The organism is Enterobacter vonholyi (assembly GCF_040834095.1).
Classification (GTDB): Bacteria; Pseudomonadota; Gammaproteobacteria; order Enterobacterales; family Enterobacteriaceae; genus Enterobacter; species Enterobacter vonholyi.
In genome coordinates, this window is the sequence record NZ_CP162152.1 from 4,226,614 (window position 1) to 4,341,956 (window position 115,343).

The window sequence follows — 115,343 nt, forward strand, 5'->3', positions numbered from 1 at the left end:
ACGCCTGATTTAGCGTGGTCAGCGCGGAGTTGTAGACATCATGGAACCACAGCACCAGGGTACAGATGATCACCAGCGTAAGCTGGACGCCAATGAACATGCGGAACTCAGGATCGCGCCAGTACACCTTCAGGCTGCGTCCGCTCAGTAAAGAGAAGTGCAGGCCGTAGTTACAGCCAGAGATCAGCAGGAAAATGGCAATGATAGTGTTAATCGTTGGGCTGTCGAAGTAGCCCACGCTGGCATCGTGGGTAGAGAACCCGCCAATGGCAATCGTCGCGAAACTGTGTCCGATGGCGTCGAAAGCAGGCATCCCGGCAAACCATAGCGCCAGCGCACAGGCTACCGTCAGCAAGACATAAATCAGCCACAGGGTTTTCGCCGTCTCGGCAATACGCGGGCGCATCTTGTTATCTTTCAGAGGCCCGGGCATTTCGGCGCGATAGAGCTGCATGCCACCAACGCCCAGAATAGGGAGAATAGCCACTGCCAGAACGATGATCCCCATACCGCCGAACCACTGCAGCATCTGGCGATAAAAGAGAATGGCGTGGGGAAGTGAATCCAGCCCGACCAGCGTCGTCGCCCCAGTCGTTGTTAAACCTGAGAACGATTCAAAAAAGGCATCCGTGATGCTCAGATTAGGCTGTTCAGAGAAGATAAAGGGCAGCGAACCGACGCTCCCCAGCACCGTCCAGAACAGGACCACAATCAAAAATCCTTCGCGAGATTTCAGTTCACCTTTCTGACGACGGTTTGGCCACCACAGCAGCGAGCCAATCGCCAGCGCGACAAAGAAGGTCTGGGTGAATGCCCGCCCCGCACCGTCCCGGTAGATAAGCGCCACCAGTCCTGGGAGAATCATCGTCCCGGAAAAGAGTATGACCAGCAGTCCAACGATTCGGGTTATGGCACGAAAATGCATCTCTGCCGCTTCCTTTGGTATTCAAAAGTGAGGTGGGGATTATTCTTCAATCGGCAGCAATTGCAACGAACCACGACTAAAATCAGCCAGTTTTGCTGAAAAAGCAGCCAGTTCCGCCTGAGGAAGCGCCACGCGTAATTGCACCATTGCCTGATATTCGCTGTGTGCGATGACACCGTTAAACTGCCGCAGCAGCGCTTCAATACCCGATAGCTGGGCGTAATCGCATAATAAAGTATATTCGGTAAGCGGCGTTTTGCGGGTAGTGACCAGCATATTAAGCGCCTGCTGCACGCCCCCGCCATAGGCTTTTACCAGCCCACCGGTGCCTAACAAAATGCCGCCGTAGTAGCGCACCACCACGGCGGTTATTTCGCCCACGCCGCTGCCCATCAGCTGCGAAAGCATAGGCTTACCGGCCGTGCCCGCCGGTTCACCGTCGTCGGAAAACCCCAGCTGTTGTGAATCGTCCGGCGGCCCTGCTACCCACGCCACGCAGTGGTGGCGGGCGTCAGGATGCTCAGCCCGAACGGACTCGACAAACGCCTTTGCCGCCTCTACGCCGTCGGTATGCGCCAGCAGCGTAATAAAGCGGCTTTTCTTGATTTCCTCAACAAAGGTGACCGGTTCAGCCGGTATCAGCCAGCTTTCCATCAGGCCAGCTTCAGGTCTCGCGTCATGTTCTCGATACCGTTTTCATGAACCACAACGTTATCTTCGATGCGAATACCGCCAAACGGCTTCAGCGCGTCAATTTTTTCCCAGTTGAAGTGCTTGCTGAACTGGCCTTCACGCCACGGCGCCAGCAGGGATTCAATAAAGTAGATCCCCGGCTCAATCGTCAGCACCATACGCGGCTCCAGAATACGGGTGCAGCGCAGGTAAGGATATTTAGACGGTGCCGCCAGGTGCGTGCCGGTATCATCCTGCATAAAGCCCGCAACGTCGTGAACCTGCAGGCCCAGCGGGTGGCCGATACCGTGCGGCATGAATGGCCCGGTCAGATCGTTCTCAACCATCGCCTCTTCGCTCATGTCTTTCACAATCTGGTGCTTACGCAGCAGTTTAGCAATGCGCTGATGGAACTGAATGTGGTAATCCACATAGCTGGTTCCCGCCTTCATGGTGCCAATAAGCGCCAGCTGTTCATCGTTCACGTCTTTAATAAGCTGCGCGAAATCGGTATCCGCATTCGCCGCCCAGGTACGGGTCAGATCGGCCGCGTAGCCGTTATATTCTGCCCCTGCGTCCAGCAGGAAGCTGCGCATTTCCGACGGAACATGGTGATCCAGTTTGGTGTAGTGGAGTACAGACGCGTGCTCATTCAGCGCGACGATGTTGCTGTACGGCACGTCGGTATCACGGTGGCCTGTCGCGGTCAGATAAGCCTGATTGATATCGAACTCGCTCATGCCCGACTGGAATGCTTCATGCGCCGCACGGTGACCGTTCACCGCCGTTTTTTGCGCTTCACGCATGCAGTAAAGTTCGTAGTCGGTTTTATACGCGCGGTAATAGTGGAGGTAATCCAGCACCCCTTTCGGGTTGAGTTTGTCTGCCGCAATATCCAGGCCCAATGCACGCTCCGGAACAGGGCCAATATAAGCGATGTTACCACGCGCGGCAGGCAGCTGGCTGCCAATGCCGTCCGCTTTTGGCAGCGCAATGACCTCAATTTCTTCCGTCCAGAAAGAGGTCGGCAGCGGCTCAACGTTGTGCCAGTAATCGACCGGCAGGTAGAACCACAGTTTCGGCTTGTTCACACCATCTACCAGCAGCCAGCAGTTGGGAACCTGCGTCACCGGCACCCAGGCCTTAAACTGTGGGTTCACCTTAAACGGATAAGCGTGGTCATCCAGAAAGGTATTCATTAGCTCGCCGGAGTGGATCAGCAGCGCATCCAGCTTAAAACGGGCCAGTACATCGCGGGTACGTTCCTGTAGGGTAACGATATGATTTTTATAAAGCGAAGCCAGTGAGTCCATCATTATTCCTTTCGTTTTTTGACCTCAAGTCATCGCATCTTAGCACACCTCACTCCGGCTGCGTGATTTCCACCGACCGTGATCAATGCAGCATTTTCTTAATGAGTAATTTGCATTTTATTAACATAAATCCCACACTCCGATTCATCTGGTATGACCAGATCCAATTGCTGGATTCAGGAGACTGACATGCTCTACAAAGGCGACACCCTGTACCTCAACTGGCTGGAAGATGGCATTGCCGAACTGGTGTTCGATGCCCCCGGCTCAGTGAACAAGCTTGATACCGCGACGGTGGCCAGTCTTGGCCAGGCGCTGGATGTTCTTGAAAAACAACCTGAATTAAAAGGGCTGCTGCTGCGTTCGAACAAAGCGGCCTTTATCGTCGGTGCCGATATCACCGAGTTCCTTTCGCTGTTCCTGGTTCCGGAAGAACAGCTGAGCCAGTGGCTGCACTTTGCCAACAGCGTCTTTAATCGTCTGGAAGATCTGCCTGTCCCGACCATTTCCGCCGTTAACGGTTATGCGCTGGGCGGTGGCTGCGAATGCGTGCTGGCGACCGACTACCGCCTGGCGACGCCGGACCTGCGCATCGGCCTGCCGGAAACCAAGCTGGGCATCATGCCGGGCTTTGGCGGCTCCGTACGTATGCCGCGCATGCTGGGTGCCGACAGCGCCCTGGAGATCATTGCCGCAGGTAAAGATGTCGGCGCCGAACAGGCGCAGAAAATTGGCCTGGTCGACGGCGTTGTAAAACCTGAGAAGCTGGTTGAAGGCGCACTCGCCATTCTGCGTCAGGCAATCAACGGCGATCTCGACTGGAGAGCCAAACGTCAGCCGAAGCTGGAACCGTTAAAACTCAGCAAGATTGAAGCCACCATGAGCTTCACTATCGCCAAAGGCATGGTGATGCAGACGGCGGGTAAACACTACCCGGCGCCGATCACGGCGGTGAAAACCATTGAAGCAGCTGCCCGCCTTGGTCGCGATGAAGCGCTGAAGCTCGAAAATCAGAGCTTTGTCCCGCTGGCGCACACCAATGAAGCTCGCGCGCTGGTCGGTATCTTCCTCAACGATCAGTTCGTAAAAGGGAAAGCCAAACAGCTGACTAAAAACGTTGAGACGCCAAAACATGCGGCAGTACTTGGCGCAGGCATTATGGGCGGCGGCATCGCTTACCAGTCCGCCTGGAAAGGCGTGCCGGTAGTGATGAAAGACATCAGCGAGAAATCCCTGACGCTGGGCATGACCGAAGCGGCCAAGCTGCTGAATAAACAGCTGGAACGCGGAAAAATTGACGGGCTGAAGCTCGCAGGCGTGATCTCCACCATCCAGCCCGTGCTGGAATACAGCGGTTTTGATCGTGTCGACGTGGTTGTCGAAGCCGTCGTCGAGAACCCGAAGGTCAAAAAAGCGGTGCTGGCGGAAACGGAAGATAAGGTTCGCCCGGATACCGTGCTGGCCTCTAACACCTCCACCATTCCAATCAGCGAACTGGCGAGCGTGCTGAAGCGTCCGGAAAACTTCTGCGGTATGCACTTCTTCAACCCGGTACATCGTATGCCGCTGGTCGAAGTGATCCGCGGGGAAAAAACCTCTGACGACACCATCGCCAAAGTAGTGGCGTGGGCCAGCAAGATGGGCAAAACCCCGATCGTCGTTAACGACTGTCCTGGCTTCTTCGTCAACCGCGTGCTGTTCCCTTACTTCGCCGGATTCAGCCAGCTGCTGCGCGACGGCGCGGACTTCCGCAAAATCGACAAAGTGATGGAAAAGCAGTTCGGCTGGCCGATGGGCCCGGCGTATCTGCTGGACGTTGTAGGCATTGATACCGCCCACCACGCCCAGGTGGTGATGGCGGCAGGCTTCCCGCAGCGCATGCAGAAAGACTATCGCGACGCCATTGACGCGCTGTTCGACGCTAACCGCTTCGGCCAGAAAAACGGTCTGGGCTTCTGGCGCTATAAAGAAGACAGCAAAGGCAAACCGAAGAAAGAAGAAGATGCCGCGGTGGATAGTCTGCTGGCCGACGTTAGCCAGCCAAAACGCGACTTCACCGACGATGAGATCATCGCCCGCATGATGATCCCGATGATCAACGAAGTGGTGCGCTGCCTCGAAGAAGGCATCATCGCCAGCCCGGCAGAAGCCGACATGGCGCTGGTTTACGGCCTGGGCTTCCCTCCGTTCCACGGCGGCGCGTTCCGCTGGCTGGACACGCTCGGCAGCGCTCGCTATCTCGATATGGCTCAGCAATATCAGCACCTTGGCCCGCTTTATGAGGTGCCGGAAGGTCTGCGTAACAAAGCGCGCCATAACGAACCCTACTATCCCGCAGTTGAGCCAGCCCGTCCGGTTGGCGAGCTGAAAACGGCTTAAGGAGTCACAATGGAAAAGGTTGTCATTGTTGATGCGATTCGCACCCCGATGGGCCGTTCAAAAGGCGGCGCGTTCCGTAACGTGCGTGCGGAAGACCTCTCCGCGCACCTGATGCGTAGCCTGCTGGCGCGTAACCCGGCGCTGGATCCGGCTACGCTGGACGATATCTACTGGGGCTGCGTGCAGCAGACCCTGGAGCAGGGCTTCAACATCGCCCGCAACGCGTCGCTGCTGGCGGAAATCCCGCATTCGGTTCCGGCCGTCACCGTTAACCGCCTATGCGGTTCATCAATGCAGGCGCTGCACGACGCGGCACGCATGATCATGACCGGTGATGCGCAGGCCTGCCTGGTGGGCGGCGTCGAGCACATGGGGCACGTGCCGATGAGCCACGGGGTCGATTTCCACCCGGGGATGAGCCGCAACGTGGCGAAAGCCGCGGGGATGATGGGTCTGACCGCCGAGATGCTCTCCCGCCTGCACGGCATCAGCCGCGAAATGCAGGATGCCTTTGCCGCGCGCTCTCACGCTCGCGCCTGGGCCGCCACGCAGTCCGGCGCCTTTAAGAATGAGATCATCCCGACCGGCGGCCACGATGCAGACGGCGTTCTGAAGCAGTTCAGCTACGACGAAGTCATCCGCCCGGAAACCACCGTCGAAGCGCTTTCCACGCTGCGTCCGGCGTTTGACCCCGTCACCGGTACGGTCACAGCAGGGACCTCGTCGGCGCTGTCAGACGGCGCCGCCGCGATGCTGGTGATGAGCGAAAGCCGCGCCCGCGAGCTGGGATTAACGCCTCGCGCTCGGGTACGCTCGATGGCGGTCGTGGGCTGCGATCCGTCGATCATGGGCTACGGCCCGGTTCCGGCTTCTAAGCTAGCGCTGAAAAAAGCGGGATTAACCGCCAGCGACATCGACCTGTTTGAGATGAACGAAGCGTTCGCCGCGCAGATCCTGCCGTGCATTAAGGATCTGGGGCTGATGGAGCAGATCGACGAGAAGATTAACCTCAACGGCGGCGCGATCGCCCTCGGTCACCCGCTGGGCTGCTCCGGGGCGCGTATCAGCACGACGCTGATCAACCTGATGGAACGCAAAGATGCCCAGTTTGGTCTGGCAACGATGTGTATTGGGCTGGGTCAGGGTATCGCGACGGTGTTTGAGAGAGTGTAAATTAGGAAAAGTATCTCAAAGCCAATGGCGTCAGAACAAGGCGGCAAGCGAGCGAATCCCGATGAGCTTACTTAAGTAAGTGATTCGGGTGAACGAGCGCAGCCAACGCAGTTATGGCGTCATTGGCGAAGAGAGACAGTTTAGTTGCCGTTCTTCCCGCCTGTCAGGGGCGGGTTTTTTACTTAAATGAAGGCAAACGCATCGCCAAACAGGCGGTCTTCACGCGCGTCACGTTCGTTACAGAACAGGTCACGGGCAATTTTCGCCATCTCAAAACGGCCAGCGATATAGATATCGTGTCCTGCCAGCGTGCCGTGATCCTGCAGCACCGCCGTCAGCACCGTCCCGCTACGCCCGCGCCAGCCCTCTTCCGGCTGCTCAACCACCGGCTCAATGCGCAGGTTAGGATGGGTGACGCTCAGCGCTTCCAGTTCAGACAGGTCATACAGGTGTTTCTCTTCACGGCCACCCCAGTAAATGGTGATGTCACGGTCCGGGTTACGCGCCAGGGCGGTTAACAGAATGGATCGCACGTAGGAGAAGCCTGTACCACCGGCAATCAGGATCAGCGGACGGTCTTCGTCATCGCGCAGCCACGCATCGCCGTGCGGAATATCCACCACGATTTCACGTTCCTTCAGGATCCGATCCATCACCGCCATTGCATACAGGTTAAGCTCTGACGCACCAATATGAAGCTCAATAAATTCCTGCTCCGCTGGCGTGGAGGCCATGGAGAAAGGACGCTTATCACGCTCATCCATCACAACCATCAGGTACTGACCCGCGCGGAAAGAGAATGGCGCTTCTGGCACTAAACGGACGCGATATACGGTGTCGGTGATGGCATCTACCGAGGTCACTTTACAGCTTAAGGTTGTCATTCGCTCTCTCTGTCGGGAAGTCTATAGGGCTTAACGGTCAGCTCAGGGTTTACCGTTATTCATTATGGCCAGCTCGTCCCAGATCGCGTCAATGCGCGCGGTCACAGCAGGATCTTTTTTGATCGGGCGACCCCATTCACGGTCGGTTTCGCCAGGCCATTTATTTGTGGCATCCAGTCCCATCTTTGAGCCAAGACCGGAAACCGGCGAGGCAAAATCCAGATAATCAATCGGCGTGTTTTCGACTAACACGGTATCGCGCGCCGGGTCCATTCGCGTGGTAATGGCCCAGATTACGTCATTCCAGTCGCGGGCGTTAACGTCATCATCGCAGACAATAACAAATTTGGTATACATAAACTGGCGCAGGAAAGACCACACGCCCATCATCACGCGTTTCGCGTGACCAGGATACTGCTTCTTCATCGTGACCACCGCCATGCGATACGAGCATCCTTCAGGCGGCAGATAAAAATCAACAATTTCCGGGAACTGCTTTTGCAGAATCGGCACAAACACTTCGTTCAGCGCCACGCCCAGTACCGCGGGTTCATCCGGTGGACGCCCGGTATACGTGGAGTGATAAATCGCATCTTCACGCTGCGTAATGTGCGTTACGGTGAACACCGGGAAGTTATCCACTTCGTTGTAATAGCCGGTGTGGTCGCCGTAAGGGCCTTCTGGCGCCATTTCACCCGGTTCAATGTAACCTTCCAGCACAATTTCTGCACTGGCCGGGACTTCGAGATCGTTAGAGATACACTTCACAACTTCCGTTTTCGTCCCGCGGAGCAGGCCTGCAAAGGCATATTCCGAGAGCGTATCCGGTACGGGTGTGACGGCCCCCAGAATGGTGGCCGGATCGGCGCCCAGGGCGACAGATACCGGGAAACGTTCACCCGGGTGTGCAGCACACCACTCCTGAAAATCCAGCGCGCCGCCGCGATGCGACAGCCAGCGCATGATGAGCTTATTCTTGCCAATCAACTGCTGGCGGTAAATACCAAGATTCTGGCGTTCTTTGTGCGGGCCACGCGTGACGGTCAGTCCCCAGGTGATCAGCGGCGCAGCATCTTCCGGCCAGCACTGCATGATAGGGATTTTAGTCAAATCAACCGCATCGCCTTCCAGCACCTTCTGCTGGCACGGCGCGCCGCGCAGGCGTTTGGTGGGCATGTTCAGCACCTGCTTAAACTGCGGCAGTTTGTCGAACAGATCGCGGAAGCCTTTCGGCGGCTCCGGCTCTTTCAGGAAGGCCAGCAGCTTACCGACTTCACGCAGCGCCGTGACGTCTTCCTGCCCCATCCCCAGTGCGACGCGACGCGGTGTACCAAACAGGTTGCACAGAACCGGCATTGAGTAACCTTTTGGATTTTCAAACAGTAATGCGGGGCCACCGGCACGCAGGGTGCGGTCAGCAATTTCTGTCATCTCCAGATAAGGATCAACAGGAAGTGTAATACGTTTGAGTTCACCCTGCTTTTCCAGCAGCGTCAGGAAGTCGCGGAGATCGTGGTATTTCATGCAGTTAATCATGGCCTCTCTGTAAGCGCTTCATTATACGGCGTAAGCCTGCTTGATGCTGTAATTTTGTTAAATAAGCGTGAACTTATGCGTTCTGTTCCATTTTCCCCCATTATAATCAACTTAGCGATCCCGCCAGGGTTTTGATATGCTTGCGCCCCGAACTAAGGGAAAGAGTGATTATGCAGGCCTGGTATTTACTGTATTGCAAACGCGGGCAACTTCAGCGCGCGCAGGAACATCTTGAACGTCAGTCTGTAAATTGCCTGACGCCCGTGATCACGCTTGAAAAAATGCAGCGCGGGAAGCGCACAACCGTCAGCGAGCCGTTGTTCCCGAACTACCTCTTCGTGGAATTCGACCCGGAAGTCATCCACACCACCACCATCAGCGCAACGCGCGGCGTCAGCCACTTCGTTCGTTTTGGTGCCCACCCGGCAACAGTTCCGTCGACGGTTATTCATCAGCTGTCGATATATCAACAGCCCGAAGGTCTCACCGACCCGGAAACACCCTATACGGGCGATAGCGTCGTGATTACCGAAGGGGCTTTTGAAGGCCTGCAGGCGATTTTTGCCGAGCCGGACGGGGAAGCGCGCTCTATGCTGTTGCTTAATCTGCTGAACAAGCAGGTGCTGCAGAGTGTTAAAAACACCGACTTCCGTAAACTTTAAACATTTATCCCGAACAGCTTACGCACGTTGTCATCCGTCTGTGCCGAAAGCCAGTGCGGATCGTCTCCGCGCCGCTTCGCGACGCTCTCAATAATGTGCCCCAGATAAGCGGGCTCATTTCGTCGCGATGCCGGTTTGGGTTTCATATCGCGCGGCAGCAGATAAGGTGCGTCCGTTTCAAGGAGCAACCGGTCGGCCGGGATCGCTGGCAACAGCTCCCGAAGCTCAAGCCCGCGGCGCTCATCGCAAACCCAACCGGTAATCCCCAGATAAAGCCCGCGCTCCAGGCATTCCAGCGCTTCCTGCCGTGAGCCGGTGAAGCAGTGCAGCACCGCGCCGGGCAGTTTATCGAGCCACGGATCAAGCAGAGTCAGAAAACGCTCATGCGCGTCGCGGCAGTGCATAAATACGGGCATTTCAAGCTCTGCCGCTAGCGCAAGCTGGGCAGTGAATGCCTTTTCCTGCTCTTCAGGCGTGGAAAAGTTACGGTTGAAATCGAGGCCGCACTCGCCAATCGCCACCACTTCTGGTGTCTTTGCCAGCCTGCGTAGAGTGTCGCCACTTTGCGCGGTCCACTGGCTGCTGTCGTGAGGATGCACGCCAGCAGTAGACCAACAGCGATCGTATCGTTGCGCCAGCTGCTGCGCCTGCTCGCTCTCATGCAGGTTGGTGCCCGTCAGCAGCAGTCCTTTCACCCCGGCGGCAAATGCACGCGCAACCACCTCATCACGATCTTTCGCAAACTGCGAGCTGGTCAGGTTGAGTCCGATATCAAACATGCAAATCCCCATATAACAACCGCCCTCACGGGCGGCTGGTTTTACTCTTCAGTGGTCTTGTCGGACGTATCGTCTTCGTCATCCGCTCGATGTCCTTTACCCACGTAGAAACGCGAGAAGAAAACGCCGACCTCAAACAGACAGTACATCGGTATGGCCAGCAGCGTCTGCGAGAACACATCCGGCGGCGTTAGCAGCATGCCGACCACGAAGGCGCCCACCAGAATATACGGACGCTTCTTACGCAGGTCATCCGGGGTCGTAACCCCTACCCAGCAAAGCAGCACAATGGCCACCGGCACTTCGAATGCCACGCCAAACGCCATAAACAGCGCCATCACAAAGCTGAGGTAGCTGGCAATATCCGTCGACACCTGGACCCCTTCCGGCGCGGTATGCGTCAGGAAGCCGAAGGCCAGCGGGAAGACAACGAAATAGGCAAACGCCATGCCGATATAGAACAGCAGCGAGCTGGACACCAGCAGCGGGATAACCAGCTTGCGTTCGTGTTTATACAGCGCGGGCGCCACAAACGCCCATACCTGGTAAAGAATGACGGGCGCAGAGGCTATCAACGACACCCAGAAGGTCAGCTTGATGGGGGTAAAGAACGGAGAAGCCACATCCGTCGCAATCATCGTTGCGCCCAGCGGCATCTGCTTAATTAATGGTGCAGAGACAACCTGGTAGATATCGTTGGCGAAATAAACCAGGCATAGAAAAATAACGAAAACTGCAATAATGCAGTTTAACAGGCGCTTACGCAGCTCTATGAGGTGCGTAATCAGCGGTTGAGTATCATCTACTGCCATGTTTACGCTTTATCACTCGACGAGGGGGATGATTCGGAAACGGACGCAGCGGGCTTTACTTCCGCCGTTTTAGTTACCGGTTCTTCCGGCTGCGCCTGTTTTTTCACTTCGGTTTCCTGCGGCGTCTGTTCTGGCGCAGCAGCCTGATGTTCAGCGCTGGCAGGCGTTACGCCCTCGCGCTGCTCCTCGCTGCCCTTCACCACCGGGTTATGGATAGTGTTCGCTTCATCGCTCGCTTTTTCAGGATCGTTGACGCTGTAAGAGCGCTTCATGGATTCCGCCGCTTCACGCAGTTCATCCATTGAGGCTTTCAGTTCCGGCGTCAGATTATCCATGCTCGCCTTCTCGACCTTTTTGAGGCTTTCCTGAAATTCCTGCAGCTTAAGCTCCTGCGCCAGCTCATTCTGAACGGTCGATGCCAGCGATCTCAGCGCACGCACCCAGCCCGCAACGGTTTTCACCGCCACCGGCAGACGCTGCGGCCCCAGCACGATCAGGCCAATCACAAAGACCAGCAGCAGCTCACCAAAACCAATGTCAAACACGACTTATACCTGCTCTTTATCGTGGCGTTTGGCGTCTTCCTTTTTGGCTTCTTCTTGCTTGTCGGAGATGGATTTAGCAGTAAAGTCAGCGTCCTGGCTGGTTTTATCCTGCTTGCTCTCATCATCGCTCATCGCTTTCTTAAAGCCTTTGATAGACGCGCCCAGATCGGAACCAATAGAACCGAGCTTTTTGGTGCCAAACAGCAGCACGACGATGACGGCAATGATCAACAATTGCCAGATACTGATACCACCCATACATGTTCCTCAGGGATAGATGATTAATGAGTCAGGTCGCATTATACGTATGCGACCCATCGATGGCGACGCAAACTCAGCGCGTTTTTCGCCATCCGGCAAGCCAGACTACCACCCCGCCAGCCATCAGCCAGGCTGGCATCATCTGCCAGTCCGGACGGTTGATCAGCAGCAGCGTACCGCTCAGCAGCAGCGTTGCGCCAATCCCAAAGAGATAGCGGGACTGTCCCTGGCGAACACGGCTGGACTGAAGCTCGCGGGCGATTTTATCCATGCTGTGCTGAAGGTTCTTGCTCTGACGCAAACTGTCATAAACCAGTTCGGGAATTTCAGGCATTTTTTCTATCCAGAACGGGCCCTTCTCTTTCAGCGAGCGCACCAGCGCCGGAATGCCAACCTGATCCTTAATCCAGGATTCAAGGAAAGGTTTCGCAGTCTTCCACAAGTCTAACTGAGGATAGAGCTGTCGGCCTACACCCTCAACGTAAAGTAATGTTTTCTGGAGTAAAACTAGCTGTGGCTGAACTTCCATATTAAACCGGCGAGCCGTGTTGAACAGGTTCAACAGTACGTGCCCAAAGGAGATTTCCGCCAGTGGTTTTTCAAAAATCGGTTCACAAACGGTTCGGATCGCAAACTCGAACTCTTCGACGTTAGTGTCCGGCGGCACCCAGCCGGAATCGACGTGCAGCTCGGCCACCTTACGGTAGTCGCGGTTGAAGAACGCGATGAAGTTCTCAGCCAGATACCGCTTATCCTCTTTGTTCAGCGACCCCACAATCCCGCAGTCGATACCGATATATTTCGGGTCCTCAGGGTGTTCGTAGCTTACAAAGATATTGCCCGGATGCATGTCCGCATGGAAAAAGCTGTCGCGGAATACCTGGGTAAAGAAGACCTGTACGCCACGTTCGGCCAGGAGCTTCATGTTTGTTCCCTGCTTCTCCAGGGCTACGACATCCGAAACCGGAATACCGTAGATACGCTCCATCACCATCATGTTCTGGCTGCAGTAGTCAGAATAGACTTCAGGTACATAGAGCATCGGGCTGTTTTCAAAGTTGCGGCGCAGCTGAATGGCGTTTGCCGATTCGCGCAGCAGGTTAAGCTCATCAATCAGCGTTTTTTCATATTCCCGCACCACTTCCAGTGGACGAAGGCGGCGCCCGTCCGGCAGCAAGCGTGGCACCCAGCGCGCCAGACGATAAATCAGCTTCATGTCCGCTTTGATGACTGGCAGGATGTCCGGACGAATAACTTTGATAACGACTTCTTTGCCGTTTTCTTTCAAACGCGCGGTGTGCACCTGCGCGATAGAGGCCGACGCCAGCGGCTGAATATCGAAATCGTCAAACCAGGTTTCGACGGGTACATTTCCCATCGCCTCTTCAATTTGCTTTTTCGCGCGCGCGCCGTCAAAGGGTGCGACGCGGTCCTGAAGCATTGCGAGCTCATCGGCAATGAGAGGCGGGAAGAGGTCGCGGCGGGTCGAGAGCATCTGCCCGAATTTAATCCATACCGGACCGAGTTCCTGCAGCGCCAGGCGCAGACGCTCACCCAGCGGTTGACCTTTGTGGCGATTGGGCATCCAGAACAGCATCCGCCGCCAGATGCGAAGCGGCAGCGTGATGCGCATTTTGGGAATAAGCTCGTCGAGCCCGTAGCTCAAAAAGGTGCGAATAATAAAATAGAGGCGCCGAATTTCACCAGGCGTCATTTGCCCTCCAGTTTTTCCAGCCGTTTGGTAAACGCATCAACCGCGCGTTCAACAGCAGCGGTCTCTTCCGCAAACCATGCAACTTCCAGTGGCCCGGGCGCCATTCGCCACTCCTCAGTCATCACTTCCGCCACATAGCGTTGTTGGCGCTGGAGGCTTTTACGCGCAAAGGAGGCGCCACCATGAAGGGCTTTCCCGATGCCTTCGGCAGCAATGTCGCCGATAAAAGGCGCGAGCAGCTCTGCCGGATCGAACTCCGCCAGATCGGTGAGAGCAACGAAGTTCTGCACGACCTGAATATCGCCTTCCACCTCCAGCTCACCGCTGCGGATAAGCGCCGTTAATTGCTGGCGATCGCGCAGTTTTGGCAGCACGCTCATGTGCGTGATGACCGAGCAGTCAGCTTCACCTTCCCACGCCCCCAGAACGTCAAGCTGGCGTTCGCTGAATACCAGCACAAGCGGCGTCGAGAACTCTTTTAAAACAATACGTAATATCTTCCCGTTTAGCCGCTGACGCGCTGCTTTCAGCGCCGGAGCACGATAGAGAAAGGCATTCAGTACGTTTTCGATACCTGCGGTGACTAAGGGCTTAAAGGGCACGGGACACCTCCACTCAGAACTTGTAACCGCGATGCAGCGCGACGACACCCGCCGTCAGGTTGAAATATTCAACGTTCTCAAATTCTGCATCCTGCATCATGGCTTTTAATGTGTCCTGATCCGGGTGCATACGGATAGATTCCGCCAGATAGCGGTAGCTTTCAGCGTCGTTAGCCACCAGCTCACCGATGCGCGGCAGCACGTGGAAGGAATAGGCGTCGTAAGCTTTGCTCAGCGGCTCAATAATCGGTTTGGAGAATTCAAGCACCAGCAGGCGTCCACCCGGCTTCAGCACGCGGTACATGGAGCGCAGCGCTTTTTCTTTATCGGTCACGTTACGCAGACCGAAGGAGATAGTGATGCAGTCAAAGGTATTGTCCGGGAACGGCAGCGCTTCGGCGTTTGCCTGCACATATTCCACATTCCCCACCACGCCGATGTTACGCAGCTTTTCGCGTCCCATTTTCAGCATGGAGTCATTAATATCGGCGAGAACAACGCGGCCGGTTTCACCCACCAGACGAGAGAATTTCGCGGTTAAATCGCCCGTACCGCCAGCTAAATCCAGCACCGTTTGTCCGCGACGCACGCCGCTACAGTCAATGGTGAAGCGCTTCCACAAGCGATGAATGCCGAACGACATCAGGTCATTCATCACATCGTACTTCGCCGCCACGGAATGAAATACGTGGGCCACCATGTCAGCTTTCTGCGCTTTGGCGACAGTCTGAAAGCCAAAGTGCGTTGTGTCTTGTGAATCGTCAGCCATCTTAGAGCCTGCTTATCAGTAAAATGTTCGTGAAGTGTATCAGATTGGGCGCGTTTGCCCTACGTTTCAACCACCGCGAAAAAAACGCGCTGGAATCTCGTCTGGTGATGAATCCGCCGCTAACGTGTTGTCTTCACTGTTTGTCTTTTGTTCGTTCGCCCCTTCTCGCAGGCGAAACTCGTCGTCCTGGGCGGTGGCCTGCTCGACCAATTCCGGATTAATCTCGCGTTTAACTTCTACCCCCAGGCTGCGGAATGATTCAGCCTGCGCCAGCAGATTGCCACGTCCGGAGGCGAGTTTTTTCATCGCCTGGCGATAGTTATCCTGCGCACGATCCAGGCTTTGCCCGACTGAAGACATGTCGTCCACAAAGAGGCGCATTTTGTCGTACAGCTTGCTGGCACGATCGGCAATCTGCTGCGCGTTGCGACTCTGGTGCTCATAGCGCCACAGGTTCGCAATGGTGCGTAACGCCACCAGCAGCGTGGTGGGGCTGACCAACATAATATTATTTTTGAGCGCTTCGGTTATAAGCTCAGGCTGTCTGTCGAGTGCCAGCAGAAATGCGGGCTCTACCGGAATAAACATCAGGACATAGTCCAGCGAGCGCAGACCCGGCAGCTGCTGGTAGTCTTTTCTGCCGAGCAGGCGAATGTGATTACGCACCGAGGCAATGTGCTCCTGAAGCGCCGATTCGCGGGTGTAGTCATCCTCCGCGTTGAAGTAACGCTCATACGCTACCAGCGTCATCTTGGCGTCAATCACCACATCTTTGCCCTGCGGCAGCCGCACGATCACATCCGGCTGCATGCGCGAGCGGGCATCGTTTTCGATACTCACCTGCGTTTCGTATTCGTACCCTTCCCGAAGGCCTGAAGCTTCCAGGACGCGGGTCAGCACCACTTCTCCCCAGTTGCCCTGGGTTTTGTTATCCCCTTTCAGCGCACGGGTGAGGTTGACCGCCTCCTGCGCCATCTGGGCATTCAGCTGCTGGAGATTGCGAATTTCATGCGCCAGGGTATGCCGCTCGCGGGCTTCCTGACCAAAGCTGTCCTGTACCTGACGGCGGAAGCCGTCCAGCTGTTCACGCAGGGGCGTCAGCAGACTGTTCAGGCTCTGGCGGTTTTGTTCGTCAACGCGGCGGTTGCTGTGCTCAAAAATGCGGTTCGCGAGATTCTCAAACTGTTCGCTGAGACGCTGCTCGCTGTTGATCATCTGGCGGATTTTGTCTTCCGCATGCAGTTGGGTGGATTCAAGGCGTGTGGTCACTTCGCGGAGATCGGCCTCCAGTGACGTGTTGATATCACGCAGGTTGCGCAGCTCGTTGTTGAGCAACTCACACTCATCGCGCCAGTGTTCGCTCAGCGCAAGCTGCTGTTTTATAGCGCTTAAATCTGCGACCATCTCTTCTCGCTCAGCCAGCTGGTCGGCCTTCTGCTGCGCATGCTGGTAGCTGGAAATCAGCCAGCCAATCCCTAAGCTCACCAACGCAATCACCGCGTAAATCAGGATTGAGATATCCACAATGCCCCCTGCATCAACGTATTATCCGCACAAAATAGAATTGTGCTGTATAAACGTCCAGTTTGAAAGGGTTTTCCTGCGAGGCGCTACGCAAAAAATAAAGGCCGAACGTGTCGGCCTTTGATTTAAGAAGAGAGGACTAGATCAGGCGACGCGCTGCTTCCACCACGATTTTCACTGCATGACTTTCGGTCTGCTTCATGGTTTCGGCGTTCGGGATCTCCTGCTGGGTACGGTTGACGATAACGCCCGCCACCATACCGGCACGCAGACCCTGGCTTGCACACATGGTCAGCAGCGTTGCGGATTCCATTTCGTAGTTCATCACACCCATGGACTGCCACTCTTCCATTGAGCCTTTGAAACGGCTAACCACGCGGCCTGAGAAGGTATCGTAACGCTCCTGGCCCGGGTAGAAGGTGTCGGAAGACGCGGTTACGCCCACGTGAGTGGTTGCGCCTACGGATTTCGCAGCTTCAACCAGCGCGGTGGTACATTCGAAATCAGCCACTGCCGGGAATTCCATTGGTGCAAAATGCAGGCTTGCGCCGTCCAGACGGACGGAGGCGGTCGTGACCAGAACGTCGCCGACGTTGATATGCGGCTGAATAGCGCCGGTCGTACCGATACGCAGGAAAGTGCGGATACCCAGCTGCGCCAGCTCTTCAACAGCAATAGACGTAGACGGACCACCGATACCGGTAGAGCACACGATCACCGCTTTGCCATCCAGCTCTGCGCGCCAGGTGGTGAACTCACGATGGGCAGCCAGCTTGACCGGCTTATCCATCAGCGCGGCGATCTTTTCCACACGCTCCGGATCGCCAGGGACGATGGCGAGCGTAGCCCCTTGTAAATCGTTTTTAGTGAGGCCGAGATGAAAAACATCAGACTTAGACATAGGTGACTCCTCTGTGGGTCGGTTAGTCAGAAGAAGTAAAACGGTACTTTACAGAAGCAGTAAGCATATTTTCGTGACGAACCTCACCATGAATGAAAATGGTTACATTGAATTTCCATAAAAAAGTGATTTACATCACATTAACAAGTTATATCGCCAGGTGCTGCACAAAAGATAGACCGTTTAAGGCACTGTGAGTTGTTAACCTGGTGTCTATATTTACCTTTGCGCTAACTCATTGGTACGGAGAATGCCATGACTGAAAAAACCGGTTTTGCACCTGCTGCGGCCCCACATGCTTCAACCATCGTGTCGACTCCAGAAGCAGCAATTACCGCGGGCGAGACCTCTATTCCCTCGCAGGGGGAGAATATGCCTGCTTATCACGCCCGACCCAAATCGGCAGAGGGTCCGCTACCCATCGTGATTGTGATTCAGGAGATATTTGGTGTTCACGAACACATTCGCGACCTCTGCCGCCGGCTGGCGCTGGAAGGGTATCTGGCCGTTGCGCCAGAGCTCTACTTCCGTCAGGGCGATCCGAACGACTACAGTGATATTCCAACATTGCTCAGCAACCTGGTCAGCAAAGTCCCGGACTCGCAGGTGCTGGCCGATCTCGATCATGTCACCAGCTGGGCGGCGCGCAACGGCGGCGATCCGCATCGTCTGCTGGTCACCGGTTTCTGCTGGGGCGGTCGCATTAGCTGGCTGTATGCCGCGCATAACCCGCAGCTCAAAGCTGCTGTCGCCTGGTACGGCAAACTGGTGGGTGAAAAAACGCTGAATTCGCCTAAACATCCCGTCGATATCGCCACCGAGTTAAATGCCCCCGTGTTAGGGCTTTATGGCGGTCAGGACACCGGTATTTCGCTGGATTCGGTAGAAACCATGCGCCATGCGCTGCGTGCGGCCAATGCGAAGGCGGAGATTGTGGTGTACCCGGATGCCGGGCATGCGTTTAACGCCGATTATCGTCCGAGCTATCACGCGGAATCAGCAAAAGATGGCTGGCAGAGAATGCTGGCGTGGTTTAGCCAGTACGGTGGTAAGAAAGCGTAATAACAAAAACGCCCGGTGGCGGCTACGCCTTACCGGGCCATCCAATACCCCTACGCCTGACGCAAATTCTGCGCTGCCTTCACCATGTTCGCCAGCGCTGCGCGGGTTTCAGGCCAGCCGCGGGTTTTCAGTCCGCAGTCCGGGTTTACCCAAAGACGCTCTGCCGGAATACGCTGGGCCGCTTTTTTCAGCAGGGCTTCAATCCACTCCACGCTCGGCACGTTCGGGGAGTGGATGTCGTACACGCCCGGCCCGATTTCGTTCGGGTAGTCGAATTCTTCAAACGACTCCAGCAGCTCCATATCTGAACGCGAGGTCTCAATAGTGATCACGTCGGCGTCCAGCGCGGCAATTGAATCCATGATGTCGTTAAATTCGCAATAACACATGTGGGTGTGGATCTGAGTGTCGTCCTTCGCCACCGCGGCGTTGATGCGGAACGCCTCCACGCCCCACTGCAGGTAGGCGTCCCAGTCGCTACGACGCAGCGGCAGACCTTCGCGCAGGGCCGGTTCGTCAATCTGAATAATGCCAATGCCTGCGGCTTCCAGATCCGCCACCTCATCACGCAGCGCCAGGGCGATCTGTTTGGCGATGGTTTCACGGGTCACGTCTTCACGCGGGAAGGACCAGCAAAGAATGGTCACAGGACCGGTGAGCATGCCTTTCACCGGCTTGTCGGTCAGGGACTGGGCGTACTTCGCCCACTCAACCGTGATCGCTTCCGGACGGCTGACGTCACCGATGACCACCGGCGGCTTCACGCATCGGGAGCCATAGCTCTGCACCCAGCCGTTCTGGGTAAAGACGAAGCCGTCCAGGTGCTCGCCAAAGTATTCCACCATGTCATTACGCTCTGCTTCACCGTGCACCAGCACGTCCAGCCCAAGGCGTTCCTGCTCGATAATCGCCTGCTTGATGTGTTCCGCGATCCCGGTGCGGTAGTGATTCGCATCCAGATTGCCCTTTTTAAAGTCCAGACGCAGGCCGCGGATCTCGGTGGTCTGCGGGAAGGAACCAATCGTCGTGGTCGGCCACGCAGGCAGATTGAAGCGGGCGCGCTGGGCTTCGGCGCGCACCTCATACGGGCTCTGGCGCTGGCTGTCCTGGGCGGTGATGGCCGCCAGACGTTTTTCCACCGCCGGGTTATGCACGCGCGCGGAGTGGCGGCGCGCCCGGATCGGGGCGCTCCATTCGGTAATTGCCGCCGTGTCGCCGCTGTTCAGCGCGTCACGCAGCAGGGCCAGCTCTTCACATTTTTGCAGCGCGAAGGCAAACCAGCTCTTTACTTCAGGGTCGAGACGGGTTTCCACGCTCAGGTCGATCGGGCTGTGCAGCAGCGAGCAGGACGAGGCCACCCACAGCTCACGTTTACCGACGATGTCTTTGATTTGTGCGTATTTCTCGGTCAGATCGGCGCGCCAGACGTTACGGCCATTCACCAGACCGGCGGAGAGCAGCCAGTCTGCGGGCAGGCGCTTGTGAAGCTCCGTCACATCATCTTTACCGTGTACAAGGTCTACGTGCAGGCCCTGCACCGGCAGCGCGGTAATCGTGTTCAGGTTCGGCGTCACGCCTTCGAAATAGGTTGTCAGTAGCAGCTTCACCTCCCCGGTGAGCGCGTCATACGCCGGTTTGAAGGCATCGAGCCATTCCTGAGGCAACTCGAGCACCAGCGCCGGTTCGTCGATTTGCACCCACTGAATGCCGCGTTTGCCCAGCTCAATCAGCACCTGTTTGTAGACCGGCAGAATGTCCTTCAGCAGGCTCAGACGATCGAACTGCTCGCCTTTGACTTTCCCCAGCCACAGATAGGTCACTGGCCCCAGCAGCACGGGTTTAACCTGGTGACCCAGCGCCAGCGCTTCGTCCACTTCATCCAGAAGCTGCGTCCAGGTCAGTTTAAACTGCTGACCTTTTACGAACTCCGGCACCATATAGTGATAGTTAGTGTTAAACCACTTAGTCATTTCCGCCGCTGCCGCTGGCTCACCCGTTGGCGCACGGCCACGGCCGATGCGGAACAGGGTATCGATATCTACCGATCCATCTTTGTTCTGATGACGAGCCGGCACGTTGCCAAGCAGCAGGCTGGTCGTCAGAACATGGTCGTACCAGGCGAAATCGCCCACCGGCAGCAGGTCAATGCCCGCCTGCTTCTGCTGATCCCAGTGGCGGGCGCGCAGCTCGCGTCCCACCGCCAGCAGCTCTTCACGCGTGGCGTTACCCGCCCAGTAGCTTTCTTGCGCTTTTTTCAGCTCGCGACGCAGGCCAACGCGAGGGAAACCGAGAGTGTGATTGCGGATTGTCATGGTGTACCCCTTGTGAAATTCGTTATTTAGACGTCCAGATGTTTACACTTCTATAATTGGCAGGTACTGTATATTCCTCAAGCGCAAAATGTTCATGGCGAAGTGAAGGACTTTCATGATCGAGATTAAACACCTGAAAACGCTACAAGCGTTGCGAAACTGCGGTTCGCTCGCGGCTGCTGCGGCCACGCTGCACCAGACACAGTCCGCCCTTTCTCACCAGTTCAGCGATCTGGAACAACGCCTCGGCTTCCGTCTTTTTGTGCGTAAAAGCCAGCCGCTACGCTTTACGCCGCAGGGTGAAATTCTCCTTCAGCTGGCGAATCAGGTTCTGCCGCAAATCGCGAGCGCGCTGCAGGCGTGTAACGAACCGCAGCAGACCAAACTGCGTATCGCTATTGAGTGCCACAGCTGTATTCAGTGGCTGACCCCCGCGCTTGAGAACTTCCGCCAGAAGTGGCCGCAGGTGGAGATGGACTTTAAATCCGGCGTGACGTTCGACCCGCAGCCTTCGCTGCAGCAGGGCGAGCTGGATCTGGTCATGACCTCTGACATTCTGCCGCGCAGCGGCCTGCACTATTCGCCGATGTTTGATTATGAGGTGCGCCTGGTGCTGGCGCCGGACCATCCGCTGGCGGCCAAAACGCGCATCACGCCGGAAGACCTGGCGACGGAAACGCTGCTGATTTACCCGGTTCAGCGCAGTCGTCTGGATATCTGGCGTCACTTCCTGCAGCCCGCGGGCATTAGCCCGCAGCTAAAAAGCGTGGATAACACCCTGCTGCTGATTCAGATGGTGGCGGCCAGAATGGGTATCGCGGCGCTGCCGCACTGGGTGGTGGAGAGCTTTGAACGCCAGGGTCTGGTGGTGACCAAAACCCTGGGAGAAGGACTGTGGAGCCGGCTGTACGCTGCCGTGCGCGATGGCGAGCAGCGTCAGCCGATTACGGAGGCGTTTATTCGCTCAGCGCGGAACCACGCGTGCGATCATCTTCCGTTTGTGCGGAGCGCGGAGCGACCCATCGGCGATGGACCCACAGCGAAGCCAGGATCACCGCTCCCCCAATAAGGAAGCTCGGCCAGTGCGGCTGTTGCTGCCAGATAGCGAGGTTGACCAGCAGCCCTGCCGGGACATGCACGTTGTTCATGATCCCCAGCGTACCGGCGTCGACCTGAGTCGCGCCGTAGTTCCACATGAAGTACCCCAACCCGGAAGCCACGACGCCCAGCCAGATCAGCACGCCCCACTGCACGGACGTAGTCGGCAACTTTTGCGGGTTACCGAGCATAAACCACGCCGCTACCGCGACAATCGCGGCGCCCATATAAAACCATGCGAACGCGTTATGCTGCGGCATCGGACGGGTTTCCATCAGGCGTTTGTAGCCCACCATGCCGATAGCGAAACTGATGTTGGCGAGCTGGACGAACATCAGCCCGGTCCAGAAATGATCGCTTACTTTGTCGTAGCGAATAATCGCCGCGCCAATCACCGCCAGCGCCGCGCTCAGCAGGTATCCCCAGCGCAGACGGCGTTTACTCAGCAGATCGTAAATCAGCGTGATGTAGAGCGGCGTCAGCACGGTAAAGAGCAGGAATTCCGAGACGGACAGATAGACGTAAGCCCGGAAGCTGAACAAATACATGATGCCGAGCTGCATCGCCCCCACCAGCATATACAGCACAATCGTTTTCAGCGACTGTCCGCGCGTGCGCAGAAACGGCAGGAACACCAGTGCCGCCAGCCCCACACGCATCAGCACCGAGAAGTAACTGTCGACCGAACCGGCAAGGTATTCGCCAATCAGGCTAAAGGAGAAGGCCCACAGGATAGTGGTGATAATGAGTAGCGCCACAATGCTTGTCTCTCAGAAAGAAGGAGAGGCATTGTAGCGAACTCTTTAGTTGACAACTGAGCAATAAACAATCAAGTGAAGATTATTCAAGGAACAGCTTGCGCAGATACTTCGGTACCGCGTTGTCAGCGTTAGAACCAATGACTTCCAGTTCAGGGTGGAGATCCTTCAGACGCTGGTGCGCGTTCTGCATGATGCAGCCCTTGCCTGCCATTGAAAGCATCTCGGCGTCGTTCATGCCGTCACCGAAGGCGATACAGTCTTTGAGCCCGAAGCCCAGGCGTTTCGCAACCGCTTCCAGCGCGTGACCTTTGGAGACGCCACCCGCCATCACTTCAAGACAGGTCAGGGTTGAGAAGCTTACGTTGACGCGATCGCCCCAGCGAGCGTTGATCGCCTGTTCCAGCGGGAGCAGCTCTTCGTGGCTATCACAGGTAAAGAACACCTTGCTGATCCCTTCCGGCTCCAGCAGGCCCGGTTCGTAAAGGGAGTAGTTGAATACCGCTTCCTTGAAGAAACGCATTTCATCCGGGCGGTGGCGGTTCATAAACCAGTCGTCGTCGCGGTAAACGTTAGTGACGATAGTCGGGTTGTTATGCACCACGCCAAACAGATCGGCGGCAATATCGCGATCCAGGTTGTGGGTAAAGATCAGGTTGCCGTCGGTATCATGCACGCGCGCACCGTTGGAGGTGATCATGTACGATTTGATCTCGAGATTATCGCGGATCTGCCCCACGTCGACGTGGTGGCGGCCGGTAGCGAACACAAAGTTCACACCACGTGCAGTCAGGAGTTTTAAGGTCTCTTTCGCGTAAGGCGACAGGGTGTGGTCGGGGGAAAGCAGCGTGCCATCTAAATCAGATGCAACAACCTGGTACATAGGGATTTCAACCTCTGGTGGAAAACAAAAATCAATTATGCCTGTTGAAAAATTCAACAATGGCGTTGAGCGCGACTGAGCGCATAGCGTCCTTTTCAAAAAGGATCTCATGGAACGCGCCGTTAATGACCAGCGGTTTACCCCCTTCACAAGGGTGACCGGCAGCAGCGCGCAGTTCACAATAGCGGTCATGCATGCGGTTATCCACCACACGCTCTTCTTCCGCCTGAATCAGAAGCGTCGGCGTATCATCATCGCCTACGCCCGCCAGCACCTGCTCACCGGCCATAATACCCTCCCGCACCCAGTGCCAGGTCGGGCCGCCGACGCGTAAGCGCGGTTCATCGGCATAGAAGCGCAGGTTGCGGCGATAACGCTGCCGGCTGTGGGTTAAGACGTTGATGGCGAACGGCAGCGCGCGCCAGCGTCCTGTACCTATGGCGTAACCTTCACGAATGCGCTGATGGCCCTCAGCCCAGTCAAGAAGATGGCGCACCATCCAGTCAGGAAAACGGATAACGATACCGTACATCGGCGCGGTCAGCGCAATGGCATCGCACTGGTGTTCATAACGCTGCAAAAACAGCGTCGAAATGGCGCCGCCCATGGAGTGCGCAAGGATATACCGCTTGCGCCAAGGCCCGGGCTGAACGTCCTGCTGCCAGAACGCGGCAAAATCGTCGACGTAATCGCTGAAGCGATCGACGTGCCCACGGTGCGTGTCCGGAAGCATACGTCCGGACAGCCCCTGCCCACGGTGGTCGATAATCAGGACATCGAACCCCATATGGACCAGGTCGTAGGCCAGCTCAGCGTATTTAACGTAGCTTTCAATACGCCCAGGGCAGACCACAATCACCCGGTCATTTTTTTCATTTCGGAAACGAACGAAACGCACCGGGATGCCCCCGACGCCCGTAAACTCATCTTCCTCACGCTGCCGCCAGAAATCGGTCAGCGGCCCCATAGAGAAAGCAGCAAAAGCGTTTTCTCGTGTTTCCCAGTCCTTTTTCTGCTGAAACATTGGGTTTCCACTCACGTAATCCAGGGAATATCGTTTTTTTCGTCACCGGTCACAAAATGACTCAATAATAGCGTATTGTGGCATAAAAATAGACGGTTCGGGAGTTTCAAATGACCTTCGAGTGGTGGTTCGCCTACCTGCTGACATCCATTATCCTCAGCCTTTCTCCGGGTTCGGGTGCTATTAACACCATGACTACCTCAATCAACCACGGTTACCGCGGTGCGGTGGCATCCATTGCCGGACTGCAGGCCGGGCTGGGCATTCATATTGTGCTGGTTGGGATTGGTCTGGGGACACTTTTCTCCCGCTCGGTGCTGGCGTTTGAAGTGCTGAAATGGGCCGGGGCAGCCTATCTGATTTGGCTCGGCATCCAGCAGTGGCGCGCGGCAGGTTCCATCAACCTGAATACTCTCGCGCAGACGCAAAACCGCGGCCATCTGTTTAAGCGAGCGGTGTTCGTCAACCTGACCAACCCGAAGAGCATCGTTTTCCTCGCCGCGCTGTTCCCGCAGTTTATCGTTCCGCATCAGCCGCAGGTGATGCAGTACGTGGTGCTGGGCGCGACCACCATTATCGTCGATATCATCGTGATGATTGGTTACGCGACGCTGGCGCAGCGAATTGCAGCGTGGATTAAAGGGCCTAAGCAGATGAAGGCCCTGAATAAAGTCTTTGGCTCGCTGTTTATGCTGGTTGGCGCGCTGCTTGCGTCAGCGCGTCATGCTTAGCGAGAAATGATGAGATGAATGCCGAAGCCGGCGAACAGCGCGCCGGCGCAGCCGTCAATCCACTTCGCGATACGCTGGTAGCCGCGGCGCATCGCCGGTAAGGCGAACAGGCTGGCCACGATAGTAAACCAGGCAAAGGTTTCAACGACGATCAGCAGGAAGATGCCCCAGCGTGCGCCCGCACCGACGCTATCGCCGACAAACAGCGAGAACACCGAGCCGAAATAGATAATGGCTTTCGGGTTCGCCAGATTGGTCAGCAGCCCTTTTACAAAGCTGCGGCCGCCCGTTGCCAGCTCCACCTTTGGCTCTTCCGGCTTTTTCTCTTCTTTCTTCAGCGCCCCGCGCAGCATCTGGTAGCCCATCCAGCACAGGTACAGCCCGCCGCCGACCATAATGATGTTATGCAGCCAGGCCATCTTCGCCAGGATCAGGTTCAGACCGAGCAGCGCAACGGCCGCCCAGACCATAACGCCCATGGTGATACCGAGCACGCCCATCATCGCCTCTTTTCGGGAGCGGCTGACGGCCGTTTGTGACACGAAGAAAAAGTCCGGGCCGGGGCTCATCAGCGCAACGATGTGCACTAATGCCACGGTGAGAAATAGCATTAACATAATTAGCTCGCGGGGAAATAATTTAGTGAGTCATCATCCTGGCACTTTTTCGCCCGGCTGACTACTCTTCATCGTCGCCGTCGGCGTGAGAGCGGATGAGCGCCATAAACTCTTTACCGAAGCGCTCCAGCTTGCGCGTCCCCACGCCGTTGACGCTGAGCATCTCGCTGGCGCTGAGCGGCATCTGCTCGGCCATCTCAATCAGCGTCGCGTCGTTGAACACCACGTAAGGCGGGATGTTTTCTTCGTCGGCGATGGCCTTACGCAGCTTGCGCAGTTTGGCGAACAGCTTGCGGTCGTAGTTGCCGCCGTAGGATTTCTGCATCACGCGTGGCTTCAGGGCGATGACGCGCGGCACGGCGAGCTTGAGCTCAACGTCACCGCGCAGAACCGGGCGCGCCGCTTCGGTCAGCTGCAGGGCGGAGTGCTGGGCAATGTTCTGCGTGGCGAAGCCGAGGTGGATTAGCTGGCGAATAATACTCACCCAGTGTTCGTGGCTCTGGTCCTTGCCAATACCGTAGACAGGCAGCTTGTCGTGGCCCATATCGCGGATACGCTGGTTATTGGCACCGCGCAGCACCTCCACCACGTAGCCCATCCCGAAGCGTTGATTCACACGGTAAATGGTCGAGAGCGCCTTACGCGCGTCCATCAGGCCATCGTACTGCTTCGGCGGGTCGAGGCAGATATCGCAGTTGCCGCACGGCTCCTGGCGCCCTTCACCAAAGTAGTTGAGCAGAACCAGACGACGGCAGGTTTGCGCTTCGGCAAACGCGCCCATCGCGTTGAGCTTGTGGCGCTCGATATCCTGCAGCTGTCCCTGCGGCTTCTCTTCCAGACAGCGGCGCAGCCACGCCATATCGGCCGGATCGTAAAACAGCATCGCTTCCGCAGGCAGGCCGTCACGCCCGGCGCGGCCGGTTTCCTGATAGTAGGATTCGATATTGCGCGGAATGTCGAAATGCACCACAAAGCGCACGTTGGGCTTGTTGATCCCCATCCCAAACGCCACCGTCGCGACGACGATCTGCAGGTCGTCGCGCTGGAATTTTTCCTGCACGTCGGCGCGGATGTGGTTCTCTAACCCGGCATGATACGCGGCGGCGCTAAAGCCGCGGTTTTGCAGACGCGCGGCGGTGTCTTCCACCTTTGCACGGCTGTTGCAGTAGATGATGCCGGACTTGCCGCGCTGCTCCTGGACGTAGCGCAGGAGCTGATCCAGCGGCTTGAATTTTTCCATCAGCATATAGCGGATGTTGGGGCGGTCGAAGCTGCTGACCTGGATATAGGGGTCGTTCAGCCCGAGCAGGCGAACGATATCCAGCCGCGTGGTGTCATCCGCCGTGGCGGTAAGCGCCATAAACGGCAGCTCGGGGAAGCGCTGACGCAGCTGGCCGAGGGCGGCGTATTCCGGGCGGAAATCGTGTCCCCACTGGGAGATACAGTGCGCTTCATCCACCGCCAGCAGGACCGGGTTCCAGTGCGCCAGGTGGTCGAGGAAGTTATCCAGCATCAGGCGTTCCGGCGCGATATACAGCAGGCGGATCTGCCCAGTGCGGCACCCGGCCATGACCTCTTGCTGCTGCTCCCGGGTTTGGGTCGAGTTGAGACAGGCCGCCGCCACGCCGTTGGCGAGCAGCTGGTCAACCTGGTCTTTCATCAGAGAAATGAGGGGGGATACCACGACCGTCAGGCCGTTAAGCACCAGCGCGGGCACCTGATAACAGAGGGACTTGCCGCCACCGGTAGGCATCACCACCAGGCAATCACGACCTTCCAGCACCGTTTCAATGATGCTTTCCTGGCCAGGGCGGAACTGCTGGTAGCCAAAGGTTTCATGCAAAACCTGTTTAGCCAGCGACTCCTGATTCAATACTTCCGCCTGCGCCACGTTAACCCCATATGCCTGAAATGAAACAGGCGCTATTTTCAGCGCCTGAGAGAGAAACTTCAACGTTTAACGCAAAAACATTCGAACAGCCTAGAGAATATCGTTCAGCATCACGCCCACGCCGACGCGGGTCTGGTTGAAGTTGTAATCGATAAGCGACTCGCCGTAACCGCTGTAGACTTGTGTATAAAGGCGGACATGCTTGCTTACCGGATAGCTTAAGCCCACTTCCGCGCCGCCGTAGCCGGTGTTCCAGTTGTACTGACCTTTCGCACTCAGCACGGCATCACCTAACTGGTAGCCGACTTTAAGCTGGTAGTAGCCCATATATTTGGTGATGTCCGGGTTGTCATCAGTGCTGCCGACCACATACCACGGCTTCACTTCCACCATCCAGTTACCGTTCTGCGCCATCAGGCGCGTATAGGCACGGTTCCAGCTACGGGATGTCGGATCGGAACGTCCGTTAGAGTCATGGTTAAAGCCCACTTCCACATCGCGTAACGTCCAGCCCGCAAACTCATAATCCGTTGCAAAGCCGAGGAACAGCTGGGGCTCATAGTTGGTTTCGCGGAACGGCGAGGATTCCCCGCTGTTAGAGAGCTGCCACCAGGACTTCTGCGTATAGGAGGCACCAAACACCGAGTTCGGTCCCAGAATGCCGCGCCAGAACGGGAAAGCGAGGCTGAGCTGGAACTTCACCTCATCTTTACGCGCATTATCAGACCAGTTATAGGAGCTTATCGCCTCTTTGTTGAGATCGCTGGTCTGGGTGTAAATCACGTAGTTGGTGTCATACGGATAGAGCGTGAACGGATTGTCATGCTCCTGAAGAAGGTTCGCGATAATGCTACCGTGAACGGCAGGCTTATCATGCACCTCTTTGATTGTCGCTTCCTGCGCATATGCTGTGAGGGGCAGCGCAACCGCCGCCAGTAACCATGCCAGATACGTCCGCATCGGTGGTGTTCTCCTGCAAAAGAGTAAAATTAGCTAAATAGTTATGTGGCGGACATTCTACAGACTTCTGCGACAACTGCTGCATCCTCGTTTCTGAAAGTGGAATTCCTTGTTGCTGAGGCATAAAATCAACATTTCGTTAACAATAAGGATGTGATGCCTCATGTCAGCCATGCTTACCGCCGAAGAAGTGTTAAAACTCGTGGGCGAGATTTTTGTTTACCATATGCCGTTTAACCGCGCGCTGGGACTGGAGCTGGAGCGTTACGAGAAAGACTTTGCCCAGCTGAGCTTCAACAACCAGCCGATGATGGTAGGGAACTGGGCGCAAAGTATTTTGCACGGCGGCGTGATTGCCTCCGCGCTTGACGTGGCGGCAGGTCTGGTCTGCGTGGGCAGCACGCTGACCCGCCATGACACCATCAACGAAGACGAACTCCGCCAGCGTCTGGCGCGCATGGGCACCATCGATCTGCGCGTCGACTATCTTCGCCCGGGGCGCGGAAATCGCTTTACCTGTACCAGCAGCCTGCTGCGCGCGGGGAATAAAGTCGCCGTGGCGCGCGTTGAATTACACAACGAAGAGCAGGTGTATATCGCCAGCGCAACCGCCACTTATATGGTGGGTTGAGGCGGCAAAATCGGGTAAAATTAATTCACTTTTTTGTAACGGATTTTCCCGATGGATGCTAAACAGACGCGGCAGGGCGTTTTACTCGCCCTTGCCGCTTATTTTATTTGGGGTATCGCCCCGGCGTATTTCAAGCTTATCGCCTACGTTCCGGCCGATGAGATCCTGACTCACCGCGTCATCTGGTCGTTCTTCTTTATGATTGCGCTGATGAGCCTCAGCCGTCAGTGGTCGGGCGTCAAAACGCTGCTGCAAACCCCGAAGAAGATCTTCCTGCTGGCACTTTCTGCCGTGCTGATTGGCGGCAACTGGCTGCTGTTTATCTGGGCGGTGAATAACCATCACATGCTCGAAGCGAGCCTGGGGTACTTCATTAACCCGCTGGTGAATATCGTGCTGGGGATGATTTTCCTCGGTGAGCGCTTCCGCCGGATGCAGTGGGTGGCGGTGATTCTAGCCTTCTGCGGCGTACTGGTGCAGCTCTGGACCTTCGGCTCGCTGCCGATTATTGCCCTCGGCCTGGCGTTCAGCTTTGCGTTCTACGGCCTGGTGCGTAAGAAGATTGCGGTAGAAGCGCAGACGGGGATGCTGTTTGAAACCTTGTGGCTGCTGCCCGTGGCGGCGATTTATCTTTTCGGCATCGCCGACAGCCCAACCAGCCACATGGGCAGCAACCCGTGGTCGCTAAACCTGATGCTGATGGCGGCGGGCGTGGTGACCACTATTCCACTGCTGTGCTTCACCGGTGCGGCGACGCGCCTGCGTCTCTCCACGCTGGGTTTCTTCCAGTACATTGGCCCGACGCTAATGTTCCTGCTGGCGGTGGTGTTTTACGGCGAGGTGCCGGGGGCGGATAAGATGGTGACGTTCGCCTTTATCTGGGTGGCGCTGGCGATTTTCGTCGCCGATGCGATTTATACCCAGCGCAGGGGGCGCAAAGGGCTGTGAAGTTGCCCTAACTCTAACCCTCTCCCACAGGGAGAGGGAATTCGATCGTAGGGCGGGTAAGCGCAGCGCCACCCGCCAGATTTTTACAGCCAGTTCCGGCGCTTAAAGTACAGATACGGCGCCAGCCCCGCGAGGATCATAAAGATAATCGCCCCCGGGTAACCAAAGCTCCACTTCAGCTCCGGCATAAACTCGAAGTTCATCCCATAGCTGGATGCCACCAGCGTTGGCGGCAGGAACACTACGGACACCACCGAGAAGATCTTGATGATGCGGTTCTGCTCGATGTTGATAAAGCCCATCGCCGCCTGCATCAGGAAGTTGACCTTCTGGAACAGGGATTCGTTGTGCGGCAGCAGGGATTCGATATCGCGCAGGATCTCACGCGCCTGCTCCAGCTGACCGCCCGGCAGACGCGCCTTGCGCACCAGGAAGTTCAGCGCGCGCTGGGTATCCATCAGACACAAACGCACCTTCCAGCCGATATCTTCCAGCTCAGCCAGCGTGGAGAGTGCCTCGTCGTACTCATCGCCCTGATGGCCTTCCATGATCACGCGGCTCAGCTTTTCCAGATCGCTATAGATGTTTTCAATTTCGTCCGCCAGCTGTTCAATTTTGGTCTCGAACAGATCGAGCAGCAGCTCGTAAGCGTTACCATCCACCATTGCCTGGCTGCGGGCGCGCATGCGGTAGAGACGGAATGCCGGCAGCTCGCGCTCGCGCAGCGTAAACAGGCGGCCATCGCGAATGGTAAACGCCACGGTGGAGTTACCCGCGTGGTCTTCCGCATCTTCAAAGAAGAAGAAGGAGTGAATATGCAGACCGTCTTCGTCTTCAAAAAAACGCGCGGATGCTTCGATGTCTTCCAGTTCCGGGCGGGTTGCCAGGCTTTGCCCCAGCTCAGATTGTACGCGAAGGCGCTCATCGTCGTCCGGCTCGACCAGATCCACCCATACGGCATCAATGAGGGGCTGTGACTCTTCGGCTTCAAGCCGAGTCAGTCGGTTATTTTCGAGTTGAAATGCGCTCAACATGACCGGGACTCCCAATGCAAAAAATATCGGACAGTTCGGTGGGCACACAGAAACAAATTGGGTTTCAGACCATTAAACAGCCTGACTCAGCGCGACGGGAATAATGCAGTCGCTGACAACCACTAAGGCCATCAGCAAGAGGAGATAGCCTTAGGAGTTGTTCCTGGATGACAGGGAATTGAGCCAGTATCTACTGGGTGTGTCCAAGGCGAATGTCCTCTTAGCGTAATCGTGCGCGCATGTTACGCCAGCTATAACTGTGGCGTCAACACGCAACGAAACGCTGAAGGGCATTAATTGACCTTCAACGTATAAGGCTAGCAGATTATTACAAAATAATGATATTTTTCTGTATGTTAGACTGTTTCCAGCTTCGCGTAGGCCGCCACCAGCCATTTAATCCCCTGCCCCTGGAACGCCACCTGCAGGCGGCTGTGCTCGCCGCTGCCTTCCAGATTCACAATGGTGCCTTCGCCAAACTTCGAATGGCGCACGCGCTGGCCCAGCTTGTAGCCAGTGTCGGTTTCCGCAATCGGCGAACCCATGCGCTGATGGCTGACAGGACGACTGATGCTCGCCCGCAGACGCACCTCCTCCACGCACTCTTCCGGCAGTTCACCGATAAAGCGCGATGGACGGTGATAGACCTCTTTACCGTACAGACGGCGGGTTTCCGCATAGGTCAGCGTCAGCTTCTGCATCGCGCGCGTCACGCCCACGTAGGCCAGACGGCGTTCCTCTTCCAGACGGCCGCCTTCATCCAGCGACATCTGGCTCGGGAACATCCCCTCTTCCATCCCGACGATGAACACCTGCGGGAACTCCAGTCCTTTGGCAGAGTGCAGGGTCATGAGCTGAACCGCATCCTGCCAGGTATCGGCCTGCCCTTCCCCCGCTTCCAGCGCGGCGTGGGAGAGGAACGCCTGCAGCGGCATCAGGTCTTCGTCTTCTTCGTTGTAGCTGAACTGGCGCGTTGCCGTGACCAGTTCCTCTAAGTTCTCAATACGGGTCTGGCCCTTCTCACCTTTTTCCTGCTCATACATGGTGCGCAGGCCGGAATCTTTAATCACCCGGTCGGTCTGCACGTGCAGCGGCATGTCGGCCGTTTCCTGCGCGAGGGCGTCAATCAGCTCAAGGAAGCGCTGCAATGCGCTGGCGGCACGTCCGGCAAGCGCTTTTTCCTGCAGCAGCTCGCGGCACGCCTGCCACAGCGTCAGCTGGCGGTCGCGCGAGGCCTGACGCACCACGTCCAGCGTACGGTCGCCAATCCCACGGGTGGGCGTGTTGACCACGCGTTCAAACGCCGCGTCGTCGTTACGGTTGGCAATCAGACGCAGATACGACAGCGCATCTTTGATTTCCTGACGTTCGAAGAAGCGCATGCCGCCATAAATGCGGTACGGCATGCTCACCTGCAGCAGCGCCTCTTCCAGCACGCGCGACTGGGCGTTGCTGCGGTAGAGAATGGCGCACTGCTCCAGCGCGCCGCCGTTGTCCTGCCAGGTTTTGATGCGGTTCACCACGAAGCGCGCTTCGTCGAGCTCGTTGAAGGCGCAGTAAATCGAAATCGGTTCGCCATCGACGCCGTCGGTCCACAGCTTTTTACCCAGACGCCCGTTGTTGTTCTCAATCAGGGCGTTGGCCGCGCTCAGGATGTTGCTGGTTGAGCGGTAGTTCTGCTCCAGACGGATGGTTTCCGCGCCGGGGAAATCGTTGAGGAAGCGCTGGATGTTCTCCACCTGCGCCCCGCGCCAGCCGTAGATCGACTGGTCATCATCGCCCACGATCATCACCTTGCCGGTATCGCCGGCCAGCAGGCGGATCCACGCGTACTGGATGTTGTTGGTATCCTGGAATTCGTCCACCAGGATATTGGTGAAGCGTTCACGGTAGTGCTGCAGGATGTGCGGTTTGTTCAGCCACAGCTCGTGGGCGCGCAGCAGCAGCTCGGCGAAATCCACCAGACCGGCGCGATCGCACGCTTCCTGATAGGCCTTGTAGACGTTCTGCCAGGTCTGCTCGACCGGGTTGCCGAAGCTCTGAATGTGGTGCGGGCGCAGCCCCTCGTCTTTCTGGCCGTTGATGTACCACATCGCCTGACGCGGCGGCCACTGCTTCTCGTCGAGGTTCATCGCCTTGATCAGCCGTTTCAGCAGACGGAGCTGGTCTTCGCTGTCGAGGATCTGGAAATCCTGCGGCAGGTTGGCGTCCATGTGGTGTGCGCGCAGCAGGCGGTGCGCCAGGCCGTGGAAGGTGCCGACCCACATGCCGCCCTGGCTGGTGCCCATCAGTTGGGCGATGCGGTGGCGCATCTCCGCCGCCGCCTTGTTGGTGAACGTGACCGCCATGATGGAGTACGGCGAGCAGTTTTCCACGCTCTGCAGCCAGGCGATACGGTGAACCAGCACGCGCGTCTTACCACTGCCCGCTCCAGCCAGCACCAGCAGGTTGGTGCGCGAGGCGGCAACCGCGTCACGCTGTTTGTCATTAAGGCTGTCGAGCAGGTAAGAAACGTCCATTGGCACCGTCACGTCATGTCGGGCAGGCGAATAGCATTCGCCAAAACCCTGTTAATTTATACAGAACAATTGATGATTATATCAGCGTCGTGAGGGATGCCAACCGTGAAATTTCCACGTGCGGCAGAAGACGGCTATCGGAGGCGATCATCAGGTCAGCGTTTTCCGGCTTGATCCAGCAGGCCTGCATCCCGCAGCGGATGGCGCCGGCCACGTCTGTGGTCAGGTCATCCCCCACGTGCAGGATCTCACCCAGCGGCAGGTTAAGCTTATCTGCCGCCAGATGGTACATGTCACTGAACGGCTTCGCGCGCCCGTGAGGACCCGCACGCAGCACGAATTCAAAATAATCGCTGAGGCCAAACAGCTCCGGCTGGGCATTGCCGTTGGTGATGGCCACCAGCGGCCACTTTTCGGCAAGCTTCGCCAGCGTGTCGTGGGTTTCCTGCGGCACGTCGATGCGGCTGCGCCATTTAGCAAAGTTTTCCATGGCCGCTTCCGCCCCAATGGCGGCATCCTGCGTGCTCAGACCCACGTTGAGCATCGCCTGCTCAACCGCGCGACGACGCCATTCGGTCACGTCGTGGTAAATGTCCGGCTCGGTCTCACGCAGGGACTGGCGCAGCTTCTGGAAGTCCTTGTTCTGTATCGCCTTCAGCGCGGGATGGTAGTTCTGCACAAACGCCAGGGACTCCTGCTCGGTGCGCAGGATCACCTCGCGGTTGTCATAAAGAGTGTCATCAAGGTCAAACGTCAGGGCTGAGATCTGACCGAGTGGGCGGTAAAAACGCATTATTTCCCCCGTTTGGCGCGTGGATGCGCCGCGTCATACACCGAGGCAAGGTGCTGGAAGTCTAAGTGGGTATAGATTTGAGTGGTCGACAGATTTGCGTGGCCAAGCAGTTCCTGCACGCCGCGCAGATCGCCGCTCGACTCAAGCATGTGTGTCGCAAAGGAGTGGCGCAGCTTGTGCGGGTGAACGTGGCTGTTCAGCCCCTGCTTAATGCCCCACTCCGCAAAGCGCTTCTGCACGTTACGCGCCGAGATCCGCTTGCCAAGCTTCGACAGGAACAGCGCATCTTCGTCGGAGCCAAACAGCCCGCGCAGGTCAAGCCAGTGCTCAATCCAGGAGACCGCATTGCGGCCAATCGGCAGGCGGCGCTCTTTGCTGCCCTTACCCATTACCCACACTTCGCCCGATTCCAGATCGAGATGCTTGAGGTCGAGGTTAACGAGCTCAGACAGACGTAACCCGGCACCGTACATCACCTCCAGCATCGCGCGGTCGCGCACGGCCAGCGGATCGTTCAGATCGATATCCAGCAGGCGGTTTACGTCGTCAACGTCGATATTTTTAGGCAGATGGCGCGGCGCCTTCGGCGTGGCGATCCCTTTTGCCGGGTTGGCTTTAAAGCCCCCCTGGCTGACCAGCCAGTCGAAGAAGCTGCGCAGCGCTGAGATCCTGAGCGCCAGGCTCGCCGGGCTGAGATTTTTTTTACGGCTACGCACAACAAACCCGCGTACCGTCGCAGCGTCACATTGTTGCCAGCTTTTCAGGCCGATTTCGTCGGCGATCTGCATGATGGCATCAAGCTGACGCTGATAGTTAAGCAGCGTAATGGGGCTAAGCTGACGTTCCACGCCGAGATAGCGCAGAAAGCGCGAGACGTCAGTGGCGAGCAGTCCGTCCATCATACGCGCTCAATCCAGCGCTCCAGCAGCTCAGGCAGCATCAGGGCGATCTCCTGCAGCAGGTGCGTGGCTTGCCCCTGCTCGTAGTGATGCGCGTCGCGGCTGGTAAATAATATGACGCCCAGATCGCCATCGCGCCCCATCAGCGACATCGCCACCGAGCCAATCGCTTTGGCTTCCGGTAATACCACCAGCAGCTCAGGCCCGTTCAGCGGCCCCAGATAGTGGTGATCATGGCCCAGACGCTGAATGCGCAGCGGTTCAAATGCCTGACGGCTGAGTGCCAGATGGGTAAATCCCGACGGCGCGCCGATGCGCCAGCGGTCAGGGAAAAGACGAATCGTTGCGCCCGCCAGCCCCAGCTCGCGCGCCCAGCGGTGGAAACGGCTGAGGAACTCGTCGAGGCTGTGCGCCGACGCCAGACGCGCCTGCAGATGCAGCAGTCGATAGAACAGGCTTTCGTTGGTGCTGGCCTGCTCCATCAGCAGCGTCATGTTCTCTTCAAGCTGGCTGATGTGGTTGCGCGAGCGCGCCATGTGCCATTCGACCAGCGACACGGTTCCGCGAACCGGGTGCGGCACGCGCATCTCTTCGACGGCGCGTGCATTGCGAATAAAAAACTCAGGATTGCGCAGCAGATAATCAACAACAGCCCTGTCGTCCAGTTCCGTCACTGTTTCCTGCAGTTCTTCCCCTGGTTGTTTCATAGATGGATAAACCCGTCATAGACATGTGCCGCCGGGCCAGTCATATACAGTGGATGACCCGGTCCTTTCCAGGCGATATCAAGCCGACCGCCCGGTAATTCCACGCGAACCTCTTCAGCCAGTACCCCCTGGGAGATGCCCACGGCCACCGCAGCACAGGCACCGCTTCCGCAGGCCTGAGTCTCACCCGCGCCGCGCTCGTAAACCCGCAGGCGAATGTGTTCGCGCTTCACCACCTGCATAAAGCCGATGTTCGCGCGCTCCGGGAAACGTTCGTGGCTTTCCAGTACCGGGCCGAGCGTTTCGACCGCGGCAGTTTCCACATCATCAACCTGAATCACGCAGTGTGGGTTACCCATTGAGACGACGCCGCACAATACTGTCTGCTCGGCCGCACGCATAATATAGGTCTTTTCCGCTTTGTTTGCGCGAAACGGCACGACGGAGGGCTCGAAGTTAGGCTCGCCCATGTTCACGCGCACCAGCTCATCATCGGTGACGCTGAGCACCATGCGACCATTGGCCGTGCTGACGCGAATATCACGCTTGTTGGTCAGCCCTTTCAGGCGGACAAAGCGGGCGAAACAGCGCGCGCCGTTGCCGCACTGGTTAACTTCGCTGCCGTCCGCGTTAAAAATACGGTAGTGGAAATCAAGATCGGGATCGTACGGTGGCTCGACCACCAGCAGCTGATCGAACCCCACGCCCAGATGCCGATCCGCCAGGCGACGGATCAGTTCAGGCGAGAAAAACACATTCTGCGTTACCGCGTCGACGACCATAAAATCGTTGCCAAGGCCATGCATTTTAGAGAACTGCATCATTTGCTCCATTGCGCGGGTACAGAACGTTGTCGTCAGAGATTAACCTGAGTCGGGCCACCGTTGTCGCCACGGTCGTTAGTATTTGGCGTGGTAGACTCAATGCCGCTGTTAACCGGTTTCGTCGGCGGCGGCGCGGTTTTATCCGCAGGCGGAAAGTACAGTGGTCCCTTCAGTCCGCAGCCAGTCAGGCTAAACAGCGTGATGAGAACGGCAAGCGTTCGGAAAGCGTTTTTCATTATAAAGTTGCCCGTAAGTTCAAATCTGTTTCTATCATCGCAGGAGAAGACACAAAAGCAAGAGTTTGCCGCTTTCCTGCAACGGGAATTATTTAGGGTTATACTGCCGGCATCACGAAAAACAGGAACAAAACCATGAACGACAGTGAATTCCATCGCCTTGCCGACAACCTGTGGATGACCATCGAAGAGCGTCTTGACGACTGGGACGGTGACAGCGATATCGATTGTGAAATCAACGGCGGCATTCTGACCCTGAGCTTCGAAAATGGCAGCAAAATTATTATTAACCGCCAGGAGCCGCTTCACCAGGTGTGGCTGGCCGCTAAACAGGGCGGCTATCATTTCGATCTAAAAGACGGGGAATGGGTTTGCGACCGTAGCGGCGTACCGTTCTGGGATCTGCTGGAACAGGCGGCGACCGCGCAGGCGGGTGAGAACGTGAGTTTCAGGTAGTTTTCTTGCCCGGTGGCGGCTGCGCCTTACCGGGCCTACACGGCTCGAACCGTAGGCCGGGTAAGCGTGAGCGCCACCCGGCGAAAAGGCTCAGGAGAAATACTGCTGCAACAGCGGGGCGGTGTCCTGATTGGCAGGCGCGGCAGGCGTGACGGATTGGGTGCGGAACGGAATCACCTGCGTACGGCCGTCGACGTTCACAATCTGGTAGAACTGCGGCAGGTTAAAGTTGATAAAGCTTGAGCCGTAGGTAAAGCGGTCATGCGAAGAGGAGTAGAAGCGGCTGACATCGCGCACCAGCTCCTCTTTACTGCCTTCACAATGGTGATATACCTCGGCGCGGTTAGTCTCATCCAGAATGTAGATGTTGAATCCGGCATCGTCGCCCGACTCTTCAAAGAAGAACTGAATAATCCCTTCACTGGCGAATCCGTCCACCACCTGCGGGAGCTTAACGTGGTTGGTTTCCACCTGCACCGACAGGCCATGCAGCTTGTTGTGTGAAATCGCGCCGTAAAACTCGATGGCGTTTTCCAGCTTCTGTACCGACACGTTCAGGCGCTCGAAGAACAGTCCCCAGGTCTGACCGGAGACGCGCAGCGCTTTAAAGCGGCCTGTTTCCTGACGGGTACTGGAGAGACGCAGTTCGATACACTCAGAAACCAGCTGCTGCACGCGGGTGCGAATTAAACCGCGCAGGTGCTGGCTGTAGCAGAACACTTCCACGCTGTCCGGCGGCGCGGCATCCTGGTGCATCTTGCCAAGAATGGTTTTCAGCGCTTCGATCATTGCCTGCTCGCCGTTGAAGTGCAGGGTACGCACTTCGTTCCACGAGTTGCGGTACAACAGATCGACACTGCCTACCAGGCAGTTTTGCTGCTCGCCAAAGCTAAAGACGTCCAGCTTGCGGAAGTCAAAGTGAACCACCTGATTGCGGAAGGCCGCCGTCGGGTCGTATTCCAGGTTGACGATAATCGCCAGATGGCGAATCTCACACGGGCTGTAGAGCGCTTTCGGCGTAGGGGCAGGCAGACGCAGCGGGAAGTGGTGCGATACATCCGTGACCATCTCCTGCAGCTTAGCAAGATCTACCACCTCGTTGCCTTTGATAAACAGGCGCGTGCGCGAGGTCAGCAGACCGTTAAACCAGGCCCAGGCCACCAGCTTGTTCAGGTAGCGGTTATACTCCAGCGGCTGATGGCTGATAATTGAATCCATGCTTGGCGCACGGTTGTAAAGATACCACCCGGTGCGGTTTGCACGGCCCGGCGGCACAAAGATAAAGGTCAGATTCGGTTCAGACAGGTCTGGCGAAATCTGCGGGTTAACCAGGGTAACTTTACCCGGCAGCGCTTCAAACGCGGCGTAAAGCTTACGGGTCAATACCCCGATGTCCTGCGGGCTGGCAGAAACGCTGAGGTTGTTACGGCGCGCAAAGCGGATCAGGTTGCGGTAGCTTTGCATCATCGCATCGAGCAGTTCGTTGTGCGCTTCACGCACCTGATCGATTTTCCAGTTGGCCCGGTTATCGAGCATGGACAGACGCGCTTCGTCCCATCCCCACTCTTTCACTAACTGACTGACCACTTCACGACGCCAGCCCACGCAGGCGCGTTCGCGGCTCAATTTCTCACAGACTTTGAGATAGAAACATCGACGCACCAGGTCAAGACGCGTGGTGTCATCGATGGCTTTCAGGTACTCGGTTACGCGCTCCAGCATCATGCAGTAGGCGTCCAGCCCGAAGGAGACGATTTCCCCGTCGTGCAGACGCTGCTTGATATCTTTCGCCAGCAGGCGCGGCGTAGGGTATTCCCAGGAATAGGCTTCCAGCAGCAGCGTTTTCAGCACCGCTTTATACGGTGAGTCGATACTCTTATAGAGCTGCCAGAGGCTTGCGCCAAAATACTCTTCTGCTGACAGAGAGCTGAGGCCGCCGAGATCCAGCCATTCGTTTGGCGTCAGTACGCCCTGCGCGTAAAGCGACATGACGTAGTCATCGTAATGCTCTTCTTCTTCGCACGGGACCATATTCCACAGAATACGCTTCCCGGCCAGACGCACAGCAGTACGGTAGAATTCATCCAGCAATAAGATGTGCTGAGTCGAGCCGCAGTCCTCACCACCCAAACTGCCGCTTTCGTTATGGCGGAAACGGTTTTCATCAATAAGGAAGAAGCTCACTTCCACGCCGAGCGAGGCCGCCCAGCTCTCCAGCAGGCTGCATTTACGCTGCAGTAGCTGACGCTCGTCGTTATCGAGCCAGGACTGATGACAGACCCAGATGTCCAGGTCCGAAGAACAGCTTTGCCCTACCGATGAGGTGCTCCCCATTGAGTAAACGCCGGTAATAGGCAGTTCACCTTTTGGAGATTCCTGTGGCGGCATGCCGCGGTAAAGTTCCAGCTCGTTCAGATAATGCTGTTGGGTTTCATCAGGCGTGAAAAGGCAAATGCCCTGGGGAACGTTACCGTCAAGGTAGCCAGGCATCAGCGGATGGTGATAGTGCAATAATGTCGGCAGCAGACTGTATACCTGCTGGAAAGCAGGGCCCATGGCAGCAAGCGCGCGATCCACACGCAGTTGATTTATGGCATCCAGTCTCTGTTTCAGAGTCTCAATATAGAGGTACAAGACGTATCGCCTGATGTTTCCGGGTGTCGCAAGCTATTCAAAACACGAGTAACAGCGGACCCGCAGTATTTCAAAAAGATAACCGTTACCCTTTTTCGCCTTTATCATTTTTGGTGGTACCGACGAAAAAATGGTCTAAAACGTGATCAATTTAACACCTTGCCGGTTGACCGTAAAGAAAGATGCGCTACATACAAGTGTAGCACCGTTCTGTACGTGTAAATTCCTGAATACGGCTCTGGCTGACGAATACGCCGCCTTGTCCCTCTCACGCTCATCAACCGTAAAACTGCCATCCCAGAGTCAACAATGTTAGGATGGTTAGCGATTGATAATGACGGTAACAAGCATGTTAGACAATGTTTTGAGAATTGCCACACGCCAAAGCCCTCTCGCGCTCTGGCAGGCACATTATGTGAAGCAGCGCCTGGAAGCCTGCCACAGTGGATTGCGCGTCGAGCTGGTGCCGATGGTCACACGCGGTGACGTGATCCTCGATACGCCCCTGGCGAAAGTGGGCGGCAAAGGCCTGTTTGTCAAAGAACTGGAACTGGCATTGCTTGAGAACCGCGCCGATATCGCCGTACATTCGATGAAAGACGTGCCCGTCGAGTTCCCGGAAGGGCTGGGACTGGTGACCATCTGCGAGCGCGAAGATCCGCGCGATGCGTTTGTCTCCAACCACTACGACTCGCTCGACGCGCTGCCGGAGGGTAGCGTGGTTGGCACGTCCAGTTTACGCCGTCAGTGTCAGCTGGCGGAGCGCCGTCCTGACCTGATCATCCGCTCACTGCGCGGTAACGTCGGCACGCGTCTGGGCAAGCTGGATAACGGCGATTACGATGCCATTATCCTCGCCGTTGCCGGTCTGAAGCGTCTGGGGCTGGAGTCGCGCATTCGCGTGGCGTTGCCGCCAGAGCTGTCGCTGCCGGCCGTGGGCCAGGGTGCAGTCGGCATCGAGTGCCGCCTGAACGATGCGCGTACCCGCGAACTGCTCGCACCGCTGAACCATGACGAGACCGCTACCCGCGTAAAAGCGGAGCGGGCGATGAATACCCGCCTCGAAGGCGGGTGCCAGGTTCCAATTGGCAGCTATGCTGAATTGACGAATGGCGAACTGTGGCTGCGCGCGCTGGTGGGCGCCCCTGACGGTTCGCAGATGGTACGCGGCGAACGTCGCGGCAAGGCGCAAGATGCCGAGCAGCTTGGCGTGTCGCTGGCGGAAGAATTACTGGATAACGGCGCCCGCGAGATTCTGGCTGACGTTTACAACGGAGAACCCCCTGCATGAGTATTCTCGTCACCCGCCCTTCTCCCGCAGGAGAGCAGTTAGTGAGCCGTCTGCGCGCACTGGGGCAGGTGGCCTGGAGTTTTCCTCTCATTGAATTCTCCCCCGGTCGGGAGCTCTCTGCGCTCGCCGACCAGATGAATACCCTTCAGGACGGCGACCTGCTGTTTGCGCTGTCGCAACATGCGGTGGAATTTGCCCATGCGCAGCTGCAACAGCAGAGTTTGGCCTGGCCAGTTGCCCCCCGCTATTTCGCGATTGGCCGAACAACGGCACTGGCGCTGCATACAGTAAGCAGCGCGGACGTTCGTTACCCGTTAGATCGGGAAATCAGTGAAGTCTTGCTACAATTACCTGAATTACAAACTATTGCCGGAAAGCGTGCGCTCATTTTGCGCGGCAACGGTGGCCGCGAGCTGCTGGGTGAAACGCTGCATGAACGTGGTGCCGACGTAACGTTCGTTGAGTGCTATCAGCGCTGTGCAAAACACTACGATGGCGCGGAAGAGGCGATGCGCTGGCACGCGCGCGGCATTAATACGCTGGTGGTCACCAGCGGTGAAATGTTACAACAGCTTTGGTCGCTGATACCGCTTTGGTATCGCGAAAACTGGTTACTCCGCTGTCGGCTTCTGGTCGTCAGTGAGCGTCTGGCGAACCAGGCCCGGGAACTGGGCTGGCAGGATATTCGGATCGCTGATAACGCCGACAACGATGCGCTGCTGCGCGCATTACAATAACTCTCAAATGGGAAGCCATAATGACGGAACACGACAAATCCTCCGCCGTGGTTGAAGAGACCAGGGAGACTGTGGAGACGACGCCACAGCCAGAGACGACTGAGAAAACCGCTGAGAAGAAAAACAGCAGCAACAAAACAAGCCTCGCGCTGAGCGCGATTGCCATCGCCATTGCGCTGGCAGCGGGGGGTGGCCTGTACGGGCTGGTGAAACAACAGAGCGCTAACCAGACGTCCACCAGCGATGCGCTGGTGAATCAGCTCACTGCCCTGCAAAAAGAGCAGGAGACGCAGAAAACCGAGCTGGAAGCCGTGATTAAGCAGCAGGCCGCCGCGCTTGCCGAAGCGAACGGTAAACAGGAAGAGCTGACTAAACAGCTGGGTGAAGTACAGCAGAAAGTCGCCACGATTTCCGGCACCGATGCCAAAACCTGGCTGCTCTCGCAGGCCGACTTCCTGGTGAAGCTCGCCGGACGTAAGCTCTGGAGCGACCAGGACGTGACCACCGCCGCCGCACTGCTGAAAAGCGCCGATGCAAGCCTGGCCGACATGAACGATCCAAGCCTTATCACCGCCCGTCGCGCGATTACCGAAGACATCGCCAGCCTCTCCGCCGTCTCACAGGTGGATTACGACGGCATTATCCTTAAAGTGAATCAGCTGTCGAATCAGATTGATAACCTGCAGCTCGCGGATAACAACGACGACGACTCCCCGATGGATTCCGACGGTACCGAGCTTTCCAGTTCCCTGAGCGAATGGCGCATAAACCTGCAAAAAAGCTGGCAGAACTTTATGGACAGCTTTATCACGATCCGCCGTCGCGACGAAACTGCCGTACCGCTGCTCGCGCCGAACCAGGACATCTATCTGCGCGAGAACATTCGTTCCCGCCTGCTGGTGGCGGCCCAGGCCGTGCCGCGTCATCAGGAAGAGACCTATAAACAGGCGCTGGATAACGTCTCAACGTGGGTACGCGCCTACTACAACACCGATGATGCGACGACCACCGCCTTCCTCGAAGACATTGATAAGTTAAGCCAGCAGAACATCACCATGAACGTGCCGGACAAGCTGGCCAGCCAGCCGATTCTGGAGAAACTGATGCAGACGCGCGTACGCAATCTTCTGGCGCAGCCGGGTGTACCTGCAGAGCAGACGAGCGGAGCGGCACCTGTTCCGGCTGCTGCGCCTGAAAGCGCACCGCAAGGAGAGTAATGATGCTAAAAGTTCTCTTACTCTTCATCCTGCTGATCGCCGGGATCGTCCTCGGGCCTATGCTTGCGGGTCATCAGGGTTACGTCCTGATCCAGACCGATAACTACAACATTGAAACCAGCGTAACGGGTCTGACGATCATTCTGATCCTCAGCGTGGTGGTGCTGTTTGCGATCGAGTGGATCCTGCGCCGTATTTTTCGTACCGGTGCCCATACCCGAGGCTGGTTCGTTGGCCGTAAGCGCCGCCGCGCCCGTAAACAGACCGAGCAGGCGCTGCTTAAGCTCGCCGAGGGTGACTATCAGCAGGTTGAAAAGCTAATGTCGAAAAACGCCGACCACGCCGAACAGCCGGTAGTGAACTATCTGCTGGCGGCCGAAGCGGCGCAGCAGCGCGGTGATGAAGCCCGCGCTAATCAGCACCTGGAGCGGGCAGCAGAGCTGGCTCACGGCGACCCGATTCCGGTGGAAATCACGCGCGTTCGTCTGCAGCTGGCACGCAATGAGAATCACGCGGCTCGCCACGGTATCGACCGTCTCCTGGAAGTCGCGCCACGTCATCCGGAAGTGCTGCGTCTTGCCGAGCAGGCCTATATTCGTACCGGCGCCTGGGGTTCACTGCTGGACATCATTCCGTCAATGGCGAAGGCCGAGGTAGGCGACGATGAACATCGTGACGAGCTTCAGCGTCTGGCGTGGATTGGCCTGATGGATCAGGCGCGCGCTGACCTGGGCAGCGACGGTCTGAAAACGTGGTGGAAGAATCAGAGCCGTAAAACGCGCCAGCAGGTTCCTCTGCAGGTGGCGATGGCGGAACACCTCATTGAGTGTGACGATCACGACACGGCTCAGGAGATCCTCCTCGACGGTCTGAAGCGCCAGTACGACGATCGCCTCGTGATGCTGATCCCGCGCCTGAAAACCAACAATCCTGAGCAAATCGAAAAAGTGCTGCGCCAGCAGATTAAAACCGTTGGTGACCGCCCGCTGCTGTGGAGCACGCTTGGCCAGTCGTTGATGAAGCACGGCGAATGGCAGGAGGCAAGCCTTGCCTTCCGCGCCGCGCTCAAGCAGCGTCCGGATGCCTTCGACTACGCGTGGCTTGCCGATACGCTGGACAAGCAGCATAAGCCGGAAGAAGCGGCCGCCATGCGCCGTGATGGGCTGTTGCTGACGCTGCAAAATAACGGTACGCAGCAGTAATTCATCAGGAGGCCAGATGGCCTCCTTTTTTTATCGCATTTCTCCTGCTACATTCTTTACACCCGCATCAGCAAACGAACCCGCCAATGTAACGATGTCTTTTCATTAACTTTTTTTCACACACGCGCACTTTCTGCAGCGTGGACTAAATCGTTTTTGAAAGGAAATCGTCATGAACTCGCTTTTATATGCGCTTATTGAAGCGCTGCGCTGCCACCGCTGGCTGCGCCTGCTTGCCTGTGCTTTTATCTTTTCTTCGCTGGGGAATGGCTTAACCCAGGTCGTGGTCTTCGGCTTGCTGTTAGCGTGGTCAGCTCCGCCCGGTCTGCTCACACTCGCTTTTCTTTTCGCTACGATACCGGGATTTATCGGCAGTACGATCGGCGAAAAGCTGTGCTCGCGCTGTTCTCCGATATCCCTGCTGATACTGACCGAAGGGCTGGGCCTGCTCGCCCTGCTCTTTCCCCTGCTTGGCGTGGGTTACCACAGCGTTGCCGCATTGCTCGCTGTGCAATCCACCGAGGCGATGCTCAGCGGGATGAGCTGGCCCGCGCTGACGTTGCTCTTTAAGCGCGGTCTCAGCGAAGCAGAGCTGCCTGCTGCAACCTGTCTGGAAAATGTGATTTTTGCTTCGCAGGTATTATTAGGGACAGGCCTGGGCGTGGTGCTGTTCCAGAAGACGTCCGTGTTTACCCTGCTGGCCATTGATGCCGCCAGCTTTCTCGGATCACTGCTCATGCTATGGCTGGCTGGACGCCGGTTTTCTGCGCCTTCACTCCCACCCCTCGAGGAAGAGGAAGCCCCTGCGGCATTATGCTGGCGGACGTTGACCGTTCGGCAGAAACGCAGTCTGCTCATCCTGCCGTCGCTGGCGGCCGTTGGCTCACCGGCCATGGCGCTGCTTCCGGCCCTGGCACAGCAAATCCATCCTCAGGATGCGGCGGGTCTTGCCCTGCCTCTGCTTTTTGCAAGGAGCATGGGACAGCTTTGCGGCCCCATGCTGCTAAAAAAAGAGAGTCTGACGCGCTTTGCCGCTCGCACACCGCGAATCATCGTTTGTCTGGGCATCTTTCTGGCCGCTTATGGAACGCTACCGTTGTTGTCCGGGTGGATGGCATGTGCGCTGGGGGCGATCTTTATCGCGCATCTGGCTTCGAATATTCTCTTCGCGGCCGGGACGTTTGGCGTACTTAGTAGTTTTCATCTCACGCAAACCGCTTCGGCCAGCGGGAAAGCCTGGCGCTGGCAAACGCTCAGCGCTTCTCTTTTCACCAGTATCGCAGCGGCAGTGGCTGCTGGGTTTGGCTCAGTAGCGGCACTCTATGCTGTCTCCGCAACGGCTCTGGTGATGGTTGCCCTGATCGTGCACCGGTATCGGGAATAAGGCATAAAAAAACGCCTGCTATAAAAGCAGGCGTTAAAACAGGTCTGTAAGACAACATATTTGGTGCTTCACTCAACGTTGTGTCCATGGTGTCTGATGAGGCCGAAGCGACATCTGTCAGTGGACGATAAGCACCGTAAATGGCTCTGCGTCATTCCTGAGTTTATGAGGCACTAAGGCGAACATAAGAGATGGAATGAGCATCTACACGCATATTATTGCACGTAACGTGCCAACATGACAGCCAGAACTTTTACATAACGCAACATTTTAAGATAAAAGGAAATTATGCTGTTAAGCACCGTTTTAAGCTCTACAACGTATCGGGAAAAGGCGGGCATATGTCGCCAGGAGGAGACAGCAAAACCCAGAAATAAATATTCATTTAACTTTCAATGAGTTGAATGTCTCTGGATTGCGACAATGAAAAAGGACATTGTTGGGGAATGACTACAGGGATGAAGAATCTCAGAAAACAAAAAACCCCGCCGAAGCGGGGTTCAAAATTGGTCGGCGAGAGAGGATTCGAACCTCCGACCCACTGGTCCCAAACCAGTTGCGCTACCAAGCTGCGCTACTCGCCGATGTACTGCTTTTTGAATTTTTAGTTCAATTCATTTAAAAAGTCGTGGTGCGAGGGGGGGGACTCGAACCCCCACATCCAAAGGACACTAACACCTGAAGCTAGCGCGTCTACCAATTCCGCCACCTTCGCAATTCACAACTCTTTCAAATAATGGGGTGGCTAATGGGATTCGAACCCACGACAACTGGAATCACAATCCAGGGCTCTACCAACTGAGCTATAGCCACCACTGTATTCTTTCACGCGGTACTGACTACTTCTCAGACCACCGCAGCTCTAGCGCCGGGACTAAAATGGCGCGCCCGACAGGATTCGAACCTGAGACCTCTGCCTCCGGAGGGCAGCGCTCTATCCAGCTGAGCTACGGGCGCTTAGCGCCGTTGCGGGGCTGGATATTACGTACCTCCGTCCCCGCTGTCTAGTGCTTTTTTGAAAAAAATGCGCGTTTGGTTATGGTTTGCACATTTTGCCGCTTATTCCTCCACTTTCTGCGTGGTGGCACGGCGGCCCAGGCCAAAAAGCTTATATGCGGCCGTCACAGCCGCCAGGAAGATCACCCCGACAAACAGCGACATGCGGGTATCTTCATTAAAGTACATCCCGATTAATACGCAAATCAGGAACGCCATCGTCAAATAGTTCGCATACGGGAACAGAATTGAGCGGAACGGATGGCTTTCAATCGCTTTTTTATGCGCATGACGGAAACGCAGCTGGCTGATGAGGATAACAAACCACGGCACCATGCCCGGCAGCACGCTGGCGCTGTAGACGTAAACGAACACGCGCTGCGGGTTAGGAATAATGTAATTCAGGCAAGAGCCAATCAGCAGTATTGCAATGGAAACCGTCACACCCGCCACCGGCACGCCGGCACGTGAAACTTTACTCATCACCGCAGGCAGCTGGTTATTCTTCGAAAGCGCATAGAGCATACGCCCACAGCTGTACATCCCACTGTTACAGCCTGACAACGCTGCCGTCAGGACCACAAAGTTGATGATACCCGCCGCTGCCGTGATGCCAATTTTGGCAAAAGTTAAAACAAACGGGCTACCCGTCGTGCCAATTTCGTTCCACGGGAAGATGGTCACGATAACGAAGATCGCGCCCACATAGAAAATCAGAATACGCCACAGCACTTTGCCCACCGCGCTACGCAGCGTGACCTGTGGGTTTTTCGCTTCACCGGCGGTAATACCGATCAGCTCCACGCCCTGATACGAGGCCACAACGATACACAGCGCCGTCAGGAAGCCCTTCCAGCCGCCGGCAAAGAAGCCGCCGTTTTCGGTCAGATTGCCAAAGCCGATAGCATGTCCACCGTTGCCAAAGCCGAAGAAAATCACGCCCAGGCCGACGACAATCATCACGATAATCGTGGTGACTTTGATCATCGCAAACCAGAACTCGATCTCACCGTAAAGACGCACGGCGGCCAGATTTGCCAGCGCCACCAGCCCCACGGCAATGAGCGCGGGTATCCACTGAGCCATATCCGGGAACCAGAACTGGACGTAGACCCCTATCGCGGTGATCTCTGAGATGCCCACCGCCATCCACATAAACCAGTATGACCAGGCCGTCAGGTAGCCGAAGAACGGGCTCATATAACGATGCGCGTAAACGGCGAAGGAGCCGGTTACCGGCTCCAGGAAGAGCATTTCACCCATGGAACGCATGATGAAGAAAACAAACAGCCCGGCAATAATGTACGCCAGTAATACGGAAGGGCCTGCCCATTTGAGCGTGCTTGCGGAGCCCATAAACAGGCCCACGCCGATAGTGCCGCCCAGCGCTATCAGTTCAATATGACGAGCTTCCAGCCCACGCTGTAGCTCCGGTTTTTTCTCTGCCATAGATCCTCGATTGTGTTTGCTGTTTCCCGGCTTAATACCGGGTATTGTTTTTTAGGGGTACTAAAATACGGAGCGAATGGTTTCTTAAAATCTGCCAAATGGCAAACGATGCATTAAAAAAATGAATGCATTGCACAGATTATCAGCAGTTTTGCAGGCGAGTTGCAGCGCGAATAGCATATCGCGCTACATTTTGATTACATTTTCCCGGTGTAATGCCAGGCGAGGTAGCGAAGCAGACGGATCTGTCGTTTAATGCGCGTCGGTTGCGATAGCAGACGGTACAGCCACTCCAGTCCCAGATTTTGCCAGACCTTGGGCGCACGCTTAACGTGGCCGGTAAAGACATCGTACGTACCGCCGACGCCCATGTAGAGGGTATCCGGACAGACCAGACGGCAGTCGCGCATCAGGATCTCCTGGCGCGGGGAGCCCATCGCCACGGTGACAATCTTCGCCCCGCTGTCACGAACGCGCTCAAACAGAGCCTGCCGATCTTCCGGTTTGAAGTAACCATCCTGACTGCCGACAATATTAACATTCCATTGACGACGCAGTTTCTCCTCCGTCTGGGCCAGTATCTCCGGCTTCCCGCCAATCAGGAACACGGGCATGCCCTGTTCACCTGCGCGGGCCATAAGCTGCTCCCAGAGATCGGCCCCCGCCACGCGGGAAACATTAGCGTCAGGATACTTTTTACGGATAGAGCGGACCACGCTGATCCCGTCCGCGTATTTAAATTCAGCCGCTTCAATCAGGCTTTTGACTTCCGCATTATCCTCAACCGCCAGCATTTTTTCCGCGTTGATGGCCACCAGCGTACCGGATTTCATCTGGCCGTCGGCGAAAAGAAAGTCCAGCGCGTGCTGCATGTCGCGCCAGCCAATAAGCTGCAGGCCACGTAGCGCATAGCGCGGTGCAGAAATTTTATCAGTCATTACTATCCTTACTCAGACTTGCGACAGCGTTGTGCTGCCCTGCCGCTCGCGCCTGTGCACAAGCCCTGCGCTGTCAAACAGCCAGTACAGCAGTTTGGCCAGTAACAGGCAGAGGCCGAAAACAACCATGAAGAACACCACGCGCGAAACGAACGAGTCCAGCCCTTCACGCGCCAGAACGATCATATTGAAAATGGCACCAAAGCAGAAACTGTGCAAAATGGCGGCCTTATAGCGGTTGGTCTCTTCGTTTCCACGCACGTAAAGCCAGTCGAACCACTTGATAATCAGCCCCACGGCAACCGCCCCGGGGAGAATGAACCACGCTCCTCCCATCACCACCAGGGAACCAATCAGCGTTGGCGAGATTGCCAGACCAGAATGGTTGTTCAGCACTTCCCAGGTAAAGTAATTTGCCGTGTTAAGCACCACGCCAGGCCGGTCCGGCCATAGCCAGGAAGGGATAAAGACGTAGAAGTCGCGAACAATCGGCGCCAGCCCCTGGAAATCAATCTTGTCATAGTTTTGCAGCAGCAACGCCAGGTTTTCCCACGGCGAGAAGGTATCGCGCGTCAGGTAAAGGAACGTGTAAAACGCCTCATCTCCCGCTACGTTCATTCCATAGCGCTTTAGCGCCAGCCAGAACATACCCACAATGCCAAACGCGCCTGCCGCAACCAGCATCCACAATGAGATCCAGCCGCGGATGATGCCGATAAACAGGAAGATCGCGAAGGCGATGATGATGTTCGCGCGCGTGCCGCCCACGATCATGTAGGTCAGGATGCCAAACGCGACGGTGCTAACCAGGAAGAACAGCCACGCTTTGCTGTCCTGGCGCAGGAAAAAGACCACCAGCATCGCCGGGATGAAGAAGTAGAAGAAACGCTTAAGCGCAACGCCCGAAACCTCGGCTGAAAAAATCTGGCTGTAGGAGTGGAGCTTAAACAGCAGGAAGCCGTTATGCATGAAGAAGATACCGACGCTGACCAGGGCGATGGTCATCAGCATCACCCACGTCAGGTGGGTCTCCACCCTATTCATGGTAAAGAGCGCCCGACGCGGGGCAGCTGTCTGCGCTGAACGCAGACGCGTTTTATAGGTGACGTAGTAGACGGCATAGAAGCAGGTTGCCGCCAGAAGCGCCTGGAGCAGGATTTCCGGCGGTGCGACGCTCACGTCAAAACGGAATACCAGAATGCTGGTTAGCGGGAAGCCGAAAAAGAAGGTCAGCAGAAACAGTAACGAGAAGAAAACGTTAAAGTTGAAGCGCACCCGGCGGAATTCAAACCAGGTAAGCGTGGCGATAAACAGGGTGCTCAGAAGCCAGACAATCAGTAAGCCGCTGAATTGCAACTGACTCATACTTTGTCTCCTGAAGCGATACGCAGCGCGCGGTGCCACGGCGTGAGGTAATTCGGGCTGAAAAAATCAATGCTATTTTTATCCACCAGCGTGAGCTGGCGTTGGGCTTCCCGTACCACCTCGACGTTCAGCGTGTCTGAGGTAAACAGCACGGGAATATGCTGCTCGGCCATGTCCTGCCAGAACGGGTTCTCGCGGTTTAGCACGCACGGTACCCCCGCCTGAATCAGCAGACATAGGGTGCCAATCCCCTGCTGTCGGGCAAAGATGAAATAGCCGAGATCGCATTTTCTCAGCAGCGCGAGATATTCCTCAAATTCCAGCTTATCGCTGAGAATGTGCAGATTTTCTGCGCTAAACAGCGCAAGCCCCTGTCGGCGAACCTCATCTATGTAAGCGTCGTTATTGGCGGGATAGCCCATCGGCACCACCACGTTCACCGTGTCGCCGAACTGCTGATGCACCGCCCTGAGCGCCGCGACGTGTTCGTTACTACGATCGCCGGAATTCCCCACCAGGATCGTTAGTTTGCCTTCACGCACCGTGTCATTCGCCATGGCGTTAAGCGCCGGATCCATGCGGGTGGGGAAATAAAGCAACTCGCCGCGCACGTTGGGGTGCTGTTTAGCAAAATAGTTGAGATCGCCGCGGGTAGCAAAAACGCAGCCCGCGCGCCCCTGCGCCATGCGGCGCAACGGATAGAAAAGACGGAATTTCCAGCCTCGGGAGACTTCGTAGAGATCGGCTCCCCAGATATGCCAGCTGCACTGGGAGGGTTTAATCCCCCCGCTGAGAAGCGCCAGCCATAGCCCGGTATTAAACTGTCCGTGGAAGAAGAATCGTTGCTCGCGGTCGGCTTTCGCTTTGGCAACAACCGCCTTCGCCAGCGTGGCCTTGTCCGGCCAGAAGCGAATCGTCAGCGCCGGAAACGCCTCGCTCAGGCCCTTATCCTGACCTGCAACCATAAACTCACGCGCATCTGGATTACCCGATGCCAGCTCGTCGTTGAAGAACCGCAAAACGGTCTGGTTATGGTGTGGGATGTCCGATCCCAGGATGTGAATCAGTGCAGTCATGCGCGTTTACGCCACAATAAAAATACGCCGCAACAGGCAGCGAAATAAACGATATAGGTTGCCATGTAGGCCTGAGCCGCCCCCAGCGCGCCGTGCATGGGTATCAGCCAGTGCGAAAATGCTGTCAGTAACGCAAACTGGCTAATTTCCGCCAGGATATACAGCCGCAGGGACGCTTTTGCAATCACCAGGTAGCCGAAAACGTATGCACCCACTTTCAGCACATCCCCCACCAGCTGCCAGGCAAAGAGATCGCGCATGGCGATGAATTTCGCCGAGAACAGCAGCCAGATGGCGACATCGCGCAGTAGCCAGACGGTAAAGCTGGCAGCCGCGACGGCCGGTAACACAAAACGCAGCGATCGGAAAATCTCGCGCGTTATTTCCTGTCTGGACGTCAGTCGCGATAAGGTTGGCAGTAGGTAAACGCTAAAGGAAGCCGTAATAAACTGGAGATAGGCGTCGGAAATACTGCTTACGCCCTGCCAGATCCCGACCTCATCCCAGCTATAATGCGCTGCCAGCAGGTTTCGCATCATCACGTAGGCCACCGGCAGCGTGACGGAGGTAATGAGCGCCATCAGGGTAAATTTACCCAGCTGGCTGGCAAGGACCTTGTCCCATTGCGGTTTCAGGTAGCTAAGAGGGATGACGCCCCGGCGCATCAGCATAAATGCCGCAGGCACAACCACCAGCGCCGGGACCAGCGCAAGCCCCAGCAGTGCGCCTACATAGCCGCCCAGGCGATAGCAAAAGTAATAGGCAATCACGCCGATGACGCTGCCCAAGATTAACGCAAGCGCGTTTCCGGCAGCATCACGAAACCCTTTCATCAGCGCCAGCAGCAGGTTAGCCCAGGCAATCCCCATCTGAACCAATGCGACCAGACGCACCAGCCCCTGGTAATCGGTGTGCCCGAACAATCCCTGGCTGATGGGTGCCGCCGCCAGCAGAAAGACAATCGCCATCAGGGTTGAAAAACCCGTGACCATAGCCGAAGAGGTGCCCACCACTCTGCGCAGCTGAGCCGCATCATCGTGATACTGCGCAACGTATTTGGTCACGCCGTTGAAGATACCGGCACCGGCCAGCACACCAAGGACGGTGATAAGCTGACGGAAATTACCCGCCAGCCCCACACCAGAAGGGCCAAATGAAACGGCCAGCAGCTTGACGACCAACAGCCCGGCGCCAATTTTTACAAGCGTGGACGCGGCGGTCCACACCGATGCTTTTGCCAGAGACATATCAGCCGAAATAACTCAGAAGGGTATTAATCACCGTACGCTGGTTAACGGGCGCGAGGTTGTAGAACAGTGGCAGGCGAAGCAAACGCTCACTTTCTTTAGTGGTGTAGCGGTCTTCACCCGCAAACGTGCCAAACGCTTCGCCGGCCGGACTGGAGTGCAGCGGGATATAGTGGAACACCGCCATAATTTCGGCCTCTTTCAGCCAGGCGATGAGCTCGCTGCGGTCGTCGTTATCGCGCAGCTTGATGTAGAACATATGCGCGTTGTGGACGCAATCTGCCGGGATGGTTGGCAGTTCAATACGCCCGGCTTTTGCCAGAGGCTCAAGCGCATCGTAATAGGTTTGCCACAGGGAAAGACGCTGAAGGTTGATACGCTCCGCCGCTTCCAGCTGCGCCCACAGGTACGCAGCCTGCAGATCCGCCATCAAATAGCTGGAGCCGATATCGCGCCAGGTGTATTTGTCTACCTGCCCCCGGAAGAACTGGCTGCGGTTAGTGCCTTTTTCGCGGATCACTTCTGCACGCTCCACGAGAGCCCGGTCGTTAACCAGCGTCGCACCACCTTCTCCACCCGCCGTGTAGTTTTTGGTTTCGTGGAAGCTAAAGCAGCCGATGTGGCCAATCGTGCCCAGCGCGCGTCCCTTGTAGGTGGACATCACACCCTGCGCGGCATCTTCCACCACAAACAGGTTATGTTTTTTGGCGATCGCCATGATGGTGTCCATTTCACAGGCCACGCCCGCGTAGTGAACCGGCACGATCGCGCGCGTTTTGTCAGTGATCGCCGCTTCAATCAACGTCTCATCAATGTTCATGGTATCCTGGCGGATATCCACAAAAACAATTTTCGCCCCGCGCAGGACAAACGCATTCGCCGTGGAAACGAAAGTATAGCTCGGCATAATCACTTCATCACCGGGCTGGATATCCAGCAACAGTGCCGCCATTTCCAGCGATGCCGTACAGGACGGGGTCAGCAGCACTTTGGCGCTGCGAAAACGCTGTTCCATCCACTGCTGACAGCGCCGGGTGAAACCGCCGTCACCACAGAGTTTGCCGCTGCCCATAGCAGACTGCATATAGTCGAGTTCAGTTCCGACAACGGGTGGTGCGTTAAATGGAATCATCTTGTCACCTGTATAACCAGTAGGCGGTGGCGTCGATGTTGGCACCACTCGCAATATAACGTTTAAGCGCGGCGGTGTTGCCCAGTTGGGTCGCCACCCGCAGCGTCTCAACCTGCTGCTGCTGCGCCCAGTGCAGCGCCGCCTGCATGAGTTTTTCACCCATGCCGCGCCCGGCTAATAAGCCAATACGCGCCTCGCGCTCGTTGAGCTTACGCAGCGAGACGAAGCCCTTGATTTGACCGTCTCCTGCACGGAAAACCAGGCAGACGTGGTCAAAGGTGCCTTTAACCGCATTCTCTACCCACTGGGCATAGAAACGCCCGCTATCGTCAGGTGCATACCAGGGCGCACGAAAGCGGCTCTGCGCAAACGCCTGGGCCGCCATCTGACGCAGGACGGGGATGTCCTGTTCCGTTGCCATTTCCGCACCGGGCACATCGTGCCGGGTAAGGGTAATGGAAAAGTCTACCTCACCTTCAACCAGCTGAAAGCCGTGTTGCTGGAGCGCGTCAAGCAGATCGGTACGCTCCGCCGGGATCTTAGCCTGCACCCGTTGCCAGGCGGTAAAATCCGGTTCAGTCAGTACCGGCGCGTCATCGCTCAGACGCACGATGGCCGACGGCAGACTGAAAAAGGTACTCTCCCACTGCAGGGGCTCGAGTACCCCGTTCAGGCTGTTCAACGCCAGACACCTTTGGTATCAACTACATACTGCTGACGCACCGCATTAGCGGATGTCGCTTTAAACTCTTTGTGATCCACCAGCAGCACCAGCACGTCCGCCGTCGCAAGCGCTTCATCCAGCGCCGTCAGCGTGCAGTGCCCCGCCAGTTTTGTCGGCAATTCATGGATATTCGGCTCAACCACCAGCGTTTCACCCTTGTGCCATCCGGCAATCATCTCAGCAATTTCCATCGCCGGGCTTTCACGCAGATCGTCAATGTTGGGTTTGAATGCCAGACCGAAACAGGCAATTTTCAGCTCGCTGGCGCGCTTTCCGCTCTCTGCCAGACAATCCGCTACCGTGGTTTTGACCTGATTGAGCACCCAGTGAGGTTTGCTGTCGTTCACTTCACGCGCGGTGCGAATCAGGCGCGCCTGCGCTGGATTCTGCGCCACGATAAACCACGGGTCGACGGCAATACAGTGTCCGCCCACCCCCGGGCCTGGCTGGAGAATATTCACACGCGGATGGCGATTAGCCAGGCTAATCAGCTCCCAGACGTTAATTCCCTGATCGGCGCAGATGAGTGAAAGTTCGTTCGCAAAGGCAATATTCACGTCACGGAAGCTGTTTTCCGTCAGCTTGCACATCTCGGCGGTGCGGGAGTTTGTCACCACGCACTCGCCTTCCAGGAAAATCTTATACAGCGCGCTGGCACGTTCGGAACAGACTGGCGTCATACCGCCAATGACGCGGTCGTTTTTAATCAGTTCGACCATGACCTGGCCCGGGAGTACGCGCTCCGGGCAGTAGGCGATGTTGATATCCGCCTGCTCGCCAACCTGCTGTGGGAAGCTCAGGTCTGGACGGGCCTCTGCCAGCCACTGCGACATCTGTTCAGTCGCCCCCACCGGAGACGTGGACTCGAGGATTACCAACGCCCCTTTTTTCAGCACAGGCGCGATTGATTTTGCCGCCGCCTCGACGAACGCCATGTCGGGCTCGTGGTCGCCTTTAAAGGGGGTTGGGACTGCAATTAGATAGGCATCCGCTTCAACGGGCGTCGTGCTGGCATGCAGGAAGCCTCCTTCCACCGCCTCTTTCACCACACGATCCAGATCGGGTTCCACAATATGAATTTCGCCACGGTTAATGGTTTCTACCGCGCGGGCGTTAATATCCACACCGACAACCTGTTTTTGACGAGAGGCAAACGCGGCCGCAGTAGGCAAGCCAATGTAGCCAAGACCAATGACAGAGATGGTAGTAAAACTCATAGCGATACCCGATTGTGTTTAAGTGCATGCAAAATACGGCCACAAGCCTGCCCGTCTCCATACGGATTATGGGCCCGGCTCATCGCCTGATACGCTTCATCGTCATGCAGCAGGCGCGTGACCTCTTCGACGATGAGCTGCGCGTTGGTGCCGACCAGACGCACCGTACCGGCTTTGACGGCTTCCGGACGTTCGGTCGTTTCACGCATCACCAGTACCGGCTTGCCGAGAGAGGGCGCTTCTTCCTGAATGCCGCCGGAATCGGTGAGGATCAGCCAGGCGTGATTCATTAGCCAGACAAACGGCATGTAGTCCTGCGGTTCAATCAGTAGAACATTGTCGACATGGCCCAGAATGCGATTAACCGGCTCGCTGACGTTAGGATTGAGATGGACCGGATAGACAATTTGCACATCGTCATTTTGCGCAGCGATTTCAGCCAGCGCGTGACAGATTTGCTCAAAACCCCGGCCAAAGCTTTCGCGACGGTGGCCGGTGACCAGGATGGTTTTTTTGCCGTTGTGCAGGAATGGATAGCGGGCAGCGAGGTCTTCCTGAAGATCGCTATTTGCCAGAACGCGGTCACGCACCCAAATTAACGCATCAATGACCGTATTGCCGGTCACAAAAATTTTGTTATCGGCGATATTTTCACGCAGCAGGTTCTGACGAGAATTTTCCGTTGGCGCAAAGTGGTACATCGCCAGATGGCCCGTTAACGTGCGGTTGGCCTCCTCCGGCCACGGCGAATAAAGATTGCCGGTACGCAAACCCGCCTCAACATGCCCCACAGGAATTCGCTGGTAAAACGCGGCCAGGCTTGTCGCCACGGTAGTGGTGGTGTCACCGTGTACCAGCACCACGTCAGGCTTGAATGACTCCAGGATCGGCTTAAGCTCTTGCAGAATGCGACAGGTTATCTCCGTTAAACCTTGCCCCGGTTTCATAATATTGAGGTCGTAATCCGGGACGATGGAAAAGAGCGTTAAGACCTGGTCGAGCATCTCACGGTGCTGGGCCGTGACGCAGACTTTTGCTTCAATATCCGGATCGCTGGCCAGCGCATGAACCAGAGGTGCCATCTTAATGGCCTCCGGCCTGGTGCCAAATACGGTTAGTACTTTCACATCGATTCTCTTCGATTAGGCGATGAAGGCCGCAGCCTTCATCGTAGACGGCGTTCTTAGTTTTTGCGACGACGCGTTAACGCCACGCCAGCGCCCGTCAGTGCGCCTACAATCCCCCACATAATCATCAGGAATGCACGACGCGGACTATCGCGTTTTACAGGTTCTTCAGGCGTTCGCAAATAACGATAGGTCTGAAAACGCGGGTCCAGAGAAGGACCTACATTAAGCGTGTTGAGCATCGCGCGATTTTGATCGTAATCGAGGTCAAAATCAGGACCGACGGCCTGGAGGTTTTCCAGGCGCGCCTGCAGCATGGGGCGGCCAAGGAGGAACATCTCTGAATCAGGCAGCTCATCAGCCGGCACGTCCGTCTCAGTGCGGGAAATATTGTGCTGTTCCGCAATTTTCAGCGCCTGCTCAATATTATGAACACGACGAGCGAAAATGGCTTTAGCCACCTCTTCCTGACGTTTCACCTGTGCTTTCATCTGGATTGTACGAGCCGCCCAGGCGCCTTTAAGCTCTTCGTTAAGATGGCTTGCGGCACGCTGGCTGGCAAACGCGACATACTGACGCAACAGGTTGTTAGCATCCGGCGCGGTTTCTGCAATCAGTTTGACGCTGTCGTTCACGTTACGCAGCGCATCGCCCGGCATAAACTGAATATTGTTAATCAGATCGTCCAGCAGAGCGGCATCGGCTTTAGTGTTATCAACCCGACGCTGCTTGTAATAATCCGTCTGAGACCAGAAGTCGCGGCGCGTATCCCACGAAGCCAGTTGCATCACAAACTCTTTATAAGCCTCATCCATAACGGAGACCTGATCTGGCGTGGCGAGGTTGGCTTTAATATCCAGGTTTCGCAGGAATTGCTGCTGGGAATAGTATCCCCCAAGCATGTTAACCGTTGGTTTGTCCGTGATTGCCGTGGAGCTCCATTCTTGTTTTGCAAAGAACGTATAGGCCAGCGCTAACAGTGCAAAACCCAGCGCGATCCCCGCAATCCAAAGTTTGCCTGCCCATAACACGCGAAACAAACCCCGAATATCCAGTTCATTCTCAGTTACCACTGATTTCGCTCCCGCCAACGGTTGAGTCATCATAGTCCCGGTTTTACTTAGTTAATGTTGTGTTTTTGCCACTGTTACGACGCATCCGGCGTTTAATACGTTTTATGAACCGCGCAACTTTCCATGCGCGCTTAATGCAGTAGCCGTACAGGAAAAATGCTAGCAAGAATAATGCCAACATAACCCACTCAGGAATGATATGAGAATATTCTGCAGCTACGCCAATTGCGGCCAAAATAGCAGCGGCCAGAGTAATCAGCACAAACGCCTGACGAGAAGTAAAACCCGCACGCATGATGAGATGATGAATGTGTTGGCGGTCTGGAGAGAAAGGACTCATCCCTTTGCGCAGGCGGCGATACATAATCGCCACCATATCCATCAATGGAATGGCAATAATCCAAAGCGCGGTTACCGGACTTATCGGGTGGGTTTGACCCTGCGTGGTTTCAAGCAGGATCCAGATAACCGTAAAACCAATCAGCGTACTGCCCGCGTCCCCCATAAAGACTTTATAGCGACGGCCCAGCACGCCGAGGTTTAAGAGGATATAAGGCAGAATGGCGGCAATCATGGCAAAACACCACATTGCCAGACTGTACTGGCCATCAAACCATAAGATAATGCCAATAGCGGCGAAAGAAACGGATGACAGTCCACCGAGCAGGCCGTCAATGCCGTCCACCATGTTGAAAGCATTGATTGCCGCCCAGACGGCAAAGAGCGTCAGGAAGAAGCCAAATGGACCCAGAACTAACTCCCACGGGCCAAACACATAGCCGAGGCTACGCAGATACAGTCCGCCGACAACCATCATCACCACGCCAATGGCCGCCTGAACGGTGGCGCGTATTTTCACCGCGATATCGAAGCGGTCATCAAGAGCCCCGACTAACACCAGGACACCGGCGCAGGCAATATAGAGGGCGGCATGCGGGATATAATAGTCAGCAATACCAAACGTGAAGCAAATCCCTGCGTAAACAGAAATCCCGCCGACTAAAGGAATAAGTCCCTGATGGCGTTTACGAAAATTAGGCTTATCCACCAACCCTATTCGTTTTGCCACCTTGCGCGCAATGAACAAAAAACAGGTTGTGAATAAAAAAATACTGATCAGTTCAGTAACGGCGGTGAATAGATTCACAATGGATTGCTCTCAACAAATGTTAGTCCCGGAAGTATAACCATGAAGCCACAGCCTCAGAAGTAATAAAGATGGCTTCTTACAACTCCCTTTGTATATTTTTCAATCAATTATTTCTTTGGCTGCAGAAACGGCCCTATTGTCGCACCGACCGGTCAAAATTGGGAGTAGATGGTACTAGCGTATAGTCCATAAAAGAAAAACGCCACGTAAAAACGTGGCGTTTGCTGGCTTTATTTGCGTTACGAGCGTTTCATCATGTCAAAGAAATCGTCGTTGGTTTTGGTCATCGCCAGTTTGTTAATGAGGAACTCCATTGCGTCGATTTCACCCATTGGATGGATGATTTTACGCAGGATCCACATTTTCTGCAGCTCTTCCTGGGTGGTGAGCAGCTCTTCTTTACGAGTACCGGAACGGTTGTAGTCGATAGCCGGGAAGACGCGTTTTTCAGCGATTTTACGAGAAAGATGCAGTTCCATGTTGCCTGTACCTTTAAATTCTTCGTAAATCACTTCGTCCATTTTAGAACCGGTATCGATCAGCGCCGTCGCAATGATGGTCAGGCTGCCGCCCTCTTCCACGTTACGTGCTGCACCGAAGAAGCGTTTTGGGCGATGCAGGGCGTTAGCATCCACACCACCGGTCAGGACTTTACCGGACGCCGGCACCACGGTGTTGTAGGCACGCGCCAGACGAGTGATGGAGTCGAGCAGGATGATCACGTCTTTCTTGTGCTCAACCAGGCGTTTCGCCTTCTCAATAACCATTTCCGCTACCTGAACATGGCGAGATGCCGGTTCGTCGAAGGTAGAAGCAACCACTTCACCTTTAACCAGACGCTGCATCTCGGTCACTTCTTCCGGACGTTCGTCAATCAGCAGCACCATCAGCACGCAGTCTGGGTGGTTATAGGCGATGCTTTGAGCGATGTTCTGCAGCAGCATGGTTTTACCCGCTTTTGGCGGCGCCACAATCAGACCACGCTGGCCACGACCAATTGGTGATGCCAGATCCAGTACACGCGCGGTTAAGTCTTCAGTAGAACCGTTACCACGCTCCATGCGCAGGCGAGAGTTCGCGTGCAGCGGCGTTAAGTTCTCAAAGAGGATCTTATTACGCGAGTTTTCCGGTTTGTCGAAGTTAACTTCATTGACTTTCAACAGCGCAAAGTAGCGTTCACCCTCTTTAGGAGGACGAATCTTACCTGAAATGGTGTCACCAGTGCGGAGGTTGAAACGGCGGATTTGGCTGGGGGATACGTAGATGTCGTCAGGGCCGGCGAGGTAGGAGCTGTCTGCAGAGCGGAGGAAACCAAATCCGTCTTGCAATATCTCCAGCACACCGTCGCCAAAGATATCTTCGCCACTCTTAGCGTGCTGCTTCAGGATGGCGAAAATGATGTCCTGCTTGCGCATACGAGCCTGGTTTTCCAGCCCCATATTTTCGCCGAGAGTGATCAGCTCAGAAACCGGCGTATTCTTTAATTCGGTAAGATTCATAATGGTGTGGGTTCTTAAACTCGGGGTGATTCTCGAACTTAATGTTGTGAATGGTATGGCAGGGTCATCCATGCCTGTTTAGCGGCCATCAACTCATGTCTGTTCGCTGTCTGGTCACAGGGAAAGAACGCAGAACTGAAACGACAAGACGGATTGAGCGACAAGCCCGGAATTTAGCCACTTCACGCACTGTTCATGTCAACAACGGGAAGTATCGGGTAAAACAAGATTCAAACAACAAGATATGTTTAAAACGAAGTCATAGCTAACTTAGCACGACTTCAGCCGGGCGTCCAGAGTTCCACATCATTTAGCCGGGAGCTCTGAACGCACAGCGGAGAAACCTTACGCCAGGTTAGCGTCCAGGAACTCTTTCAGTTGACCTTTGGACAGCGCACCCACTTTGGTCGCTGCCACTTCGCCGTTTTTGAACAGCAGAAGGGTTGGGATGCCACGGATACCGTATTTTGGTGCGGTGCCCGGGTTCTGGTCGATGTTCAGCTTGGCAACGGTCAGTTTGCCCTGATATTCGTCGGCGATCTCATCCAGAATCGGGGCGATCATTTTGCAAGGACCACACCATTCAGCCCAGAAATCGACGAGGATCAGCCCGTCAGCCTTAAGTACGTCCGTGTCAAAACTGTCGTCAGTCAGGTGAATAATTTTATCGCTCATATATAACTCCACAGGAATAAGCCTGGTACGTTGGTTTTGTCTCCACCAACGACGTGTTGATGTCGCATTAACCAACTAAAGGTTGACTTTATTTCACCGGATACGCTTTCGTAAAGCAATAGTAAGCTGATATTCTACCACACTATGAGCAAAACACATTTAACAGAACAGAAGTTTTCCGACTTCGCGCTGCACCCGAAGGTGATTGAAGCCCTTGAAAATAAAGGGTTTCATAACTGCACGCCCATTCAGGCCCTCGCGCTGCCGCTGACGCTGGCCGGTCGCGATGTTGCCGGGCAGGCGCAAACCGGTACCGGCAAAACGATGGCGTTTTTAACGTCAACGTTTCATCATTTACTTTCTCACCCAGCGATTGCAGACCGCAAAGTTAACCAGCCGCGCGCGCTAATTATGGCCCCGACGCGAGAACTGGCGGTACAGATCCACGCAGACGCTGAACCCCTGGCGCAGGCTACGGGCCTGAAGATTGGCCTGGCCTACGGCGGCGACGGCTACGATAAACAGCTGAAAGTGCTCGAAAGCGGTGTGGATATCCTGATCGGTACCACCGGCCGTCTTATCGACTACGCTAAACAGAACCACATTAACCTCGGCGCAATCCAGGTTGTGGTGCTCGATGAAGCTGACCGCATGTACGATCTCGGCTTCATTAAAGACATTCGCTGGCTGTTCCGCCGTATGCCTCCGGCCAATCAGCGTCTGAATATGCTGTTCTCTGCAACCCTCTCATACCGCGTACGCGAACTGGCATTCGAACAGATGAACAACGCCGAATATGTAGAAGTGGAACCTGAGCAGAAAACGGGTCACCGCATTAAAGAAGAGCTCTTCTATCCTTCCAATGAAGAGAAAATGCGTCTGCTGCAAACGCTGATTGAAGAAGAGTGGCCAGATCGCGCCATCATCTTTGCGAACACCAAACATCGTTGTGAAGACATCTGGGGCCATCTGGCTGCAGACGGTCACCGTGTTGGCCTGTTGACCGGCGACGTCGCACAGAAAAAACGCCTGCGTATTTTGGAAGAGTTCACCCGTGGCGATCTCGATATTCTGGTCGCAACCGACGTGGCGGCACGTGGTTTACACATTCCAGCCGTGACGCATGTCTTTAACTACGATCTGCCAGACGACTGCGAAGACTACGTACACCGTATCGGTCGTACCGGTCGCGCGGGCGCAAGCGGACACTCTATTAGCCTTGCATGTGAAGAGTATGCGCTGAATCTCCCAGCCATTGAGACTTATATCGGTCACTCTATCCCGCAGAGCAAATACAATCCGGAAGCGCTGTTAAGCGAACTGCCGCCGCCTAAGCGTCTAACCCGCCCACGCTCCGGCAATGGTCCGCGTCGTTCAGGCGGCGCACCGCGTAATCGTCGTCGTTCAGGTTAAGAAAATATGCTCAGCTCCACCTCGCTTTATGCGGCAATTGATCTCGGTTCGAATAGTTTTCATATGCTGGTTGTGCGCGAGGTGGCGGGAAGCATACAAACGCTGACGCGCATCAAGCGCAAGGTCCGCCTCGCGGCGGGCCTGAGCAGCGATAACCACCTCTCACCTGAAGCCATGGAACGTGGCTGGCAGTGTCTGCGACTCTTTGCCGAGCGTCTGCAGGATATCCCGCATGCCCAAATCACCGTCGTCGCCACTGCGACACTTCGCCTGGCGGTGAACGCCGTGGATTTTATTGCCAGAGCGCAGGAAATTCTCGGTTGCCCGGTTCAGGTTATCAGCGGTGAAGAAGAAGCTCGTCTGATTTATCAGGGAGTTGCACACACCACGGGGGGTGACGATCGCCGCCTGGTGGTGGATATCGGCGGTGCCAGTACCGAGCTTGTGACCGGCACCGGCGCGCAGGCAACGTCGCTGTTCAGCCTCTCGATGGGCTGCGTGACCTGGCTTGAGCGCTACTTTACCGATCGTAATCTGGGTAAAGAGAACTTCGACGAGGCGGAAAACGCCGCGCGCGAGGTATTACGCCCGGTCATGGATGAACTGCGCTATCACGGCTGGAAAGTCTGCGTGGGTGCGTCCGGGACCGTGCAGGCCCTGCAGGAAATCATGATGGCGCAGGGAATGGACGAGCGGATTACGCTTGCTAAGCTTCAGCAGCTGAAACAGCGCGCCATTCAGTGCGGACGCCTGGAAGAGCTGGAAATTGAAGGCCTGACGCTTGAACGCGCGCTGGTCTTCCCGAGCGGGCTGGCCATTCTTATCGCTATTTTCACCGAGCTGAACATCCAGTGTATGACCCTGGCCGGCGGTGCGCTGCGTGAAGGCCTGGTCTACGGGATGCTGCATCTGTCGGTCGATCAGGATATCCGCAGCCGTACCCTGCGCAACGTGCAGCGTCGTTTTCTGGTTGATATCGATCAGGCAGGACGCGTATCGCAGCTGGCGTCACGCTTCGCCGATCAGGTCGCTAACGTCTGGGATCTTGATCACCTGAGCCGGGATTTACTCCTGAGCGCGTGCGCGCTACATGAAGTAGGGCTGAGCATTGATTTTAAGCAGGCACCGGCTCACGCAGCGTATCTGGTCCGCAACCTTGATTTACCGGGCTACACGCCCGCGCAGAAAAAATTGCTGGCAACGCTGCTGCTGAACCAGACCAATGCAGTCGACCTCTCCTCTTTGCATCAGCAAAACGCCGTACCGCCGCGCGTGGCCGAGCATCTCTGCCGCCTGCTGCGTCTGGCGATCCTGTTTGCCAGCCGCCGCCGCGATGATTTGCTGCCAGCCATTAATCTTGTGGCCGATGACGAGAAGCTTTCGCTGACGCTGCCGGAAAACTGGATTGATCGTCACCCGTTAGGGGCCGAGATGATCGAGCAGGAGTGCCAGTGGCAGAGCTATGTGCACTGGGTGCTGGAAGTAAAGTAATACGCTGAACATTGCCGGGTGGCGGCTTCGCCTTGCCCGGCTACTCATCATTACCCTTTCTCTTTGGCTTTAGCCAGCATGGCGCGAATGTTCGCCACGTTAGCCTGCCCCTTGTGCATCCGCTCTTCCGCGGTAATCACTTTGCGCTCCTGCTCCCAGATCAGGTCATCCTGCGGCAGTTCCAGCAGGAAACGACTCGGCTCCGGGCGGACGAGTTCGCCATACTGGCGGCGCTCTTTACACAGCGTGAACGTTAGCTCTTTCTGCGCGCGGGTGATCCCCACGTAGGCCAGGCGGCGCTCCTCATCGACGTTATCTTCATCAATGCTGCTCTGGTGCGGCAACAATCCCTCTTCCATACCAACCAGATAGACATACGGGAACTCCAGCCCTTTTGACGCATGCAGCGTCATGAGCTGAACCTGATCGGCCTCTTCTTCGCTCTCGCCGCGCTCCATCATGTCGCGCAGGGTAAAGCGGGTGACGACCTGCGTCAGGGTCATAGGCTCGTCGATTTCAGAGCCCTCCAGCATTTCGGTCATCCAGCTGAAAAGCTGGTTAACGTTCTTCATGCGCATCTCAGCCGCCTTCGGGCTGGCTGAGGTTTCATACAGCCAGGACTCATAGTCGATGCCGTGAATGAGATCGCGCACTGCAGCCACCGGCTCGCGCTCCGCGAGACGCTGTACTTCGCCGAGCCAGTGGGTGAAGCGGGTTAACGAGTCATAGCCACGCCCGGTTAACGTCTGGCTCAGCCCCATGTCAAAGCTGGCAATAAACATACTTTTGTTGCGGTTCATCGCCCACTCGCCGAGCTTTTGCAGCGTCGCCGGGCCTATCTCGCGTTTTGGCGTATTCACAATACGCAGAAACGCGCTGTCGTCATCCGGGTTAGTGAGCACGCGCAGATAAGCCAGCAGGTCTTTGATCTCTGGCCGTGAGAAGAACGACGTACCGCCCGAGATTTTGTACGGAATGCGGTTCTGCATCAGCATCTTTTCAAAGACGCGCGACTGGTGGTTACCGCGATAGAGGATCGCGTAATCCTTATATTCTGTTTTGTTGACGAAGTGGTGAGCGATGAGCTCGCCCGTGACGCGCTCCGCTTCATGATCCTCATTGTTGGCGCTGAGCACTTTCAGCTCCGTTCCATAGCCCAGTTCAGAGAAGAGACGCTTCTCAAATACGTGCGGGTTATTGGCAATCAGGATGTTTGCTGCCTTCAGGATACGCCCGGAGGAGCGGTAGTTCTGCTCGAGCTTAATCACCTGCAGCGCCGGGAAATCTTTGCTCAGCAGCACCAGGTTTTGCGGACGCGCGCCGCGCCAGGAGTAAATTGACTGATCGTCGTCGCCTACCACGGTGAAACGCGCCCGATTCCCCACCAGCAGCTTAACCAGCTCGTACTGACTGGTGTTGGTGTCCTGATATTCATCCACCAGCAGGTAGCGGATTTTATTCTGCCAGCGCTCGCGCACCTCTTCATTGCGCTGCAGCAGCAGCGTGGGCAGCAGGATCAGGTCGTCAAAGTCCAGCACGTTGCACGCTTTCATATGCGCATCGTACAGACCGTAGCAGTGGGCGAAGATCCGATCCCGTTCGCCTTTGGCGATCGCCGCGGCCTGCGCCGGGGTCATCAGATCGTTTTTCCAGTTCGAGATCGTCGAGATCAGCTGCTGCAACAGCACTTTGTCATCTTCGATCAGCCCCTCGGTGAGCTCTTTGAGCAACGCCACCTGGTCGGTGTCATCGAAGAGGGAGAAGTTGGACTTCATTCCCAGCGCCGCATACTCGCGTTTGATGATATCCAGCCCCAGCGTGTGGAAGGTGGAGATCATCAGGCCGCGCGCTTCTTTACGGCCAAGCGTCTGACCGACGCGCTCTTTCATCTCACGCGCCGCTTTATTGGTAAAGGTGACCGCCGCAATGTGTCGCGCCTGATACCCGCAATTGCGGATCAGATGGGCGATCTTGTTGGTGATCACACGGGTTTTACCCGAACCGGCCCCTGCCAGCACCAGGCATGGTCCAGTAACGAATTCGACCGCTTGTTGTTGTCCAGGGTTTAAACGCATGGGAGTGTTGCTCAATCTTCGAACGGGGTGTGGATTGTAGCAGAAAGCCGGGCGCAGATTTACCGGCTAATGATAAAGTGGAGAAATCGCGTTTAACCCGTAGAGCAGAACCATGAAAAAGACCGCAGCAGCCCTGCATATTCTGGTAAAAGAAGAGAAACTGGCCCAGGAGATCCTGGCCAAGCTGGAGCGCGGCATCAGCTTTGATCATCTGGCGAAGCGCTACTCTAAATGCCCTTCCGGGCGCAATGGTGGGGATCTCGGCGAGTTTCAACAAGGTGTGATGGTCGGCCCGTTCGATCAGGCGGTCTTTAGCTGCCCGCTTCTGAAGCCCTACGGCCCGGTAAAAACCAAATTTGGCTACCATATCATTAAGGTGCTTTATCGCCGCTGACGCGTGGTATATTGCGCCCCGATTTATTTCAACCTATTCAAGGCACGATCATGGCAAAAACAGCAGCAGCAGTGCACATCCTCGTTAAAGAAGAGAAACTGGCTTTGGATCTTCTGGAGCAGATTAAAAACGGTGCCGACTTCGGCAAGCTGGCGAAGAAGCACTCCATCTGCCCGTCAGGCAAACGTGGCGGCGACCTGGGTGAATTCCGCCAGGGTCAGATGGTACCGGCGTTCGATAAAGTGGTCTTCTCCTGCCCGGTGCTGGAGCCAACCGGCCCGCTGCATACCCAGTTTGGTTATCACATCATTAAAGTGCTGTACCGGAAATAAACAGCAAGGCCTTCTCTTAGAGAAGGCCTTTAATGTTTGCACCCTCTCCCTGTGGGAGAGGGGCGGGGTGAGGGCATCAGCCCGCCCCTGTTGTTAACCCGCTACCGCGATGCGCTTCATATCGGTCATGTAGCCACGCAGTTTGTGACCCACTTTCTCGATCTGGTGGCTGCGAATGGCTTCGTTCACATCGCGCAGCTGCGCGTTGTCCACGGCACCTTCTGCAATCGCTTTACCCAGATCGCCAGTCTGCAGAGTAGTCATAAACTCTTTCAGCAGCGGTACGCAGGCGTAAGAGAACAGGTAGTTACCATATTCCGCGGTATCAGAGATAACCACGTTCATTTCGTACAGACGCTTACGGGCGATGGTGTTCGCAATCAGCGGCAGCTCGTGCAGTGATTCGTAGTAAGCAGACTCTTCGATGATGCCGGAATCCACCATGGTTTCGAACGCCAGCTCAACGCCTGCTTTCACCATCGCGATCATCAGCACCCCTTTATCGAAGTACTCCTGCTCGCCGATTTTACCTTCGTACTGTGGCGCGGTTTCGAACGCGGTTTTACCGGTCTCTTCACGCCAGGTCAGCAGTTTCTTATCGTCGTTCGCCCAGTCCGCCATCATGCCGGAAGAGAATTCGCCGGAGATAATGTCGTCCATGTGTTTCTGGAACAGCGGTGCCATGATGGTTTTCAGCTGTTCAGACAGCGCGTAAGCACGCAGTTTTGCCGGGTTGGACAGACGGTCCATCATCAGCGTAATACCGCCCTGCTTCAGCGCTTCGGTGATGGTTTCCCAGCCGAACTGAATCAGTTTTTCCGCGTATGCCGGGTCGGTACCCTCTTCCACCAGCTTATCGAAGCACAGCAGAGAACCGGCCTGCAGCATGCCGCACAGAATGGTCTGCTCGCCCATCAGGTCAGATTTCACTTCGGCAACGAAGGACGATTCCAGCACGCCAGCACGGTGACCGCCGGTCGCCGCTGCCCATGCTTTGGCAATCGCCATGCCTTCGCCTTTCGGATCGTTTTCCGGGTGAACCGCGATCAGAGTCGGCACGCCGAAGCCACGCTTGTACTCTTCACGAACTTCGGTACCCGGGCACTTCGGTGCAACCATCACCACGGTGATGTCTTTACGGATCTGCTCGCCCACTTCAACGATGTTGAAGCCGTGGGAGTAACCCAGCGCCGCGCCGTCTTTCATCAGCGGCTGTACGGAACGCACAACGTCTGAGTGCTGCTTGTCCGGGGTCAGGTTAACTACCAGATCCGCCTGCGGGATCAGCTCTTCGTAGGTACCCACTTTGAAGCCGTTTTCGGTCGCTTTACGCCAGGAAGCACGCTTCTCGGCAATCGCTTCTTTGCGCAGGGCGTAGGAGATATCCAGACCGGAGTCACGCATGTTCAGGCCTTGGTTCAGACCCTGTGCGCCACAGCCGACGATGACCACTTTTTTACCCTGAAGGTAGCTCGCGCCATCGGCAAATTCGTCGCGCGCCATGAAGCGGCATTTGCCCAGCTGCGCCAGCTGCTGGCGCAAGTTCAGTGTATTAAAGTAGTTAGCCATGGGTGATACCTCGTGATGTTGTGTGTCTTATTGTTCGGTTCGCGTTTCAGCGAGAATGTACCCACATTACAACAGGAAATTTATTGCGGAAATTGATATATTCACAACGTCATGTTGCAATTTTTGCAATGTAAAAAGAGGGAGTGGAATCGGTGGATTTACGCGATCTGAAAATGTTCCTGCACCTGACGGAAAGCCGTCATTTTGGCCGCAGCGCTCGGGCGATGCACGTTAGCCCCTCCACGCTTTCACGCCAGATCCAGCGCCTTGAGGAAGACCTCGGCCAGCCCCTGTTCGTGCGCGACAACCGCACCGTCACCCTCACGGAAGCGGGCGAAGAGCTACGCATTTTTGCCCAGCAGACGCTGCTGCAGTACCAGCAGCTGCGGCACTCGATTGACCAGCAGGGGCCGTCACTTTCCGGCGAGCTGCATATTTTTTGCTCCGTGACCGCCGCCTACAGCCATCTGCCACCCATCCTTGACCGCTTCCGCGCGGCGCATCCGTCGGTTGAAATTAAGCTCACCACCGGCGATGCCTCCGACGCAATGGAAAAAGTGGTGACGGGCGAAGCGGATCTCGCCATTGCCGGGAAACCTGAAACCCTGCCGGGCGCGGTGGCATTCTCCATGCTGGAGAATCTGGCGGTGGTACTCATTGCCCCGGCGCTGCCCTGCCCGGTGCGTAACCAGGTGTCGGTGGAAAAACCGGACTGGTCCACGGTACCGTTTATCATGGCCGATCAGGGGCCGGTGCGCCGTCGTATTGAGCTGTGGTTCCGCCGCCAGAAAATCAGCAACCCGTCGATTTACGCCACGGTCAGCGGCCATGAGGCAATGGTGTCGATGGTGGCGCTCGGCTGCGGCGTGGCGCTGCTGCCGGAGGTGGTGCTGGAAAATAGCCCGGAACCGGTGCGCAATCGCGTGATGATTCTGGAGCGCAGCGATGAGAAAACGCCGTTTGAGCTTGGCGTGTGCGCACAAAAAAAGCGGCTGCATGAGCCGCTTATTGATGCGTTCTGGACGATATTGCCAAACCACTAACCTGCCAGGAAGAACCTGAACGCCGGGTTATGGGTTTCATCGTGACACTCATAGCCCAGCTCGTTCAGCCGCGTTTCGAAATCCGGCTCGTGCTCGCCCAGTTCAAACGCCGCCAGCACGCGGCCGTAGTCGGTGCCGTGGCTGCGGTAGTGGAAAAGGGAGATGTTCCAGTGCGTGCCCAGCGTGTGCAGGAACTTGAGCAGCGCGCCAGGCGATTCCGGGAACTCAAAGCTGAACAGACGTTCCCTGAGCGGCTTCGATGGACGCCCGCCGACCATGTAGCGCACGTGCAGCTTCGCCATCTCATCGTCGGAGAGATCGACTACGCTATAGCCGCCTTCATGCAGCAGGTTGAGGATCTCTTTACGCTCCTCCACGCCCCGGCTCAGACGCACGCCAACAAAAATGCAGGCGTCTTTAGCATCGGCAAAACGGTAGTTAAACTCCGTCACCGAACGGCCGCCCAGCAGCTGACAAAATTTCAGGAAGCTGCCCTTCTCTTCCGGAATGGTCACCGCCAGCAGCGCTTCACGCTGTTCCCCCAGCTCGCAGCGCTCGGACACGTAGCGCAGACCGTGGAAGTTCACGTTGGCACCAGAAAGCACGTGCGCCAGACGCTCGCCGCGAATGTTGTGCTGCGCGATGTATTTTTTCATGCCCGCCAGCGCCAGAGCGCCGGACGGTTCCGCCACCGCACGAACGTCTTCGAAGAGATCCTTCATCGCCGCGCAGATCGCATCGCTATCCACCGTGACGATATCGTCGAGATATTCCCGGCACAGGCGGAAGGTTTCGTCGCCAATACGCTTCACCGCCACGCCCTCGGCAAACAGCCCGACGCGCGGCAGGTCTACCGGATGCCCGGCATCCAGCGCCGCTTTCAGGCAGGCAGAATCTTCCGCTTCCACGGCAATGACTTTGATCTGCGGCATCAGCTGTTTGATCAGCACCGCCACGCCTGCGGCTAAGCCACCGCCGCCCACCGGAACAAAGACGCGGTCGAGATGGGCATCCTGCTGCAGCAGCTCCAGCGCCAGCGTGCCCTGCCCGGCAATCACCATCGGGTGGTCGAACGGCGGCACCCAGGTGAAACCCTGCTGCTGCGCCAGCTCAATCGCTTTGGCTTTTGCTTCGTCAAAGTTAGCCCCGTGGAGTAATACTTCACCGCCGAAACCGCGCACCGCGTCGACCTTGATGTCTGCGGTAGCAACCGGCATCACGATCAGCGCTTTCAGCCCCAGACGAGCAGACGAGAACGCCACGCCCTGCGCGTGGTTGCCCGCCGACGCGGTAATCACGCCGCGCGCTTTTTGCTCATCGGTCAGTCCGGCCATCATCGCGTAGGCACCGCGCAGCTTGAAGCTGTGCACCGGCTGGCGGTCTTCGCGCTTCACCAGAATGACGTTGTCGAGGCGCGAAGAGAGCTTTTCCATTTTCTGCAGGGGCGTGACCTGCACGGCTTCATAGACCGGTGCGCGCAGCACCGCCCTGAGATATTCCGCCCCCTCAGGGGCGGCGGATAAGGGTTGTGACTCGGCCATCGTTAGCCCCCGAGTTTCGATTTATCGCGCACCGCGCCTTTATCTGCACTGGTGGCAAGGCTCGCGTAGGCGCGCAGGGCAAAGGAAACTTCGCGCTGGCGATCTTTGGGCGTCCAGGCTTTGTCGCCGCGCGCTTCCTGCGCTTCACGACGGGCTGCGATCTCCTGGTCACTCAGCTTGAGCTGAATGCCGCGATTCGGAATGTCGATTTCGATCAGATCGCCGTCTTCGATGATGGCAATGTTGCCGCCGCTTGCCGCTTCCGGGGAAACGTGGCCGATAGAGAGGCCGGAAGTACCGCCGGAGAAACGCCCGTCGGTGATCAGCGCGCAGGCTTTACCGAGGCCCATCGATTTCAGGAAGGTGGTTGGGTAGAGCATCTCCTGCATGCCCGGACCGCCTTTCGGCCCTTCGTAGCGAATGACAACCACGTCGCCTTCAACCACTTTACCGCCAAGGATGGCGTCTACCGCTTCATCCTGGCTTTCGTACACCTTCGCCGGACCGGTGAATTTCAGGATGCTGTCGTCCACGCCTGCGGTTTTCACGATGCAGCCGTTTTCCGCAAAGTTTCCGTACAGCACGGCCAGGCCGCCGTCTTTGCTGTAGGCGTGTTCCAGCGAGCGGATGCAGCCTTCGGCGCGGTCATCGTCCAGCGTGTCCCAGCGGCAATCCTGGGAGAAGGCCTGCGTGGTACGAATACCGGCAGGACCGGCGCGGAACATTTTTTTCACCGCCTCGTCTTTGGTCAGCATCACGTCGAACTGGTCCAGCGATTCCGGCAGCGTCAGCCCGAGCACGTTTTTCACGTCACGGTTCAGCAGCCCGGCGCGATCCAGCTCGCCCAAAATACCGATTACACCACCAGCACGGTGCACGTCTTCCATGTGGTACTTCTGGGTACTTGGTGCGACCTTACACAGCTGCGGCACTTTGCGGGACAGCTTGTCGATATCGCTCATGGTGAAGTCGATTTCGGCTTCCTGTGCGGCAGCCAGCAGGTGCAGAACGGTATTGGTGGAACCGCCCATGGCGATATCCAGCGTCATGGCGTTTTCGAACGCGGCTTTACTGGCAATGCTGCGCGGCAGCGCGCTGGCATCATCCTGCTCGTAGTAGCGCTTGGTCAGCTCAACGATGCGCTTACCGGCGTTGAGGAACAGCTGCTTACGGTCGGCGTGGGTCGCCAGCAGCGAGCCGTTGCCCGGCTGAGACAGGCCCAGCGCTTCGGTCAGGCAGTTCATGGAGTTCGCCGTGAACATACCGGAACAGGAGCCGCAGGTCGGACACGCGGAGCGTTCCACCTGATCGCTCTGCTCGTCAGAGACTTTCGGGTCCGCGCCCTGGATCATCGCATCGACCAGGTCGAGCTTGATGATTTTGTCGGAGAGCTTGGTTTTCCCCGCTTCCATTGGGCCACCGGAGACGAAGATCACCGGAATATTCAGACGCAGGGAAGCCATCAGCATCCCCGGGGTGATTTTGTCGCAGTTGGAGATACAGACCATGGCATCGGCGCAGTGGGCGTTAACCATATACTCTACGGAGTCGGCGATCAGCTCGCGCGACGGCAGTGAATAGAGCATGCCCCCGTGACCCATCGCGATACCGTCATCGACCGCAATGGTGTTGAACTCTTTCGCCACGCCGCCGGAGGCTTCGATTTGCTCGGCTACCAGTTTACCCAGATCGCGCAGGTGCACGTGGCCCGGTACGAACTGGGTGAAGGAGTTCACCACGGCGATAATCGGCTTACCGAAATCGGCGTCGGTCATTCCAGTGGCGCGCCACAGCGCGCGGGCACCCGCCATGTTGCGGCCGTGGGTGGTGGTGGCTGAACGATACTTAGGCATGCTTTATTGACTCCCGTCTGACTATGTAATGGGACGGTGCGTGCCGTCCCAAATTTATGCTTAGTGATTAACCTGATCCAACCAGCCGTATTTATCTTCTGTTTCGCCGGTGAAGAGGCCAAAGAACGCTTTCTGAATGCGTTTGGTGACCGGGCCACAGCGGCCTTCGCCCACCTGAATACCGTCTACGCTGCGCACCGGGGTGATTTCAGCCGCGGTACCGGACATAAACACTTCATCGGCCAGGTACAGGGATTCGCGGGACAGCACCTGCTCGCGCACTTCGATACCCAGGTCTTTCGCCAGCTTGATGATGGCGTCACGGGTGATGCCCGGCAGCGCGGAGGAGGTGAATGGTGGCGTAAACAGAATGCCGTCTTTCACTTCAAACAGGTTTTCACCTGCGCCTTCTGAGATGTAGCCATTCACATCGAGCGCGATGCCTTCCTGGTAACCGTGACGGCGCGCTTCGCTGCCGACCAGCAATGAAGAGAGGTAGTTACCGCCCGCTTTCGCGGCGGTCGGGATGGTGTTTGGCGCAACGCGGTTCCAGGAAGAGACCATTGCGTCGATCCCCTGCTCCAGGGCTTCAGCACCCAGGTAAGCACCCCACGGGAACGCGGCAATGATCACATCAGTGGTATAGCCGGCCGGCGGGTTCACGCCCATACCGACGTCACCCACGAAGACCAGCGGACGAATATAGGCGCTGGTGAGGTTGTTCTTACGGATCACGTCGCGGCAGGCTTCCATCAGCTCATCAACGCTCTGAGATACCGGGAAACGATAAATTTTGGCTGAGTCATGCAGACGCTGCATGTGTTCGCGATGGCGGAACACCACTGGCCCTTTGTGAGAATCGTAGCAGCGGATGCCTTCAAACACGGAGGTACCGTAGTGCAGCGCGTGGGACATCACGTGGACCTTCGCGTCCTCCCAGCGAACCATCTCACCGTTGAACCAAATGTAATCAGCTTTTTTTGTCGTCATTTTTTCGTCCTGTCACGCTTAAGCGCGGATTTGTTGTGATGTGGTTGTGCTCTGGCAGATGGCAACATGGGCAACGTCTACCAGCTTTGATAACTGACTAAACAGTAAGTCGACCGGCCGCGGGCTGGCAACGGTTAATTCGATACTGATATTCCGGGCGTCAGTGGCTGTCTCCATATTCATAGAGCAAATCTGAAAACCACGATGACGCACCACACGCAAAACGCGTTCTAAAGTTTCCGGGTTGAAGCGAGCCTGTACGGCGACCTGATGCTGCATCATGATAATTTCTCCATCATTTGTGAGTTACTGGCACCAGGTGGTACCAGCGGCCAGACGTTCTCGAGTTCGTCGATTGAGACATGAAGCAGGTAAGGTCCATCGCTGTTCAGCATGGTGTCGAGCGCCGCTTCAACCTGATCTTTACGGGTGATGTGCTGGCCAGGGATGCCAAAGGCGCTGGCCAGGGTGAGGAAATCGGGGTTATCGGTGAGAGTCGTTTCGCTGTAGCGCTCCTGGAAGAACAGCTGTTGCCACTGGCGAACCATCCCTAAACGCTGGTTGTCGAGCAAGACGATTTTCAGCGGCAACTGCTTGCGTTTAACGGTGCCGAGCTCCTGGACGTTCATCATGAAGGAGCCGTCACCGGAGATACAGATAACGGTATCGTTCGGGCGGGCGACCTGCGCGCCAACGGCTGCTGGCAGACCGAAGCCCATCGTCCCTAACCCGCTGGAGGTGATGAAATTTTCCGGGCGGGTGTAGGTCATATGCTGCGCGGACCACATCTGGTGCTGGCCGACGTCGGTGGTGACGACGCTATCAGCAGGTTTGCGATCCGACAACTGCTTCAACAGCAGCGGCGCGTAGATGGCCTCGCCGGGGTGATCGTAACGCCATGCGTGCTCGGCACGCATATCGGCGGTGTGCTGACGCCATGCGTTGATATCCAGCGGCTTCTGCAATGCCGGTAACAGCGCGTTGAGATCGCCCTGCAGCGCAACGTGCGCCTGACGCAACTTGTTCATCTCCGCCGGGTCGATATCCATATGGATGACTTTAGCGTTCGGCGCAAAGGTATTCAGCTTGCCGGTGACGCGGTCGTCAAAACGGGCACCTACGGCGATGAGCAGATCGCACTCCTGCACCGCCAGGTTTGCCGCTTTGGTGCCGTGCATCCCCAGCATGCCCAGATAGTACGGATAGTCTGCATCTACCGCACCCAACCCTTTCAGCGTGCAGGTGGCAGGTATTTGCGTTACCGCGATAAATTCACGCAGGGCGGGAACGGCCTGCGCCATCCCGACGCCACCGCCGATGTACAGCATCGGCTGTTTCGCCTGCGCCATCATCTGACGGGCCTCTTCAACTTCCGCATGCGGAAACGCGTCGTCGCTTTCAACGGTGGAGAAGTGGGGTTCCAGATCGCCAGGTGCCACCTGGATATCTTTCGGGATATCGACCAGAACCGGACCAGGACGGCCTGAGCTGGCCACTTCGAACGCTTCTGCCATTACGCGCGGCAGCTCTTCCAGAGACTGAACGAGGAAACTGTGTTTGGTGCAGGCCAGCGATAAACCCAGTACATCGACTTCCTGAAAAGCGTCGGTACCGATGAACGGAGACGCCACCTGCCCGGTGATGGCAACAACGGGAACAGAGTCCAGCAGCGCGTCAGCCAGGCCGGTGATGAGGTTAGTTGCGCCCGGGCCTGACGTCGCCATACACACGCCGATTTTGCCGGTCGCGCGGGCGTAGCCAATGGCCGCCATCACTGCGCCCTGCTCGTGTCGGCACAAGAGATGTTCCACGCCGCCGTCATACAGTGCATCGTAAATCGGCATAATTGCGCCACCTGGATAACCGAATACTGTCTCGACTCCCTGCGCGCGCAACGCATGTACTACCCACTGTGCCCCATTCATAGTTAGTTCCCCGTCATAAATCGGGAGAAACAGAATTTTGTGCTAGTCGTCATTCTCTGCTCCTCATTTACGTTTTTTAGTCATAAAAAAACCCCCGGACCTTTCGGTGCGGGGGTCTTAGTTCGTTAAGGCTTGATTTCTAAGCCTTTCCTCGTCCAAGTGCAGCCCCGCACGGTGGGATAATAATCACCACCACGCTAATCACGACCAGGCTAATCACTCGTAGAAGGGCTGTCATTTTCAGTTCTTTTTGCATCTTGTTCGAAGGAATACCTAAAGAGTTATCACAGTTTTTAAATCAAACACAAGATTTATTTATGACGGATTTGATTAGGCAGCGAATCATATTTCTTAAAAGCTTTGTTTTATATAAAGAAATTAGAAAATGAATATTTTTCATTTTTTTACTGCAGTTCTTAACGTCAAAACGGGGCTTTTTACATTCTGCGAGGAAGCTTCCACGGTTATGCAATTGTTTCAGCGTGCGCTTAAAATCTCTGAACAGGCGGCGTAAATCAGCAAAATGACGCTAAACAGACAAAAAAGGCGCTGGCATAGTCACCCCAGGAGGTAGTGCAAATGTCACTGTCAGTTGTTTATACGCGTGCGGCTCTCGGGGTAAAGGCACCGCTTGTTTCAGTTGAGGTTCATTTGAGTAATGGGCTACCCGGGCTCACGCTTGTCGGCTTACCTGAAACGACGGTTAAAGAGGCCAGGGATCGCGTTCGCAGCGCAATAATAAATAGCGGTTATACCTTCCCTGCGAAGAAGATCACCATCAACCTTGCTCCCGCCGATCTGCCTAAAGAGGGGGGACGATACGATTTACCTATCGCAATTGCCCTTCTCGCGGCTTCTGAGCAGCTTAATACGACAAGGCTAGGCTTGTATGAGTTCGTGGGTGAACTCGCGCTCACAGGCGCGTTAAGAGGCGTTCCCGGTGCGATATCAGGAGCGCTGGAGGCCATACGTGCCGGGCGGCAAATCATTGTCGCAAATGAAAACGCATCAGAAGTGAGTCTTATCGCCGAGAAAGGATGCCTCATCGCGGGACATTTACAGGAAGTTTGTGCCTGGCTGGAAGGACGACATGAACTGTCCGAGCCGGAGGAGTGTGACGATGTTATGACCGACGTCCCGGAGGATCTCAGCGAGATTATGGGGCAGGAGCAAGGGAAACGGGCGCTGGAGATTACGGCCGCAGGTGGGCACAATCTTCTGTTGATTGGTCCACCAGGTACGGGGAAAACGATGCTGGCGAGCAGGTTGAGTGGATTGCTTCCACCGCTCAATAATCATGAAGCGCTGGAAAGCGCTGCCATATATAGCCTCATCAGTTCTGCATCGTTGCAAAAACAGTGGCGCCGTCGCCCTTTTCGTTCCCCACATCATAGCGCTTCACTGACCGCAATGGTCGGCGGCGGGTCTATCCCCGGGCCGGGAGAGATCTCACTGGCCCATAATGGAATTCTATTTCTCGATGAGCTGCCCGAGTTTGAGCGCCGCGTGCTGGATGCACTGAGAGAACCTATTGAATCTGGCGAAATACATATCTCGCGCACGCGGGCCAAAATAAGCTATCCCGCGCAGTTTCAGCTGGTCGCGGCGATGAATCCCAGCCCGACGGGCCACTACCAGGGCAACCATAACCGCTGTACGCCGGAGCAAACGTTGCGCTATCTGGGTAAGTTATCCGGCCCGTTCCTTGACCGTTTCGATTTATCCCTCGAGATCCCCCTTCCTCCGCCGGGTCTGCTCAGGCAGACGGGTATCACGGGTGAAAGCTCAGCTGATGTACGCGAGCGGGTGATTGCGGCCCAGACGCGACAGTATGCTCGTCAGAACAGGCTAAATGCCCGGCTGGATAATGCCGGGATCCGGCAGTTTTGTTCCCTTAACAGTGAGGATGCGGGATGGCTTGAGGAGACGTTGACGCGCTTTGGGCTGTCTATACGTGCGTGGCAGCGTTTGCTAAAAGTGGCCAGAACCATTGCTGACGTGGAGGGGTGCACTGACATTGAGAGAAAGCATTTGCAGGAGGCGCTGAGCTACCGCGCTATCGATCGTTTGCTGCTGCATCTGCAGAAGTTGCTGGCATAAAAAAAAGGGGCCGTAGCCCCTTCTCTTCATTTTAATCATCAGACTCGGTGTAGTCTTCTGCACCTTCCATCTGCGGCTTGCCGCCAGACAGCGTATGGAAGCGCTTTGGACGCTTAATGCGTGCCATATACTTGATCCACACACGTTCCGCTTCAGACTGAGGCTCACGCTCACCACGGCAAACGGAAACAAACTGTTTTTCGTCTTCGGTCGCAGGTTCACGCTTACCCAGATCCAGCTCGTTAAAGGCATAACCATGACGCTCAAGCAGTTGAGCTTCTTTGATGGTGAAATCGCCGTGACGAGAGAACCCGCGCGGATAATGTTTATTGTCGAAAAAACGATTAGTCGTCGTAAAGCTTTCCGCCATCCTACACGCTCCTAATTCTTTGGCCGAGCTATTTATGGCGCGGAGTATTAGTTACGCTTGACAGAGTGTAAAACAAAACATTTAAATCATAACGACAAATAATTTTGCGGAGAAAGATGTGGATACGGAATTGCTTAAAACTTTCCTTGAAGTGAGCAGAACACGCCACTTTGGGCGAGCAGCTGAAGCCCTTTACCTGACGCAGTCAGCAGTCAGTTTTCGTATTCGACAGCTGGAAAATCAACTGGGTGTGAATCTTTTTACTCGCCATCGTAACAATATTCGCTTAACGCCTGCCGGTGAGAAACTGCTGCCGTACGCAGAAACGCTCATGAATACCTGGCAGGCAGCACGTAAAGAGGTGGCGCATACTTCGAGGCATAATGAGTTCTCGATTGGGGCCAGCGCTTCTCTGTGGGAATGTATGCTAAGTCAGTGGCTTACCCAGCTATATCATTCACACGGCCACCTGCAATTTGAAGCGAGAATTGCGCAACGGCAGTCGCTGGTTAAGCAGCTTCATGAGCGTCAGCTTGATCTTCTGATCACAACTGAAGCCCCCAAGATGGACGAATTTAGCAGCCAGATTGTAGGCCAGTTTGGTCTGGCGCTTTATGCCTCTGAACCTTCGATGATGAAGGCAGATCTGACCTATTTGCGCCTGGAATGGGGGCCAGATTTTCAGCAGCATGAGACTGGATTGATTGCACCTGATGATGTTCCACAGTTAACAACCAGCTCTGCGGAGATCGCCTGTCAGCAACTGCCCTTGCTGAGAGGATGTACCTGGTTACCTGTTCGCTGGGCAGACGCTAAAGCGGGGCTGCATACGGTGATGGATTCCACCACGCTTACCAGACCGCTGTATGCAATTTGGCTGCAAAACAGTGATAAGCAAGCACAGATAAAAGATCTGTTAAAAATCAATGTAATGGATTGATACATCAGCCAGCAGAAATGCTGGCTGAATATTAAGAAGAGGCCTTTTTGCTGGATTTCAGGCAAAAAAAATCCTTTGCCGAAGCAAAGGATTATATATGGCAGGGGCGGAGAGACTCGAACTCGCGACACCCGGTTTTGGAGACCGGTGCTCTACCAACTGAGCTACGCCCCTAAAGTTTTTTGCCATTAAGCCTGCCAAAAAGGCAGGCTTAATGTCTTAATAAGTGGCGGAACGGACGGGACTCGAACCCGCGACCCCCTGCGTGACAGGCAGGTATTCTAACCGACTGAACTACCGCTCCACCGAAGACTGCTGTAACCACCGGATTTATGCACCGGCTTACTACTTAATTTGATGCCTGGCAGTTCCCTACTCTCACATGGGGAGACCCCACACTACCATCGGCGCTACGGCGTTTCACTTCTGAGTTCGGCATGGGGTCAGGTGGGACCACCGCGCTAAAGCCGCCAGGCAAATTCTGTTAAATCTGTATCAGGCTGAAATTGATTGTTCTGTCTCTTCGCCAAAACACCTTCGGCGTTGTAAGGTTAAGCCTCACGGTTCATTAGTATCGGTTAGCTCAACGCATCGCTGCGCTTACACACCCGACCTATCAACGTCGTCGTCTTCAACGTTCCTTCAGGAGACTTAAAGTCTCAGGGAGAACTCATCTCGGGGCAAGTTTCGTGCTTAGATGCTTTCAGCACTTATCTTTTCCGCATTTAGCTACCGGGCAGTGCCATTGGCATGACAACCCGAACACCAGTGATGCGTCCACTCCGGTCCTCTCGTACTAGGAGCAGCCCCCCTCAATTCTCCAGCGCCCACGGCAGATAGGGACCGAACTGTCTCACGACGTTCTAAACCCAGCTCGCGTACCACTTTAAATGGCGAACAGCCATACCCTTGGGACCTACTTCAGCCCCAGGATGTGATGAGCCGACATCGAGGTGCCAAACACCGCCGTCGATATGAACTCTTGGGCGGTATCAGCCTGTTATCCCCGGAGTACCTTTTATCCGTTGAGCGATGGCCCTTCCATTCAGAACCACCGGATCACTATGACCTGCTTTCGCACCTGCTCGAGCCGTCACTCTCGCAGTCAAGCTAGCTTATGCCATTGCACTAACCTCCTGATGTCCGACCAGGATTAGCTAACCTTCGTGCTCCTCCGTTACTCTTTGGGAGGAGACCGCCCCAGTCAAACTACCCACCAGACACTGTCCGCAACCCGGATCACGGGTCTACGTTAGAACACCAGCCATTAAAGGGTGGTATTTCAAGGACGGCTCCACGCAGACTGGCGTCCACGCTTCAAAGCCTCCCACCTATCCTACACATCAAGGACCAGTGTTCAGTGTCAAGCTATAGTAAAGGTTCACGGGGTCTTTCCGTCTTGCCGCGGGTACACTGCATCTTCACAGCGAGTTCAATTTCACTGAGTCTCGGGTGGAGACAGCCTGGCCATCATTACGCCATTCGTGCAGGTCGGAACTTACCCGACAAGGAATTTCGCTACCTTAGGACCGTTATAGTTACGGCCGCCGTTTACCGGGGCTTCGATCAAGAGCTTCGCGTTGCCGCTAACCCCATCAATTAACCTTCCGGCACCGGGCAGGCGTCACACCGTATACGTCCACTTTCGTGTTTGCACAGTGCTGTGTTTTTAATAAACAGTTGCAGCCAGCTGGTATCTTCGACTGATTTCAGCTCCACCCGCAGGGGCTTCACCTACATATCAGCGTGCCTTCTCCCGAAGTTACGGCACCATTTTGCCTAGTTCCTTCACCCGAGTTCTCTCAAGCGCCTTGGTATTCTCTACCTGACCACCTGTGTCGGTTTGGGGTACGATTTCGTGTTACCTGATGCTTAGAGGCTTTTCCTGGAAGCAGGGCATTTGTTACTTCAGCACCGTAGTGCCTCGTCATCACACCTCAGCGTTAATAAGGTACCGGATTTACCTGGAACCTCCGCCTACATGCTTAAACCGGGACAACCGTCGCCCGGCTAACATAGCCTTCTCCGTCCCCCCTTCGCAGTAACACCAAGTACAGGAATATTAACCTGTTTCCCATCGACTACGCCTTTCGGCCTCGCCTTAGGGGTCGACTCACCCTGCCCCGATTAACGTTGGACAGGAACCCTTGGTCTTCCGGCGAGCGGGCTTTTCACCCGCTTTATCGTTACTTATGTCAGCATTCGCACTTCTGATACCTCCAGCATGCCTCACAGCACACCTTCAACGGCTTACAGAACGCTCCCCTACCCAACAACACATAGTGTCGCTGCCGCAGCTTCGGTGCATGGTTTAGCCCCGTTACATCTTCCGCGCAGGCCGACTCGACCAGTGAGCTATTACGCTTTCTTTAAATGATGGCTGCTTCTAAGCCAACATCCTGGCTGTCTGTGCCTTCCCACATCGTTTCCCACTTAACCATGACTTTGGGACCTTAGCTGGCGGTCTGGGTTGTTTCCCTCTTCACGACGGACGTTAGCACCCGCCGTGTGTCTCCCGTGATAACATTCTTCGGTATTCGTAGTTTGCATCGGGTTGGTAAGCCGGGATGGCCCCCTAGCCGAAACAGTGCTCTACCCCCGAAGATGAGTTCACGAGGCGCTACCTAAATAGCTTTCGGGGAGAACCAGCTATCTCCCGGTTTGATTGGCCTTTCACCCCCAGCCACAAGTCATCCGCTAATTTTTCAACATTAGTCGGTTCGGTCCTCCAGTTAGTGTTACCCAACCTTCAACCTGCCCATGGCTAGATCACCGGGTTTCGGGTCTATACCCTGCAACTTAACGCCCAGTTAAGACTCGGTTTCCCTTCGGCTCCCCTATACGGTTAACCTTGCTACAGAATATAAGTCGCTGACCCATTATACAAAAGGTACGCAGTCACACCACGAAGGTGCTCCCACTGCTTGTACGTACACGGTTTCAGGTTCTTTTTCACTCCCCTCGCCGGGGTTCTTTTCGCCTTTCCCTCACGGTACTGGTTCACTATCGGTCAGTCAGGAGTATTTAGCCTTGGAGGATGGTCCCCCCATATTCAGACAGGATACCACGTGTCCCGCCCTACTCTTCGAGTTCACAGCCTGTGTGCTTTCGTGTACGGGACTGTCACCCTGTACCGTGCGACTTTCCAGACGCTTCCACTAACACACAAGCTGATTCAGACTCTGGGCTGCTCCCCGTTCGCTCGCCGCTACTGGGGGAATCTCGGTTGATTTCTTTTCCTCGGGGTACTTAGATGTTTCAGTTCCCCCGGTTCGCCTCGTTAACCTATGTATTCAGTTAACGATAGTGCAACGAATTGCACTGGGTTTCCCCATTCGGACATCGCCGGGTCAAAGGTTCATATCACCTCGCCGGCGCTTTTCGCAGATTAGCACGTCCTTCATCGCCTCTGACTGCCAGGGCATCCACCGTGTACGCTTAGTCGCTTAACCTCACAACCCGAAGATGTTTCACTTCTGATTGCGAAAATTTGAGAGACTCAAACACACCATTAAAGATGTGTCGTTTCAATTTTCAGCTTGATCCAGATTTTTAAAGAGCAAATATCTCAAACGTGACTCGTAAGTCAGTTTTGAGATATGACGGCAGGTGACTTTCACTCACGAACCAGCAAGTGGCGTCCCCTAGGGGATTCGAACCCCTGTTACCGCCGTGAAAGGGCGGTGTCCTGGGCCTCTAGACGAAGGGGACACTGAAGTCTCAATCGCAAGACGCCTTGCTATTTACTTTTCATCAGACAATCTGTGTGAGCACTACAAAGGCAGGTTCTTTAAGGTAAGGAGGTGATCCAACCGCAGGTTCCCCTACGGTTACCTTGTTACGACTTCACCCCAGTCATGAATCACAAAGTGGTAAGCGCCCTCCCGAAGGTTAAGCTACCTACTTCTTTTGCAACCCACTCCCATGGTGTGACGGGCGGTGTGTACAAGGCCCGGGAACGTATTCACCGTAGCATTCTGATCTACGATTACTAGCGATTCCGACTTCATGGAGTCGAGTTGCAGACTCCAATCCGGACTACGACGCACTTTATGAGGTCCGCTTGCTCTCGCGAGGTCGCTTCTCTTTGTATGCGCCATTGTAGCACGTGTGTAGCCCTACTCGTAAGGGCCATGATGACTTGACGTCATCCCCACCTTCCTCCAGTTTATCACTGGCAGTCTCCTTTGAGTTCCCGGCCGGACCGCTGGCAACAAAGGATAAGGGTTGCGCTCGTTGCGGGACTTAACCCAACATTTCACAACACGAGCTGACGACAGCCATGCAGCACCTGTCTCAGAGTTCCCGAAGGCACCAATCCATCTCTGGAAAGTTCTCTGGATGTCAAGAGTAGGTAAGGTTCTTCGCGTTGCATCGAATTAAACCACATGCTCCACCGCTTGTGCGGGCCCCCGTCAATTCATTTGAGTTTTAACCTTGCGGCCGTACTCCCCAGGCGGTCGACTTAACGCGTTAGCTCCGGAAGCCACGCCTCAAGGGCACAACCTCCAAGTCGACATCGTTTACGGCGTGGACTACCAGGGTATCTAATCCTGTTTGCTCCCCACGCTTTCGCACCTGAGCGTCAGTCTTTGTCCAGGGGGCCGCCTTCGCCACCGGTATTCCTCCAGATCTCTACGCATTTCACCGCTACACCTGGAATTCTACCCCCCTCTACAAGACTCTAGCCTGCCAGTTTCGAATGCAGTTCCCAGGTTGAGCCCGGGGATTTCACATCCGACTTGACAGACCGCCTGCGTGCGCTTTACGCCCAGTAATTCCGATTAACGCTTGCACCCTCCGTATTACCGCGGCTGCTGGCACGGAGTTAGCCGGTGCTTCTTCTGCGGGTAACGTCAATCGCTGAGGTTATTAACCTCAACGCCTTCCTCCCCGCTGAAAGTACTTTACAACCCGAAGGCCTTCTTCATACACGCGGCATGGCTGCATCAGGCTTGCGCCCATTGTGCAATATTCCCCACTGCTGCCTCCCGTAGGAGTCTGGACCGTGTCTCAGTTCCAGTGTGGCTGGTCATCCTCTCAGACCAGCTAGGGATCGTCGCCTAGGTGAGCCGTTACCCCACCTACTAGCTAATCCCATCTGGGCACATCTGATGGCAAGAGGCCCGAAGGTCCCCCTCTTTGGTCTTGCGACGTTATGCGGTATTAGCTACCGTTTCCAGTAGTTATCCCCCTCCATCAGGCAGTTTCCCAGACATTACTCACCCGTCCGCCGCTCGCCGGCAAAGTAGCAAGCTACTTTCCGCTGCCGCTCGACTTGCATGTGTTAGGCCTGCCGCCAGCGTTCAATCTGAGCCATGATCAAACTCTTCAATTTAAGTTTGATGCTCGTGAATTAAACTTCGTAATGAATTACGCATGTTCACTCAGAGACTTGGTATTCATTTATTGTCCGAAGACATTAAGAATCCATGTCACTTTGAGTGCCCACACAGATTGTCTGATAAATTGTTAAAGAGCAGTGCAACGCGGCTTTCGCTCACCGTTGCGAGGTCCCGTATATTACGTTTTCCTCGTTCAGAGTCAAGTGATTATTTTCGCTTTTCTCTGCTGGCGTTCATCTCTGAACCCCGCTAACCCGGCGGCCTGTAAGCCGTTGTTCCGTGTCAGTGGAGGCGCATTATAGGGAGTTCTCAGACGTTGACAACCCCTCTTTTAAAAAAAACTTTCAACCGTCTCTTTTTTGCTCAAAACCGTGCTATAGCGCCAGTTTTTCGAGCGTTTCAAAGCCATAACGGCGTAAAACGGGTAAAAGTTGCTCAGTCTCTTTTGTGATAGCCATACAAAACGCGATATTCGCATCGGTAGATTTCGCATCCGGCGCTTCGTGTTCCAGCAGCCAGGCAGTTCGACGAGCGATAGCCGCACCCGAATCCACCAGGCGCGTCCCCTCCGGTAACACCTCCAATAACTCTTCCTGTAATAGCGGGAAGTGGGTACAGCCCAGCACAACGGTATCCGGAGGTTCGGGCATCCGCAGCCACGGACGAAGAATACGACGCAGCTCGTCGAGTGATACCGCCTTTCCATGCAGCTTCGCTTCGGCCATCTCCACCAGCTCGGCCGAGCCCAGCATCGCAATCTGACATTCGTTAGCAAAACGGTCGATCAACTCGCGGGTATAAGGACGCTTTACCGTGCCTCGCGTTGCCAGCAAACCCACTATGCCGTTCGCCGTCAGACGCGCGGCAGGCTTTATTGCAGGGACAACGCCCACAACCGGGAACTGGAATTTTTCACGCAGGGCGGGAAGAGAAACGGTGCTCGCCGTATTACAGGCGATGACGGCCAGCGCAAGGGGATAGCGTTTTTGTACCGCAGTGACGATTTCAACCACACGCTCAACAATAAAATCTTCGCTCTTTTCCCCATACGGGAAAGCGACGTTATCGAAGGCGTAGATGTAATGGAGATCCGGCAGGAGATGCCGAATCTCATCATAGACCGAAAGCCCACCGACGCCGGAATCAAACACCAGCACGGTGGGACGCGGATTAGAAGGTGTAGCTGCCAGACAAGGTGTATTCCCGTCCTGCAGTTTGGTAGCCATAAACTGTCTCGTAATCTTTATCGAACAGGTTGGCTATTTTACCACGAACTGTGAGATGTGAGGTGACAGGATACGAAACTGCGACATCCCAAAGGCTGACACCGCCCATTTTCACGCGTTCTGACGAATAGGTGTCAGGATCAATCGCGACATCATAGCGGGTGCCCAGATAACGGTAGGCAAGGTTCCAGTCGAGATCCCATACCTGCCAGTCAAGCTGGTACTTAACCTGCTGCTTAGAACGGCGGGCCAGTACTTCGTTGGTTTTGGCATTACGCGGGTCGACGTAATCATATGAAATCTGATGTCCGACCGGGCCAGTATCGAACTGTGCCGTCGCTTCCACACCTTTAATACGTGCTTCGTCAACGTTGTAGTAACGATACGTATGCGGATCGCTGTTAATAAGATTATCAATGTCATTGCGATAGCCGGTGATACGCCAGTTGACCGGTCCCGTCAGACCTTCAAAGCCCCCTTCCCACTGCTTACTCTCTTCCGGTTTGAGGTCCGGGTTACCATAAGAGGCGCTGTGGATCTGGCTCATGGTTGGTGCTTTAAATGCGGTACCGTAGGAAGCAATCACGCGATAGCCATCCACAAACTCCCACGCCGCACTGGTTTGCCATGTGCCATGGTTACCAAAGTTGGAGTTGTCGTCATTACGCGCCGCCGCTTCCAGCGTCACGCTGCTGAACTGCTGCATTGCCGAAACAAACACGCCGGTATTGCGTTGCTCGTACCCTTTATCCAGGTAGCCCGTTCCGGCCTGCGTCTTCTGCTTTTGCCAGTCCAGACCTGCGCCAATGTTGCCGTGACCGACTTCCACGGTGTTGAGCCATTGGGTGGTATACTGCTTCACATCATCCATGGTGGCGGAATCAGCGTAACGCCCTTTCTTCGGATCATAGTTCTGATCTTTACTGCGACCGTAACCCGCGACCAGCTGTGACTGAAAAATCCCCTGGTTGTAACGCAGACCGGTATCCCAGTTCTGGCTATAGAGCTGGCGAGTATCAGGTCGTCCATCCACCATAAAGTTGTCGTCGTAGTGATCGTAACCGTCGTACGCGGTGCGGTTGTCATAACCAAAGCCACGGAAGAAGCCGCTCACGCTGTCGGTAATCTGCTGTTCCACGGAGCCGTACAGCGATTTACTCATAAAGCCATCGCGGTCCGGCTGGCGCGGAGCATCTTTGGCATCAATATCAAAACCACGGGTATAGGTGTAGTTACCCGCCATGGTGATTTTGGTTTTATCCAGCACCTGCTGGAAAGCGCCGTCATAGGTCTGATAACCCTTAGAGCCGACGCCCGCTGAGATTTCCGCACCCGGCTTGTCACGTCCGGTGATGATGTTGATCACGCCGCCAATCGCATCGGAGCCATACAGGGCCGAACGCGGACCACGGATGTACTCAATACGCTGAATCAGCGAGGTTGGGATTTGGCTCAGATCGGGAACGTTGCTGATCCCGGCGTTATTCAAAGGAATACCGTCAATCAGCACCAGCACATGGCGAGATTCCGTTCCGCGAATAAAAGTCGAAGAGTTCGAGCCCATTCCACCGCTTTGCGCGATATCCACGCCAGGCAGACGTGACATGATTTCCACCACGCTTCTGGCCTGCCAGCGTTCAATATCTTCGCGCGTCACCACGGACGTCGGTGCCAGAACAGTTTTTGCCGGTTGTTCAAAACGATTTGCCGTCACCACCAACGAGTCTGCGCTATCCTGCGCCCAGCCCGAAAATGCCGTGACGGACAACGCCGTCAACAGCGATACTTTTTTAATCATTGTTAAAGCATCCACAATATAAGAAGGATGCCGCAGGCCTCATCGATAGCACGCGATGATGAAACCAAATGCGACGTGATCCCGGCAGGTCTTCGGGCTAGGTGGCTATATAAGGATGAAGACTTCCCATTTTCACAGTGTCTACAACGCTCATCCCGCCAGTCTTTACCGCTGCGCGTCAGCTCCAGATTTACACTGGATTCCCTTTTCACTCTCAGGAGACCGGAAACAGAATGCTACAATTAGACACGTATGGATGTCCAGACAGCTATTGGCCATTAAATCTGGACATCCCCTGAACAATGCCTACAATCGCCGCGTAATTCTTTATCACTCAGGACGCATCATGACCCCAGAACACCTCCCGACAGAACAGTACGACGCGCAGCTGGCAGAAAAAGTTGTCCGCCTGCAAAGTATGATGACGCCTTTCAACGCGCCCGTTCCCGAGGTGTTCCGCTCTCCTGTCAGCCACTACCGCATGCGCGCCGAATTCCGCATCTGGCACGACGGTGACGACCTGTACCACATCATTTTCGATCAGCAGACGAAGTCCCGTATCCGCGTGGACAGCTTCCCGGCAGCGAGTGAGCTTATCAACCAGCTGATGACGCTGATAATGGACGGCGTGCGTAACAATCCGTTACTGCGCCACAAGCTGTTCCAGATTGACTACCTGACCACGCAAAGCAATCAGGCGATTGTCTCCCTGCTGTACCACAAAGCCCTGAACGACGAGTGGCGCGAGCAGGCAGAAGCGCTGCGCGATGCGCTACGGGCGCAGAACATCAACGTCCACCTGATTGGCCGGGCGACAAAAACCAAAATCATGCTGGATCAGGACTACGTCGACGAGCGCCTGCCTGTGGCGGGTAAAGAGATGGTTTATCGTCAGGTGGAAAACAGCTTCACCCAGCCGAATGCCGCGATGAACGTGCAGATGCTGGAGTGGGCGCTGAAGGCGACGGAAGGGTCAACCGGCGATCTGCTTGAGCTCTACTGCGGTAACGGCAATTTCTCGCTGGCGCTGGCGCGTAATTTCAACCGCGTCCTCGCAACGGAAATCGCCAAGCCGTCGGTAGCCGCCGCGCAGTACAATATTGCCGCTAACCATATCGACAACGTGCAGATCATTCGTATGGCCGCGGAAGAATTCACGCAGGCGATGAACGGCGTACGCCAGTTTAACCGCCTGGAAGGGATCGATCTGAAGAGCTACCAGTGTGAGACGATTTTTGTAGACCCGCCGCGCAGTGGTCTGGACAGCGAAACCGAGAAGATGGTGCAGGCGTACCCGCGTATTTTGTACATCTCCTGTAATCCGGAGACCCTGTGCAAGAACCTGGAAACGTTAGGCCAGACGCACAAGGTTGAACGTCTGGCACTGTTCGATCAGTTCCCGTATACGCACCATATGGAGTGCGGCGTACTTCTGACGGCTAAGTAAATATCCGGCATTTTGGCAGGTGGCGCTTCGCTTACCTGCCCTACAAAATTCTCTACTCCGGTAACTGGCTCTTGCGGCTACGCATGCGCGAGCCAATCCAGAACACCAGCGCCACAGACAGTACCGCAGGGAAGAAGTTAGAGCCGATATCCGGATACTCCGCGCGAACCACGGTGCTATACAGCAATACGCCCAGAATAAAGCAGGCAGCGGCCAGCCCCGGTAACCCCACCGGCATGGTGCGGTTCAGGTAACGTTGATGCAGGCAGTAAACCGTCAGCACCAACGCTATAAGCGGGAAAATCGAAAATGGAACGATTGAGCTAAAAATAGCGGCAAACGTACCATTAATGGATAAGCCAGCGATCAATGCCAGCAACAGCGTCCCTTTATCCTGACCTGACTGTTTCATTACTCACCTTCACTCTTCGGTTTGATGTGCCAGTTTCTCTTGTTCACGGCGATACCAGTAGTACGCGCCTTTGGAGATCATCCTGAGCTGCAATACCAGTCGCTCTTCAAGCTGCTTGCGTTGTTCAATGCTGACGTCCAGCGCTTCGGCACCCGCGCTGAACACTATCGTCACCATCGCCTCAGCCTGTGCTTCAGTAAAGGCACGCGGCATATGGTTTTCGAGTTCAAGATAGTCGGCAAGTTCCGCGATGAAGTGCTGAATTTCACGCGCGACGGCGGCACGAAACGCCGCCGACGTGCCCGAACGTTCGCGCAGAAGCAGACGAAACGCGTTGGGGTTATTGCCGATAAATTCCATAAATGTCGACACGGAGGTGCGGATCACGCTGCCCCCTTTGGCGATACGCTGACGCGCCTGGCGCATCAGCTGACGCAGCATCAAACCGCTCTCGTCGACCATGGTCAGGCCCAGTTCATCCACATCACGGAAATGACGATAGAAGGACGTTGGCGCAATCCCGGCCTCGCGTGCGACTTCGCGCAGGCTCAAACTGGCAAAACTTCGCTCAGCACTCAGTTGACTGAATGCGGCTTCCACCAGCGAACGCCGGGTTTTCTCTTTTTGTTGTGCTCTTACGCCCATCACGATAGTTGAATCCTTCCAAAGGCCTGATGGCACTATACCAGAGAATAAAATTAATCTGTTTGCCTGGCTTTGTGAATGATTGTTTACGTGCGGTTTGTGCTCCACTGCCCGAAAAAAGCACAACGATAATTGGGTTACCCTGGCAATGATGTTATGATTCTGTTGCTTTTATGTATAAGAACAGGTAAGCCTTACCATGCCACATTCCTACGATTACGACGCAATAGTTATTGGTTCCGGCCCCGGCGGCGAAGGTGCTGCTATGGGTCTGGTGAAACAGGGAGCCAGAGTAGCGGTCATCGAGCGCTACCATAATGTCGGCGGCGGTTGCACCCACTGGGGCACCATCCCTTCGAAAGCCCTCCGCCACGCCGTTAGCCGCATTATCGAATTTAACCAGAACCCTCTTTACAGCGACCACTCCCGACTTCTTCGTTCATCCTTTGCTGACATCCTGAATCACGCGGACACCGTTATTAACCAGCAGACACGCATGCGTCAGGGATTTTATGAGCGTAACCACTGTGAAATTTTGCAGGGCAACGCGCATTTTGTGGATGAACACACCCTGGCACTCGAATGCCACGACGGTTCGGTTGAAACCATCACGGCTGAAAAATTTGTGATTGCCTGCGGTTCACGCCCGTACCATCCCGCCGACGTCGATTTCTCGCACCCGCGCGTCTACGACAGCGATTCGATTCTGAGCCTGCACCATGAGCCACGCCACGTCATTATCTATGGCGCAGGGGTCATTGGCTGCGAATATGCGTCGATCTTCCGCGGAATGGACGTCAAAGTTGACCTGATCAACACCCGTGACCGCCTGCTGGCGTTCCTGGATCAGGAGATGTCGGACTCTCTCTCCTACCACTTCTGGAACAGCGGCGTGGTGATTCGCCACAACGAAGAGTACGAGAAAATCGAAGGCTGTGACGACGGGGTGATAATGCACCTGAAGTCCGGTAAGAAGCTGAAAGCCGACTGCCTGCTGTACGCCAACGGCCGTACCGGCAACACAGATTCACTGAAGCTGGAAAATATCGGGCTTGAGACCGACAGCCGCGGTCAGCTGAAGGTCAACAGCATGTACCAGACCGCGCTACCGCACGTTTACGCGGTCGGCGACGTGATTGGCTACCCAAGCCTGGCCTCAGCCGCTTACGACCAGGGACGCATTGCCGCACAGGCGCTGGTAAAAGGCGAAGCGACGGCGCACCTGATCGAAGATATTCCGACGGGCATCTATACCATCCCGGAAATCAGTTCTGTCGGGAAAACCGAGCAGCAGCTGACGTCAATGAAGGTGCCTTACGAGGTGGGTCGTGCCCAGTTTAAACATCTGGCGCGGGCGCAAATCGTGGGGATGAGCGTGGGAACGCTGAAAATTCTTTTCCATCGCGAGACGAAAGAGATCCTCGGGATTCACTGCTTCGGTGAACGCGCCGCGGAGATCATTCATATCGGCCAGGCAATCATGGAGCAGAAAGGCGGTGGTAACACCATTGAGTACTTCGTCAACACCACCTTTAACTACCCGACCATGGCGGAAGCCTATCGGGTAGCCGCGCTGAACGGTTTAAACCGCCTGTTTTAACGCGCTGTCGAAATGGCCATCCATCGAACCACGGATGGCCTCTGCCAGCTGCTCATAGCGGCTGCGCAGCGGTGAACCCGGACGATAAACCAGGCCAATCGTACGACGCGGTTCCGGCTTAATGCACGGCAGATAGACCACGCCATCACGTTTACGCTCGTGCGGCACCGCCAGCGCAGGCAGAAGCGTAATACCGCTTCCCGCCGCCACCATATTACGCAGCGTTTCCAGACTGGTTGCCCGGAAATGGGTATCTTCATCGGCACCCGCTTCGAAGCAGAAGCCCATAGCCTGGTCGCGCAGGCAGTGGCCATCTTCCAGCATCAGCAGCTTTTCACCGGCCAGATCGGCCATCGGCACGCGATCGCGGTTCGCCCACGGGTGATCTTCATAGATCGCCAGCATCATCGGCTCATCGAACAGCGGTACTTCAATAAAGGCTTCACTCTCTTTTACCAGTGCAAGAATGGCGCAGTCGAGCTTGCCGCTGTCCAGCTGCGCCAGCAGCTGATGGGTTTGCGCTTCGTGCAGGTACATTTCGAGTTTCGGGAACGTCTGGTGCAGCATCGGAATGATGTGCGGCAACAGGTACGGGCCAACGGTTGGGATCAGGCCAATATGCAGCGGGCCGGACATGGCCTCCCCCTGCTGGCTTGCCATTTCCTTGAGCACTTTGACCTCGCGCAGCACGGTGCGCGCCTGATCCACCAGCAGAAGACCTGCCTGTGTGAACAGAACCTTACGACTGGTGCGCTCCAGCAGCATCACGCCCAGCTCGTCTTCAAGCTTGCGGATCTGGCCGCTCAGCGTGGGCTGGCTGACGTGACAGGAATCTGCCGCGCGGCGAAAGTGACGATGCTCGGCTAACGCTACCAGGTATTCAAGATCACGAATATTCATTATTCATCCTCCGTCGCCACGATAGTTCATGGCGATAGATAGCATAGCAACGAACGATTATCCCTATCAAGCATTCTGTTGAATAATACACCACATAGACGAGGCGGCACGTGTTTGACCCTTGACGTCCCCGCACCGTCAGCGAGTTTCTCTCAAAACTCGAACAACTAAAGCCAACGTGAACTTTTGCGGACCCCGTGGTCCGCTTTTTTTTTGCGTAAAAAACCGGAGATAAAAGCAAAATGGCAACCGAAGCTGCCATTTTTCGTGTTTTACCCCTTTTCCCCGGCACATTCTTATAAGCATCTCTTATCTGAAGCAATGCGAATTAAATTTCGTAAATTGCCCACATTTATTCGTTTGCTGAACCGTTTTCGCAGCAATTGACGACGGGGGTTTTACGTGGCTTTATAAAGGGAGATGACAAAATAATGTCCAGAAAATTTTCGCCTGGACATAAACAAAAATGATGGGGTGACTGGGTTTTTATGAACGAACAATATTCCGCGTTGCGTAGTAATGTCAGTATGCTCGGCAAAGTGCTTGGAGATACCATCAAAGATGCGTTAGGGGAGAACATCCTCGACCGCGTTGAAACCATCCGCAAGCTGTCAAAATCTTCCCGTGCCGGTAACGAGGCCAGTCGTCAGGAGCTGCTCACCACCTTGCAGAACCTCTCAAACGATGAGCTGCTGCCCGTTGCGCGCGCATTCAGCCAGTTCCTGAACCTGGCTAACACCGCTGAGCAATACCACAGCATTTCGCCAAATGGCGAAGCGGCAAGCAACCCGGAAGTCATTGCCCGCACCCTTCGTAAACTGAAAGACCAGCCAGACCTCAACGAGGCCACCATCAAAAAAGCGGTGGAGTCGCTTTCGCTGGAGCTGGTGCTGACCGCACACCCAACCGAAATTACCCGTCGCACCCTGATCCACAAAATGGTGGAAGTGAACAACTGTCTGAAGCAGTTGGATAACAAAGACATTGCCGACTACGAACGCAACCAGCTGATGCGCCGTCTGCGCCAGCTGATTGCCCAGTCCTGGCACACCGATGAAATTCGTAAGCATCGTCCAAGCCCGGTCGACGAAGCCAAATGGGGCTTTGCGGTGGTGGAAAACAGCCTGTGGGAAGGGGTGCCGAACTACCTGCGCGAGCTGAACGAACAGCTGGAAGAGAACCTTGGCTACCGCCTGCCGGTCGATTTCGTTCCGGTCCGCTTCACCTCCTGGATGGGCGGCGACCGCGACGGCAACCCGAACGTGACCGCGGAAATTACCCGTCACGTCCTGCTGCTGAGCCGCTGGAAAGCGACCGACCTGTTCCTGAAAGACATTCAGGTGCTGATCTCCGAGCTGTCGATGGTTGAAGCGACGCCGGAACTGCGCGCGCTGGCCGGAGAAGAAGGCGCCAGCGAACCGTACCGTTTCCTGATGAAAAAACTGCGCGGTCAGCTGATGGCCACTCAGGCGTGGCTGGAAGCGCGTCTGAAAGGTCAGCGCCTGCCAAAACCAGAAGGCCTGCTCAGCCAGAACGAACAGCTCTGGGAGCCGCTGTACGCCTGTTATAAATCACTCCAGGCCTGCGGGATGGGCATCATCGCTAACGGCGAACTGCTCGACACCCTGCGCCGCGTGAAGTGTTTCGGCGTGCCGCTGGTGCGTATCGACGTCCGTCAGGAAAGTACCCGCCATACCGAAGCGCTGGGCGAGCTGACCCGCTACCTCGGCATCGGCGACTATGAAAGCTGGTCCGAAGCCGACAAACAGGCCTTCCTGATCCGCGAGCTGAACTCGAAGCGCCCTCTGCTGCCGCGCAACTGGGAGCCAAGCAACGAAACCCGCGAAGTGCTCAACACCTGTAAAGCGATCGTGGACGCGCCGAAAGGATCGGTGGCCGCCTATGTGATCTCTATGGCGAAGACCCCTTCCGACGTGCTGGGCGTTCACCTTCTGCTGAAAGAAGCGGGAATCGACTACGCCCTGCCGGTCGCCCCGCTGTTTGAGACCCTCGACGACCTGAATAACGCCAACGACGTCATGACCCAGCTGCTGAATATCGACTGGTACCGCGGCTTTATCCAGGGCAAACAGATGGTGATGATCGGCTATTCCGATTCCGCGAAAGATGCAGGCGTGATGGCGGCATCCTGGGCGCAGTATCAGGCGCAGGATGCCCTGATCAAAACCTGCGAGAAAGCCGGTATTGAGCTGACCCTGTTCCACGGACGCGGTGGCTCAATTGGCCGTGGCGGCGCACCTGCACATGCAGCCCTTCTGTCACAGCCGCCGGGAAGCCTGAAAGGCGGCCTGCGCGTCACCGAGCAGGGCGAGATGATCCGCTTCAAGTACGGTCTGCCGGAAGTGACCATCAGCAGCCTGTCGCTTTATACCAGCGCTATCCTGGAAGCAAACCTGCTGCCGCCGCCGGAGCCGAAAGCATCCTGGTGCCATATCATGGACGAGTTGTCTGATATCTCCTGCGATCTGTACCGCGGCTACGTGCGTGAAAACAAAGATTTCGTTCCTTACTTCCGCTCGGCCACGCCTGAGCAGGAGCTGGGTAAACTGCCGCTGGGCTCACGTCCTGCGAAGCGTCGCCCGACCGGTGGCGTAGAGTCTCTGCGCGCGATCCCGTGGATCTTCGCCTGGACGCAAAACCGTTTGATGCTGCCCGCCTGGCTGGGTGCCGGTGCCGCGCTGCAAAAAGTGGTGGAAGACGGCAAACAGAGCGAGCTGGAGACCATGTGTCGCGACTGGCCATTCTTCTCTACCCGTCTGGGCATGCTGGAGATGGTCTTCTCGAAAGCTGACCTGTGGCTGGCGGAATACTACGATCAGCGTCTGGTGAAACCTGAGCTGTGGGCGCTGGGCAAAGAGCTGCGCGAACTGCTGGAAGGCGACATCAAAGTGGTTCTGGACATCGCCAACGACTCACACCTGATGGCGGACCTGCCGTGGATTGCCGAGTCTATTCAACTGCGTAACATCTACACCGACCCGCTGAACGTCCTGCAGGCAGAGCTGCTGCACCGTTCGCGTCTGGCGGAAGAAGAAGGGAAAGAGCCGGATCCACGTGTTGAACAGGCGCTGATGGTGACGATTGCGGGCGTTGCGGCGGGTATGCGTAACACCGGCTAATGCTTTACGCCCGGCGGCGCTGCGCTTGCACGGGCCTACGATAAGTAGGCCGGGTAAGCGTTAGCGCCACCCGGCAATACCCTGGTATCAACACCATGCACCACGACATTACCGATATCCTGAATGACCTGATCAACGGCACAACGCCGCTGCATGAGGTGCATTTTGCAAACCCAGCGACCTCCGCCCCCGAACTTGCCTTGCAGGTCGATTTTCCACGTCTGGAGATCGCGATCGAAGGATCCATGAAAGACCTGGCTGGCTGCGTATTACAGCAGGGTGACGTTTTATACGTCCCGGCTGGCGGCTGGAATAATCCACAATGGCAAGCCCCCGCAACAACGCTGAGCATCCTGTTTGGCAAACAGCAGCTTGGTTTTAGCCTTATACACTGGGATGGCGTAGACGTTCGTAACCTGGCAAAGCAGAACGTTGCCCGCCGTGGTCCGCGTATTGGATCGCTACTCTTACAGACGCTTCATGAAATACAGATGCAGCCCCATGAGCAACAAACCGCGCGGCTGATTATCGCCAGCCTGCTTAGCCACTGCGTCGACCTGCTGGGTAGCCAGATCCAAACCGCCTCCCGCAGTCAGGCTTTATTTGAAGCGATTCGGATCTATATTGACGAACACTACGCCACCCCGCTTACCCGGGAATCCGTCGCGCAGGCTTTTTATATCTCCCCAAACTACCTGTCGCATCTGTTTCAGAAAACGGGCGCAGTGGGTTTCAATGAATACCTGACGCACACCCGGCTGGAACACGCTCGCCAGTTGCTGAAAGGGTATGATTTAAAAGTGAAAGAGGTAGCGCATGCCTGCGGATTTGTTGACAGCAACTATTTCTGCCGGTTATTTCGCAAGAACACGGAGCGTTCGCCTTCAGAATACCGTCGCCAGTATCACAGCCAGCTCACCGGGAAGACCGCTAGTCCAGAATGACCTGAGTATGCTGCGGAGCGGCTAATATCTTACGCACCGCTCCCATCACCTTTTGTGGATCACGTAAAAAGGCGCTAATACCGCACTTCACGTAGCGCGCATTCTCGAAACGCTCACTGCCCGACAGTTCTATATCGGTAATCAGCAATACGACATCGGCACGCTGAATGTCGTCTTCCGTAAGCTCGCTCTCGATGCCCAGCGCTCCCTGCGTCTCGATGTTAACACTCCACCTCTCCTGCTGGCAGAGCTTTTCCAGCCGTTCGGCAGCCATATAGGTATGCGCGACGCCACTGACGCACGCGGTCACCGCCACCAGATGACGTCCCGTTATCACTGTCATATTCAGCCTCCCAGGGTAACATTGAAACCTTCTCGCTCTGCCCGTTGACGCATCGCTGACACCTCATCTTCTGTCGGAGGGATAACTTGCCGCATGCCCCACTCCTGTCCCAGCAGGCGGTATTTTGGCTCCCCATACTGATGAAAGGGCAATAAATGCAGCTGTCGTATTCCTGAAGGTAGCAGGAAATCCAGTACGCGCGTCATGTTCGTTTCGTTGAGCGTATAGCCCGGAATAAGCGGCACGCGGGGAATCACGTTTATCCCGTCAGCCACCAGCTGGCGGAAATTATCCAGCACTCTGGGAAGATTCATTGCCATAATCGATTGGGCCAGATCCGCGTCCATGATCTTCAAATCAAACAGCACTTCATCACACTGGCGAGCCAGCGGTATTAATCGGGACAAAGGGGCATCGCCTGCCGTTTCGATGGCCGAATGCACGCCGAATCGACGCAGCCTTTGTAGTAGCCGTGTCGCGAAAGGTGCCTGCAGCAATACTTCCCCACCCGAAAGCGTCACTCCGCCTCCCGAGGAACGAAAGAATACATCGTCTTTCATTACCTCTTTTTCCAGCTCCTCCAGCGTAACGTCCCGCCCGATAGGCTCAAATGCGCCGGAGGGGCACTCATCAACGTCCCGTAAACAGGGGGCGCAGTTAAGACATTTACTTTCTCTACGCACCATCTCGATTTTCGGCGAAATCGACTCTGGATTCGCACACCACGGACAGCGGTGAGGGCAGCCTTTAAAAAAGACAACCGTACGGATGCCGCGTCCGTCATTCAATGAGTAGCGCTGGATGTTGAAAATACGCGCCACCTCGGCGCGCGTTTCAACCACGTCACAGCTGATGCGCTGTGCGGCGGATAATGTCATCCTGGATCTCCTTCGATAATTCCACAAAGAAGGCGCTGTAGCCGGCAACGCGCACCACCAGCCCGGCAAAATCCTGTGGACGCTGTTGCGCTTCACGCAATGTCTCCGCGTTCACCACGTTGAACTGGATATGCTGCAACTTAAGCTGGGTGAAAGCGCGAAGGAAATCCGCCAGCTTTTGCAGCCCGGCATCGCCTTCCAGCGTCGCAGGGGTAAATTTAACGTTTAGCAGCGTACCGTTAGATAGCAGATAGTTATCCAGCTTGCTTACCGATTTAAGTACCGCCGTTGGGCCCTGCATATCTTGCCCAAGCATCGGCGAAAGCCCACCGTCTGCCAGCTGTTCGCCGGCAAAGCGGCCATCGGGCGTGGCCCCCACCACCGCCCCGAGCGGCACGTGTGCCGACACGGTATAAGACCCCGGAGTGAACTGCCCGCCGCGCGGGTTCCGGTATTTTTCGACCTCTTTACAGTAATGGCGCAGCAGTTCAGCGCTGATGTTGTCGACATCATCGATATCATTGCCGTATTTTTCGAAGCGATTAATCAACCGTGCGCGGATTTTTTTGCCCTCTGGCGTGGCAAAGTTAGCGTTCAATACGGCTAATAGCTCATCAAAACTTAAGCGATGCTGTTCAAAAACCAGCCCTTTCAGGGCGTGCAGTGAATCACTCAGATTGGCTATCCCGATCCCCTGAACGCCAGAAAAGTTATAGCGCGCGCCACCCTCGGTAATATCTTTCCCTGATTCCAGACAATCGCTTATGAATGAAGAGAGTAACGGCACCGGTGCCCAGTCGCGATGGCCGATATCGCAGATATTGCTCCCCTCAACCATTAGCGCAATATAGTGGTTAATTTTGGCGCGGATATGGTCCAGCAGGCCTTCATAACTCAGCGCTGCGTTACCTTCGTTCTCCTGCATCGCGATTTCCATTACCTTCAGCAGGTTAAACATCGCGATATCATGCAGACCGTAGGTTTTACCCGGAATCGACAGTTCTACACAGCCAACCACCGCGTAGTCGCGCGCGTCTTCCAGCGACACCCCCCGATTAAGGAAAGCAGGCACCACCACTTCATCATTGAAAATCTGCGGGATACCGGTGCCCAGGCGGATCGTCTCCGCCGTTTTAAGCAGGAAAGGTCGGTCGATAAGTTCGTTAACCCGTACGCCTAGGTTCGGCTGCGGAAGCTGAACCCTCTGGTAAGCATCCAGGCACAGGAAGGAAAGCACATTCACTGCGCTACGACCGCTCTCCGTTAAGCCGCCCAACAACGCGGTATAACCCGTCGGAAAACCTGCAAAATAACGTGCGCTACTGGTCGAACGTAAAAGCACCACGTCATTGCATTTCACCCACAGCGATTCCAGTAGCTCTTTCAGAAATTCGGGATCGTCCCCCTGCGAGAGTGAAGCCTGATAAAACGGCAACATATACTGGTCGAAGCGCCCGATAGAAAGCGAGCTGGCGTTAGATTCGTATTGCAAAATGACGTTCATATACCAGAACAGCTGACACGCCTGCCAGAACGTTTGCGGCTTATGCTGCGCGTTATGACGCGAGATTTCGGCAATCTTACATAGTTCTTCACGCCGTGAAGCTTCATCACAGCCGGACGCAAGCCTTTCAGCCAGCGCGGCATAGCGCAGAATATGACGCTGGGATGCTTCAAGCAGAATCAGCGCGGCGGCATAGAACATGTTCTGCGCATCGCGGGCACAATATTCTCGCATTTGCGCCACCAGCGCACCCAGCCCGTTATTCAGCAGGCGCGGATAATCAATAATGATATGCCCCTGCCCTTTGTCCGTCTGATTGACGCTGAAAATTTGCGTCCCCACGGCGGCTTTCACCTCATCCGTCATCTGGCTGTTGATGAAATCCTTCATCGACCGTTTTTCCCAGTAGGGATACAGCACGTCACGGTAAATCTGCTTATCCGCTTCGCCGATCTCGAAGCGGTCCTGCGGGCGTGTGGAAAACTGGTCCAGCTCCTTAAGCAGCCAGTACGGATCCATCTCAGGAGACATAATGCCCGCGCGCGGTTTAACGGTCCGGTTTCCCGCAATCAGTTCCTCATCACGAATCGCGATGTTCACATGGTCAAGAATGTACGCCGTGGCTTTTGCTCGCCTGAGGATAACCGGCTCGCCCTCCGTCTGCTGATGGCTGGCGGTATAGAGCAAAGCACGCTCAAGCGAGATTTCACGCGGATTAGCAAAAAGAGCGTCTTTCAAACGCTGGGTACGATTCGTCATGAGGGAACTCCTGTAACGGAAAACGAGCCCGCCCCTAAAGGCGGGAAAGCGTCAGGCGGTTTGCGCCAGGTGGGCATCAATTTTGTTCATGATGGCGTCAGCGCGTTTTACCGCGTCGCTGATATTGACGCGTACAATGGTTTTCCCGGCAAAGCGCTCTTCGAACTTAATGCCGATATCTTTGGTCAGGATCACCATATCTGCGGCGGCAACGTCTTCTGCCGTCAGTTCATTCTCCAGGCCAATCGACCCCTGCGTTTCAACCTTCACTTCCCAACCTTTAGCTTTGGCGGCACTTTCCAGCGCTTCGGCCGCCATGTAGGTATGAGCAACGCCTGACGGACATGCTGTTACTGCAATAATTCGGGTCATGTTCTCTTCCTCACTCAGTTAATTTCGAAATCCAGATCTAGGTCGTCCTCTTTTTCCACGACCTGTTTTGCATTCTTACGGGCAATACTCTTCAGCACGTTAACGCTAATGGCCGTCACCACAGCCCCCACGGCAACCGCCGCGATGTAGCCGAGTTTGCCCTCCACCACAGGGAGAACGATGAGCCCGCCCCAGCCGGCATAGCATTGCGCGCCCATCACGGCGGCCGTCACTGCGCCAGATGCGGATCCCAGCATGATGGAGGGAATGACACGCAGAGGATCGGCTGCGGCGAACGGAATGGCCCCTTCGGTGACCCCCACGCAGCCCATCACTAATGCGGCCTTACCCGCTTCACGCTCTTCACCGGTAAAATTCTTGCGATTAATCACCGTCGCCAGGCCTAATCCCAGCGGTGGCACACAGATACCGACTGCCGCAATCGCCACCACGGTGTAGACGCCCTGTGCAACGCAGATCAGCATGAAGGCATAGGCGACTTTATTAATCGGGCCGCCCATGTCGAAGGCCAGCATCAACCCCATGATGACGGCCAACACTACGATGCTGCCCTGCTGCATCCCTTGCAGCCACTGGGTTAAGCCCGCCGTCAACGCGCCAACTGGTTCACCCAGACCCCACATCATGATGCCTGCGGTAACAAAGGTGCCGATGATAGGGATGATGAAGATAGGCATGACGGATCGCAGCACTTTCGGGACCGGCAGTTTTTTCAGATACCAGACGACAATCCCGCCGAGGATCCCGGCAATAATGGCGCCGAAGAAACCCGCACCGAAGCTGTTACCGACCCACGCGGCAATAGCGCAAGGCGCCAGCGCTGCGCGCTCGGCAATGGAATAGCCAATATAGGCGGCCAGGAAAGGCACCATCAGCGTCAACCCTGCTACGCCGATATCGAATAGCTTTTTGAGGTTGGGATCGGTTGCTGCATCCGGGACCGCACCCTTGCCGTACAGCATGACCGAGACCGCCAGCAAAATACCGCCTGCGACCACGAACGGGATCATGTGTGATACCCCGGTCATCAGATGCTGCCGCGTGTTCTTGAGAATATGCACCAACTCTTTCATATGTCGCTCCTGGCCTAAAACCATAAAGATGTTGTGGCAAACAATAGGCAATCAGGAAGACGGCTAACAGGAGACAAAAAGGCCATTTACTGGATTTTTGTAATGTCGAAATAAAAATGAGATCCGCCTCCACATTTCTGATCAATGGTACGCATCAGACAAAACACCACAACCTGTGAGTCAAATCTCACTTTTCACGTGATATTACATTTGTCCAGCTTTTGGCAGATTTGTCACATGGCGCGCGTCATCAACACACTCGTATGCTGTTGCCCAATGAATGAGGATTGATTTCAGGAGTGTGTATGGCTCTCGTAGTGGAATTTACCTGTGAATTACCCAACGGTGTTCACGCGCGTCCGGCAAGTCATGTGGAGACGCTGTGCAATACGTTTATCTCGCAAATCGAATGGCACAACCTGCGCACAGACCGTAAAGGGAATGCCAAGAGCGCACTGGCACTTATTGGTACCGATACGCTGGCAGGCGACGCCTGTCGTCTGGTGATCCATGGTGAAGATGAGCAGAACGCCCATCAACATCTGGAACAATGGCTCCGGGAAGAATTTCCACACTGTGATGCGCCGCTCGCAGAAGCCATCAATACTGGGCGCGATCCGCTGCCAGAATCTCTCGCACGCCTTAATCCAACGCTCTTTCGCGCCCTGCCTGTGTGCAGCGGTAGTGCCCAGGGCGTGCTGACGTTGCTGACCTCGCTGGATCTCAATGCACTGACGGATTTACCCGACGGGAAAAGCGTGGAAGATGAACAGTCAGCGCTGGACAACGGACTCACCCTGTTGGTGAAAAACATTGAACTTCGTGCGCTGGACAGCGACAGCACCGCCAGCGCAATTCTCGACGCGCACAGATCTCTGGCGACGGATACCTCTCTGCATCAGCATCTTCTTGCTGGCGTGAGCCAGGGGCTAAGCTGCGCGCAAGCGATAATCGCCACAGCCAACCATTTCTGCGATGCGTTCTCTCGCTCCAGCAGCAGCTACTTACAGGAACGTGTGCTGGATGTGCGCGATGTTTGCTATCAACTTTTACAACAAATTTATGGTGAACAACGCTTTCCGGCACCGGGACAACTCACTCAGCCGAGCGTCTGCCTTGCCGACGACCTCACGCCCGGCCAGTTCCTGGAACTCGATAAAACTTTGCTTAAGGGGCTACTGCTAAAAAGCGGTGGAACAACCTCGCACACCGTTATTCTTGCACGCTCCTTTAATATTCCGACACTAGTGGGCGTCGACAGCGAAAGCCTGCTGCAGTGGCGCAATAAGCCCGTATTTATCGATGGCAATGCCGGTGCGGTCGTGGTCAATGCCAGCGATGCGGTAACACGCTACTACCGACAGGAAGCACGGGTACAACAGGCACTACGCGAGCAGCAGGGCATCTGGCTTGACCGGGAAGCCAGAACCGCAGACGGCCTGCGCGTTGAGATTGCCGCTAACATCGCCCATGCGGTGGAAGCGCAGGCAGCATTTGGGAACGGCGCCGAGGGCGTTGGCCTGTTTCGCACCGAAATGCTTTATATGGACCGCAGCAGCGCGCCCGGTGAAAACGAGCTCTACAACATTTTCTGCCAGGCGCTGGAAAGCGCAAACGGGCGCAGCATCATCGTGCGGACCATGGATATCGGCGGCGATAAACCGGTGGAGTATCTGAATATCCCGGCCGAAAATAACCCGTTCCTCGGCTACCGCGCCGTACGTATTTACGAAGAATATGCAGTGCTTTTCTCCACCCAGCTTCGGGCGATCCTGCGCGCCTCTGCTCACGGCAGCCTGAAGATAATGATCCCGATGATCTCTTCCATGAAAGAGATCCTGTGGGTGAAAGAGAAACTTGCCGAAGCGAAACAACAGCTCCGCGCGGAACATACTCCGTTTGATGAGAAAATCCCGCTCGGCATCATGCTGGAAGTGCCTTCTGTAATGTTTATCATCGATCAGTGCTGCGAAGAGATTGATTTCTTTAGCATCGGTAGCAATGACCTGACGCAGTATCTGCTGGCCGTTGACCGCGACAACGCCAAAGTCACACGCCATTACAACAGCCTTAACCCGGCCTTCCTGCGGGCGCTGGATTACGCGGTGCAAGCCGTCCATCGCCAGGGTAAATGGATTGGCCTGTGCGGCGAACTGGGTGCAAAAGGTTCGGTGTTGCCATTGCTGGTGGGTCTGGGTCTGGATGAGCTGAGCATGGGGTCGCCCGCCATTCCGGCAACCAAAGCGCGTCTGGCTCAGCTTGATAGCCGCGCCTGCCGCCAGTTGCTGAATCAGGCTATGGCGTGTCGCACTTCGCTTGAAGTGGAACACCTGCTGGCGCAGTTCCGCATGAATCAGCAGGACACACCGCTGGTCATACCACGCTGCATTTCACTGGACAATGACTGGAACAGTAAAGAAGAGGTCATGAAAGGAATGACCGATAACCTGCTGCTTGCAGGACGTTGCCGCTATCCCCGCAAGCTGGAGGCCGATCTGTGGGCGCGCGAAGCCGTCTTCTCCACCGGTCTCGGCTTTAGCTTTGCCATTCCGCACTGCAAATCGGAGCACATTGAGCAATCCACCATTAGCGTTGCACGCCTGAAAGCCCCCGTCACGTGGGGGGATGAAGAAGCACAATTCATCATCATGCTGACGCTGAACAAACATGCCGCGGGCGATCAGCATATGCGTATTTTTTCCCGCCTGGCACGCCGCATCATGCATGAAGATTTCCGCAACGCGCTGGTTAACGCCAGCTCCGGGGAGGCGATTGCTTCCCTGCTACAACACGAATTAGAACTGTAAAACGAGGAAGAGTGATGGAACTGTACCTGGATACCGCCAACGTGGCGGAAGTTGAACGCCTGGCGCGCATTTTTCCCATAGCGGGCGTCACCACCAATCCGAGCATCATTGCCGCCAGCCGTGAATCCATTTGGGACGTGCTGCCGCGCCTGCAAAAAGCCATCGGGCCAGAAGGCACGTTGTTTGCTCAAACCATGAGCCGCGACGCAGAAGGCATGGTGGAGGAAGCCAAACGTTTAAGTAACGCCATCCCGGAAATTGTGGTGAAAATCCCGGTGACGGCTCAGGGGCTCATCGCGATTAAAGCATTGAAAAAAGAGGGGATAACCACGCTGGGAACCGCCGTTTACAGCGCGGCGCAGGGCTTGCTTGCCGCACTGGCAGGCGCGAAGTATGTCGCGCCGTACGTAAACCGCGTTGACGCTCAGGGCGGTGACGGCATTCGCATGGTCCAGGAGCTGCAATCCCTACTGGAACTGCACGCGCCGGAAAGCAAAGTGCTGGCCGCCAGCTTCAAAACGCCGCGTCAGGCGCTGGACTGCCTGTTGGCGGGATGCGAGGCAATCACGCTTCCCTTAGACGTAGCGCAACATATGCTCGGCACACCGGCGGTAGAGTCAGCCGTAGAGAAGTTCGAGCAAGACTGGAAAAACGCGTTTGGTAACCTCAATCTCTAAGGGAGAACTGTTATGGACCGTATCATTCAATCGCCGGGAAAATATATCCAGGGCGCTGATGTGCTTACCCGTCTCGGCGACTATTTGAAACCCCTGGCCAATCGCTGGCTGGTTGTCGGTGATAAATTTGTGCTGGGTTTTGCCGAAGAGACCCTGCGTCAGAGTTTTAAAAATGCGGAACTCTATGCCGAAATAGCGCCATTTGGCGGCGAGTGTTCACAAAATGAAATCGATCGGCTGAAAAAACTGGCCGACGGCGCCGACTGCCTGGCAGTCCTGGGCATCGGCGGCGGTAAAACGCTGGATACCGCCAAAGCGCTGGCTCACTTTATGGACGTGCCCGTCGCCATTGCACCGACTATTGCCTCCACCGATGCGCCGTGCAGCGCCCTTTCCGTTATCTACACCGACAGCGGCGAGTTCGATCGCTACCTGATGCTGCCGCACAACCCGAACATGGTCATTGTGGATACCAAAGTGGTAGCAGGTGCGCCGGCACGTCTGCTGGCCGCCGGGATTGGCGATGCGCTGGCGACCTGGTTTGAAGCACGCGCCTGCTCGCGCAGCGGTGCGACCACCATGGCGGGCGGCAAATGTACGCAGGCTGCGCTCGCGCTGGCCGAGCTGTGCTACAACACGCTGATTGAAGAGGGTGAAAAAGCCATGCTTGCAGCGGAACAGCATGTAGTAACACCGGCGCTGGAACGCATTATCGAAGCCAACACCTATCTTAGCGGCGTAGGATTTGAAAGCGGCGGACTGGCGGCGGCACACGCTATTCATAACGGTATGACGGCGGTACCGGACGCGCACCACTTCTATCACGGTGAAAAAGTGGCGTTTGGTACGCTGACGCAGCTGGTGCTGGAAAACGCGCCGGTAGAAGAAATAGAGGCCGTCGCGGCGCTTTGCCACAGCGTTGGGCTGCCGATTACGCTGGCACAGCTAAATATTAAAGAAGATATTCCGGCCAAAATGCGGCTGATCGCAGAGGCGTCCTGTGCGGAAGGAGAAACCATCCACAATATGCCTGGCGGCGTGTCGCCGGATCAGGTTTACGCGGCGCTGCTGGTGGCTGACCAATATGGGCAGCGGTTCCTGCAGGAGTGGGAGTAACTGGCATGAATAAAAATCCCCGCATCGGCGGGGATTTTTTTGCCCGTAGGCCGGGTAAGGCGTAGCCGCCACCCGGCACAAGGGTTACTTCACGTCAAACCGGTCCAGATCCATTACCCTCGCCCATGCTGCAACGAAGTCGCGGACAAACTTCTCGTGTGCATCATCACTGGCATAAACCTCGGCCAGCGCGCGCAGCACGGCGTTTGAACCGAAGACCAGATCGGCGCGGGTGGCGGTATATTTCACTTCACCGCTGACGCGATCGCTTCCGGCAAACAGCTCATTTGATTCGTCGGTCGCCTTCCACTGGGTATTCATGTCCAGCAGGTTCACGAAGAAATCATTGCTCAGCACGCCTTCGCGGTTGGTGAACACGCCGTTCTTACTGCCATCAAAGTTGGCACCCAGCACGCGCAGGCCGCCGATCAGCACCGTCAGCTCCGGTGCGGTCAGCGTCAGCTGTTGGGCTTTATCAATCAGCAGGGATTCCGTCGTGGACACATCCACCTGCGCACGGTAGTTGCGGAAGCCATCAGCAACCGGTTCGAGCAGGTTAAACATCTCGATATCCGTCTGATCCTGACGCGCATCCACGCGTCCCGGCGTAAACGGAACGTTGACGTAAACGCCCGCCGCTTTTGCGGCCTGCTCAACGCCTACCACGCCCGCCAGCACGATAATATCGGCCAGAGAGGCTTTGTTGGTGGTGCGCTGGATAGCCTCCAGAGCCGGCAGCGCACGAACCGCTGCGGCGTTCACGTCCCAGTCACGCTGAGGAGCAAGCGCCAGACGCGCACCGTTGGCGCCGCCACGCTTATCGCCACCGCGGAAGGTCGATGCCGACGCCCAGGCCACAGAAACCAGCTCGCTCACAGAGAGGCCAGAGGCCGCAATTTCCGCCTTCAGGCTTTCAATGTCCTCTTTGGTCGGATTGAATACCGCCTCCGGCAGCGGGTCCTGCCAGATCAGATCTTCTTTCGGCACTTCCGGGCCGAGGTAACGCGATTTTGGTCCCATATCGCGGTGGGTCAGTTTGAACCACGCGCGCGCGAAGGCTTCGTTAAAGGCCTGCGGGTCGTTCAGGAAACGGCGGGAAATCTTTTCGAATTCCGGGTCAAAACGCAGCGTCAGGTCGGTAACCAGCATCGTTGGCTTACGTTTTTTGGACGGGTCGAACGGGTCAGGCATGATTTCCGGCGCATCCACGGCTTCAAACTGAATCGCTCCCGCCGGGCTGCGGGTCTGCACCCATTCGAATTTAAACAGGTTCTCGAAGAAGTAGTTGCTCCACTGGGTCGGAGTTTGTGACCAGATGACTTCCAGACCGGAGGTAATGGCATCAGCGCCCACGCCCGTACCGTGCGTGCTCGCCCAGCCGAGGCCCTGCGCTTCAATCGGAGAGGCTTCCGGGTCAGTACCCACGTGGGTGGCTTCACCCGCGCCGTGGGTTTTGCCGAGGGTATGGCCGCCTGCAATCAGCGCCACGGTCTCTTCGTCGTTCATACCCATGTTGCCAAAGGTGGCGCGAATCGCTGCCGCCGCTGACAGCGGTTCGCCGCTGGCGTTTGGCCCTTCCGGATTGACGTAGATCAGGCCCATTTCGGTGGCAGCCAGCGGACGCTTCGCCAGCGCTTCCGGGTCACGGTGGGTCAGCCAGGCTTTCTCATCACCCCAGTTCACGTCCAGATCCGGTTCCCAGACGTCTTCACGTCCGGCACCAAAACCAAAGGTGCGGAAACCCGAGTTTTCCAGCGCCACGTTACCCGCGAGGATAAACAGGTCAGCCCAGGAAATTTTTTGACCGTATTTTTTCTTGATGGGCCACAGCAGACGGCGCGCCTTATCCAGGCTTACGTTATCCGGCCAGGAGTTCAGCGGCGCAAAGCGCTGTTGACCGCGTCCAGCCCCACCGCGCCCGTCAACGGAGCGATAGGTACCCGCGCCGTGCCAGGCCATACGGATAAACAGGCCCGCATAGCTGCCCCAGTCGGCAGGCCACCACGGTTGAGAGTCGGTTAAGAGTGCTTTGAGGTCGCCTTTAAGGGCGGAGTAATCAAGTTTGCTGAATTCTTTGCGGTAGTCGAAGTCTTCACCCAGCGGGTTCGAACGATTGGAATGTTGGTTAAGAAGATCGATGCGGAGTTGTTTTGGCCACCAGTCGCGGCTGCCTGTACCTGCGCCCGCGCTGTGATCGACGCCGCCCTGGTGGAACGGGCATTTGCCGACTGATGCCGCTTTATTGGTCTCGTCTGACGTGCTCATCGCTATGCTCCCTTTTACAGTGTTACCGTTACGATATACACCACTAGCAATAAGTTATAGTTGAATTAATCCACAGATTCGATAGCTGATACCTTTTAACTTTTTCCCCTGTTAAAAAGCCCTCAATTTAAGAGGGCTTTTGGTGTTTTACGCGGGGCGAACGCCCAGAGTGTGGCAGATGGCGTAGCTCATCTCCGCACGGTTTAGCGTGTAGAAGTGGAAATCTTTCACTCCTTCACGGCTTAAAATTTTCACCATGTCCATCGCGATATTAGCCCCCACCAGCTTGCGGGTTTCCGGGTCATCGTCCAGCCCTTCGTACATTTTGGACATCCACAGCGGAATGCGGACATTGGTCATATCAGCGAATTTCTTCGCCTGCTTGAAGTTAGAGACCGGCAGAATACCTGGGATAATTTCAACGTCGATGCCCGCGGAGACGCAGCGGTCACGGAAGCGCAGATAGCTTTCGACATCGAAGAAGAACTGGGTAATGGCGCGATTCGCGCCGGCGTCCACTTTACGCTTGAGGTTAAGCAGATCGGCCTGGGCGCTTTTCGCTTCCGGATGCACCTCAGGATAAGCGGCAACGGAGATATCAAAATCAGCCACGTCTTTCAGCAGCGCGACCAGATCGGCGGCATACATGTCCGGCTTACCGCTGCCCGGCGGCAGATCACCGCGCAGTGCGACAATATGACGGATGCCGTTATTCCAGTAATCCTGGGCGATAGCCCGTAACTCGTCGCGGGTCGCGTCGATACAGGTGAGGTGCGGCGCCGCTTCCAGACCGGTACGATCTTTGATGCCTTTGATAATGCTGTGCGTACGATCGCGCTCGCCGGAGTTAGCGCCGTAAGTCACGGAAACGAACTTCGGCTTCAGGCTGCTGAGACGATCGATAGAGCTCCACAGGGTTTGCTCCATTTCACTGGTGCGCGGCGGGAAAAATTCAAAAGAGACGTTAATCTGACCGTTTACTTCGGCCAGGCTCTGATTCAGTGCTTCCCGCTGGTTGGCGTGAAAAAAGCTCATACCTTACCTCTATCAATCACATGTCGTTGTCTGTTGTCTTGTGAACTTCTATACGTTTAGACGTCCAGATGTAAAAATGACGGAAAAGCAGAGGGACGTCAACATAAATAATCAACAATAACGGTGAGGTTTGCTCAGACAAGATGAAGAAAGTTCATGATGGGGAGTGAGACATCCCCTGCCCAGGACCTTACTGCCCTTTGGGTAAAGGGGAAAAGACCGCACCAGGCAGTCTTCTCCCTATGGGGTGTACGGTGCGGTTTTAATGCCAGCAGAAGTGATGCACAACCTGTGTAATCAGTTCGCGGGTTGGCTTGATGAAGCGGGTTTCCAGATATTCATCCGGCTGGTGCGCCTGGTTGATGGAGCCGGGGCCAAGGACCAGCGTAGGGCAAAGCGTCTGAATAAACGGCGCTTCGGTGCAGTAGTTCACCACGTCGGTTTTCTCACCGAGCAGCTTTTCCACCACCTCAACCAGCTGATGGTCCGGCGGGCATTCGTAACCCGGGATCGGCGGATGCAGTTCGGAGACCGTCAGGCGGCCCGGCCAGCGCTCGCTCACCGGGGCCAGCGCCTCATTCAGCAGGCCGTCGAGATCGCTGAGGGTCATACCCGGCAGCGGGCGGATGTCCATATGCAGTTCGCAGCAGGCGCATATACGGTTCGAGGCATCGCCGCCGTGCAGGCTGCCGAGGTTCAGGGTCGGATACGGCACGGTGAACGCGTCATAGTGATAGCGCTCTTTCAGATCGTCGCGCAGGGCCATGATGCGCCCGATGGCGTCATGCATCAGCTCAATGGCGTTCACGCCGCGCGCCGGGTCGCTGGAGTGGCCGGACTGGCCGAGCACGCGCACGGCCGTAGAGATATGGCCTTTGTGCGCGCGAATCGGTTGCAACGACGTCGGCTCGCCGATGATCGCGCAATCCGGGCGAATCGACGTGTTTTCAGAGAAGTAGCGCGCGCCAGCCATGCTGGTTTCTTCATCAGCGGTCGCCAGAATGTAGAGCGGTTTTTTCAGCTTCGTCACGTCCACGTCACGCAGCGCGTCGAGGATAAAGGCGAAGAAGCCTTTCATGTCGGCGGTGCCCAAACCGTAGAGCTTGTTGTCATGCTCGGTCAGGGTGAACGGATCGCGCGTCCAGCGGCCATCGTCAAACGGCACGGTGTCGGTATGACCGGCCAGCAGCAGGCCGCCCGCACCGGTTCCGGTGCTGGCGAGCAGGTTAAATTTGTGGCGGGTTCCGGGAACGGGCTGAACCTCAACGTTAAACCCAAGATCGCTAAACCAACCCGCCAGCAGATTGATTAAAGTCTCATTGCTCTGATCCAGCGCTTCTTCCGTTGCGCTGATGGACGGTGTGGCAATCAGGGCGCGGTAGATCTCGATAAATGGCGGTAAGTTCATTTTCATTGTTGACACACCTTAGGTCGTGATAGTATCAATATTCATGCAATAAATGTGAATAAAAATACATTAACGTTGAGCATAAAGGAACCCGATGTTGAATACGCTGATTGTAGGCGCTAGCGGTTATGCGGGCGCAGAGCTTGTAAGCTACGTGAATCGCCATCCACATATGACCATAACCGCTTTGACCGTGTCAGCGCAAAGCAATGATGCAGGAAAGTTAATTTCCGATTTGCATCCGCAGCTTAAGGGCCAGGTCGATCTGCCGCTGCAGCCCATGTCTGACATCAGCGAGTTTACCGACGGCGTCGACGTGGTGTTTTTAGCCACCGCGCACGAGGTCAGCCACGACCTGGCGCCGCAGTTCCTGGCGGCTGGCTGCGTGGTCTTCGACCTCTCCGGCGCGTTCCGCGTTAACGACGGCGCGTTCTACGAAAAATATTACGGTTTCACCCATCAGCATCCGGATCTGCTGGAAAAAGCGGTGTACGGCCTGGCGGAGTGGAGCGCTGACAAACTGAAAGAAGCTGACCTGATTGCCGTTCCGGGCTGCTACCCGACTGCAGCGCAGCTTTCCCTGAAGCCGCTGATCGACGCAGGCCTGCTGGATCTGAGCCAGTGGCCGGTGATTAACGCCACCAGCGGCGTGAGCGGTGCAGGCCGCAAGGCGGCGATCTCCAACAGCTTCTGCGAAGTGAGCCTTCAGCCGTATGGCGTGTTTAATCACCGTCATCACCCTGAAATCACGACGCATCTGGGCGCGGACGTCATTTTCACCCCGCACCTGGGCAGCTTCCCGCGTGGGATCCTCGAAACCATCACCTGCCGCCTGAAACCGGGCGTGACCAAAGAGCAGGTGAACGAGGCCTTCACGCAGGCGTATGCGGACAAACCGCTGGTGCGCCTGTACGACAAAGGCGTGCCGGCGCTGAAAAACGTGGTCGGTCTGCCGTTCTGCGATATCGGCTTTGCCGTTCAGGGTGAGCATCTCATCGTGGTGGCCGCAGAAGATAACTTACTGAAAGGCGCTGCCGCACAGGCAATGCAGTGTGCAAATATTCGTTTCGGTTTCCCGGAAACGCAGGCTCTTATTTAAGGTGTGATGATGAACCCATTAATTATCAAACTCGGTGGTGTACTGCTGGATAGCGAAGAAGCGCTGGAGCGTCTGTTTACCGCGCTGGTGAACTATCGCGAGTCACATCAACGTCCGCTGGTGATTGTGCACGGCGGCGGCTGCGTGGTGGATGAGCTGATGAAAGGGCTCAACCTGCCGGTGAAAAAGAAAAACGGCCTGCGCGTGACGCCTGCTGACCAGATTGACATCATTACCGGCGCGCTGGCGGGTACGGCGAACAAAACGCTGCTGGCGTGGGCGAAGAAACACCACATCGCGTCCGTTGGCCTCTATCTGGGCGATGGCGACAGCGTAAAAGTGACCCAGCTCGACGAAGAGCTCGGCCACGTTGGACTGGCGCAGCCTGGTTCGCCTAAGCTGATTAATACGCTGCTGGAAGGGGGTTTCCTGCCGGTGGTGAGCTCAATCGGCGTGACCGAAGAGGGCGAGCTGATGAACGTCAACGCTGACCAGGCAGCAACCGCGCTCGCGGCAACGCTGGGCGCGGATCTGATCCTTCTCTCCGACGTGAGCGGCATTCTGGACGGCAAAGGCCAGCGCATTGCGGAAATGACGGCTGAGAAAGCCGAGCAGCTGATTGCCCAAGGCATTATTACCGACGGCATGATCGTCAAAGTGAACGCCGCGCTGGATGCCGCACGCACGCTGGGCCGCCCGGTGGATATCGCCTCCTGGCGTCACGCTGAACAACTGCCTGCGCTGTTCAACGGTACGCCGATTGGCACGCGTATTCTGGCGTAATCGATTTAACGTTTTGTAGGCCCGGTAAGCGCAGCGCCACCGGGCAATGAAATTCAAAGATATTAAGGAAGCATGTTATGGCACTTTGGGGTGGGCGTTTTACACAGGCAGCGGATCAGCGGTTCAAACAGTTCAACGACTCTTTGCGCTTCGACTACCGCCTGGCCGAACAGGATATTGTCGGCTCTGTGGCCTGGTCCAAAGCGCTGGTGACGGTTGGCGTACTGACCGCAGACGAACAATTACAGCTGGAAGAAGCGCTGAACAATCTGCTGGAAGAGGTGCGTCTTAACCCGCAGCAGATCCTCGAAAGCGATGCTGAAGATATTCACAGCTGGGTGGAAGGCAAACTTATCGACAAAGTCGGCCAACTGGGCAAAAAGCTGCACACCGGACGCAGCCGTAACGACCAGGTCGCCACCGATCTGAAGCTGTGGTGTAAAGATACCGTTGGCGAACTGCTGGCGGCTAATCGTCAGCTGCAGAGCGCACTGGTGGAGACCGCGCAGAACAACCAGGACGCGGTGATGCCGGGTTATACTCACCTGCAGCGCGCCCAGCCGGTGACCTTTGCGCACTGGTGTCTGGCCTACGTCGAGATGCTGGCGCGTGATGAAAGCCGTCTGCAGGACACCCTTAAACGTCTGGACGTCAGCCCGCTGGGCAGCGGCGCGCTGGCCGGTACCGCTTACGAAATCGACCGTGAACAGCTGGCAGGCTGGCTGGGCTTTGCCTCCGCCACCCGTAACAGCCTGGACAGCGTGTCTGACCGCGACCACGTGCTGGAGCTACTTTCCAATGCCTCGATCGGGATGGTGCACCTGTCGCGTTTTGCCGAAGACCTGATCTTCTTTAACTCTGGCGAAGCGGGCTTCGTCGAGCTGTCCGACCGCGTGACCTCAGGCTCATCCCTGATGCCGCAGAAGAAAAACCCGGACGCGCTTGAGCTAATTAGGGGTAAATGTGGCCGCGTGCAGGGCGCGCTGACCGGCATGATGATGACCCTGAAAGGGCTGCCGCTGGCGTATAACAAAGACATGCAGGAAGACAAAGAAGGACTGTTCGACGCGCTCGACACCTGGCTGGACTGTCTGCATATGGGCGCGCTGGTGCTGGACGGCATTCAGGTGAAACGTCCGCGCTGCCAGGAAGCGGCGCAGCAGGGCTATGCGAACTCTACCGAGCTGGCGGATTATCTGGTGGCGAAAGGCGTACCTTTCCGTGAAGCGCACCATATCGTGGGTGAAGCGGTAGTGGAAGCTATTCGTCAGGGTAAACCGCTGGAAGATTTGGCGCTGGCCGACCTGCAGAAGTTCAGCGCGGTTATCGGGGATGATGTGTATCCGATTCTTGCGCTGCAGTCTTGCCTGGATAAACGTGCCGCGAAAGGCGGCGTGTCGCCTAAGCAGGTGGCGCAGGCGATAGCGGATGCGAAAAACCGTTTGGTTTAATCTGTCCTGACTGGTGCCCTCTCCCCCTATGCGGGGAGAGGGCCAGGGTGACGAGTTACAGCAGCTTAGCCAGACGGTTGATGTCGGACTGAATGGCTCCTGCGGTGACATCGCGCCCGGCGCCAGGACCGCGGATCACCAGCGGGTTATCGCGATACCAGCGGCTTTCGATGGCGAAGACGTTATCGCACGGCAGCAGCGCCGCCAGCGGATGCTCAGGACGCACCGCCTCGACGCCGACTCGCGCTTTTCCGTTAGCCTCAAAACGCGCCACATAGCGCAGTACCAGCCC

98 protein-coding genes, 7 tRNA genes, 3 rRNA genes and 1 riboswitch (2 of these 109 only partly in view) are annotated in these 115,343 nt (G+C 56.0%); of the genes, 31 read left to right on the forward strand and 77 right to left on the reverse strand.

Annotated features, from left to right (window positions below; translation table 11 throughout):
• The 3 genes in view from trkH to pepQ are tightly spaced (at most 39 nt apart) and all read right to left on the reverse strand, a layout consistent with a single transcriptional unit that may run on beyond the window.
• Nucleotides 1–925, reverse strand: partial view of a Trk system potassium transporter TrkH gene (gene trkH / locus AB3N39_RS19875; RefSeq protein WP_023309600.1) — the 5' portion only. 527 nt of this gene lie to the left of the window's left edge; 925 of the gene's 1,452 nt are visible here — the first part of the coding sequence; its start codon is at nucleotides 923–925; its stop codon lies beyond the left edge, outside the window.
• A gap of 39 nt (nucleotides 926–964) precedes the next feature.
• Complete coding sequence (locus tag AB3N39_RS19880) at nucleotides 965–1,579, reverse strand: IMPACT family protein (RefSeq protein WP_024908007.1); 615 nt, start codon at nucleotides 1,577–1,579, stop codon at nucleotides 965–967.
• Entirely contained in the window at nucleotides 1,579–2,910 is a 1,332-nt protein-coding gene (pepQ, locus tag AB3N39_RS19885; protein ID WP_111963551.1) for a Xaa-Pro dipeptidase, read from the reverse strand. The genes AB3N39_RS19880 and pepQ overlap by 1 nt, the downstream gene beginning before the upstream one ends.
• A 189-nt stretch (nucleotides 2,911–3,099) precedes the next feature.
• Here pepQ and fadB point away from each other — a divergent pair, with 189 nt between their 5' ends.
• Complete coding sequence (gene fadB, locus AB3N39_RS19890) at nucleotides 3,100–5,289, forward strand: fatty acid oxidation complex subunit alpha FadB (protein WP_143345645.1); 2,190 nt, start codon at nucleotides 3,100–3,102, stop codon at nucleotides 5,287–5,289.
• A gap of 9 nt (nucleotides 5,290–5,298) precedes the next feature.
• Nucleotides 5,299–6,462 (forward strand): acetyl-CoA C-acyltransferase FadA, encoded by a 1,164-nt coding sequence (gene fadA / locus AB3N39_RS19895; protein ID WP_058690926.1) that lies wholly within the window; start codon nucleotides 5,299–5,301, stop codon nucleotides 6,460–6,462.
• 182 nt (nucleotides 6,463–6,644) lie between these two features.
• Here fadA and fre read toward each other — a convergent pair whose 3' ends face one another.
• Together fre and ubiD are read right to left on the reverse strand one after the other, a co-directional pair.
• Nucleotides 6,645–7,346: an NAD(P)H-flavin reductase gene (gene fre / locus AB3N39_RS19900; protein ID WP_008501516.1), complete on the reverse strand. Its 702-nt coding sequence runs from the start codon at nucleotides 7,344–7,346 to the stop codon at nucleotides 6,645–6,647.
• A gap of 42 nt (nucleotides 7,347–7,388) precedes the next feature.
• Nucleotides 7,389–8,882, reverse strand: coding sequence for a 4-hydroxy-3-polyprenylbenzoate decarboxylase (gene ubiD, locus AB3N39_RS19905; RefSeq protein WP_133295312.1), 1,494 nt, complete (start codon nucleotides 8,880–8,882; stop codon nucleotides 7,389–7,391).
• A 170-nt stretch (nucleotides 8,883–9,052) separates the two neighbouring features.
• Between ubiD and rfaH the strand changes: the two genes are divergently transcribed.
• Entirely contained in the window at nucleotides 9,053–9,544 is a 492-nt protein-coding gene (rfaH, locus tag AB3N39_RS19910; protein ID WP_111963548.1) for a transcription/translation regulatory transformer protein RfaH, read from the forward strand.
• Here rfaH and tatD read toward each other — a convergent pair.
• The 9 genes from tatD to udp form a co-directional block, all read right to left on the reverse strand.
• A complete protein-coding gene (gene tatD, locus AB3N39_RS19915; protein ID WP_111963547.1) occupies nucleotides 9,541–10,323 on the reverse strand; it encodes a 3'-5' ssDNA/RNA exonuclease TatD in 783 nt (260 codons plus the stop codon). The genes rfaH and tatD overlap by 4 nt on opposite strands.
• A 41-nt stretch (nucleotides 10,324–10,364) precedes the next feature.
• Entirely contained in the window at nucleotides 10,365–11,135 is a 771-nt protein-coding gene (tatC, locus tag AB3N39_RS19920) for a Sec-independent protein translocase subunit TatC (RefSeq protein WP_252093697.1), read from the reverse strand.
• Between the two features lie 2 nt (nucleotides 11,136–11,137).
• A complete protein-coding gene (tatB, locus tag AB3N39_RS19925) occupies nucleotides 11,138–11,680 on the reverse strand; it encodes a Sec-independent protein translocase protein TatB (RefSeq protein WP_143345646.1) in 543 nt (180 codons plus the stop codon).
• A gap of 3 nt (nucleotides 11,681–11,683) precedes the next feature.
• A complete protein-coding gene (gene tatA, locus AB3N39_RS19930; RefSeq protein ID WP_020882874.1) occupies nucleotides 11,684–11,938 on the reverse strand; it encodes a Sec-independent protein translocase subunit TatA in 255 nt (84 codons plus the stop codon).
• A gap of 76 nt (nucleotides 11,939–12,014) precedes the next feature.
• The gene (gene ubiB, locus AB3N39_RS19935) at nucleotides 12,015–13,655 is read right to left on the reverse strand and encodes a ubiquinone biosynthesis regulatory protein kinase UbiB (protein WP_111963544.1); all 1,641 of its coding nucleotides are present in this window, start codon (nucleotides 13,653–13,655) and stop codon (nucleotides 12,015–12,017) included.
• Complete coding sequence (gene ubiJ, locus AB3N39_RS19940) at nucleotides 13,652–14,257, reverse strand: ubiquinone biosynthesis protein UbiJ (RefSeq protein ID WP_126304516.1); 606 nt, start codon at nucleotides 14,255–14,257, stop codon at nucleotides 13,652–13,654. The genes ubiB and ubiJ overlap by 4 nt, the downstream gene beginning before the upstream one ends.
• 13 nt (nucleotides 14,258–14,270) lie before the next feature.
• A complete protein-coding gene (gene ubiE / locus AB3N39_RS19945; RefSeq protein WP_023309612.1) occupies nucleotides 14,271–15,026 on the reverse strand; it encodes a bifunctional demethylmenaquinone methyltransferase/2-methoxy-6-polyprenyl-1,4-benzoquinol methylase UbiE in 756 nt (251 codons plus the stop codon).
• Nucleotides 15,027–15,092: 66 nt separating this feature from the next.
• The gene (gene rmuC / locus AB3N39_RS19950; protein ID WP_136196055.1) at nucleotides 15,093–16,550 is read right to left on the reverse strand and encodes a DNA recombination protein RmuC; all 1,458 of its coding nucleotides are present in this window, start codon (nucleotides 16,548–16,550) and stop codon (nucleotides 15,093–15,095) included.
• A gap of 139 nt (nucleotides 16,551–16,689) precedes the next feature.
• Nucleotides 16,690–17,451, reverse strand: a complete 762-nt coding sequence (udp, locus tag AB3N39_RS19955) for a uridine phosphorylase (protein ID WP_003860792.1) — start codon at nucleotides 17,449–17,451, stop codon at nucleotides 16,690–16,692.
• A 255-nt stretch (nucleotides 17,452–17,706) separates the two neighbouring features.
• On the opposite strand from udp, the gene AB3N39_RS19960 reads away from it, so the two are divergent.
• Nucleotides 17,707–18,513 (forward strand): dienelactone hydrolase family protein, encoded by an 807-nt coding sequence (locus AB3N39_RS19960; RefSeq protein ID WP_367896970.1) that lies wholly within the window; start codon nucleotides 17,707–17,709, stop codon nucleotides 18,511–18,513.
• Nucleotides 18,514–18,563: 50 nt separating this feature from the next.
• On the opposite strand, the gene metE is transcribed toward AB3N39_RS19960, so the two are convergent.
• Nucleotides 18,564–20,825, reverse strand: coding sequence for a 5-methyltetrahydropteroyltriglutamate--homocysteine S-methyltransferase (gene metE / locus AB3N39_RS19965; RefSeq protein ID WP_111963540.1), 2,262 nt, complete (start codon nucleotides 20,823–20,825; stop codon nucleotides 18,564–18,566).
• A 115-nt stretch (nucleotides 20,826–20,940) separates the two neighbouring features.
• Here metE and metR point away from each other — a divergent pair, with 115 nt between their 5' ends.
• The gene (gene metR, locus AB3N39_RS19970; RefSeq protein ID WP_045357166.1) at nucleotides 20,941–21,894 is read left to right on the forward strand and encodes an HTH-type transcriptional regulator MetR; all 954 of its coding nucleotides are present in this window, start codon (nucleotides 20,941–20,943) and stop codon (nucleotides 21,892–21,894) included.
• Here metR and AB3N39_RS19975 read toward each other — a convergent pair.
• From AB3N39_RS19975 to pldB, 3 genes are all read right to left on the reverse strand, one after another.
• The gene (locus AB3N39_RS19975; protein WP_133295315.1) at nucleotides 21,782–22,681 is read right to left on the reverse strand and encodes a carboxylate/amino acid/amine transporter; all 900 of its coding nucleotides are present in this window, start codon (nucleotides 22,679–22,681) and stop codon (nucleotides 21,782–21,784) included. The two genes, metR and AB3N39_RS19975, sit on opposite strands and share 113 nt — an antisense overlap.
• Before the next feature lie 82 nt (nucleotides 22,682–22,763).
• On the reverse strand, nucleotides 22,764–23,564 hold the full coding sequence (gene yigL / locus AB3N39_RS19980; RefSeq protein WP_136196058.1) for a sugar/pyridoxal phosphate phosphatase YigL: 801 nt from the start codon (nucleotides 23,562–23,564) through the stop codon (nucleotides 22,764–22,766).
• Nucleotides 23,565–23,595: 31 nt separating this feature from the next.
• Nucleotides 23,596–24,588: a lysophospholipase L2 gene (gene pldB, locus AB3N39_RS19985; protein WP_111963538.1), complete on the reverse strand. Its 993-nt coding sequence runs from the start codon at nucleotides 24,586–24,588 to the stop codon at nucleotides 23,596–23,598.
• 110 nt (nucleotides 24,589–24,698) lie between these two features.
• Here pldB and rhtB point away from each other — a divergent pair, with 110 nt between their 5' ends.
• Complete coding sequence (gene rhtB, locus AB3N39_RS19990) at nucleotides 24,699–25,319, forward strand: homoserine/homoserine lactone efflux protein (RefSeq protein ID WP_111963537.1); 621 nt, start codon at nucleotides 24,699–24,701, stop codon at nucleotides 25,317–25,319.
• Here the strand turns inward: rhtB and rhtC are convergent.
• From rhtC to pldA, 3 genes are all read right to left on the reverse strand, one after another.
• On the reverse strand, nucleotides 25,316–25,936 hold the full coding sequence (gene rhtC / locus AB3N39_RS19995) for a threonine export protein RhtC (RefSeq protein ID WP_111963536.1): 621 nt from the start codon (nucleotides 25,934–25,936) through the stop codon (nucleotides 25,316–25,318). The two genes, rhtB and rhtC, sit on opposite strands and share 4 nt — an antisense overlap.
• A 61-nt stretch (nucleotides 25,937–25,997) precedes the next feature.
• The gene (gene recQ, locus AB3N39_RS20000; RefSeq protein WP_367896971.1) at nucleotides 25,998–27,827 is read right to left on the reverse strand and encodes an ATP-dependent DNA helicase RecQ; all 1,830 of its coding nucleotides are present in this window, start codon (nucleotides 27,825–27,827) and stop codon (nucleotides 25,998–26,000) included.
• A gap of 90 nt (nucleotides 27,828–27,917) precedes the next feature.
• The gene (gene pldA / locus AB3N39_RS20005) at nucleotides 27,918–28,787 is read right to left on the reverse strand and encodes a phospholipase A (protein WP_133295316.1); all 870 of its coding nucleotides are present in this window, start codon (nucleotides 28,785–28,787) and stop codon (nucleotides 27,918–27,920) included.
• 163 nt (nucleotides 28,788–28,950) lie between these two features.
• On the opposite strand from pldA, the gene yigI reads away from it, so the two are divergent.
• Both yigI and rarD read left to right on the forward strand, forming a co-directional pair.
• Entirely contained in the window at nucleotides 28,951–29,418 is a 468-nt protein-coding gene (gene yigI, locus AB3N39_RS20010; RefSeq protein WP_008501538.1) for an acyl-CoA thioesterase YigI, read from the forward strand.
• 51 nt (nucleotides 29,419–29,469) lie between these two features.
• A complete protein-coding gene (gene rarD / locus AB3N39_RS20015) occupies nucleotides 29,470–30,366 on the forward strand; it encodes an EamA family transporter RarD (RefSeq protein ID WP_008501539.1) in 897 nt (298 codons plus the stop codon).
• A gap of 83 nt (nucleotides 30,367–30,449) precedes the next feature.
• On the opposite strand, the gene corA is transcribed toward rarD, so the two are convergent.
• From corA to AB3N39_RS20055, 8 genes are all read right to left on the reverse strand, one after another.
• Nucleotides 30,450–31,400 (reverse strand): magnesium/cobalt transporter CorA, encoded by a 951-nt coding sequence (gene corA, locus AB3N39_RS20020; protein ID WP_008501540.1) that lies wholly within the window; start codon nucleotides 31,398–31,400, stop codon nucleotides 30,450–30,452.
• Between the two features lie 150 nt (nucleotides 31,401–31,550).
• The gene (gene ysgD / locus AB3N39_RS20025; RefSeq protein WP_212743980.1) at nucleotides 31,551–31,607 is read right to left on the reverse strand and encodes a YsgD/CorL family protein; all 57 of its coding nucleotides are present in this window, start codon (nucleotides 31,605–31,607) and stop codon (nucleotides 31,551–31,553) included.
• 149 nt (nucleotides 31,608–31,756) lie between these two features.
• Nucleotides 31,757–33,919 carry a DNA helicase II gene (uvrD, locus tag AB3N39_RS20030; RefSeq protein ID WP_032646073.1) on the reverse strand — a complete coding sequence of 721 codons (2,163 nt, stop codon included), beginning with the start codon at nucleotides 33,917–33,919 and terminating at the stop codon, nucleotides 31,757–31,759.
• 76 nt (nucleotides 33,920–33,995) lie between these two features.
• On the reverse strand, nucleotides 33,996–34,712 hold the full coding sequence (gene yigB, locus AB3N39_RS20035; RefSeq protein ID WP_111963534.1) for a 5-amino-6-(5-phospho-D-ribitylamino)uracil phosphatase YigB: 717 nt from the start codon (nucleotides 34,710–34,712) through the stop codon (nucleotides 33,996–33,998).
• Nucleotides 34,712–35,614, reverse strand: coding sequence for a tyrosine recombinase XerC (gene xerC / locus AB3N39_RS20040; RefSeq protein WP_367896972.1), 903 nt, complete (start codon nucleotides 35,612–35,614; stop codon nucleotides 34,712–34,714). Before xerC ends, yigB begins: the two co-directional genes overlap by 1 nt.
• Nucleotides 35,611–36,318 (reverse strand): DUF484 domain-containing protein, encoded by a 708-nt coding sequence (locus AB3N39_RS20045; RefSeq protein ID WP_133295321.1) that lies wholly within the window; start codon nucleotides 36,316–36,318, stop codon nucleotides 35,611–35,613. The genes xerC and AB3N39_RS20045 overlap by 4 nt, the downstream gene beginning before the upstream one ends.
• Nucleotides 36,315–37,139 (reverse strand): diaminopimelate epimerase, encoded by an 825-nt coding sequence (gene dapF / locus AB3N39_RS20050; protein WP_111963532.1) that lies wholly within the window; start codon nucleotides 37,137–37,139, stop codon nucleotides 36,315–36,317. Before dapF ends, AB3N39_RS20045 begins: the two co-directional genes overlap by 4 nt.
• 35 nt (nucleotides 37,140–37,174) lie before the next feature.
• The gene (locus AB3N39_RS20055; RefSeq protein ID WP_024907980.1) at nucleotides 37,175–37,378 is read right to left on the reverse strand and encodes a lipoprotein; all 204 of its coding nucleotides are present in this window, start codon (nucleotides 37,376–37,378) and stop codon (nucleotides 37,175–37,177) included.
• Nucleotides 37,379–37,513: 135 nt separating this feature from the next.
• Here AB3N39_RS20055 and cyaY point away from each other — a divergent pair, with 135 nt between their 5' ends.
• The gene (gene cyaY, locus AB3N39_RS20060) at nucleotides 37,514–37,834 is read left to right on the forward strand and encodes an iron donor protein CyaY (protein WP_111963531.1); all 321 of its coding nucleotides are present in this window, start codon (nucleotides 37,514–37,516) and stop codon (nucleotides 37,832–37,834) included.
• A gap of 90 nt (nucleotides 37,835–37,924) precedes the next feature.
• Here cyaY and cyaA read toward each other — a convergent pair whose 3' ends face one another.
• Complete coding sequence (cyaA, locus tag AB3N39_RS20065) at nucleotides 37,925–40,468, reverse strand: class I adenylate cyclase (protein ID WP_115877016.1); 2,544 nt, start codon at nucleotides 40,466–40,468, stop codon at nucleotides 37,925–37,927.
• 349 nt (nucleotides 40,469–40,817) lie between these two features.
• Between cyaA and hemC the strand changes: the two genes are divergently transcribed.
• The 5 genes from hemC (at nucleotide 40,818) to AB3N39_RS20090 (ending at nucleotide 46,299) form a co-directional block, all read left to right on the forward strand.
• Nucleotides 40,818–41,759 (forward strand): hydroxymethylbilane synthase, encoded by a 942-nt coding sequence (gene hemC, locus AB3N39_RS20070; protein ID WP_143345649.1) that lies wholly within the window; start codon nucleotides 40,818–40,820, stop codon nucleotides 41,757–41,759.
• On the forward strand, nucleotides 41,756–42,496 hold the full coding sequence (hemD, locus tag AB3N39_RS20075) for a uroporphyrinogen-III synthase (protein ID WP_133295324.1): 741 nt from the start codon (nucleotides 41,756–41,758) through the stop codon (nucleotides 42,494–42,496). The genes hemC and hemD overlap by 4 nt, the downstream gene beginning before the upstream one ends.
• 20 nt (nucleotides 42,497–42,516) lie before the next feature.
• Nucleotides 42,517–43,713: a uroporphyrinogen-III C-methyltransferase gene (gene hemX, locus AB3N39_RS20080; protein ID WP_136196063.1), complete on the forward strand. Its 1,197-nt coding sequence runs from the start codon at nucleotides 42,517–42,519 to the stop codon at nucleotides 43,711–43,713.
• 2 nt (nucleotides 43,714–43,715) lie between these two features.
• Nucleotides 43,716–44,915, forward strand: coding sequence for a protoheme IX biogenesis protein HemY (gene hemY / locus AB3N39_RS20085; RefSeq protein ID WP_367897317.1), 1,200 nt, complete (start codon nucleotides 43,716–43,718; stop codon nucleotides 44,913–44,915).
• 172 nt (nucleotides 44,916–45,087) lie between these two features.
• Entirely contained in the window at nucleotides 45,088–46,299 is a 1,212-nt protein-coding gene (locus AB3N39_RS20090) for an MFS transporter (RefSeq protein WP_367896973.1), read from the forward strand.
• A gap of 507 nt (nucleotides 46,300–46,806) precedes the next feature.
• On the opposite strand, the gene AB3N39_RS20095 is transcribed toward AB3N39_RS20090, so the two are convergent.
• From AB3N39_RS20095 to trxA, 17 genes are all read right to left on the reverse strand, one after another.
• Nucleotides 46,807–46,883, reverse strand: a tRNA-Pro gene (locus AB3N39_RS20095).
• 45 nt (nucleotides 46,884–46,928) lie between these two features.
• A tRNA-Leu gene (locus tag AB3N39_RS20100) sits at nucleotides 46,929–47,014 on the reverse strand.
• Nucleotides 47,015–47,036: 22 nt separating this feature from the next.
• Nucleotides 47,037–47,112, reverse strand: a tRNA-His gene (locus tag AB3N39_RS20105).
• Nucleotides 47,113–47,179: 67 nt separating this feature from the next.
• A tRNA-Arg gene (locus AB3N39_RS20110) sits at nucleotides 47,180–47,256 on the reverse strand.
• A gap of 102 nt (nucleotides 47,257–47,358) precedes the next feature.
• A complete protein-coding gene (locus tag AB3N39_RS20115; RefSeq protein ID WP_136196065.1) occupies nucleotides 47,359–48,744 on the reverse strand; it encodes an amino acid permease in 1,386 nt (461 codons plus the stop codon).
• Between the two features lie 197 nt (nucleotides 48,745–48,941).
• Nucleotides 48,942–49,682, reverse strand: coding sequence for a lipopolysaccharide N-acetylmannosaminouronosyltransferase (gene wecG / locus AB3N39_RS20120; protein ID WP_252093694.1), 741 nt, complete (start codon nucleotides 49,680–49,682; stop codon nucleotides 48,942–48,944).
• 12 nt (nucleotides 49,683–49,694) lie between these two features.
• Entirely contained in the window at nucleotides 49,695–51,047 is a 1,353-nt protein-coding gene (wzyE, locus tag AB3N39_RS20125) for an ECA oligosaccharide polymerase (RefSeq protein WP_133295328.1), read from the reverse strand.
• On the reverse strand, nucleotides 51,044–52,123 hold the full coding sequence (locus tag AB3N39_RS20130; RefSeq protein WP_252093693.1) for a TDP-N-acetylfucosamine:lipid II N-acetylfucosaminyltransferase: 1,080 nt from the start codon (nucleotides 52,121–52,123) through the stop codon (nucleotides 51,044–51,046). Before AB3N39_RS20130 ends, wzyE begins: the two co-directional genes overlap by 4 nt.
• On the reverse strand, nucleotides 52,120–53,370 hold the full coding sequence (gene wzxE / locus AB3N39_RS20135; protein WP_367896974.1) for a lipid III flippase WzxE: 1,251 nt from the start codon (nucleotides 53,368–53,370) through the stop codon (nucleotides 52,120–52,122). Before wzxE ends, AB3N39_RS20130 begins: the two co-directional genes overlap by 4 nt.
• A 1-nt stretch (nucleotide 53,371) precedes the next feature.
• Nucleotides 53,372–54,502, reverse strand: a complete 1,131-nt coding sequence (rffA, locus tag AB3N39_RS20140) for a dTDP-4-amino-4,6-dideoxygalactose transaminase (RefSeq protein ID WP_136196069.1) — start codon at nucleotides 54,500–54,502, stop codon at nucleotides 53,372–53,374.
• Nucleotides 54,503–54,506: 4 nt separating this feature from the next.
• A complete protein-coding gene (gene rffC, locus AB3N39_RS20145) occupies nucleotides 54,507–55,184 on the reverse strand; it encodes a dTDP-4-amino-4,6-dideoxy-D-galactose acyltransferase (protein WP_367896975.1) in 678 nt (225 codons plus the stop codon).
• Complete coding sequence (gene wecC, locus AB3N39_RS20150; protein ID WP_274241266.1) at nucleotides 55,181–56,443, reverse strand: UDP-N-acetyl-D-mannosamine dehydrogenase; 1,263 nt, start codon at nucleotides 56,441–56,443, stop codon at nucleotides 55,181–55,183. The genes rffC and wecC overlap by 4 nt, the downstream gene beginning before the upstream one ends.
• Nucleotides 56,440–57,570, reverse strand: coding sequence for a non-hydrolyzing UDP-N-acetylglucosamine 2-epimerase (gene wecB / locus AB3N39_RS20155; RefSeq protein WP_136196072.1), 1,131 nt, complete (start codon nucleotides 57,568–57,570; stop codon nucleotides 56,440–56,442). The genes wecC and wecB overlap by 4 nt, the downstream gene beginning before the upstream one ends.
• Before the next feature lie 56 nt (nucleotides 57,571–57,626).
• Nucleotides 57,627–58,673 (reverse strand): ECA polysaccharide chain length modulation protein, encoded by a 1,047-nt coding sequence (gene wzzE / locus AB3N39_RS20160; protein ID WP_111963515.1) that lies wholly within the window; start codon nucleotides 58,671–58,673, stop codon nucleotides 57,627–57,629.
• A gap of 13 nt (nucleotides 58,674–58,686) precedes the next feature.
• A complete protein-coding gene (gene wecA / locus AB3N39_RS20165) occupies nucleotides 58,687–59,790 on the reverse strand; it encodes a UDP-N-acetylglucosamine--undecaprenyl-phosphate N-acetylglucosaminephosphotransferase (RefSeq protein ID WP_111963514.1) in 1,104 nt (367 codons plus the stop codon).
• Nucleotides 59,791–60,032: 242 nt separating this feature from the next.
• A complete protein-coding gene (rho, locus tag AB3N39_RS20170; protein ID WP_008501566.1) occupies nucleotides 60,033–61,292 on the reverse strand; it encodes a transcription termination factor Rho in 1,260 nt (419 codons plus the stop codon).
• Nucleotides 61,293–61,637: 345 nt separating this feature from the next.
• Nucleotides 61,638–61,967 (reverse strand): thioredoxin TrxA, encoded by a 330-nt coding sequence (gene trxA / locus AB3N39_RS20175; RefSeq protein ID WP_006179218.1) that lies wholly within the window; start codon nucleotides 61,965–61,967, stop codon nucleotides 61,638–61,640.
• Between the two features lie 144 nt (nucleotides 61,968–62,111).
• On the opposite strand from trxA, the gene rhlB reads away from it, so the two are divergent.
• Nucleotides 62,112–63,380 carry an ATP-dependent RNA helicase RhlB gene (rhlB, locus tag AB3N39_RS20180; protein ID WP_133295333.1) on the forward strand — a complete coding sequence of 423 codons (1,269 nt, stop codon included), beginning with the start codon at nucleotides 62,112–62,114 and terminating at the stop codon, nucleotides 63,378–63,380.
• A 6-nt stretch (nucleotides 63,381–63,386) separates the two neighbouring features.
• Nucleotides 63,387–64,871 (forward strand): guanosine-5'-triphosphate,3'-diphosphate diphosphatase, encoded by a 1,485-nt coding sequence (gene gppA, locus AB3N39_RS20185; RefSeq protein WP_115877003.1) that lies wholly within the window; start codon nucleotides 63,387–63,389, stop codon nucleotides 64,869–64,871.
• A gap of 50 nt (nucleotides 64,872–64,921) precedes the next feature.
• Here gppA and rep read toward each other — a convergent pair whose 3' ends face one another.
• Nucleotides 64,922–66,946 carry a DNA helicase Rep gene (gene rep / locus AB3N39_RS20190; RefSeq protein ID WP_252093691.1) on the reverse strand — a complete coding sequence of 675 codons (2,025 nt, stop codon included), beginning with the start codon at nucleotides 66,944–66,946 and terminating at the stop codon, nucleotides 64,922–64,924.
• A gap of 112 nt (nucleotides 66,947–67,058) precedes the next feature.
• Here rep and ppiC (AB3N39_RS20195) point away from each other — a divergent pair, with 112 nt between their 5' ends.
• Nucleotides 67,059–67,340 (forward strand): peptidylprolyl isomerase PpiC, encoded by a 282-nt coding sequence (gene ppiC, locus AB3N39_RS20195; RefSeq protein ID WP_130946646.1) that lies wholly within the window; start codon nucleotides 67,059–67,061, stop codon nucleotides 67,338–67,340.
• A 50-nt stretch (nucleotides 67,341–67,390) separates the two neighbouring features.
• Nucleotides 67,391–67,672: a peptidylprolyl isomerase PpiC gene (gene ppiC / locus AB3N39_RS20200; RefSeq protein ID WP_023309650.1), complete on the forward strand. Its 282-nt coding sequence runs from the start codon at nucleotides 67,391–67,393 to the stop codon at nucleotides 67,670–67,672.
• Nucleotides 67,673–67,765: 93 nt separating this feature from the next.
• Here ppiC (AB3N39_RS20200) and ilvC read toward each other — a convergent pair whose 3' ends face one another.
• A complete protein-coding gene (ilvC, locus tag AB3N39_RS20205) occupies nucleotides 67,766–69,241 on the reverse strand; it encodes a ketol-acid reductoisomerase (RefSeq protein ID WP_021242831.1) in 1,476 nt (491 codons plus the stop codon).
• 152 nt (nucleotides 69,242–69,393) lie between these two features.
• Here ilvC and ilvY point away from each other — a divergent pair, with 152 nt between their 5' ends.
• Entirely contained in the window at nucleotides 69,394–70,284 is an 891-nt protein-coding gene (gene ilvY / locus AB3N39_RS20210) for an HTH-type transcriptional activator IlvY (protein WP_111963506.1), read from the forward strand.
• On the opposite strand, the gene ilvA is transcribed toward ilvY, so the two are convergent.
• From ilvA to ilvL, 7 genes are all read right to left on the reverse strand, one after another.
• Nucleotides 70,281–71,825: a threonine ammonia-lyase, biosynthetic gene (gene ilvA / locus AB3N39_RS20215; RefSeq protein ID WP_039267211.1), complete on the reverse strand. Its 1,545-nt coding sequence runs from the start codon at nucleotides 71,823–71,825 to the stop codon at nucleotides 70,281–70,283. The genes ilvY and ilvA overlap by 4 nt on opposite strands.
• A 2-nt stretch (nucleotides 71,826–71,827) precedes the next feature.
• Nucleotides 71,828–73,678 carry a dihydroxy-acid dehydratase gene (gene ilvD, locus AB3N39_RS20220; protein WP_136196075.1) on the reverse strand — a complete coding sequence of 617 codons (1,851 nt, stop codon included), beginning with the start codon at nucleotides 73,676–73,678 and terminating at the stop codon, nucleotides 71,828–71,830.
• Between the two features lie 60 nt (nucleotides 73,679–73,738).
• Nucleotides 73,739–74,668: a branched-chain-amino-acid transaminase gene (gene ilvE, locus AB3N39_RS20225; RefSeq protein ID WP_127732610.1), complete on the reverse strand. Its 930-nt coding sequence runs from the start codon at nucleotides 74,666–74,668 to the stop codon at nucleotides 73,739–73,741.
• Between the two features lie 18 nt (nucleotides 74,669–74,686).
• A complete protein-coding gene (ilvM, locus tag AB3N39_RS20230) occupies nucleotides 74,687–74,950 on the reverse strand; it encodes an acetolactate synthase 2 small subunit (protein WP_059354681.1) in 264 nt (87 codons plus the stop codon).
• Nucleotides 74,947–76,593 (reverse strand): acetolactate synthase 2 catalytic subunit, encoded by a 1,647-nt coding sequence (gene ilvG / locus AB3N39_RS20235; protein ID WP_133295335.1) that lies wholly within the window; start codon nucleotides 76,591–76,593, stop codon nucleotides 74,947–74,949. Before ilvG ends, ilvM begins: the two co-directional genes overlap by 4 nt.
• Before the next feature lie 2 nt (nucleotides 76,594–76,595).
• On the reverse strand, nucleotides 76,596–76,646 hold the full coding sequence (gene ilvX, locus AB3N39_RS20240) for a peptide IlvX (RefSeq protein WP_166792073.1): 51 nt from the start codon (nucleotides 76,644–76,646) through the stop codon (nucleotides 76,596–76,598).
• A gap of 86 nt (nucleotides 76,647–76,732) precedes the next feature.
• Nucleotides 76,733–76,831: an ilv operon leader peptide gene (gene ilvL, locus AB3N39_RS20245; protein ID WP_001311244.1), complete on the reverse strand. Its 99-nt coding sequence runs from the start codon at nucleotides 76,829–76,831 to the stop codon at nucleotides 76,733–76,735.
• 341 nt (nucleotides 76,832–77,172) lie between these two features.
• Here ilvL and AB3N39_RS20250 point away from each other — a divergent pair, with 341 nt between their 5' ends.
• The gene (locus AB3N39_RS20250; RefSeq protein ID WP_325814645.1) at nucleotides 77,173–78,693 is read left to right on the forward strand and encodes a YifB family Mg chelatase-like AAA ATPase; all 1,521 of its coding nucleotides are present in this window, start codon (nucleotides 77,173–77,175) and stop codon (nucleotides 78,691–78,693) included.
• Between the two features lie 31 nt (nucleotides 78,694–78,724).
• Here AB3N39_RS20250 and AB3N39_RS20255 read toward each other — a convergent pair whose 3' ends face one another.
• Nucleotides 78,725–79,063 carry a DUF413 domain-containing protein gene (locus tag AB3N39_RS20255; protein WP_008501577.1) on the reverse strand — a complete coding sequence of 113 codons (339 nt, stop codon included), beginning with the start codon at nucleotides 79,061–79,063 and terminating at the stop codon, nucleotides 78,725–78,727.
• A gap of 118 nt (nucleotides 79,064–79,181) precedes the next feature.
• On the opposite strand from AB3N39_RS20255, the gene hdfR reads away from it, so the two are divergent.
• Nucleotides 79,182–80,003 carry an HTH-type transcriptional regulator HdfR gene (gene hdfR / locus AB3N39_RS20260; RefSeq protein ID WP_143345660.1) on the forward strand — a complete coding sequence of 274 codons (822 nt, stop codon included), beginning with the start codon at nucleotides 79,182–79,184 and terminating at the stop codon, nucleotides 80,001–80,003.
• 98 nt (nucleotides 80,004–80,101) lie between these two features.
• On the opposite strand, the gene AB3N39_RS20265 is transcribed toward hdfR, so the two are convergent.
• From AB3N39_RS20265 to btuB, 8 genes are all read right to left on the reverse strand, one after another.
• Nucleotides 80,102–80,177: transfer RNA gene (locus AB3N39_RS20265), tRNA-Trp, on the reverse strand.
• A 53-nt stretch (nucleotides 80,178–80,230) separates the two neighbouring features.
• Nucleotides 80,231–80,307: transfer RNA gene (locus AB3N39_RS20270), tRNA-Asp, on the reverse strand.
• Between the two features lie 55 nt (nucleotides 80,308–80,362).
• Nucleotides 80,363–80,478, reverse strand: a 5S ribosomal RNA gene (gene rrf, locus AB3N39_RS20275).
• A gap of 72 nt (nucleotides 80,479–80,550) precedes the next feature.
• Nucleotides 80,551–83,455: ribosomal RNA gene (locus AB3N39_RS20280) — 23S ribosomal RNA — on the reverse strand.
• Nucleotides 83,456–83,638: 183 nt separating this feature from the next.
• Nucleotides 83,639–83,714 (reverse strand) — tRNA-Glu (locus AB3N39_RS20285).
• 85 nt (nucleotides 83,715–83,799) lie between these two features.
• Nucleotides 83,800–85,341 (reverse strand): 16S ribosomal RNA (locus tag AB3N39_RS20290).
• The 16S, 23S and 5S rRNA genes sit together here with 3 tRNA genes alongside, the layout of an rRNA operon.
• 381 nt (nucleotides 85,342–85,722) lie before the next feature.
• A complete protein-coding gene (gene murI / locus AB3N39_RS20295) occupies nucleotides 85,723–86,574 on the reverse strand; it encodes a glutamate racemase (RefSeq protein WP_023309660.1) in 852 nt (283 codons plus the stop codon).
• Nucleotides 86,519–88,372, reverse strand: a complete 1,854-nt coding sequence (gene btuB, locus AB3N39_RS20300; protein WP_111963979.1) for a TonB-dependent vitamin B12 receptor BtuB — start codon at nucleotides 88,370–88,372, stop codon at nucleotides 86,519–86,521. The genes murI and btuB overlap by 56 nt, the downstream gene beginning before the upstream one ends.
• 65 nt (nucleotides 88,373–88,437) lie before the next feature.
• Nucleotides 88,438–88,614: riboswitch (cobalamin riboswitch) on the reverse strand.
• Between the two features lie 104 nt (nucleotides 88,615–88,718).
• Here btuB and trmA point away from each other — a divergent pair.
• The gene (gene trmA, locus AB3N39_RS20305) at nucleotides 88,719–89,819 is read left to right on the forward strand and encodes a tRNA (uridine(54)-C5)-methyltransferase TrmA (protein WP_348943281.1); all 1,101 of its coding nucleotides are present in this window, start codon (nucleotides 88,719–88,721) and stop codon (nucleotides 89,817–89,819) included.
• 52 nt (nucleotides 89,820–89,871) lie between these two features.
• On the opposite strand, the gene AB3N39_RS20310 is transcribed toward trmA, so the two are convergent.
• Entirely contained in the window at nucleotides 89,872–90,231 is a 360-nt protein-coding gene (locus tag AB3N39_RS20310) for a YijD family membrane protein (RefSeq protein WP_008501783.1), read from the reverse strand.
• Between the two features lie 9 nt (nucleotides 90,232–90,240).
• Nucleotides 90,241–90,879 (reverse strand): HTH-type transcriptional repressor FabR, encoded by a 639-nt coding sequence (gene fabR, locus AB3N39_RS20315; RefSeq protein ID WP_008501784.1) that lies wholly within the window; start codon nucleotides 90,877–90,879, stop codon nucleotides 90,241–90,243.
• Nucleotides 90,880–91,075: 196 nt separating this feature from the next.
• Here fabR and sthA point away from each other — a divergent pair, with 196 nt between their 5' ends.
• The gene (sthA, locus tag AB3N39_RS20320) at nucleotides 91,076–92,476 is read left to right on the forward strand and encodes a Si-specific NAD(P)(+) transhydrogenase (protein WP_039265649.1); all 1,401 of its coding nucleotides are present in this window, start codon (nucleotides 91,076–91,078) and stop codon (nucleotides 92,474–92,476) included.
• Here the strand turns inward: sthA and oxyR are convergent.
• The gene (oxyR, locus tag AB3N39_RS20325; protein ID WP_133295340.1) at nucleotides 92,459–93,376 is read right to left on the reverse strand and encodes a DNA-binding transcriptional regulator OxyR; all 918 of its coding nucleotides are present in this window, start codon (nucleotides 93,374–93,376) and stop codon (nucleotides 92,459–92,461) included. The genes sthA and oxyR overlap by 18 nt on opposite strands.
• Nucleotides 93,377–93,864: 488 nt before the next feature.
• On the opposite strand from oxyR, the gene ppc reads away from it, so the two are divergent.
• Together ppc and AB3N39_RS20335 are read left to right on the forward strand one after the other, a co-directional pair.
• The gene (ppc, locus tag AB3N39_RS20330) at nucleotides 93,865–96,516 is read left to right on the forward strand and encodes a phosphoenolpyruvate carboxylase (RefSeq protein WP_047653049.1); all 2,652 of its coding nucleotides are present in this window, start codon (nucleotides 93,865–93,867) and stop codon (nucleotides 96,514–96,516) included.
• Between the two features lie 95 nt (nucleotides 96,517–96,611).
• Nucleotides 96,612–97,460, forward strand: a complete 849-nt coding sequence (locus AB3N39_RS20335; RefSeq protein ID WP_288459957.1) for an AraC family transcriptional regulator — start codon at nucleotides 96,612–96,614, stop codon at nucleotides 97,458–97,460.
• Here AB3N39_RS20335 and AB3N39_RS20340 read toward each other — a convergent pair.
• From AB3N39_RS20340 to AB3N39_RS20360, 5 genes are read right to left on the reverse strand one after another with little or no spacing between them, the layout of a single operon-like run.
• A complete protein-coding gene (locus tag AB3N39_RS20340) occupies nucleotides 97,447–97,803 on the reverse strand; it encodes a PTS fructose-like transporter subunit IIB (RefSeq protein ID WP_288459955.1) in 357 nt (118 codons plus the stop codon). The genes AB3N39_RS20335 and AB3N39_RS20340 overlap by 14 nt on opposite strands.
• 2 nt (nucleotides 97,804–97,805) lie before the next feature.
• The gene (locus AB3N39_RS20345; RefSeq protein ID WP_288459952.1) at nucleotides 97,806–98,681 is read right to left on the reverse strand and encodes a [formate-C-acetyltransferase]-activating enzyme; all 876 of its coding nucleotides are present in this window, start codon (nucleotides 98,679–98,681) and stop codon (nucleotides 97,806–97,808) included.
• Entirely contained in the window at nucleotides 98,647–100,944 is a 2,298-nt protein-coding gene (locus AB3N39_RS20350; RefSeq protein ID WP_288459950.1) for a formate C-acetyltransferase, read from the reverse strand. The genes AB3N39_RS20345 and AB3N39_RS20350 overlap by 35 nt, the downstream gene beginning before the upstream one ends.
• Nucleotides 100,945–100,995: 51 nt before the next feature.
• A complete protein-coding gene (locus tag AB3N39_RS20355) occupies nucleotides 100,996–101,316 on the reverse strand; it encodes a PTS fructose-like transporter subunit IIB (RefSeq protein ID WP_111963972.1) in 321 nt (106 codons plus the stop codon).
• Nucleotides 101,317–101,330: 14 nt separating this feature from the next.
• On the reverse strand, nucleotides 101,331–102,410 hold the full coding sequence (locus tag AB3N39_RS20360; protein WP_288459947.1) for a PTS fructose transporter subunit EIIC: 1,080 nt from the start codon (nucleotides 102,408–102,410) through the stop codon (nucleotides 101,331–101,333).
• Nucleotides 102,411–102,715: 305 nt separating this feature from the next.
• Here AB3N39_RS20360 and ptsP point away from each other — a divergent pair, with 305 nt between their 5' ends.
• From ptsP to AB3N39_RS20375, 3 genes are read left to right on the forward strand one after another with little or no spacing between them, the layout of a single operon-like run.
• Nucleotides 102,716–105,217 carry a phosphoenolpyruvate--protein phosphotransferase gene (gene ptsP / locus AB3N39_RS20365; protein ID WP_288459945.1) on the forward strand — a complete coding sequence of 834 codons (2,502 nt, stop codon included), beginning with the start codon at nucleotides 102,716–102,718 and terminating at the stop codon, nucleotides 105,215–105,217.
• 14 nt (nucleotides 105,218–105,231) lie between these two features.
• Nucleotides 105,232–105,894 carry a fructose-6-phosphate aldolase gene (gene fsa / locus AB3N39_RS20370; RefSeq protein ID WP_133295342.1) on the forward strand — a complete coding sequence of 221 codons (663 nt, stop codon included), beginning with the start codon at nucleotides 105,232–105,234 and terminating at the stop codon, nucleotides 105,892–105,894.
• 12 nt (nucleotides 105,895–105,906) lie between these two features.
• Nucleotides 105,907–107,010 carry a glycerol dehydrogenase gene (locus AB3N39_RS20375; RefSeq protein WP_136196031.1) on the forward strand — a complete coding sequence of 368 codons (1,104 nt, stop codon included), beginning with the start codon at nucleotides 105,907–105,909 and terminating at the stop codon, nucleotides 107,008–107,010.
• Nucleotides 107,011–107,094: 84 nt separating this feature from the next.
• Here AB3N39_RS20375 and katG read toward each other — a convergent pair whose 3' ends face one another.
• From katG to argE, 3 genes are all read right to left on the reverse strand, one after another.
• Entirely contained in the window at nucleotides 107,095–109,275 is a 2,181-nt protein-coding gene (katG, locus tag AB3N39_RS20380; RefSeq protein ID WP_136196032.1) for a catalase/peroxidase HPI, read from the reverse strand.
• Nucleotides 109,276–109,422: 147 nt separating this feature from the next.
• Entirely contained in the window at nucleotides 109,423–110,310 is an 888-nt protein-coding gene (gene metF / locus AB3N39_RS20385; protein ID WP_023309676.1) for a methylenetetrahydrofolate reductase, read from the reverse strand.
• Between the two features lie 262 nt (nucleotides 110,311–110,572).
• Complete coding sequence (gene argE, locus AB3N39_RS20390; RefSeq protein WP_136196033.1) at nucleotides 110,573–111,724, reverse strand: acetylornithine deacetylase; 1,152 nt, start codon at nucleotides 111,722–111,724, stop codon at nucleotides 110,573–110,575.
• A gap of 88 nt (nucleotides 111,725–111,812) precedes the next feature.
• On the opposite strand from argE, the gene argC reads away from it, so the two are divergent.
• The 3 genes from argC to argH all read left to right on the forward strand — a co-directional run bounded on the left by argC (nucleotide 111,813) and on the right by argH (nucleotide 115,051).
• The gene (gene argC / locus AB3N39_RS20395; RefSeq protein WP_111963965.1) at nucleotides 111,813–112,817 is read left to right on the forward strand and encodes an N-acetyl-gamma-glutamyl-phosphate reductase; all 1,005 of its coding nucleotides are present in this window, start codon (nucleotides 111,813–111,815) and stop codon (nucleotides 112,815–112,817) included.
• A 6-nt stretch (nucleotides 112,818–112,823) separates the two neighbouring features.
• Nucleotides 112,824–113,600, forward strand: a complete 777-nt coding sequence (gene argB, locus AB3N39_RS20400) for an acetylglutamate kinase (RefSeq protein WP_090420882.1) — start codon at nucleotides 112,824–112,826, stop codon at nucleotides 113,598–113,600.
• Nucleotides 113,601–113,677: 77 nt separating this feature from the next.
• Nucleotides 113,678–115,051, forward strand: a complete 1,374-nt coding sequence (argH, locus tag AB3N39_RS20405) for an argininosuccinate lyase (protein WP_039264229.1) — start codon at nucleotides 113,678–113,680, stop codon at nucleotides 115,049–115,051.
• A gap of 55 nt (nucleotides 115,052–115,106) precedes the next feature.
• Here argH and AB3N39_RS20410 read toward each other — a convergent pair whose 3' ends face one another.
• On the reverse strand, nucleotides 115,107–115,343 hold the 3' portion of the coding sequence (locus AB3N39_RS20410; RefSeq protein ID WP_133295346.1) for a bifunctional aspartate kinase/homoserine dehydrogenase II. It continues 2,196 nt past the right edge of the window; 237 of the gene's 2,433 nt are visible here — the last part of the coding sequence; its start codon lies off the right edge, out of view; its stop codon occupies nucleotides 115,107–115,109.

What these genes read in the sequence shown, in the direction of transcription:
- corA (WP_008501540.1), bottom strand. Translation starts at nt 31,400, where the DNA reads ATGTTGAGCGCATTTCAACTCGAAAATAACCGACTGACTCGGCTTGAA.
- rho (WP_008501566.1), bottom strand. Translation starts at nt 61,292, where the DNA reads ATGAATCTTACCGAATTAAAGAATACGCCGGTTTCTGAGCTGATCACT.
- hemX (WP_136196063.1), top strand. Translation starts at nt 42,517, where the DNA reads ATGACGGAACACGACAAATCCTCCGCCGTGGTTGAAGAGACCAGGGAG.
- wecC (WP_274241266.1), bottom strand. Translation starts at nt 56,443, where the DNA reads ATGAGTTTTACTACCATCTCTGTCATTGGTCTTGGCTACATTGGCTTG.
- rep (WP_252093691.1), bottom strand. Translation starts at nt 66,946, where the DNA reads ATGCGTTTAAACCCTGGACAACAACAAGCGGTCGAATTCGTTACTGGA.
- ilvG (WP_133295335.1), bottom strand. Translation starts at nt 76,593, where the DNA reads ATGAATGGGGCACAGTGGGTAGTACATGCGTTGCGCGCGCAGGGAGTC.
- ptsP (WP_288459945.1), top strand. Translation starts at nt 102,716, where the DNA reads ATGGCTCTCGTAGTGGAATTTACCTGTGAATTACCCAACGGTGTTCAC.
- argC (WP_111963965.1), top strand. Translation starts at nt 111,813, where the DNA reads ATGTTGAATACGCTGATTGTAGGCGCTAGCGGTTATGCGGGCGCAGAG.
- pldA (WP_133295316.1), bottom strand. Translation starts at nt 28,787, where the DNA reads ATGCGGACGTATCTGGCATGGTTACTGGCGGCGGTTGCGCTGCCCCTC.
- rarD (WP_008501539.1), top strand. Translation starts at nt 29,470, where the DNA reads ATGGATGCTAAACAGACGCGGCAGGGCGTTTTACTCGCCCTTGCCGCT.
- argB (WP_090420882.1), top strand. Translation starts at nt 112,824, where the DNA reads ATGATGAACCCATTAATTATCAAACTCGGTGGTGTACTGCTGGATAGC.
- argE (WP_136196033.1), bottom strand. Translation starts at nt 111,724, where the DNA reads ATGAAAATGAACTTACCGCCATTTATCGAGATCTACCGCGCCCTGATT.
- AB3N39_RS20360 (WP_288459947.1), bottom strand. Translation starts at nt 102,410, where the DNA reads ATGAAAGAGTTGGTGCATATTCTCAAGAACACGCGGCAGCATCTGATG.
- gppA (WP_115877003.1), top strand. Translation starts at nt 63,387, where the DNA reads ATGCTCAGCTCCACCTCGCTTTATGCGGCAATTGATCTCGGTTCGAAT.
- murI (WP_023309660.1), bottom strand. Translation starts at nt 86,574, where the DNA reads ATGGCTACCAAACTGCAGGACGGGAATACACCTTGTCTGGCAGCTACA.
- AB3N39_RS20310 (WP_008501783.1), bottom strand. Translation starts at nt 90,231, where the DNA reads ATGAAACAGTCAGGTCAGGATAAAGGGACGCTGTTGCTGGCATTGATC.
- tatA (WP_020882874.1), bottom strand. Translation starts at nt 11,938, where the DNA reads ATGGGTGGTATCAGTATCTGGCAATTGTTGATCATTGCCGTCATCGTC.
- AB3N39_RS20250 (WP_325814645.1), top strand. Translation starts at nt 77,173, where the DNA reads ATGTCACTGTCAGTTGTTTATACGCGTGCGGCTCTCGGGGTAAAGGCA.
- wzxE (WP_367896974.1), bottom strand. Translation starts at nt 53,370, where the DNA reads ATGTCTCTGGCAAAAGCATCGGTGTGGACCGCCGCGTCCACGCTTGTA.
- tatD (WP_111963547.1), bottom strand. Translation starts at nt 10,323, where the DNA reads ATGTTTGATATCGGACTCAACCTGACCAGCTCGCAGTTTGCGAAAGAT.
- AB3N39_RS20055 (WP_024907980.1), bottom strand. Translation starts at nt 37,378, where the DNA reads ATGAAAAACGCTTTCCGAACGCTTGCCGTTCTCATCACGCTGTTTAGC.
- trxA (WP_006179218.1), bottom strand. Translation starts at nt 61,967, where the DNA reads ATGAGCGATAAAATTATTCACCTGACTGACGACAGTTTTGACACGGAC.
- AB3N39_RS20340 (WP_288459955.1), bottom strand. Translation starts at nt 97,803, where the DNA reads ATGACAGTGATAACGGGACGTCATCTGGTGGCGGTGACCGCGTGCGTC.
- argH (WP_039264229.1), top strand. Translation starts at nt 113,678, where the DNA reads ATGGCACTTTGGGGTGGGCGTTTTACACAGGCAGCGGATCAGCGGTTC.
- AB3N39_RS20350 (WP_288459950.1), bottom strand. Translation starts at nt 100,944, where the DNA reads ATGACGAATCGTACCCAGCGTTTGAAAGACGCTCTTTTTGCTAATCCG.
- metR (WP_045357166.1), top strand. Translation starts at nt 20,941, where the DNA reads ATGATCGAGATTAAACACCTGAAAACGCTACAAGCGTTGCGAAACTGC.
- katG (WP_136196032.1), bottom strand. Translation starts at nt 109,275, where the DNA reads ATGAGCACGTCAGACGAGACCAATAAAGCGGCATCAGTCGGCAAATGC.
- ppiC (WP_023309650.1), top strand. Translation starts at nt 67,391, where the DNA reads ATGGCAAAAACAGCAGCAGCAGTGCACATCCTCGTTAAAGAAGAGAAA.
- ppc (WP_047653049.1), top strand. Translation starts at nt 93,865, where the DNA reads ATGAACGAACAATATTCCGCGTTGCGTAGTAATGTCAGTATGCTCGGC.
- ilvD (WP_136196075.1), bottom strand. Translation starts at nt 73,678, where the DNA reads ATGCCTAAGTATCGTTCAGCCACCACCACCCACGGCCGCAACATGGCG.
- pldB (WP_111963538.1), bottom strand. Translation starts at nt 24,588, where the DNA reads ATGTTTCAGCAGAAAAAGGACTGGGAAACACGAGAAAACGCTTTTGCT.
- hemY (WP_367897317.1), top strand. Translation starts at nt 43,716, where the DNA reads ATGCTAAAAGTTCTCTTACTCTTCATCCTGCTGATCGCCGGGATCGTC.
- ilvA (WP_039267211.1), bottom strand. Translation starts at nt 71,825, where the DNA reads ATGGCCGAGTCACAACCCTTATCCGCCGCCCCTGAGGGGGCGGAATAT.
- fadB (WP_143345645.1), top strand. Translation starts at nt 3,100, where the DNA reads ATGCTCTACAAAGGCGACACCCTGTACCTCAACTGGCTGGAAGATGGC.
- wzzE (WP_111963515.1), bottom strand. Translation starts at nt 58,673, where the DNA reads ATGACTCAACCGTTGGCGGGAGCGAAATCAGTGGTAACTGAGAATGAA.
- ilvC (WP_021242831.1), bottom strand. Translation starts at nt 69,241, where the DNA reads ATGGCTAACTACTTTAATACACTGAACTTGCGCCAGCAGCTGGCGCAG.
- fadA (WP_058690926.1), top strand. Translation starts at nt 5,299, where the DNA reads ATGGAAAAGGTTGTCATTGTTGATGCGATTCGCACCCCGATGGGCCGT.
- hemD (WP_133295324.1), top strand. Translation starts at nt 41,756, where the DNA reads ATGAGTATTCTCGTCACCCGCCCTTCTCCCGCAGGAGAGCAGTTAGTG.
- sthA (WP_039265649.1), top strand. Translation starts at nt 91,076, where the DNA reads ATGCCACATTCCTACGATTACGACGCAATAGTTATTGGTTCCGGCCCC.
- dapF (WP_111963532.1), bottom strand. Translation starts at nt 37,139, where the DNA reads ATGCAGTTCTCTAAAATGCATGGCCTTGGCAACGATTTTATGGTCGTC.
- cyaY (WP_111963531.1), top strand. Translation starts at nt 37,514, where the DNA reads ATGAACGACAGTGAATTCCATCGCCTTGCCGACAACCTGTGGATGACC.
- fsa (WP_133295342.1), top strand. Translation starts at nt 105,232, where the DNA reads ATGGAACTGTACCTGGATACCGCCAACGTGGCGGAAGTTGAACGCCTG.
- AB3N39_RS20115 (WP_136196065.1), bottom strand. Translation starts at nt 48,744, where the DNA reads ATGGCAGAGAAAAAACCGGAGCTACAGCGTGGGCTGGAAGCTCGTCAT.
- udp (WP_003860792.1), bottom strand. Translation starts at nt 17,451, where the DNA reads ATGTCTAAGTCTGATGTTTTTCATCTCGGCCTCACTAAAAACGATTTA.
- AB3N39_RS20255 (WP_008501577.1), bottom strand. Translation starts at nt 79,063, where the DNA reads ATGGCGGAAAGCTTTACGACGACTAATCGTTTTTTCGACAATAAACAT.
- ppiC (WP_130946646.1), top strand. Translation starts at nt 67,059, where the DNA reads ATGAAAAAGACCGCAGCAGCCCTGCATATTCTGGTAAAAGAAGAGAAA.
- wecG (WP_252093694.1), bottom strand. Translation starts at nt 49,682, where the DNA reads ATGACTGATAAAATTTCTGCACCGCGCTATGCGCTACGTGGCCTGCAG.
- AB3N39_RS20375 (WP_136196031.1), top strand. Translation starts at nt 105,907, where the DNA reads ATGGACCGTATCATTCAATCGCCGGGAAAATATATCCAGGGCGCTGAT.
- AB3N39_RS20345 (WP_288459952.1), bottom strand. Translation starts at nt 98,681, where the DNA reads ATGACATTATCCGCCGCACAGCGCATCAGCTGTGACGTGGTTGAAACG.
- metF (WP_023309676.1), bottom strand. Translation starts at nt 110,310, where the DNA reads ATGAGCTTTTTTCACGCCAACCAGCGGGAAGCACTGAATCAGAGCCTG.
- oxyR (WP_133295340.1), bottom strand. Translation starts at nt 93,376, where the DNA reads ATGAATATTCGTGATCTTGAATACCTGGTAGCGTTAGCCGAGCATCGT.
- metE (WP_111963540.1), bottom strand. Translation starts at nt 20,825, where the DNA reads ATGACAATCCGCAATCACACTCTCGGTTTCCCTCGCGTTGGCCTGCGT.
- fre (WP_008501516.1), bottom strand. Translation starts at nt 7,346, where the DNA reads ATGACAACCTTAAGCTGTAAAGTGACCTCGGTAGATGCCATCACCGAC.
- trmA (WP_348943281.1), top strand. Translation starts at nt 88,719, where the DNA reads ATGACCCCAGAACACCTCCCGACAGAACAGTACGACGCGCAGCTGGCA.
- btuB (WP_111963979.1), bottom strand. Translation starts at nt 88,372, where the DNA reads ATGATTAAAAAAGTATCGCTGTTGACGGCGTTGTCCGTCACGGCATTT.
- ilvL (WP_001311244.1), bottom strand. Translation starts at nt 76,831, where the DNA reads ATGACAGCCCTTCTACGAGTGATTAGCCTGGTCGTGATTAGCGTGGTG.
- yigL (WP_136196058.1), bottom strand. Translation starts at nt 23,564, where the DNA reads ATGTACCAGGTTGTTGCATCTGATTTAGATGGCACGCTGCTTTCCCCC.
- ubiE (WP_023309612.1), bottom strand. Translation starts at nt 15,026, where the DNA reads ATGGCTGACGATTCACAAGACACAACGCACTTTGGCTTTCAGACTGTC.
- yigB (WP_111963534.1), bottom strand. Translation starts at nt 34,712, where the DNA reads ATGCGTTTTTACCGCCCACTCGGTCAGATCTCAGCCCTGACGTTTGAC.
- ilvM (WP_059354681.1), bottom strand. Translation starts at nt 74,950, where the DNA reads ATGATGCAGCATCAGGTCGCCGTACAGGCTCGCTTCAACCCGGAAACT.
- AB3N39_RS20090 (WP_367896973.1), top strand. Translation starts at nt 45,088, where the DNA reads ATGAACTCGCTTTTATATGCGCTTATTGAAGCGCTGCGCTGCCACCGC.
- xerC (WP_367896972.1), bottom strand. Translation starts at nt 35,614, where the DNA reads ATGATGGACGGACTGCTCGCCACTGACGTCTCGCGCTTTCTGCGCTAT.
- AB3N39_RS20045 (WP_133295321.1), bottom strand. Translation starts at nt 36,318, where the DNA reads ATGAAACAACCAGGGGAAGAACTGCAGGAAACAGTGACGGAACTGGAC.
- AB3N39_RS20355 (WP_111963972.1), bottom strand. Translation starts at nt 101,316, where the DNA reads ATGACCCGAATTATTGCAGTAACAGCATGTCCGTCAGGCGTTGCTCAT.
- wzyE (WP_133295328.1), bottom strand. Translation starts at nt 51,047, where the DNA reads ATGAGTCAGTTGCAATTCAGCGGCTTACTGATTGTCTGGCTTCTGAGC.
- AB3N39_RS19880 (WP_024908007.1), bottom strand. Translation starts at nt 1,579, where the DNA reads ATGGAAAGCTGGCTGATACCGGCTGAACCGGTCACCTTTGTTGAGGAA.
- tatC (WP_252093697.1), bottom strand. Translation starts at nt 11,135, where the DNA reads ATGGCAGTAGATGATACTCAACCGCTGATTACGCACCTCATAGAGCTG.
- AB3N39_RS20335 (WP_288459957.1), top strand. Translation starts at nt 96,612, where the DNA reads ATGCACCACGACATTACCGATATCCTGAATGACCTGATCAACGGCACA.
- yigI (WP_008501538.1), top strand. Translation starts at nt 28,951, where the DNA reads ATGTCAGCCATGCTTACCGCCGAAGAAGTGTTAAAACTCGTGGGCGAG.
- rfaH (WP_111963548.1), top strand. Translation starts at nt 9,053, where the DNA reads ATGCAGGCCTGGTATTTACTGTATTGCAAACGCGGGCAACTTCAGCGC.
- ilvE (WP_127732610.1), bottom strand. Translation starts at nt 74,668, where the DNA reads ATGACGACAAAAAAAGCTGATTACATTTGGTTCAACGGTGAGATGGTT.
- AB3N39_RS19960 (WP_367896970.1), top strand. Translation starts at nt 17,707, where the DNA reads ATGACTGAAAAAACCGGTTTTGCACCTGCTGCGGCCCCACATGCTTCA.
- rffA (WP_136196069.1), bottom strand. Translation starts at nt 54,502, where the DNA reads ATGATTCCATTTAACGCACCACCCGTTGTCGGAACTGAACTCGACTAT.
- pepQ (WP_111963551.1), bottom strand. Translation starts at nt 2,910, where the DNA reads ATGGACTCACTGGCTTCGCTTTATAAAAATCATATCGTTACCCTACAG.
- rhlB (WP_133295333.1), top strand. Translation starts at nt 62,112, where the DNA reads ATGAGCAAAACACATTTAACAGAACAGAAGTTTTCCGACTTCGCGCTG.
- rhtB (WP_111963537.1), top strand. Translation starts at nt 24,699, where the DNA reads ATGACCTTCGAGTGGTGGTTCGCCTACCTGCTGACATCCATTATCCTC.
- ubiB (WP_111963544.1), bottom strand. Translation starts at nt 13,655, where the DNA reads ATGACGCCTGGTGAAATTCGGCGCCTCTATTTTATTATTCGCACCTTT.
- uvrD (WP_032646073.1), bottom strand. Translation starts at nt 33,919, where the DNA reads ATGGACGTTTCTTACCTGCTCGACAGCCTTAATGACAAACAGCGTGAC.
- hemC (WP_143345649.1), top strand. Translation starts at nt 40,818, where the DNA reads ATGTTAGACAATGTTTTGAGAATTGCCACACGCCAAAGCCCTCTCGCG.
- AB3N39_RS20130 (WP_252093693.1), bottom strand. Translation starts at nt 52,123, where the DNA reads ATGACTGCACTGATTCACATCCTGGGATCGGACATCCCACACCATAAC.
- ubiD (WP_133295312.1), bottom strand. Translation starts at nt 8,882, where the DNA reads ATGATTAACTGCATGAAATACCACGATCTCCGCGACTTCCTGACGCTG.
- rhtC (WP_111963536.1), bottom strand. Translation starts at nt 25,936, where the DNA reads ATGTTAATGCTATTTCTCACCGTGGCATTAGTGCACATCGTTGCGCTG.